105 protein-coding genes (2 of these 105 cut by a window edge) are annotated in these 114765 nt (G+C 63.2%); 27 read left to right on the top strand and 78 right to left on the bottom strand.

Annotated features, from left to right (window positions below):
- Together GA0061098_RS00780 and GA0061098_RS00785 are read left to right on the top strand one after the other, a co-directional pair.
- On the top strand, positions 1–1109 hold the 3' portion of the coding sequence (locus GA0061098_RS00780; protein WP_091953829.1) for a hypothetical protein. Its footprint begins 703 nt before the window's first position; the window shows 1109 of its 1812 coding nt (coding positions 704–1812); its start codon lies beyond the left edge, outside the window; the stop codon is at positions 1107–1109.
- A gap of 345 nt (positions 1110–1454) precedes the next feature.
- Positions 1455–2924 (top strand): exopolysaccharide biosynthesis polyprenyl glycosylphosphotransferase, encoded by a 1470-nt coding sequence (locus tag GA0061098_RS00785; protein ID WP_091953832.1) that lies wholly within the window; start codon positions 1455–1457, stop codon positions 2922–2924.
- Positions 2925–2979: 55 nt separating this feature from the next.
- Here the strand turns inward: GA0061098_RS00785 and GA0061098_RS00790 are convergent, their stop codons facing one another.
- A complete protein-coding gene (locus tag GA0061098_RS00790) occupies positions 2980–3345 on the bottom strand; it encodes an H-NS histone family protein (protein ID WP_038948925.1) in 366 nt (121 codons plus the stop codon).
- Between the two features lie 697 nt (positions 3346–4042).
- Here GA0061098_RS00790 and GA0061098_RS00795 point away from each other — a divergent pair.
- Entirely contained in the window at positions 4043–4426 is a 384-nt protein-coding gene (locus tag GA0061098_RS00795; RefSeq protein WP_028143632.1) for an H-NS histone family protein, read from the top strand.
- Between the two features lie 135 nt (positions 4427–4561).
- On the opposite strand, the gene GA0061098_RS00800 is transcribed toward GA0061098_RS00795, so the two are convergent.
- The 3 genes from GA0061098_RS00800 to GA0061098_RS00810 are packed head-to-tail and all read right to left on the bottom strand — an operon-like array spanning position 4562 to position 7159.
- Positions 4562–5638 carry a nucleotidyltransferase family protein gene (locus GA0061098_RS00800; protein ID WP_245323122.1) on the bottom strand — a complete coding sequence of 359 codons (1077 nt, stop codon included), beginning with the start codon at positions 5636–5638 and terminating at the stop codon, positions 4562–4564.
- Positions 5625–6920: a serine/threonine protein kinase gene (locus tag GA0061098_RS00805; protein WP_245323123.1), complete on the bottom strand. Its 1296-nt coding sequence runs from the start codon at positions 6918–6920 to the stop codon at positions 5625–5627. Before GA0061098_RS00805 ends, GA0061098_RS00800 begins: the two co-directional genes overlap by 14 nt.
- A gap of 17 nt (positions 6921–6937) precedes the next feature.
- Positions 6938–7159 carry a hypothetical protein gene (locus GA0061098_RS00810; RefSeq protein ID WP_245323124.1) on the bottom strand — a complete coding sequence of 74 codons (222 nt, stop codon included), beginning with the start codon at positions 7157–7159 and terminating at the stop codon, positions 6938–6940.
- A 698-nt stretch (positions 7160–7857) separates the two neighbouring features.
- On the opposite strand from GA0061098_RS00810, the gene GA0061098_RS00815 reads away from it, so the two are divergent.
- Both GA0061098_RS00815 and GA0061098_RS00820 read left to right on the top strand, forming a co-directional pair.
- Positions 7858–8073: a hypothetical protein gene (locus tag GA0061098_RS00815; protein ID WP_091952435.1), complete on the top strand. Its 216-nt coding sequence runs from the start codon at positions 7858–7860 to the stop codon at positions 8071–8073.
- Between the two features lie 860 nt (positions 8074–8933).
- Positions 8934–9137 (top strand): hypothetical protein, encoded by a 204-nt coding sequence (locus GA0061098_RS00820; RefSeq protein WP_245323125.1) that lies wholly within the window; start codon positions 8934–8936, stop codon positions 9135–9137.
- 30 nt (positions 9138–9167) lie between these two features.
- On the opposite strand, the gene GA0061098_RS00825 is transcribed toward GA0061098_RS00820, so the two are convergent.
- The 10 genes from GA0061098_RS00825 to GA0061098_RS00870 all read right to left on the bottom strand — a co-directional run bounded on the left by GA0061098_RS00825 (position 9168) and on the right by GA0061098_RS00870 (position 18336).
- Positions 9168–10169: a formate dehydrogenase subunit gamma gene (locus GA0061098_RS00825; RefSeq protein WP_091952440.1), complete on the bottom strand. Its 1002-nt coding sequence runs from the start codon at positions 10167–10169 to the stop codon at positions 9168–9170.
- A gap of 39 nt (positions 10170–10208) precedes the next feature.
- Positions 10209–10805: a formate dehydrogenase FDH3 subunit beta gene (fdh3B, locus tag GA0061098_RS00830; RefSeq protein WP_007592757.1), complete on the bottom strand. Its 597-nt coding sequence runs from the start codon at positions 10803–10805 to the stop codon at positions 10209–10211.
- 12 nt (positions 10806–10817) lie between these two features.
- On the bottom strand, positions 10818–13760 hold the full coding sequence (locus GA0061098_RS44660) for a formate dehydrogenase subunit alpha (protein WP_091952441.1): 2943 nt from the start codon (positions 13758–13760) through the stop codon (positions 10818–10820).
- Between the two features lie 14 nt (positions 13761–13774).
- Positions 13775–13984 (bottom strand): twin-arginine translocation signal domain-containing protein, encoded by a 210-nt coding sequence (locus GA0061098_RS00840; protein ID WP_091952442.1) that lies wholly within the window; start codon positions 13982–13984, stop codon positions 13775–13777.
- 29 nt (positions 13985–14013) lie between these two features.
- Positions 14014–14793 (bottom strand): molecular chaperone TorD family protein, encoded by a 780-nt coding sequence (locus tag GA0061098_RS00845; RefSeq protein WP_091952443.1) that lies wholly within the window; start codon positions 14791–14793, stop codon positions 14014–14016.
- Positions 14794–14929: 136 nt separating this feature from the next.
- Entirely contained in the window at positions 14930–15541 is a 612-nt protein-coding gene (locus GA0061098_RS00850) for a DUF3306 domain-containing protein (RefSeq protein ID WP_091952444.1), read from the bottom strand.
- On the bottom strand, positions 15538–16053 hold the full coding sequence (locus GA0061098_RS00855) for a DUF3305 domain-containing protein (RefSeq protein ID WP_091952445.1): 516 nt from the start codon (positions 16051–16053) through the stop codon (positions 15538–15540). Before GA0061098_RS00855 ends, GA0061098_RS00850 begins: the two co-directional genes overlap by 4 nt.
- A complete protein-coding gene (locus GA0061098_RS00860) occupies positions 16050–17057 on the bottom strand; it encodes a DUF6352 family protein (protein ID WP_091952447.1) in 1008 nt (335 codons plus the stop codon). The genes GA0061098_RS00855 and GA0061098_RS00860 overlap by 4 nt, the downstream gene beginning before the upstream one ends.
- Positions 17054–17593, bottom strand: coding sequence for a DUF6505 family protein (locus GA0061098_RS00865; RefSeq protein WP_091952448.1), 540 nt, complete (start codon positions 17591–17593; stop codon positions 17054–17056). Before GA0061098_RS00865 ends, GA0061098_RS00860 begins: the two co-directional genes overlap by 4 nt.
- On the bottom strand, positions 17590–18336 hold the full coding sequence (locus GA0061098_RS00870) for a biotin/lipoate--protein ligase family protein (protein ID WP_091952449.1): 747 nt from the start codon (positions 18334–18336) through the stop codon (positions 17590–17592). Before GA0061098_RS00870 ends, GA0061098_RS00865 begins: the two co-directional genes overlap by 4 nt.
- Positions 18337–18494: 158 nt before the next feature.
- Between GA0061098_RS00870 and GA0061098_RS00875 the strand changes: the two genes are divergently transcribed.
- Together GA0061098_RS00875 and GA0061098_RS00880 are read left to right on the top strand one after the other, a co-directional pair.
- Entirely contained in the window at positions 18495–20465 is a 1971-nt protein-coding gene (locus GA0061098_RS00875; RefSeq protein ID WP_091952450.1) for a 4Fe-4S binding protein, read from the top strand.
- A 52-nt stretch (positions 20466–20517) separates the two neighbouring features.
- Positions 20518–20817, top strand: coding sequence for a hypothetical protein (locus GA0061098_RS00880; protein WP_245323126.1), 300 nt, complete (start codon positions 20518–20520; stop codon positions 20815–20817).
- Between the two features lie 6 nt (positions 20818–20823).
- On the opposite strand, the gene GA0061098_RS00885 is transcribed toward GA0061098_RS00880, so the two are convergent.
- Positions 20824–22113, bottom strand: a complete 1290-nt coding sequence (locus GA0061098_RS00885) for a c-type cytochrome (protein ID WP_165637139.1) — start codon at positions 22111–22113, stop codon at positions 20824–20826.
- A 631-nt stretch (positions 22114–22744) separates the two neighbouring features.
- Positions 22745–22960 carry a hypothetical protein gene (locus GA0061098_RS44665; RefSeq protein WP_165637084.1) on the bottom strand — a complete coding sequence of 72 codons (216 nt, stop codon included), beginning with the start codon at positions 22958–22960 and terminating at the stop codon, positions 22745–22747.
- 168 nt (positions 22961–23128) lie between these two features.
- On the opposite strand from GA0061098_RS44665, the gene GA0061098_RS47380 reads away from it, so the two are divergent.
- Both GA0061098_RS47380 and GA0061098_RS00895 read left to right on the top strand, forming a co-directional pair.
- Entirely contained in the window at positions 23129–23302 is a 174-nt protein-coding gene (locus tag GA0061098_RS47380; protein ID WP_129590807.1) for a dihydroxy-acid dehydratase domain-containing protein, read from the top strand.
- Between the two features lie 319 nt (positions 23303–23621).
- Entirely contained in the window at positions 23622–24782 is a 1161-nt protein-coding gene (locus GA0061098_RS00895) for an iron-containing alcohol dehydrogenase (RefSeq protein ID WP_091952455.1), read from the top strand.
- Between the two features lie 91 nt (positions 24783–24873).
- On the opposite strand, the gene GA0061098_RS00900 is transcribed toward GA0061098_RS00895, so the two are convergent.
- From GA0061098_RS00900 to GA0061098_RS00930, 7 genes are all read right to left on the bottom strand, one after another.
- Entirely contained in the window at positions 24874–25485 is a 612-nt protein-coding gene (locus GA0061098_RS00900; protein WP_091952457.1) for a TetR/AcrR family transcriptional regulator, read from the bottom strand.
- A 118-nt stretch (positions 25486–25603) separates the two neighbouring features.
- Positions 25604–26608: an NAD(P)H-dependent flavin oxidoreductase gene (locus GA0061098_RS00905; RefSeq protein WP_091952460.1), complete on the bottom strand. Its 1005-nt coding sequence runs from the start codon at positions 26606–26608 to the stop codon at positions 25604–25606.
- 23 nt (positions 26609–26631) lie between these two features.
- Positions 26632–27819 (bottom strand): acetyl-CoA C-acyltransferase, encoded by a 1188-nt coding sequence (locus GA0061098_RS00910; protein ID WP_091952463.1) that lies wholly within the window; start codon positions 27817–27819, stop codon positions 26632–26634.
- A 15-nt stretch (positions 27820–27834) separates the two neighbouring features.
- Positions 27835–28965 (bottom strand): acyl-CoA dehydrogenase family protein, encoded by a 1131-nt coding sequence (locus GA0061098_RS00915; RefSeq protein ID WP_091952465.1) that lies wholly within the window; start codon positions 28963–28965, stop codon positions 27835–27837.
- A gap of 24 nt (positions 28966–28989) precedes the next feature.
- Positions 28990–30171: an acyl-CoA dehydrogenase family protein gene (locus GA0061098_RS00920; RefSeq protein ID WP_091952467.1), complete on the bottom strand. Its 1182-nt coding sequence runs from the start codon at positions 30169–30171 to the stop codon at positions 28990–28992.
- Between the two features lie 14 nt (positions 30172–30185).
- On the bottom strand, positions 30186–30923 hold the full coding sequence (locus GA0061098_RS00925) for an SDR family oxidoreductase (RefSeq protein ID WP_091952469.1): 738 nt from the start codon (positions 30921–30923) through the stop codon (positions 30186–30188).
- Positions 30924–30966: 43 nt separating this feature from the next.
- A complete protein-coding gene (locus GA0061098_RS00930) occupies positions 30967–31596 on the bottom strand; it encodes a 2-hydroxychromene-2-carboxylate isomerase (protein ID WP_091952471.1) in 630 nt (209 codons plus the stop codon).
- 236 nt (positions 31597–31832) lie between these two features.
- Here GA0061098_RS00930 and GA0061098_RS00935 point away from each other — a divergent pair, with 236 nt between their 5' ends.
- Positions 31833–32345 (top strand): winged helix-turn-helix transcriptional regulator, encoded by a 513-nt coding sequence (locus GA0061098_RS00935; RefSeq protein WP_091952473.1) that lies wholly within the window; start codon positions 31833–31835, stop codon positions 32343–32345.
- A gap of 107 nt (positions 32346–32452) precedes the next feature.
- Here the strand turns inward: GA0061098_RS00935 and GA0061098_RS00940 are convergent, their stop codons facing one another.
- The 9 genes from GA0061098_RS00940 to GA0061098_RS00980 all read right to left on the bottom strand — a co-directional run bounded on the left by GA0061098_RS00940 (position 32453) and on the right by GA0061098_RS00980 (position 43190).
- The gene (locus tag GA0061098_RS00940) at positions 32453–34255 is read right to left on the bottom strand and encodes an AMP-binding protein (RefSeq protein WP_091953842.1); all 1803 of its coding nucleotides are present in this window, start codon (positions 34253–34255) and stop codon (positions 32453–32455) included.
- 112 nt (positions 34256–34367) lie between these two features.
- Positions 34368–35567, bottom strand: coding sequence for an ABC transporter substrate-binding protein (locus tag GA0061098_RS00945; RefSeq protein ID WP_038948946.1), 1200 nt, complete (start codon positions 35565–35567; stop codon positions 34368–34370).
- A 752-nt stretch (positions 35568–36319) separates the two neighbouring features.
- Positions 36320–37756 (bottom strand): NAD-dependent succinate-semialdehyde dehydrogenase, encoded by a 1437-nt coding sequence (locus GA0061098_RS00950; RefSeq protein ID WP_091952474.1) that lies wholly within the window; start codon positions 37754–37756, stop codon positions 36320–36322.
- Between the two features lie 33 nt (positions 37757–37789).
- Positions 37790–38449: an ATP-binding cassette domain-containing protein gene (locus tag GA0061098_RS00955; RefSeq protein WP_091952475.1), complete on the bottom strand. Its 660-nt coding sequence runs from the start codon at positions 38447–38449 to the stop codon at positions 37790–37792.
- A 1-nt stretch (position 38450) separates the two neighbouring features.
- A complete protein-coding gene (locus tag GA0061098_RS00960) occupies positions 38451–39152 on the bottom strand; it encodes an ABC transporter ATP-binding protein (protein WP_091952476.1) in 702 nt (233 codons plus the stop codon).
- Positions 39149–39892: an ABC transporter ATP-binding protein gene (locus GA0061098_RS00965; protein ID WP_091952477.1), complete on the bottom strand. Its 744-nt coding sequence runs from the start codon at positions 39890–39892 to the stop codon at positions 39149–39151. Before GA0061098_RS00965 ends, GA0061098_RS00960 begins: the two co-directional genes overlap by 4 nt.
- Positions 39889–40932 (bottom strand): branched-chain amino acid ABC transporter permease, encoded by a 1044-nt coding sequence (locus GA0061098_RS00970; RefSeq protein WP_091952478.1) that lies wholly within the window; start codon positions 40930–40932, stop codon positions 39889–39891. Before GA0061098_RS00970 ends, GA0061098_RS00965 begins: the two co-directional genes overlap by 4 nt.
- Before the next feature lie 3 nt (positions 40933–40935).
- Entirely contained in the window at positions 40936–41856 is a 921-nt protein-coding gene (locus GA0061098_RS00975) for a branched-chain amino acid ABC transporter permease (protein WP_091953844.1), read from the bottom strand.
- Between the two features lie 89 nt (positions 41857–41945).
- Positions 41946–43190, bottom strand: a complete 1245-nt coding sequence (locus GA0061098_RS00980; RefSeq protein WP_091952479.1) for an ABC transporter substrate-binding protein — start codon at positions 43188–43190, stop codon at positions 41946–41948.
- A gap of 184 nt (positions 43191–43374) precedes the next feature.
- Here GA0061098_RS00980 and GA0061098_RS00985 point away from each other — a divergent pair, with 184 nt between their 5' ends.
- Both GA0061098_RS00985 and GA0061098_RS00990 read left to right on the top strand, forming a co-directional pair.
- Positions 43375–44208, top strand: coding sequence for a MurR/RpiR family transcriptional regulator (locus GA0061098_RS00985; RefSeq protein ID WP_091952480.1), 834 nt, complete (start codon positions 43375–43377; stop codon positions 44206–44208).
- Positions 44209–44231: 23 nt separating this feature from the next.
- On the top strand, positions 44232–45056 hold the full coding sequence (locus tag GA0061098_RS00990) for an SDR family NAD(P)-dependent oxidoreductase (RefSeq protein WP_091952481.1): 825 nt from the start codon (positions 44232–44234) through the stop codon (positions 45054–45056).
- A gap of 78 nt (positions 45057–45134) precedes the next feature.
- Here GA0061098_RS00990 and GA0061098_RS00995 read toward each other — a convergent pair whose 3' ends face one another.
- The 4 genes from GA0061098_RS00995 to GA0061098_RS01010 all read right to left on the bottom strand — a co-directional run bounded on the left by GA0061098_RS00995 (position 45135) and on the right by GA0061098_RS01010 (position 49003).
- On the bottom strand, positions 45135–46112 hold the full coding sequence (locus GA0061098_RS00995) for a HEAT repeat domain-containing protein (protein WP_091952482.1): 978 nt from the start codon (positions 46110–46112) through the stop codon (positions 45135–45137).
- Positions 46113–46114: 2 nt separating this feature from the next.
- Positions 46115–46348 carry a 4Fe-4S dicluster domain-containing protein gene (locus tag GA0061098_RS01000; RefSeq protein ID WP_007593252.1) on the bottom strand — a complete coding sequence of 78 codons (234 nt, stop codon included), beginning with the start codon at positions 46346–46348 and terminating at the stop codon, positions 46115–46117.
- 34 nt (positions 46349–46382) lie between these two features.
- Positions 46383–48125 (bottom strand): fumarate reductase/succinate dehydrogenase flavoprotein subunit, encoded by a 1743-nt coding sequence (locus tag GA0061098_RS01005; protein WP_091953847.1) that lies wholly within the window; start codon positions 48123–48125, stop codon positions 46383–46385.
- 104 nt (positions 48126–48229) lie between these two features.
- Entirely contained in the window at positions 48230–49003 is a 774-nt protein-coding gene (locus GA0061098_RS01010; protein ID WP_091952483.1) for a ferredoxin--NADP reductase, read from the bottom strand.
- Between the two features lie 192 nt (positions 49004–49195).
- Here GA0061098_RS01010 and GA0061098_RS01015 point away from each other — a divergent pair, with 192 nt between their 5' ends.
- The 5 genes from GA0061098_RS01015 to GA0061098_RS01035 all read left to right on the top strand — a co-directional run bounded on the left by GA0061098_RS01015 (position 49196) and on the right by GA0061098_RS01035 (position 53842).
- Complete coding sequence (locus GA0061098_RS01015; RefSeq protein ID WP_165637140.1) at positions 49196–49492, top strand: gamma-butyrobetaine hydroxylase-like domain-containing protein; 297 nt, start codon at positions 49196–49198, stop codon at positions 49490–49492.
- Positions 49493–49700: 208 nt separating this feature from the next.
- Positions 49701–50477, top strand: a complete 777-nt coding sequence (locus tag GA0061098_RS01020) for a Crp/Fnr family transcriptional regulator (RefSeq protein ID WP_091952487.1) — start codon at positions 49701–49703, stop codon at positions 50475–50477.
- A 181-nt stretch (positions 50478–50658) separates the two neighbouring features.
- Positions 50659–52080, top strand: coding sequence for an ABC transporter substrate-binding protein (locus tag GA0061098_RS01025; RefSeq protein ID WP_165637085.1), 1422 nt, complete (start codon positions 50659–50661; stop codon positions 52078–52080).
- Positions 52077–52973 carry an ABC transporter permease gene (locus tag GA0061098_RS01030; RefSeq protein ID WP_091952491.1) on the top strand — a complete coding sequence of 299 codons (897 nt, stop codon included), beginning with the start codon at positions 52077–52079 and terminating at the stop codon, positions 52971–52973. The genes GA0061098_RS01025 and GA0061098_RS01030 overlap by 4 nt, the downstream gene beginning before the upstream one ends.
- Positions 52970–53842: an ABC transporter ATP-binding protein gene (locus GA0061098_RS01035; RefSeq protein WP_165637086.1), complete on the top strand. Its 873-nt coding sequence runs from the start codon at positions 52970–52972 to the stop codon at positions 53840–53842. Before GA0061098_RS01030 ends, GA0061098_RS01035 begins: the two co-directional genes overlap by 4 nt.
- Positions 53843–53862: 20 nt before the next feature.
- Here the strand turns inward: GA0061098_RS01035 and GA0061098_RS01040 are convergent, their stop codons facing one another.
- The 8 genes from GA0061098_RS01040 to GA0061098_RS01075 all read right to left on the bottom strand — a co-directional run bounded on the left by GA0061098_RS01040 (position 53863) and on the right by GA0061098_RS01075 (position 62201).
- Complete coding sequence (locus GA0061098_RS01040) at positions 53863–54990, bottom strand: mandelate racemase/muconate lactonizing enzyme family protein (RefSeq protein WP_091952496.1); 1128 nt, start codon at positions 54988–54990, stop codon at positions 53863–53865.
- 47 nt (positions 54991–55037) lie between these two features.
- On the bottom strand, positions 55038–56075 hold the full coding sequence (locus GA0061098_RS01045; protein ID WP_091952499.1) for a tagatose 1,6-diphosphate aldolase: 1038 nt from the start codon (positions 56073–56075) through the stop codon (positions 55038–55040).
- Positions 56072–56965 (bottom strand): sugar kinase, encoded by an 894-nt coding sequence (locus GA0061098_RS01050; RefSeq protein ID WP_245323127.1) that lies wholly within the window; start codon positions 56963–56965, stop codon positions 56072–56074. Before GA0061098_RS01050 ends, GA0061098_RS01045 begins: the two co-directional genes overlap by 4 nt.
- Before the next feature lie 62 nt (positions 56966–57027).
- Positions 57028–58101 (bottom strand): ABC transporter ATP-binding protein, encoded by a 1074-nt coding sequence (locus GA0061098_RS01055; RefSeq protein WP_091952505.1) that lies wholly within the window; start codon positions 58099–58101, stop codon positions 57028–57030.
- Positions 58102–58106: 5 nt separating this feature from the next.
- Positions 58107–59111, bottom strand: a complete 1005-nt coding sequence (locus tag GA0061098_RS01060) for a zinc-dependent alcohol dehydrogenase family protein (RefSeq protein WP_091952507.1) — start codon at positions 59109–59111, stop codon at positions 58107–58109.
- 7 nt (positions 59112–59118) lie between these two features.
- Positions 59119–59946, bottom strand: a complete 828-nt coding sequence (locus tag GA0061098_RS01065; RefSeq protein WP_018316074.1) for a carbohydrate ABC transporter permease — start codon at positions 59944–59946, stop codon at positions 59119–59121.
- Positions 59947–59950: 4 nt separating this feature from the next.
- A complete protein-coding gene (locus tag GA0061098_RS01070) occupies positions 59951–60838 on the bottom strand; it encodes a carbohydrate ABC transporter permease (RefSeq protein WP_091952509.1) in 888 nt (295 codons plus the stop codon).
- A 61-nt stretch (positions 60839–60899) separates the two neighbouring features.
- Positions 60900–62201: an ABC transporter substrate-binding protein gene (locus GA0061098_RS01075; protein ID WP_091952511.1), complete on the bottom strand. Its 1302-nt coding sequence runs from the start codon at positions 62199–62201 to the stop codon at positions 60900–60902.
- A 168-nt stretch (positions 62202–62369) separates the two neighbouring features.
- Here GA0061098_RS01075 and GA0061098_RS01080 point away from each other — a divergent pair, with 168 nt between their 5' ends.
- Complete coding sequence (locus GA0061098_RS01080; RefSeq protein ID WP_091952513.1) at positions 62370–63410, top strand: LacI family DNA-binding transcriptional regulator; 1041 nt, start codon at positions 62370–62372, stop codon at positions 63408–63410.
- Positions 63411–63419: 9 nt separating this feature from the next.
- Positions 63420–64154, top strand: coding sequence for an SDR family NAD(P)-dependent oxidoreductase (locus tag GA0061098_RS01085; RefSeq protein WP_091952515.1), 735 nt, complete (start codon positions 63420–63422; stop codon positions 64152–64154).
- Between the two features lie 39 nt (positions 64155–64193).
- On the opposite strand, the gene GA0061098_RS01090 is transcribed toward GA0061098_RS01085, so the two are convergent.
- The 9 genes from GA0061098_RS01090 to GA0061098_RS01130 form a co-directional block, all read right to left on the bottom strand.
- Positions 64194–65525, bottom strand: a complete 1332-nt coding sequence (locus tag GA0061098_RS01090) for an MFS transporter (protein WP_091952518.1) — start codon at positions 65523–65525, stop codon at positions 64194–64196.
- A gap of 76 nt (positions 65526–65601) precedes the next feature.
- Positions 65602–66408, bottom strand: a complete 807-nt coding sequence (locus GA0061098_RS01095) for an enoyl-CoA hydratase/isomerase family protein (RefSeq protein ID WP_091953850.1) — start codon at positions 66406–66408, stop codon at positions 65602–65604.
- A gap of 29 nt (positions 66409–66437) precedes the next feature.
- Positions 66438–67982: an AMP-binding protein gene (locus GA0061098_RS01100; RefSeq protein WP_091952520.1), complete on the bottom strand. Its 1545-nt coding sequence runs from the start codon at positions 67980–67982 to the stop codon at positions 66438–66440.
- The gene (locus GA0061098_RS01105) at positions 67975–68493 is read right to left on the bottom strand and encodes a (2Fe-2S)-binding protein (protein WP_091952522.1); all 519 of its coding nucleotides are present in this window, start codon (positions 68491–68493) and stop codon (positions 67975–67977) included. Before GA0061098_RS01105 ends, GA0061098_RS01100 begins: the two co-directional genes overlap by 8 nt.
- On the bottom strand, positions 68490–69305 hold the full coding sequence (locus GA0061098_RS01110) for an FAD binding domain-containing protein (RefSeq protein ID WP_091952524.1): 816 nt from the start codon (positions 69303–69305) through the stop codon (positions 68490–68492). Before GA0061098_RS01110 ends, GA0061098_RS01105 begins: the two co-directional genes overlap by 4 nt.
- Positions 69302–72310 carry a xanthine dehydrogenase family protein molybdopterin-binding subunit gene (locus GA0061098_RS01115; RefSeq protein ID WP_091952526.1) on the bottom strand — a complete coding sequence of 1003 codons (3009 nt, stop codon included), beginning with the start codon at positions 72308–72310 and terminating at the stop codon, positions 69302–69304. The genes GA0061098_RS01110 and GA0061098_RS01115 overlap by 4 nt, the downstream gene beginning before the upstream one ends.
- Before the next feature lie 143 nt (positions 72311–72453).
- Positions 72454–73293: a helix-turn-helix transcriptional regulator gene (locus GA0061098_RS01120; protein ID WP_091952531.1), complete on the bottom strand. Its 840-nt coding sequence runs from the start codon at positions 73291–73293 to the stop codon at positions 72454–72456.
- 124 nt (positions 73294–73417) lie between these two features.
- Positions 73418–74836, bottom strand: coding sequence for a UbiD family decarboxylase (locus GA0061098_RS01125; RefSeq protein ID WP_091952533.1), 1419 nt, complete (start codon positions 74834–74836; stop codon positions 73418–73420).
- A 28-nt stretch (positions 74837–74864) separates the two neighbouring features.
- On the bottom strand, positions 74865–75485 hold the full coding sequence (locus GA0061098_RS01130) for a UbiX family flavin prenyltransferase (protein ID WP_091952535.1): 621 nt from the start codon (positions 75483–75485) through the stop codon (positions 74865–74867).
- A gap of 173 nt (positions 75486–75658) precedes the next feature.
- Here GA0061098_RS01130 and GA0061098_RS01135 point away from each other — a divergent pair, with 173 nt between their 5' ends.
- Positions 75659–76627: a LysR family transcriptional regulator gene (locus GA0061098_RS01135; RefSeq protein WP_165637142.1), complete on the top strand. Its 969-nt coding sequence runs from the start codon at positions 75659–75661 to the stop codon at positions 76625–76627.
- Positions 76628–76839: 212 nt separating this feature from the next.
- Positions 76840–77880, top strand: coding sequence for a Bug family tripartite tricarboxylate transporter substrate binding protein (locus GA0061098_RS01140; RefSeq protein ID WP_091952540.1), 1041 nt, complete (start codon positions 76840–76842; stop codon positions 77878–77880).
- Positions 77881–78008: 128 nt separating this feature from the next.
- On the opposite strand, the gene GA0061098_RS01145 is transcribed toward GA0061098_RS01140, so the two are convergent.
- From GA0061098_RS01145 to GA0061098_RS01230, 18 genes are all read right to left on the bottom strand, one after another.
- Complete coding sequence (locus GA0061098_RS01145; RefSeq protein WP_091953856.1) at positions 78009–79058, bottom strand: LacI family DNA-binding transcriptional regulator; 1050 nt, start codon at positions 79056–79058, stop codon at positions 78009–78011.
- Entirely contained in the window at positions 79055–79699 is a 645-nt protein-coding gene (locus tag GA0061098_RS01150) for a ThuA domain-containing protein (protein WP_091953853.1), read from the bottom strand. Before GA0061098_RS01150 ends, GA0061098_RS01145 begins: the two co-directional genes overlap by 4 nt.
- Before the next feature lie 10 nt (positions 79700–79709).
- The gene (locus GA0061098_RS01155) at positions 79710–80807 is read right to left on the bottom strand and encodes a Gfo/Idh/MocA family protein (RefSeq protein WP_091952543.1); all 1098 of its coding nucleotides are present in this window, start codon (positions 80805–80807) and stop codon (positions 79710–79712) included.
- 21 nt (positions 80808–80828) lie between these two features.
- Positions 80829–81677: a carbohydrate ABC transporter permease gene (locus GA0061098_RS01160; RefSeq protein ID WP_091952546.1), complete on the bottom strand. Its 849-nt coding sequence runs from the start codon at positions 81675–81677 to the stop codon at positions 80829–80831.
- The gene (locus GA0061098_RS01165) at positions 81670–82611 is read right to left on the bottom strand and encodes a carbohydrate ABC transporter permease (RefSeq protein WP_091952549.1); all 942 of its coding nucleotides are present in this window, start codon (positions 82609–82611) and stop codon (positions 81670–81672) included. Before GA0061098_RS01165 ends, GA0061098_RS01160 begins: the two co-directional genes overlap by 8 nt.
- Positions 82612–82613: 2 nt before the next feature.
- The gene (locus tag GA0061098_RS01170) at positions 82614–83873 is read right to left on the bottom strand and encodes an extracellular solute-binding protein (RefSeq protein ID WP_091952552.1); all 1260 of its coding nucleotides are present in this window, start codon (positions 83871–83873) and stop codon (positions 82614–82616) included.
- A 1007-nt stretch (positions 83874–84880) separates the two neighbouring features.
- Positions 84881–86200, bottom strand: a complete 1320-nt coding sequence (locus GA0061098_RS01180; protein ID WP_091952554.1) for a DUF3422 domain-containing protein — start codon at positions 86198–86200, stop codon at positions 84881–84883.
- Between the two features lie 146 nt (positions 86201–86346).
- Positions 86347–88659, bottom strand: a complete 2313-nt coding sequence (locus GA0061098_RS01185; RefSeq protein ID WP_091953859.1) for a TonB-dependent receptor — start codon at positions 88657–88659, stop codon at positions 86347–86349.
- Positions 88640–89719 carry a HoxN/HupN/NixA family nickel/cobalt transporter gene (locus GA0061098_RS01190; RefSeq protein WP_091952556.1) on the bottom strand — a complete coding sequence of 360 codons (1080 nt, stop codon included), beginning with the start codon at positions 89717–89719 and terminating at the stop codon, positions 88640–88642. The genes GA0061098_RS01185 and GA0061098_RS01190 overlap by 20 nt, the downstream gene beginning before the upstream one ends.
- A gap of 204 nt (positions 89720–89923) precedes the next feature.
- On the bottom strand, positions 89924–91849 hold the full coding sequence (locus tag GA0061098_RS01195; RefSeq protein ID WP_245323128.1) for a TonB-dependent receptor: 1926 nt from the start codon (positions 91847–91849) through the stop codon (positions 89924–89926).
- 302 nt (positions 91850–92151) lie between these two features.
- Positions 92152–92295: a hypothetical protein gene (locus tag GA0061098_RS45920; RefSeq protein WP_157644191.1), complete on the bottom strand. Its 144-nt coding sequence runs from the start codon at positions 92293–92295 to the stop codon at positions 92152–92154.
- A gap of 337 nt (positions 92296–92632) precedes the next feature.
- A complete protein-coding gene (locus GA0061098_RS01200) occupies positions 92633–93103 on the bottom strand; it encodes a hypothetical protein (RefSeq protein ID WP_091952559.1) in 471 nt (156 codons plus the stop codon).
- Positions 93087–93998 (bottom strand): DUF2950 domain-containing protein, encoded by a 912-nt coding sequence (locus GA0061098_RS01205; protein ID WP_091952562.1) that lies wholly within the window; start codon positions 93996–93998, stop codon positions 93087–93089. Before GA0061098_RS01205 ends, GA0061098_RS01200 begins: the two co-directional genes overlap by 17 nt.
- Positions 93995–95686, bottom strand: a complete 1692-nt coding sequence (locus GA0061098_RS01210; protein WP_091952564.1) for a DUF3300 domain-containing protein — start codon at positions 95684–95686, stop codon at positions 93995–93997. Before GA0061098_RS01210 ends, GA0061098_RS01205 begins: the two co-directional genes overlap by 4 nt.
- 113 nt (positions 95687–95799) lie before the next feature.
- Positions 95800–96780, bottom strand: a complete 981-nt coding sequence (locus GA0061098_RS01215) for an ABC transporter substrate-binding protein (RefSeq protein WP_091953862.1) — start codon at positions 96778–96780, stop codon at positions 95800–95802.
- 109 nt (positions 96781–96889) lie between these two features.
- Positions 96890–98782, bottom strand: coding sequence for a sensor histidine kinase (locus GA0061098_RS01220; protein WP_091952566.1), 1893 nt, complete (start codon positions 98780–98782; stop codon positions 96890–96892).
- A gap of 91 nt (positions 98783–98873) precedes the next feature.
- Positions 98874–100106: an HlyD family secretion protein gene (locus GA0061098_RS01225; protein WP_091952568.1), complete on the bottom strand. Its 1233-nt coding sequence runs from the start codon at positions 100104–100106 to the stop codon at positions 98874–98876.
- Entirely contained in the window at positions 100099–100515 is a 417-nt protein-coding gene (locus GA0061098_RS01230; protein ID WP_049814962.1) for a hypothetical protein, read from the bottom strand. Before GA0061098_RS01230 ends, GA0061098_RS01225 begins: the two co-directional genes overlap by 8 nt.
- A gap of 163 nt (positions 100516–100678) precedes the next feature.
- On the opposite strand from GA0061098_RS01230, the gene GA0061098_RS01235 reads away from it, so the two are divergent.
- The gene (locus GA0061098_RS01235) at positions 100679–101131 is read left to right on the top strand and encodes a hypothetical protein (protein WP_091952569.1); all 453 of its coding nucleotides are present in this window, start codon (positions 100679–100681) and stop codon (positions 101129–101131) included.
- 40 nt (positions 101132–101171) lie between these two features.
- Positions 101172–101972, top strand: a complete 801-nt coding sequence (gene ppk2 / locus GA0061098_RS01240; protein ID WP_091952570.1) for a polyphosphate kinase 2 — start codon at positions 101172–101174, stop codon at positions 101970–101972.
- Positions 101973–102034: 62 nt separating this feature from the next.
- Here the strand turns inward: ppk2 and GA0061098_RS01245 are convergent, their stop codons facing one another.
- The 5 genes from GA0061098_RS01245 to GA0061098_RS01265 all read right to left on the bottom strand — a co-directional run bounded on the left by GA0061098_RS01245 (position 102035) and on the right by GA0061098_RS01265 (position 109519).
- On the bottom strand, positions 102035–102469 hold the full coding sequence (locus tag GA0061098_RS01245) for a hypothetical protein (protein ID WP_091953865.1): 435 nt from the start codon (positions 102467–102469) through the stop codon (positions 102035–102037).
- Positions 102470–102489: 20 nt separating this feature from the next.
- Positions 102490–104190, bottom strand: a complete 1701-nt coding sequence (locus GA0061098_RS01250) for an aspartate:alanine exchanger family transporter (RefSeq protein WP_091952571.1) — start codon at positions 104188–104190, stop codon at positions 102490–102492.
- A 12-nt stretch (positions 104191–104202) separates the two neighbouring features.
- Positions 104203–106956 carry a decarboxylase gene (locus GA0061098_RS01255; RefSeq protein WP_091952572.1) on the bottom strand — a complete coding sequence of 918 codons (2754 nt, stop codon included), beginning with the start codon at positions 106954–106956 and terminating at the stop codon, positions 104203–104205.
- A 182-nt stretch (positions 106957–107138) separates the two neighbouring features.
- Complete coding sequence (locus tag GA0061098_RS01260; RefSeq protein WP_091952573.1) at positions 107139–108842, bottom strand: SulP family inorganic anion transporter; 1704 nt, start codon at positions 108840–108842, stop codon at positions 107139–107141.
- Positions 108839–109519 carry a YoaK family protein gene (locus tag GA0061098_RS01265; protein WP_091953867.1) on the bottom strand — a complete coding sequence of 227 codons (681 nt, stop codon included), beginning with the start codon at positions 109517–109519 and terminating at the stop codon, positions 108839–108841. Before GA0061098_RS01265 ends, GA0061098_RS01260 begins: the two co-directional genes overlap by 4 nt.
- A 136-nt stretch (positions 109520–109655) precedes the next feature.
- On the opposite strand from GA0061098_RS01265, the gene GA0061098_RS01270 reads away from it, so the two are divergent.
- The 3 genes from GA0061098_RS01270 to GA0061098_RS01280 are packed head-to-tail and all read left to right on the top strand — an operon-like array spanning position 109656 to position 112852.
- Positions 109656–111344, top strand: coding sequence for an aspartate:alanine exchanger family transporter (locus GA0061098_RS01270; RefSeq protein WP_091952574.1), 1689 nt, complete (start codon positions 109656–109658; stop codon positions 111342–111344).
- Between the two features lie 9 nt (positions 111345–111353).
- The gene (locus tag GA0061098_RS01275) at positions 111354–112244 is read left to right on the top strand and encodes an alpha/beta hydrolase family protein (RefSeq protein WP_430649251.1); all 891 of its coding nucleotides are present in this window, start codon (positions 111354–111356) and stop codon (positions 112242–112244) included.
- Between the two features lie 23 nt (positions 112245–112267).
- Positions 112268–112852: an invasion associated locus B family protein gene (locus GA0061098_RS01280; protein WP_091952576.1), complete on the top strand. Its 585-nt coding sequence runs from the start codon at positions 112268–112270 to the stop codon at positions 112850–112852.
- 16 nt (positions 112853–112868) lie between these two features.
- On the opposite strand, the gene GA0061098_RS01285 is transcribed toward GA0061098_RS01280, so the two are convergent.
- Positions 112869–113237, bottom strand: a complete 369-nt coding sequence (locus tag GA0061098_RS01285; RefSeq protein WP_283807977.1) for a response regulator — start codon at positions 113235–113237, stop codon at positions 112869–112871.
- 195 nt (positions 113238–113432) lie between these two features.
- Entirely contained in the window at positions 113433–114056 is a 624-nt protein-coding gene (locus GA0061098_RS01290) for a response regulator transcription factor (RefSeq protein ID WP_165637088.1), read from the bottom strand.
- Between the two features lie 309 nt (positions 114057–114365).
- On the opposite strand from GA0061098_RS01290, the gene GA0061098_RS01295 reads away from it, so the two are divergent.
- Positions 114366–114765, top strand: partial view of a helix-turn-helix domain-containing protein gene (locus GA0061098_RS01295; RefSeq protein ID WP_091952582.1) — the 5' portion only. The gene runs 284 nt beyond the window's last position; the window shows 400 of its 684 coding nt (coding positions 1–400); its start codon is at positions 114366–114368; its stop codon lies off the right edge, out of view.

Here is a 114765-nt window from a genome sequence, read left to right on the forward strand (position 1 = left end):
TGCTGCAGGATGTCCGCCCCCTCGGATCCGGCGCGGGAACATTTAATGCGCTCTTTCCGGTCTATCGAGACGTTAGCGCAGCCACTGTACGCGAGCGACCGACGGCTGCTGCAGCCATTGCCATCGAGATGGGGCGCGCGTTCCTCTGCGGGCTGCTGATTTTCACGATGGTGGCCGCCTGTACCTTGTTCAAACGTTCGCTGTCGCGGGGCTACGATTACGTCTTCCCGGCCGCCGGCGCCGGCGCCTCGATCTCGCTCCTGATCTTGCCGTTCGGCGAAGATGGCATGCTCGAGGTCAGCGTATCGCTTCTAATTGCTGCACTCTATGGCTTGGCGTTTGGACAAAGCCTGGCCTCGCAAGATTTTCCAGAAGTCGTCATTGGCAAACGTTCGCGGGGATGGTCGGGCTATTCGGCTGCGCTGCGGAATAGCTGGACTCGCATTGCATTGGGAGCCGTTGGAGCGGTGCTAATCGCTCAAGCAGCTTGGCTGACCTCGCAGTGGTGGCATTTCGGCGCCGGCCTCTCAACTGTCGGAGCCACTGTCGCGAGCGATGCGCTGACCGACAACGAAGTGGCACGAGCGGCATCAATCGGGCCGGGAAGCGAAGCCCTGCGTGCAGCGCAGCGATTTACGGCCGCGGCACCACCAAAGCCCGATGAACTTGACCTCCAACGCGGACAGAATGCTAATGCTACCCGTCCTTCAGCCGGGAGCGGGCTCACAAGAGTGCTGTATTGGTCACCACTTCGCGGCGACATCTGGCTCATGCTCGCGGCGGCTTCGAAGCCCAATTCGAGCCAGTCGGCAGCGATGCTCAGGATGTCGTACTATACTGCGCCGAATGATTTGGATCTGATGCCGTTAAGGGTATCCGTCGCGCTCGCTACAGATGTTGTGGTACGGGATCTTGAATTTCGTGACTTGATCAAGCGGGACGTCAGCCTCGTCGTTACGCATCGGCCCGCCCTCAGGCCGACGCTTGTGGCCGCGTACCGGTCGGCCTCAGCCGATGGAAAGATCTATCTCGAGGGCCTGATTTCGGAATTGGATCCGACGTATCTCGACAACATGCGCACGCGGAGTTCCCGACAGGGTTCTCGGTAAATTGCTCCGAGCGGCAGTGCGTGGCCAACAATCACCGAGACGATCGCGTCCCGTCCAAACAGGTGAGGCCTCATGCCCTCTCGGGGCTAAACGCCAGCAGTTCAGCGCAACTAGTGAAAACCGAGGGGCCGCATTCACGATCACCGAGACCAGCGACCGACGTGAACAATCATATCCCGGGCACGGCACGTGTAGGTCCCAAGGCTTTTGGCGAACAGGGGGACCAAGGATTCTTGCGACAAAGGGCAGCGGCGCGGTGCATTTAAATGTCGCAAGGCACGACTTTCCACTTGATAAATTAGATTATTTAATAATATATTAAATATTAAATATTGGATGCCGGCAATGAATTTCGTAAACCGACATTTCCCCGATCGGGAGGTTACGGAGCGTGTCGGTCCTGGGCCGGCAGTACCCGGCCAGCACAAATGGCCTCTCCGTTACGACTCGGTCGAATACGTGGTGGTCTGTGCGGATATTGCGACCATTTTATTTGCGGGCGTCGTCTCCACATTGCTGTACCGGCTCCAAAACGGGCAAGCTGAGGGGGACCATGGCAACGCATTTGGCTTGGCGCTGGTCAGTGCAGCTTGCGTTGCTTCCGTGCTGAAGGCTCAAGGTCTTTATCGCCCGATTGAGCTCCTCGTCCTCAAAAACCAGGTTCGGGCCGTCTGCGTGACCTGGGCGTCATTGCTGCTCTTAATTTGGGCCGCCGACGGCTTTGCAATTCGTCCGGGCGCATCTCAGCAAGCGGGCCCGCTCTTCGCCATCCTTGGCCTAGGGTTGCTTGTAGCCAAGCGGTGGGCTGCCAAGTCGCTGCTGATACGAGGTCTGAGCAAAAGAAGATTTGCCAGCACGAATATCGTTCTAATCACGGACCAGCCGCTTTCGAAGAATGCCGGCCTGCCGGAAACCTTGGCTATGCATGGGTATTGCGTCAAGGGACGGTTCAGCCTGCCGCCGGTTGGGTTCGGTCCCGCCGGACGCAAGCGGCTCACGTCTCGCGTAATCGACCACATTCGCAACGCGCGGCTCGACCAGGTGGTGGTCGAAGCCAGCCCGGAGCGATGGCCCGAGCTTCGGGCATTTGTTGCCGAGTTGCGGGTATTGCCGTTTCCGGTGATATTCGTGCCGGTGGGCGCAACAGCCGAATTGCTTCGACATCCCACGCGCAGCCTTGGAAGTGCCGTTTGCTTGGAACTGCAGCGCGGTCCCCTTACCCCGTTCGAGTGCGCGACCAAGCGAATCATTGATATTCTTGGCGCGGGGCTCGCCTTGGCGATATCCGCACCGCTGCTTGCGCTTGCCGCAATCGCAATCAAGCTGGACTCTGCCGGCCCCGTGTTCTTCCGACAAAAACGCTGCGGTTTTAATGGTCGGACATTCTTGATCCGCAAATTTCGGACCATGCACGTGCTCGAGGACGGCAGCGTGATAGTTCAGGCCACCCCCGTCGACCAACGCATCACCCGCGTGGGCAAATGGCTGCGTCGAACTAGTTTCGATGAACTGCCGCAACTGCTGAATGTGCTCGAGGGCAGCATGTCGCTGGTCGGTCCGCGTCCCCACGCCTTGGCCCACGACGGACAGTTTGACAAGCTCGTGCGAAACTACGCGTTTCGCCGCAGGGTCAGGCCAGGACTGACCGGATGGGCCCAGATCCACGGCTGCCGCGGCGCAACACCCACAGCGTCCATGATCGAAGCACGTGTACAATACGATCTCTGGTACATCGACAATTGGAGTCTTCGGCTGGATCTCGCAATCGTGTTGCAGACTCCGATGGAGGTCTTGCGGGGCCGCAACGCCTACTAGGCGCGATCCCCGCTCAAAGCGCCAAGGTGCGCCAGCCCGCTGGCGCGGCGATGCTTCACGCCCGCTGCCGAAGCTTCGGAGCCGCTGCCCCTATGCGAAACTCCTCGATCCGTCGGCCGGATTTCATGGCAGCAACCAACCACCGCGGCCGCTTGCCACGTCCTGACCAGGTTTCAGAAGTCTGGGGGTTGCGATATTTAGGCAGCACGCGCGGATATTTGCGCCTCTGCTTGCCGGTCGGGGAGACGGCCGGTCCGCCTGTTTCGAACACGGCCATTCCCCCTCCGAGAACCGCCAGGCGCTTCTCCAGTTCCTGCTTTTCCGCCTTAATCCGATCCGACAAAATGCCGCTAATTTCCTCATGAAGCGACCATAGATCGTCCAGAGACATCGCTTCTAGTTCGAGCTTCTTGGTCGACATGCTAGCATCCTGTAGTTGCGCCCATTTAATATTGTCCCGGTCGGCTAATCAAGAACCAAGTGGTCAGCTTAAACAAAAATATGTGGAACCGAACGGCAAGTTCGTGCTCCACATAACTGCGCCGCCGGTTCTAATCAAGACAAAAAAATGAACTTATCCGCTCAATTTAATAGCGACCAAAGTAACATTACGCGCCTTACGTGCACCGATGCCCCGACTCAAGTGAAGAACGACACGTTAAGCCGGGCCTGGGATCAATCTGCCATGCCGCGCTTTCGACAAATGTGAACGGCACCCGAGGCCGCGTTGCTTCGTTCTTAGTAAAATACGACCCTGAACCCTCGGCAACCTGGAGCTTACGACTGCGATACCCTCAGCGCGAGCCATCGCAGCCGGATTTGCGGCTTTAAAGCCTGGATATCAATCGATCTTGCCGCGGGAGCGATGAACCGGCTGATCGCTTCCTGAAGGCGCCCCAGAGGGCAATCGATAACATCCAAATGCTTCTCGCCGGACCGCATTAAAAACTAATAAAAATAATCCTCGCAATAAATAATTAAATAATATATTATTATTTATTGTCACGCCAATTTGAAAGACCAGCCTTGGACCTATCCGTATTTGCCGCTCGAAAACGATACTCGGCGTGGAGCGACAAGGTAGTCGGGAGCGTGGGTTGAACGGTGACGAGAATGCTATGCGAAGGCAAGATCTCGAAGCCATGGATTTTGAAGAACTATGGCTCCTCCACGAGGAGCTAACAAAGATTCTTGCTGAAAAGATCACGGCCGAAAAGCGGGAGCTGGAGAAGCGCCTGGCGCAACTCAATCAACCGGAACAGGTCGGTGGGCCCGAAAGCGGGGCGGCAGAGATGGGCCTAGGCCAGCCTCCCCGCCGCAAATATCCAAAGGTCGTACCGAAATACTTCAACCCGCTCAAACCGACAGAGACTTGGTCTGGGCGTGGCAAACAGCCGCGCTGGCTGGTCGCCGCGCTACAATCAGGGCACACATTGGAGGAGTTCAGGATTCACGAGAACGGTGAAGCCTCCAACCAGAATGCTGGTGGTCAGGGGCATTGATAGCCCTGCCACTGCAAATCCCCGCATGCGCGAAATCGTTAGATTCACGGATCCGGAAGCTGGCACTCGCTCGGAACGCGGCCAATTGAAAGCGTTCGCTTCGGAGCCGCCTCCCTAACGGAGGAGCTTGTGATTTTAGGCCTTCCCTGTGCGCACCGCGACGGCCGCCTTCAACAGAAACTGCAGGGTTCCCATCCTCGGCAGAGACCACAATCCACGCCGGCGCGCAGTGGGTTGGATGGGGTCATTCGCCACCTTCCGGTAGTTTCCGAGATCCAGCATCATCATTGCGAGGAAGGGCACGCGTGTGGCCGGAAATCGTGCTTGCATCAACTGTCGCATGAACTGCAGACGGGGAATCAGCCGAGAGCGCAACTCTTGCGGAATCTCGACGCCAAGCAACTCAGCAAGAGCAAACAGCTGGGTTTCAACCGCGTTCTTCATCAATTCGCCCGAAACAAGAGAGGCAAGCTCTTTCCAATCCAGGCCCTCGGCAGAATTGCTCATATCGCGCAATTCAACAAGGTGCCGCAGGTCGAGGTCGCCCAGCCAATAACCGTAGTCTTGAAATTGATCATGGATGATCAACATGAGCGCCCGGTAGGTAGGCGCGGGGATATACACGCGTCCGCGCCCCAGCGGCGCGGGCACACAATGGTTCAGCGGGTGCCCGAAGCTCCGGTAGAGGTACGCAGGACCTGGAGCTGCCCGCTGCAGGTCGATGGTCCCGACATCCTGCGAGCGATTCAGCTCGACATGCCATCTGTGGCTTTCGGGAGGGGTCTCATAGTCAACATCGTAGCCAATTGCGCATAGAGCGGAGACTGCCATTCTGGCTTCGTCCGGCATAACCATAATGTCCAGGTCGGACATTAGCCGAACGCCTCGTCGCTCTTCAGGTGCGGTCACCAGCGTCGATGCCCCCTTGAGCATGATTGGCGTAATTCCCAGGTCGTTCATCGCAACGACGGCTTCTTCGAGTTGAGCGACGAGCCGATTGTTGCGCAGCACGTTTCGGCCGTGGATCTGGCGAATATACCCGCAGACGTCCTCCGACAGGATCGGTGCAAATTTGTCGACAAAATCGATGAGCGCCGGTGTCGTCAGGGTCTGATTTGCGAGCCCGATTACGGACGTCCATTCGACATCGACAGGTGGCATGCCTTGCAGGCAATTGCAGAGGCTCGTCAGCGCCGCGCTATGCCTTGCCATTGCATAGATCCATAAGCACGCGGCGAGCCTCCACGGCCTCGCAATAGTTGAGTTGAAGCGATGGCGCGCCCGCGACGATCCGCTTCAAAGCGAAAAAGCCGGCCTGCGAAAGTCTTCCGTCAGCAGCAAATCCGTTGTCGATGAGCCGCTTCATCGAATCCAGTTGATCTATCGCGGTTAGTTCGGCCGGACCGCTGGCGACACGGTTCAAGAAGATGATCCAGCTTGCGGAAAAGCTTTGGTGGTACGCATCCGCAATGGGTACGTATCGCACCAGAACACCGTCGGAGCGGCAATGCGTCGCGTCGTACCGGCCGCCATGTAGTCGCGAGAGCAAGTCCCACGATCCCTCCTTGAGGGTGAGAGCAAACGGGATGCCGCAGATCGCTCCGTCAGCGCCCACCAGCGCAACGTCATCGCCGGCGTACCGAAGTCCGGCATCCACCAGCTGCAATGTGAGGGTAGACTTTCCAGCTCCCGGTTGGCCGCACAACAATAGGCCCATACCGTCCTTCACAAGAGAAGCGGCATGAAGGGAGAAGGTCCAGCGATCGCTTCGAATAAGCCGCTCGGTGATGTGAGCTTTGATCGTTGGGGCAAGCGCTTCGACTTGACATCTGGAGATGCTGGAATCCTCTCCGCGCAAGAGCACTTGCTCGTCCAGCATCATTGCCTCGATCGCAATGTCGTCGTCGCCGCCGGCGTTCTGGTCCGAAACACAAAACAGCGAACACAGCCGCCTCAAGAGATCCCGATTTGCAGCCCGGACCCCTATTCGGTGCCGGCCTAGTATCGCTGAGAAGGCAAAATCGGTCGGCATTCGCCAGTCGACCTCGAGCAACGCTCGATCGATCCAGACATCTACGACCTGTCGGGTGAACTGGCGCGCGGTCTGCTCGTCAATACCTAGCGTCCCAAGCCCCTTACAAGTGTCTTCCAGAGAGGCGCCTTGCGCCAGCTTACACCAGATGAATGCCCCTACTCGGTCCAGTTCAAAGATCTTCTGCCCTGCTTCGCTGAAGAGCATTGATCGACCGTCCAGCAGCGCGAACACTGCATCCGAAGCTGGTCTCAACACCATCTCTGCCGACGATCTTTCCAGCACGGCTCCAACCAATGTGAAGAAATCTGCCTCGTTGCGACGAGGCGACGACAGCGCCCGGGATGCTAGCGTCGCGGAGCCACGAAGTTCAATCTGAACCGTCCGCGGCGCGGCAATTCCCGTCTGCCGGGCGCAAGTGACCCAATCGGTCTCGTTTCGAACGACAATCCGGTCCGGCATGCCACAGCTGGCCGCCCCTACCCCCTCCCTCCGGAGAAATGTTCAACACCTGCTCTCAAAGAAAGCGCGCTCGCGCTCGACCGATGAGCATCCAGGAGGTACCGATAGGCTTCGCGATCGGCACTGCGTTCTCGCAGAATGCGCTCCTTCTCGCCAATACCTACCAATTCGGCACGCATCTGGGCCAACTGCGGCGCATCGGGGGCGAAATCGTACTCGCTAAGAGTTAAATCCCACATTGTCTCCTCCAGCCGAACGAAACCTGGACGAGCTTAGCTTACGTGATCGGCGGCAATTAACAACGATATTTACAGCAGTACCATATAATCAAAATTTATTTCATATTTGAACCGAACCTAGCCACCCGTTACCAAAGCTAAATGGCGGCGCGCACCGAACTGATGGCAGGTGGTGAGGGATGGGCTGATCGTGCGAAGGGCCCGACCTTTTCGATGACGACATCCCGCCGCGACAGCCCGCAAAATAAATCGGTCTAGAGTCGCAAACCGGACCGACAACACGAATTTAATTGCGCATTAAATGTAAAAAGATAATGTTAACGAATTGCGTGAGGGGGAGTGAGACCAGTGATCCGGTTGGCTGATCTGTCCGTCAAGAGGAAGATATTGGCTTCGTTGCGAGCAGAATATTTGGCACGAAGCCGCAGGGATTTGGACATGCTAATTGTGAGGGGCCTCCCAGAAGCCTTCGGTTGAAGCCGAAGCCTCATTTCATAGGCCTGCCGGGCCAAAGCCGGCGGTATCCCGAGAATTCGCCAAGCAGGAATCCGGTCGGTTGGAGAAGCGTCGTCACGAGCAAGCCGCCCTTTGCTCGACAACGACCCCGGGTGCGATGCCCCCCAAGTAAACCCGCACCGACGAGAGCGCACTCCAGCCGACCGGCCCCTTTTTCAGCAGTATGTTTCTGGGAGGCTCACATGGGTATGGTCATGGTCGAGTGTCCGCAAACGGGTCGCGCGATTCCTACCGGCATCAAATCCGATCGCGAGACTTTCCTGCGGAGCATTGTGTTTTTCGGCAATACCCGTTGCCCAATCTGTGAGGCCAATCATAACTGGTTCGCCCGCGAGGCCTGGGTCGAAGAGTCAATCGTCCGGACGGTGGATATCCTTCGTGCGGCTCCTTCGCGCTGATGCAAATGCCAAGGCCGTTTCATAGAGCGCGTCCAAATTCCCTTTTCCGATGCGAGCATTTTGGTGCAATGCACTAGAGTGCTCGAAAATATTTCTGCGTATCGTCGTAAAGCGAACGGACGGCTCCGGGATCCATTGCTTAAAAGTTATTGGCACGTCGTCACAAATTCGATCTTCCCGTCACGGATTCGGCAAGGCCTGTTGGGGTGTTATAGTGAGTAGTGGGGTTTGCAGCCTGGCTGTTCTGCATCATACAGCGATCGAGCTCGTTAACCTGCTCGCTCAATTGAGGCGGCTCCGGGAGAGAGTACGAGGGGCGGAAGCACGGCGCTCGGGAGACAGACGGCAATCGGCGTCGCGTGCACGAAGGCCCCGAGCAACGAGATATCGCACGCGAACGATTCCCGAGTCAGTGCAATTCTGATCGCCATGCTGGCTGAATCAAAGCCCAGCATGGATGCGCAAGGCCTATTCACCGCAAGCGTGCCGTGTCCTCTCTAGCCCGCTTTCGACAGGCGCCGGCTCCACTTGCCTTCGATGGACTTTCTTTGATCTACCGGCGCACACATCGCGCCCACGAGAGCGGAGGCCATACGCGCCACTTGCACAGCGGCATACATCGCAGGCTTGAACCCTGATTCCGGCTTTCATCACGACTAAAGCCGCATCACAACAGACGGCGCAGAGCGCGTTAGCGCGAGTCCGATCGAGCTTTCCAGTTTCCTCGCTTCATACTTCCGGCTTCGTTGGACGGAACACATCGACGACTTTGGAACCGCTGGCTGTGAAGTGGCTCACATTGCGCAGGGCAATATACGTGTATCCGTCGTGCTGGGTGGACATGGCAGACGGAGATGCGCATGAAACGCCTCATGCTCTCGCTCATTGCAGCCTTGGTTCTCGCCGGTACGGCCACTGGCGTGCTCAGATCGCACGCACTGTTCCATTTCGGTCAGAGAGGCATGCCATCCATCCAGGAAATGCAGACGGCTCAGGCGGGCAAGCTCCCCGAACAGGAGATGCAGGACCGCTCTGTCCTGTTTGCGAAAGAACCGGCTCAGTAGAGCGCACCGTCCGCTCTCAGCTGTCCCGTTTTACTCGGCCGCCGCGGTTGCGGGTTGCGGCCGTCCGTCGTTCGGTCCGGTTCGCGCCTTCTCCTCGTCGAGCCAGAGGCTGTGGTGTTCGCGCGCCCAGTTGACGTCGACCTCGCCTGAGCCCATCGCCTCGAACGCACCTTCCATTCCGATGGTGCCAATATAGATGTGCCCGATCATCGCCGCGACAAACAATACGGCCACGATGGAGTGGACGATCTGGGCCATCTGCATGGCCTCAATCCCGGTCATATAGAACGGGAACATCAGCGCGTACCCCGTGATTGCAACCAGACCGCCGCCGATCACGACGATCCAGTAGATCATCTTCTGGCCGGCATTGAAGCGATAGGCCGGCGGATGATCGTGACCGATCAGGCCGCCGCCGCGCCTGGCCCAATCGACATCCACCTTGTTCGGGATATTGCCGCCGATCCACATCAGGAAGATCAGGACGACGCCGATGGTGAACGGGAAGCTCAGATAGTTGTGGGCGTACTTTGCCCATTGCGACCATTCGGAGAAAGCTTCGAAGCCGATCAGCGGCAGCAGCAATGGCCGGCCGAACGTGATGTTCAGCCCGGAAATAGCCAGGACAATGAAGCAACTCGCAGTCATCCAGTGCACGAAGCGTTCAAACATGTTGAAGCGCACGATGGTGCGGCCCGACCGTCCGGCTTGGAGACGTACCATCCCGACGGTGAGATAGAAGATCACAATGATCGCGATCATGCCAAGGATGGCAATGCCCCCGACCCAGCGCAATGTCACGTTGCGGAACTCACGCCATTCCCGCCCCTGCGGCTGCTCGAGAACGCCCGACCGCTGATCGGGAATGCTGACGCGACCCTGGATCCGGTTGAGCTCCTGCAAAAGCTGCTGCTCCTTGACCGCACTCGCGGTCGGATTGACCTGCTGAGCACTTGCGGGCGCCGCCATGACCAAGAGGAGCAGCGCGCACGCGCTGAAAGCCAGGCGAATGATCCTTTCAAATGACGCCATCACGTCCTCCCGGTGTTGTGCGCCCTTCGGCTGTCCATTTCAGGACTCGATTGTCTCGCGATACGCGGTCTTCCAGCCCCACGCGCCCGAGCCGTAGCCGCGCTTCATGACGCGCTCCTTGTAGATCTGGGCAATGATCTCGCCGTCGCCCGCAAGTAACGACTTGGTCGAGCACATTTCGGCACACAGCGGCAGCTTGCCCTCGGCGAGGCGGTTGGCGCCGTACTTCTCGTATTCCTCCTTGCTTCCGTCGGCCTCCGGGCCGCCGGCGCAGTAGGTGCATTTGTCCATCTTGCCGCGCGAGCCGAAGTTTCCGACCTTCGGATATTGCGGCGCGCCGAACGGACAGGCGTAGAAGCAATACCCGCAGCCGATGCACAGATCCTTGGAATGCAGCACCACGCCATCGGCGGTGGTGTAGAAGCAGTTCACCGGGCACACCGCCGCGCAGGGCGCGTCGGTGCAATGCATGCAGGCCATCGAGATCGAGCGCTCGCCCGGCTTGCCGTCATTGATGGTGACCACGCGGCGCCGGTTGATGCCCCAGGGCACCTCATGCTCGTTCTTGCAAGCAGTGACGCAGGCGTTGCATTCGATGCAACGATCGGCGTCGCAGAGGAATTTCATACGTGCCATCGTCGTTGCTCCTTATGCCGCCGCGATCTGGCAAAGCGTGACCTTTGGCTCCTGCATACCGGTCGCGGGATCGTATCCGTAGGTGGTGATGGTGTTCGCGCTTTCGCCAAGAACGATCGGATCGGTCCCCTTCGGGTAGGCGCTGCGAAGATCCTTGCCTCCCAGCCAGCCGCCGAAATGGAAAGGCATCCAGGCGACGCCCTTGCCGACGCGCTCGGTGACGAGCGCCTTCATCCTCGCCCTGGAATTGTTCTCCGCGCCCGTGACCCAGACCCAGCCGCCGTCCTTGACGCCGCGATCGGCAGCATCGGCCGGATTGATCTCGATGAACATGTCCTGCTGCAGTTCGGCAAGCCACGGATTGGTACGCGTCTCCTCGCCACCGCCCTCATACTCGACCAGACGGCCCGAGGAGAGGATGAGCGGGAACTGCTTGGCAATCCCCTTCTCCACGGCAGCCTTCTGCACCGAGAAGCCGATATTGGGCATGCGGAACTGCTTGGCATCGGGCAGCGTCGGATATTTCTCGACGAGGTCGACGCGTGGCGTGTAGATCGGCTCGCGATGGACCGGAATCGGATCAGGCAGGCCGAACGCGTTCATGCGAGCCTTGCCGTTGCCATAAGGCACGCAGCCATGCTTGAGCGCAACCCGCTGGATGCCGCCCGAGAGATCGAGCGACCACGACACCGAATCCGGAGTGGTCGGATTGACCTTCATGATAGTGGCCATCTCCGCTTCGGTGAGATCGCTGTCCCAGCCGAGCTTCTTCAAGCTCGCCAGCGTAAATTCAGGATAGCCGTCCTGGATCTCGGAATCCTTGGAATAGGATTTGTCGGCCAGCATGCTGACCTTGCGCGTGGTTCCGTCCGGCAGCTTCTCCTCGCGCTCGATACCGAAGCGTGGTCGGAACGTGCCGCCGCCGTCCATCACCGCGAGATTGGTGTTGTAGAGCAGCGGCGTGCCGGGATGCCTGACTTCCGGCGAGCCCCAGCACGGCCACGGCAGGCCGTAATAATCGCCGCCGACCTCGGGATCGTCCTTGGGCGCGCGCATCGTCAGCATGTCGAACTTCGCCTGGTTCTTCATGTGCGCCTTGAGCCGCTCCGGCGACTGGCCGCAATAGCCGGTCGACCAGCTGCCGCGGTTCATCTCGCGCAGCACATCTTCTGCTTCAGGCAGGTTGTTCTCGACCTTGATCTTCTTGAACATCTGGTCGGCGAAGCCGAGCTTCCTGGCCACCAGATAGATGACCTCGAGGTCGTCCTTGGATTCGAAGATCGGCTTCACGATCTGCTCGCCCCATTGCAGCGAGCGGTTCGAGGCGACGCGCGATCCCTTGCACTCGAATTGCGTGGCCACCGGAAGAATGTAGATGCCATCCTTGCGGCCAGCCTCCACCGCCAGCGACGCCCAGGTCGTGGGATGCGGGTCGGCAATGACAAGCAGATCCAGCGCCTTCAGGCCCTTGAGAGACTCCGGAATGCGCGTGATGCTGTTGCTGGCGTGTCCCTGAACGAACACGGCCCGCACGTTGTCCTTCTGAGCAATTTGATCTTTCGGCAGCGTCACCGCCTCGAACCAGCGGGTCAGCGGAATGCCGGGAGTTTCCATGATCTGCTTGGAATCAAAGCGCGACTTCAGGAACTCGTAGTCGACTTCCCAGACCCGCGACCAGTGCTTCCAGGCGCCCTCGGCAAGGCCGTAGTAGAACGGCAACGTCACGATATCGAGCCCGACGTCGGTCGCGCCCTGCACATTGTCGTGGCCGCGGAAGATGTTGGCGCCCATGCCCTGCCCGCCGACATTGCCGGTCATGAGCAGCAGGATGCAGCTCGCCCGCACATTGGCGGTGCCGACGGTCTTCTGGGTCTGGCCCATGGCCCAGATCAGCGTCGACGGCTTCTCGGTGGCGAACATCTTGGCCACCCGCTTGAGCTGTTCGCCGGGAATGCCGGTGACGCGCTCGACCTCTTGCGGATTCCATTTCTCCACCTCCTTGCGGAGATCGTCGAAGCCGTAGACGCGCTGCTTGATGAATTCCTTGTCCTCCCAGCCGTTCTGGAGGATGTGCCACATGATGCCATAGAGCACCGGAATGTCGGTGCCCGGACGCATCCGCACGAATTCCGTCGCGTGCGCGGCGGTGCGCGTCATGCGCGGATCGATGACGATGAAGTTGGCCTTTTGCAGCTCCTTGCCCTCGAGCAGGTGCTGCAACGAAACCGGATGCGCCTCGGCCGGATTGCCACCCATGATCATCTGGGTCTTGGCATTGCGAATATCGTTGTAGCTATTGGTCATCGCGCCGTAGCCCCAGGTGTTGGCGACGCCGGTGACGGTGGTGGAATGGCAGATTCGTGCCTGATGGTCGGTGTTATTGGTGCCCCAGAACGCCCCGAGCTTGCGGAACAGATACGAGCCTTCATTGGTCATCTTGGCCGAGCCGAGCCAATAGACGGAATCCGGTCCGGATTTTTCGCGAACCTCGAGGATCTTGTCGCCGATCTCGTTGATCGCGGTGTCCCAGGAGACGCGCGTCCATTGCCCGTTCACGAGCTTCATCGGATAGCGCAGACGCCGCTCGCTGTGCACCAGCTCGCGCACGGAAGCGCCCTTCGCGCAATGAGATCCGCGATTGATGGGGGACTCCCAGGTCGGCTCCTGGCCGATCCAGACCCCGTTCAATACCTCCGCGGTCACGGTGCATCCGACCGAGCAATGCGTGCAGATGCTCTTCTTGACGGCGGCGCCGGCGGTCAGCGGACCCGCCACGGCCGCTTCCGCCTTGCGCACGCCTGAAACCGGCAGGGTGCCGAGTGCTGCGAGCGCGCCACCCGCAAGACCGGACCGGCGGAGGAAGGCGCGGCGATCGAGACCGATAGTCTGGCTTGCCAGGGTGTTCGCGACGGAGCCGCGGCGATCGGAACGCTGGTGAGTTCGCTTGATAAGCACGGGCGGCCTCCCTCTCAAGCCGGGTAGCGATTGACGCGGTAATAGGCCTTCACGTGGTCGGATTCCTTGTAGCGCGCCTTGCGCTTCTCATCGTCGTTCTCGCTGTCCGCTTGCGCGGAGCCGACCAGCGGCGTCGCGAGCGTCGCGCCGGCGCCGACCGTGCCGATGCCGACCTTGCGCAAGAAATCGCGGCGTCCGACCCTGGCTTTGGTTTCCTCACTCATCGCGTTTCTCCCGGACCGACGCGCGTCGATCAGTTGGCGAATGTGAATGCTTCCGTCTCGATCCCGATGAAGGTGCGACCGAGCGCGCCGACCGTCCGATAGAAACGGGCGTTCCCGGCGCTCTCGATGTCGGCGAACAGCCGCCCCATCCAGGGCGACACATGTTTTTCGAAGAAGGCGCGCTGGGCATCGGGCGAGACGCCGAACTGTCCGTCGGCAAGGCCCGACATGATCTCGCACAGGATGGCGGCGGAATCCTCGGGTTCGGAATTGTTGGCAACCCGCTCGATGCCGAGCCCCGCCAGGTCCGCACGCAGGCGCGACAATGGCCGTTCGTTAAGGAAACCGGTGAGATAATAGGAGGCGTAAGGCAGCAATTCGCCGCGACCGAGCCCCACGAAGAGATCGAAATATTCGCGCTCGACCTTCGCTGCGACGGCGCTGGAGGCGGCGTCGGCCAGCATCGCGTGCGCGCGCCCGAGCGGCGTTGCGTCACCGGCCAATGCGGCAAGCTGCTCGAGCAATCGTCTCGACGGCGGCGCGGACAGCAGCATTGCCAGCAGCGCGTATTCCTGCGCACGCGCAGCATCGACGGGATCGACGAGCTCTGGGGAAACGGCTTGTTCGCTGTAGAGATCGGGCCGCAGGTCGTTGCGAGGCACGCCGGTGGCGGTCTCGACCGCAATCACCCGTTGTGCGGGCACGCGCGTCCAGTTCGAGACGGACGGCTGGCTGATGCCGATTTTGCGCGCAAGCGGGGCGATGCCGCCTGCGGCATCGATCGCGCGATCAAGCCCGTCATCACGCACGTGGACCTCCCATCCAAGAGTCCCGTCTGCTGATTTTTTCTTTTCTAACAAAGCACTAAGGAGAAGCGTAATCCCGGTTCCACGAACCGTCAATCGCTCGCCCATAGCCCCGGCCTATAGTCTTTGGTCGTGCTGCTCAGTGCGGCAGTGCACCCCCGTGCGTACGCGGCCTGACGGGCTCGGCAAACTCCGCGGATCTGTCCGCCACCGTCGCTTGCGCTGCAACAGGGATCGCCTTGTATTCCGGCTCGACCGGCGGCTCGACGACGTCGGATACGGCTGTCGTATCGGCTTGATGCAATTGCACTGAAGAATCCGCGGTTTCAATCGACGCCTCGGGGAGAGACCGGACTGCCTCACGCACCCCGCCGACGATGCGATCGACGAGTGCGGCCAGTTCCTCCGAAGAGCAATCGAGCGGCCCAAAACCCGGCATCGCGGTCGGGTCGTTGAAGTCCCACGCATTCTCCGCGAGCCCGATGAAGTCGCGAATGGCGGGATCGGCCGCCCAGGCGCGGCGAAGGGCCGCACGGCTCAACTCCTGCGGAATACCCTTGCTCAGGAAGGCGGTGACGTCGGTCGCAGCGTTGATCTCGTCGATCGACGGCAGGCTCGAGAGATCGACCTCGCTCTCGTCGTCCTTGGCCTCGGACCCTAGCGTGGGCTGCGCCCCGACAGGCTTCGCCGGTTCCGCCTGCGACTCACGCTTGCGGCGTGACCAGCGTGCAAGGAACTCCTCGTCGCTCATTCCTGTCCGCCTTCATGTTCGCGGCGCGCCAGCGCCTCCGGGTCGGCGCGGCGCCGCTCGCGTTTGACGAATTCCCGCTCGACATGGTGCTCGGCCACGAACCTTTCAATGACTTCGCGCAGCACCTCCGGCATCGGCACGGCCTCGACGAGATTGTCGGCGGCTTCGGTAAACCCCTCGCCCTCCGCGGGATCGGCGGTAACCGCGGTGATGGCATAGGGCCAGGTGCCTTCCGAGGGCGACAGCACAATCCAGATGCTCGGATTGCCGGAGGCGAGATTGTCGCGATAGCGCGCAGTCTCGGACGGATAAAGATCCACGGCCGCGCTTCCGGCATAGAACAGCGTCGTACCGTCCTGCTCGCGAAGCACGCTCCAGGGTCTTGTGGCCGGCTCGTCCGGCAGGACGGCGATCCCACGCCAGACGAAATCGACCCAGGGGGAGTCGGCCTTGCGCCGCTCGACCACGACGCCGATGGTAATGGACAGCAATGGCAGCGCTGCCGGGCTCATGTCACCATCTCCAGGCGTTTCACCGGCAGCCCGGTCAGCAGATTCTGCGGCTTCAACCGCAGCTTCTGATCCGCCGTCATCGACAAAATCAGGTAGACCGGCTCGTCCCTGACATCGTCGAGCGCGCGGCTTGAATCCGCAAAGGTCAGCCGGAACAATGCGAGTAATCGATCGGCGCTGGGCTGATCGAGTTCCTCGCCATGCCAGAGGCGGTCGCCGAGCCTGGTGGCGTCGGCATCAAGCCCGACATACCAGCTGAGCTTCGCATCCTGCAACGCGCGCAGCGGCTCGATCACGACGTCGATGCCAAGCAGATGGGAGATCCAGCGCGTCATCGCCTGCGCCAGCGCGGCTGGTCCGCGTCCGCCGGCAGTGAGGTCAAGGGCCATGTCGAACTGGTCGCTGCGCTGCCAATAGGCTCCGACATTCTCCTCGCTCAACACGTCGACCACCGCATCGGTCGTGGCGCCCAGCATCGACATCAGCGAGAGCACCGGAGTTGGGCTAATTCCGCCGACGATCTCCTCGTCGCCGAGCAGCAGGGCCTGCTCATGCGGCAGAATCCGCTGGGCCCGGAAGAACAGTTCGGCCGCGCGCAGCACGAACGGATCGTCGCAACCGTCGAGCGCATTGCGCAGGATAACGTGCACGAGCTGATTGACGAACAGCGGCGGCAGATCGTTCGCGCCTGCGCGCACCGTTGCAAGATAAGCGGCTTCGAGCGTCGGATGCCGCAACAGGAGATCGCGAAAGGCCAGCACGAACTGCCAGTTCTCCCGGGCGTCGGGATCGGCAATACCGGCGATTTCGCCGGTGCTGACCGGTTGGCGCGGATCAGAGAGCAATTCCCGGTGCAGCCGGCGTTCGACCGGACACCCATCCTCCGGCGGCATCAGCTCGGGACGGGCAAAATAGGCCTTGAGGAATTCGTCGGTAACGCGGAGCCCATCGCCCTCGTCGCGATCGAGCAGATGATGGCCGCAGGCAATCCAGAAATCGTTCATCTGGCGGTTGGCCTCCGGCCCAGATCCACAAGCTTGAGATTGCCGTCAGGCTCGATGTCGTCCTCCATTTCCATGAACGAGAACGCCTTGCCGTGCCCCTGCCCTTCGCGCAGTTGCAGTCGGCGGAAGGACTCGCGAACCTCGCCGTCGCTTACGGCCCGGTGCACCGCAACAAGGGAGCTGATCGGATGGCTGCAGAGCGACTGCGAAAACGCCACCTCCTCTTCTGCGGCGCTCTTCGCTGTCGCCATATCCGGCGCGCCGAAACGATCGACCAGTTGCCCGGCAAGGAGATCGACCAGGCTGCGGTAATCGTCCTCGGTCGCCGGAACGATCTGCGCCAGCGTCGACCAGCCCCAGGACTGCACCCCGAGGAAACCGCCGCGGAAAGCCGCGCGCGCCTTGCCCTCGAGCTTCGCAGCATCGCAATCCCAAAAGCGGAAAACGCCGGAGACGGCCCATTCACCCGGCTCCGCCGCCACGTCGAACACGAAGGTGTCGGAGGGATCGAGCGCGATGGTACGCAGGAGCTTCACAGCCGCGGTCCTCCGCGTACCGGATCGAGCCAGGATGGCGCCGCGAGCGCCTGCACGAGGTCGCCACGTTCGATCGCGCCCGCACCAATCCGGCGCGTCAGCAGATCGCCGTGATCGTCGATGCGCTGAATGGTCTGCCGTTCACGGGGCATGCGGGAAAGATATTCGCGCGCGACGCCGTCAAAACCGTCCGCCTGCCAGCCATCGAATGCCAGCATCAGGTGCCGGGCAAAGCTCTCCGTGATCTGCGCCGCGCCGGCCTCCCCAAAACCTTCCTGGTCGAGTGCCGAAGCGAGGGGATGAACGCCCGGCTCGTCGTCATTCATGGCGACCGTCCGGATCATCGCGCCGAACACCAGCCATGGGGGCGGCTCCTCCTCGATGGCCGCGGAAGGCCATCCCATGCGGCCGCCGCCGACCAGGCCTCCGTTGATCCTGACGGCGTCCGGCCAGCCGATCGCGATCGGCTGGCTCGGCGGCGCGTAGGCGCGCAGGGCATCGGTGAGCGCAACCATGCCGGCGTAGAGCGCGCGCCGCGCGCTCCGCAGCGGCTCGGCCGGCTCGAGCACCACGGCGAACTCCGCCAGGTCAAAGCGCCCGACATAGACGAGCGTGCCGGCGCCACTCTCCGGTGCAATGCGGCATGCGTGGGCAAAAGCGTCGCCACTCTCGCGCAACCGCACCAATGTGAACGGCGGCGGGAGGTCGATCGGTTCCGCCAGGGAAACGTGGCTCACTGGGATCGACGGCAGGCCGTCCTCCGCTTTCCTTTTCTTCCCGGTGGATAATGTCTATACGAGGCGAAGGGCCGGCGCGAGTCCGTCGTCGGCGTCCGAATGGCGGAGGGGTCGACCTGGAACAGCCATCGAAGACCGTCCTGATCTGCTCGTGCGAAGACACGATGCGTCTCGACGTGGCCACGATCCGGCGAGGATGCCCCAACAGCGAGATCAAAGGCTTTCGCCATCTCTGCGGCGCCGAGCTCGATCACTTCCGTAACGCGGCCGCCGCTGGCGGCGCGCTGACGGTGGCTTGCACGCAGCAGGCGGCGCAGTTTGCCGAGGAGGCCGGCGAACGGCCTGATGCGATCAGCTTCGTCAACATTCGCGAAACGGCCGGATGGTCGCGAGACGGCGTACGGGCCGGTGCGAAAATGGCCGCCCTGCTCGCATCCGCCTCCATTCCGGGCCCGGATTATCCGCTCGTCACCTTGTCGAGCGAGGGCGTGGTCCTGGTCTACGGGCGCGATGAGGCTGCGATCGAGGCAGGCCGCCTGCTTGCGGATCACCTCGACGTCACGGTGATGCTGAAGCAACTCGATGAGATGGTGCCACCCGCTGCAACGGTCTTCCCGATCGTGAAGGGCACGATCCGCTCCGCGAAGGGACATTTCGGCGCCTTCGAGCTTGCGATCGACGATTATGCGCGTCCCCGCCCCTCTTCGCGCGATCGCTTCGTGCTGGACGCACCGCGAAGCGGGGTCACCTCGCGCTGCGACATCGTGCTCGACCTTTCCGGCGGAATGCCGCTGTTTCCTGCCCACGAGCTGCGCGACGGCTATCTTCGCGCAGATCCCAACGATCCCGCCGCGGTGCTTCGCGCCGTGCTGACCGCGCGTGATCTCGTCGGCAGCTTCGACAAGCCGAGATATGTTGACGTTACGCCCGGTCTTTGCGCCCATTCGCGCTCGAACCGCACGGGGTGCCATCGCTGCCTCGATCTCTGCCCGACCGGGGCGATCACGCCCGCCGGCAATCACGTCGAAATTGATCCGAACATCTGCGCGGGCTGCGGCCAATGCGCTGCCGCCTGCCCGACTGGCGCTGCATCTTACACGTTGCCGCCCGCCGATACGCAGCTTCAAAGACTTCGCGCCATGCTGCTCGCCTACCACGCGGCCGGCGGCGCCAACGCGGTGCTGCTGTTCCATGACGGCTCGCACGGCACACCGTTGATCGAAGCTCTGGCACGACATGGCGACGGTCTTCCCGCGAACGTGCTTCCCTTTATCGTCAACGAACTTACGCAGGTCGGGCTGGAAGCGATCGTCGGCGCATTCGCTTATGGTGTAACAGCCGTGCGCTATCTGCTGCGCGCAAAGCCGCGCCACGATGTGACCGGACTATCGCAGACGATCGGCATGGCCGATGCGATCCTTGGCGGTCTCGGATTTGAGGGCCAGCGCGTCGCCACGATCGAGACCGACGATCCTGACGCCTTCGGCAGCCATCTGACCGGCATCGGCCCGCTTGCGGCGGTCGCAACACCGGCGACCTTCAAAACCGTCGGTAAGCGGCGCGACCTCCTGCGCTTCGGCCTCAGCGAGCTGCATCGTCTTGCGCCAAAGCCGGTGGACGTGATTGCGCTGCCGCAGGGCGCACCAGTCGGCGCGATCAGCGTCGACACGGACGGCTGCACGCTGTGTCTCTCGTGTGTCTCCGCCTGCCCGACCGGCGCGCTGCGCGACGACCCCGAGCGGCCCGTGCTGAAATTCATCGAGGATGCCTGCGTGCAGTGCGGACTGTGCCAGACCACCTGTCCGGAAAAGGTCATCACGCTCAAGCCGCAGATCGATTTCCGCGCCGCCCGCGCTCCCGCCGCGGTCATCAAGGAAGAGGAGCCCGCGCTCTGTGTCCGCTGCGGCACGGCCTTCGGCGTCAAAAGCACGATCGACCGCATCGCTGCCAAGCTCGAGGGGCGGCACTGGATGTATCCCGCCGGCGACAAGCGGATCGAGGCGCTCAGGATGTGCGCCGACTGCCGCGTCATCGTCATGAGCGAGCAGCAGTTCAATCCATTAAAGGGCGTTCCCGAACGAACACCGCCGCGAACGACGGACGACTACCTACGTCAGCGCGAGGGCAAGGACTAGACAAGACCACCAGACATCTACGCAGGGGCAGGCAACCAGGGGAAGCATCACCATGTCTCGTTTGATCACAGCTCTGTCGACGTGCTTGATCTCCATCGCTTTCGCCGGCGCAGCGGCCGAAGCTGCCGCTCCTCCACTGACCAAGGCACAAAAGGTTGCCGTGAAACAGGCGATCGTGGCCTGCAAGGCCGAAGCCAAGGGCAAGAAGGTCGCATGGCTGTCGCGCCGGAAATACGTCAACCACTGCGTTGCGGAAGCGCTGAAGGAGCACCCCAGCATCGACGTCATCCAGCTCCTCAAGCAGCATCCGGAGATGAGAGATCTCCCGATGGACAATTGGGATTCAACCTGAGGTGCGCTATCGCGACGTCGCGCGGCCGAGGAAGTCGGTCAACGCGCGGCGATCCTCGGCCGAGCCGATGCGCTGCTCCGGCATTTTGGTACCGGGGGTGTAGGCATTCGGTCCAACCTCGAACAGCTTTGCGACCGTCTCCGGCGTCCAGACGATGTCCATCGTCTTCAGGGCATCGGAAAAGCGGTAGCCCGGGAGCGATGCGATCTTACGGCCAAACAATCCGGCAAGCGTCGGGCCTGCGCGCTGGACCTCCTTGTCCGACAGCGTGTGACAAGCAACACACGCCCGAAATACATCCGCGCCATGATCGCCCGCATAGGCGACGAGCGGATCGGCCGGCGTTCCCACAAGGTTCGAACCAATGGGATCACCGGTGCGCGCGTTCCAGCGCCTGATCCTGCCGTCCGCGCCTCCCGTCATCAGCGTCTCGCCATCCGGCAGGAAGGCGACCGACCACACCGGGGCCCCCGGCCCGACCAGCGTTCGCAGCAGGCTGCGCGACTTGCGATCGATGATCGCCACTGTGCCGCCGATGCCGGCCGCGGCAATCAGCTTGCCGTCGGCCGACATCGCTAAGGCCACCACTGGTGTTGGGCCGGCCGATACCTCGCCGCTGACCTTGCCGTCCGTGGTCAGCATCCGCAACATGCCGTCGACCGCGCCTGTGACAATTTCACCATCCGGCGCCACGGCCACGGCGTTGAGCGGCGCCGGCAACTTCACGATTTCGGGCTGGCCATCCGGCAAACGCCAGATGCGCAACGTAAGATCATAACCGACGCTGACAATCGACCCGCCGTCCGGCGTGAAGGCGACGCCGTTGACGTTCTGCGAATGCCCTTCGAGCACGCGCGACACGCCGTCCGACAGCGACCAGAGGCGCACCGTCCGATCCCATGAAGCCGATGCGAGCAGCGCGCCGTCGGGAGAGACCGCAAGTGCGACGATTGGACCGACGTGTCCCTCGAACACCCGGTCCGGCTGCCGCCGGCCCGCCATCCAGACCGCAATTCGTGCATCGGCACCCGCCGTGACCATGCGGCCGTCGTTCAGAAAGGCGACGGCATTGACCGCATCAGCATGATACCGCAGCACCTCCTCCGCTGTCTCCGCCTTTAGCGACCAGCGAATGGCGGCTGAGTCGAAGCTGCCGGACAAGAGGCCGTTCCCATCGGGGGAAATAGCAAGCGCCCGCACGGGGCCGCCGTGTCCCGCCATGTCGGCGTGCACGGATGACACGGCCAAGATGGCCCACAAGGCCGCGGCGCCGCCCGCGCAGAAAGGTAGTCTCATTGACCCTCGCCGCGTCACGTTCAGGCTCTCAAGATTGCCAGAAGAGCCGACGGAGGAGAATATCCGAACCGATCTACTTGGCTGGTGCCGTCGTGCTCTTGGACGATCCGTGAGGCGCAGCCTGCATTCCAGGCGGACTCTGACCTTGGGGACTTTCGGCGGGCGCGCCACCCGAACCGGTATTGATTGGGCCCGTCCAGCCTTGCGGCTGTGGTTGACCCTTCTCCTCGGGAGGGCTTGGTGGCGGAGATGAGTTGGTTTGCGCGGGTTGGGCGGAGGCGCTCTGGAAGAAGCAGAGTGCTGCGAAGCACAAAATCGTTGTTGGCAATTTCACGTCGGATCCTCCGGGTGCGTGTACTAAACCGGGCAACGCTGCCTTCCGTTCCGGAGCGTGCATTGCAATAACCTGACTTCGCGCATCCTCCGCTTGAACGCCGGTGGTCCGAAGACTAGTCTCTGGCTGGTCACGTCAAGGACGACTGGCATGCAGGGGCCAACGCGGCCAATTCTGCGGATGATGGCGCGGCTGCGCGCTGTCCGCGCGCTTGATGGGCCGCAAGATCCCCTTTCCCGAGAAGCCACGCCCTTCCTGATCCTCGTTGCGATCGTGCTTGCGCTTCTTTTTGCGATATTAGAAGTCGACCTGAATAGCGCGGCGCTTCAGTCCCTTGGCTTGATCGGCGATGGCTTTTCCGTCGATCCCATCTTCAAGAGCCCATAAGATCGCTTGTGCCTTGGTGCGATCAACGAGTTTGCTCGCGGCAAGCCGTGTCGTATAAACACCTTGACGTTTCGATCGAAGGAGGCTGCGGATGAAGGCTTTTCTTCTTGGCTGCGTCGCGGCCATGGTGATCGCGATTGTGGGAATGGTGGTCTTGAATCGGGTCCAGGAGCCCGTCGCCCAAGCGTTTGCTACGACTGGGGTGCGCCTCTGAGACACTCAAATCTCGCAGAGCGTTAGGCCCCGTCGGCCGGTGCGCCATTCTCCACGCTTCCGCGTGCGAAAGACCCCACGATCGTCTCGGCTTTCGAGACCGTCGGGGCATCCTGTACCGGCAAGATGACACGCGAGGAGTTCGAGAGCATCGAGCAACATTCGTGCACAGGCCTTGGCGTTTGCGGTGCAAGGTATACTGCATGCCGAGGGCGTCAACTATCGCAGCGTTCGGCGTCAGCTTTTCTCGACTAGCCCCACCCGTTTTGGCCTTTCGGTGCACACGAAGCTGGAGTGCACAAGCGTAGTGGCCTTCACTCAATTGGCATCAGGAAACTGGCGCGTCCGAGTTCGCTGCAAGACATTGATGCGGCTGTGACTTTCCGACGGCGCAAGCGCGCCGAAGGATGGGTGACCGCGAAGTCGGCAAGCAAGCCAGGCCGGTGCTTCGCGTGGAACCTGGCGAAGGCCGCAGAACCCTGAGTTCGTGCGATATTTTTGAACCACTATTGCATGATAATCATAATATAAAAGACTATCTCGGCTTCGACCGCAGTTCCGATGGGAGGATAAAATGCGCAGGACTGGTGCACACAATTTTCCGGCAATTGATCGCGTGATCTATGGCAGACCGGCGGCTGAGGCCATCAACGAAGAAGCGGAGCGACTGAAGGCAACGCGCGTCTTCCTTATCGTCAGCCGCACCTTGAACACCAAAACCGACGAGATTGAGAAAATCCGGCATACGCTCGGCGACAAACATGCTGCGACCTTCGACGGAATTGCACAGCACACCACGCGCAAGCAAGCCGCCGAAGTTGCGCTCCACGCCAAGGAAGCACACGCCGATCTCGTCGTGGCCGTCGGCGGCGGTTCTGCCGTTGACCTCGCCAAGATCGTCATCATGGCGATGGAGCACGATATCCGCGATGAAGCCGGCTTCGATCCGTTCCCCATGGGCCCGGGCGTGAGCCATTCCCCGTTCCGCGCGCCCGCAGTCCGACAGATCGCCGTGCCGTCAACGCTGAATGGCGGCGAATACAATGCCGCAGCGCTTGTCACCGATGAGCGCAACAAGCTGAAGCAAATATTCTTTCACCCCCACATGATGCCGGTGGCAGTCATCCTCGATCCTGCCCTCACGCTTCATACGCCTTCGAACCTCTGGATGGGATCGGGCACTCGCTCCATGGATCACGGCATCGAAGCATTGTGCTCGCAGGCTGGCACCCCCCTTGCTGACGAAGTGGTTCTGGCGGGTATTCGCACGCTGCGCGATGGAATGCTCCGGACCCTGCAACAACCTGACGATTTCGAGGCGCGCCGCTTGTCTCAATACGGCTCATGGCTTGCGTCCTTTGGACTGCAGGCACGCGTTCCCATGGGCGCAAGCCACGGCATCGGCCACGTGCTTGGTGGGACTTTCGGGGTTCCTCACTACTATTGCACGCCCGTCATCATGCCGAGCCTTCTTCGCTATAACAAGCCGTTCACCGATGACGCGCAGAAGCGTTTGGCGGCAGCTTTGGGTGCTCCCGGTGGGGACGCGGCAGACGCCTTTGCGGAGTTCGTCAGGCAACTTGGACTACCAGGCCGCCTCGCTGAGGTCGGCATCGGCGAAGACAAGTTCGGCAAGATCAGCGAAATCGCGATCAACCATCGCTTCGTCAAAGCCAATCCGCGTCCCTTCAACGACCAAGCCGAAATCGTCGATCTGCTGCGAATGGCCGCGTAGCTGCATGGCGGCGGCCGATGGTAGAGGCACGGCCGTTTGCCTCCGCCATCGGCCCGCCCCGTCGAGAAGCCAACGTCGGTTAAGCCGTGTCTCAATTGTCGGCCGAATGCGTTCTCTCGCAGTCGCTCGCGACCGGACTGCCCAAAGCCTGTCGTCCGGCCTCCAGCAGGAGGTCAGACAAGGGCTTGTCGTCGACCGCGCGCGCCAAAACGATCGAGCCGACCATGGTCGCAATCGCGCCGGCGGCTGTCTGCCTTACATCCGATGATGGCCTCGCCGCGATCAGCCGCGCGATGATATCGATCATCTTGCCGAGCCCCCGTTCAAGGGTGCGCCGCGCCTCCGGACCTGAACGTCCGATGTCGGCGGCCAAGGCCGGCAGCGCGCAACCGCGCCCCGGATCGTCACGGTGGCGAGGACCCAGGTAAGACTCGACAAGTGCGTCGAATCCCTTCCCGGCGGGCAGCCCCTGCGTGAGGCTGAGCCAATGCACGATCGTTCGATCCATGGCCAGGGCGAGCCCTTCGACGACCAACGCGTCGCGCGATTTGAAGTAGGCGTAGAAGCTGCCATGCGTCAGATTGGCGAGCTTCATCAGGTCGGCCACACTCAGACCATCGGCGCCGGCCTGGCGCAGACCGCGGGAAGCGCTTTCGACGATGCGTCTGCGGGTATGCTGCCCATGGTCTTTCGGGTAACGCATCGCCTGCTCCGGGATGGCACAAGATATTCGCTGATGACGGTCCCATCACGGCCGGAGCTTCCAGCCCGCGCAGAGACGACGACATGTCGTCTGCAGCGCGGATCGCTAAGCCGTGGCTTCACGCGACCTTGAGATTGGCCTCACTGTCGGCATCAAGGAATCCCGTCAGCCTGCCCCTGATCAATCGCTCGGCGTCCGCCATGATGCGGTCGATCAACTCCTTCACGGTCGGAATATCGTGAATGAGTCCGACGACCATGCCGCAGCTCCAGGCGCCCGCGTCCATGTCGCCGTCGATCATCACCCTGGGATAGACGCCTGCCACCTGATCATGGATGTCGTCGATCTTGAGGCTCCTGCCCTTCTCGCGCTCGATCTCGAGCAGATGCTCGACGCCCTTGTTGTTCAGGACCCGCTCGGTGTTGCGGAGCGCGCGCATAACGAGCCTGGTGTCGAGCTCGGACGCCGCGACCAGCGCCTTCTTGACGTTTTCGTGCACCGGCGCTTCCTTGGTGGCGATGAACCGCGTACCCATGTTCATTCCCGCCGCTCCCATCGCAAGCGCCGCAACCAGGCTGCGCGCGTCGGCCATGCCGCCGGAAGCCACGAACGGGATCTTCAGTTCTTCGGCCGCACGCGGCAGCAGGATCATGTTCGGCATGTCATCCTCGCCCGGATGACCGCCGCACTCGAAGCCGTCGACGCTGACGGCATCGCAGCCGATCTGTTCGGCCTTCAACGAATGCCGGACCGAAGTGCATTTGTGGATCACCTTGATGCCGCCCGCCTTCAGGGCCGGCATGTATTGTTCAGGGCTGCGTCCGGCCGTCTCGACGATCCTGACGCCGCCCTCCCTGATGGCAGCGATGTACTCCGGATAAGGCGGGGCGCTGAAGGTCGGCAGGAAGGTCAGGTTCACGCCGAACGGCCTGTCCGTCATGTCCCGGCACCGCGCGATCTCCTTGGCGAGCAGCTCAGGCGTCCGCTGGGTGAGGCCCGTGATCAAGCCGAGCCCGCCGGCGTTGGATACCGCGGCTGCCATTTCGGCGAAGCCGACATAGTGCATTCCGCCCTGGATGATCGGATGTTCGATACCGAACAGTTCAGTGATCGCTGTCTTCACGAATGATCTCCCCGCGTTTCCGCTCAGTGGATGATTTCAAACAAGCCCGCGGCGCCCATGCCACCACCGATGCACATGGTCACCACGCCGTATTTCGCCTTGCGCCGGCGCCCCTCGATCAGGAGGTGGCCGGTGAGCCGCGCCCCCGTCATGCCGTAGGGATGACCAATGGCGATCGAACCGCCATTGACGTTGAGCTTGTCCGGATCGATGCCGAGCTTGTCGCGGCAATAGATTACCTGCACCGCATAGGCTTCGTTGAGCTCCCAGAGATCGATGTCGTCGATCCTCAAACCGTGGTGCTTGAGCAGGCGCGGGATCGCGGCGACCGGGCCGACGCCCATCTCGTCCGGCTCGACCCCGGCGGCGACGAAGCCGCGGAAGATACCGAGCGGCTTCAACCCCTTGCTGGCTGCAAACTTGCCGCTCGTGATCACACAGGCCGAAGCACCGTCCGAGAGCTGGCTGGCATTGCCCGCGCTGATGGTCTTGCCCTCGAACACCGGCTTGATCTTGGCGAGGCCCTCGGCCGTGGTTTCCGGACGCGGGCCCTCGTCATTCGTGAGCGTCACCTGTTCGTAGGTGACCTCCTTGGTGTCCTTGCTGACGAGCGCCATCCTGGTCGTGAACGGCACGATTTCATCGCTGAAGCGGCCGGCCTGCAGAGCGGCGCCGACGCGGCGCTGGCATTCGAGGCTGTACTCGTCCTGCTTGTCGCGGCCGATCTTGTACCGCTCGGCAACGACCTCCGCCGTATCGAGCATCGACATGTACATTTCGGGCTTCATCGCCATCAGCTCGTCGTCGACGGCGTGGAATTTGTTCATGTGTTCGTTCTGCACGAGGCTGATCGACTCGATGCCGCCGCCGATGGCGACTTCGACCCCATCAAGCATCACCGACCGCGCGGCAACGGCGATGGCCTGCAGGCCGGACGCGCATTGCCGGTCGATCGTGGTGCCGGCCACCGTCACGGGCAGCCCAGCGCGGATCGCGCCCTTGCGCGCCACATTCATCACCATGGTGCCTTGCTGCATCGCGCAGCCCATCACCACGTCTTCCACCTCGCCCGGCGCGATGCCGGCGCGCTTCACGGCTTCGGCCATCACATGCCCGGCCATGGTCGGGCCGTCCGTGTTGTTGAGCGCGCCACGATAGGCCTTGCCGACGGCCGTCCGGGCGGTGGAAACGATGACTGCTTCAGTCGTCATGCTGGCCTCTTCTCTTTACGCGGCCGCATCCAGCTGCGCGTAGCGCAGCACGTGGAATGCGGGATCGCCGAACTGGATGTTGATGGAGGAGATTCGCTTGAAATAGTGTCCGACATTCAGCTCGTCGGTCATTCCCATGCCGCCGTGAAGCTGCACCGCCTGGTCGGCTACGAACTTCCCGGCATAGCCAATCTTCGACTTGGCCCCGGAGGCGAGCCGCGACAGGCCAGAATCACCGGCGTCGAGGCTGAGATTGAGATGCTGCATCAGAGACAGTGCCTCTTGATGGGCAATGAACATGTCGACCATGCGATGCTGCAACACCTGGAAGGAGCCGATGGTGGTGCCGAACTGCTTGCGGGTCTTTGAATAGTCCAACGTTGCGGCATTCAGCTCTCCGATCGCGCCGACGACCTCGGCGCAGAGCGCGCCGATCGCGCGGTCACGACAGGTTTCCAGCGCGGCAACGCCCTCGCCTTCTGCTCCCAACAATTGCCCGCGGACCTCGCGCAAACTGATCTCGGCGGCGCGGCGTCCGTCGATCGTCTTGAAGCTCTGGAGATTGACGCCCGCGGCATGGCGGTCGACCACGAACAGGCTGACGCCGCCGCGGTCGCGATTATCGCCGGCGGTCCGCGCCGAGACGATCAGATGATCCGCCCAAGGCGCTGCCATCACCATGGTCTTCTCGCCGCTCAGAACGTAGTCGCCTCCCTCACGCCGCGCCTTGGTCGCGACATTGGCGAAATCGAACCGGGAGGCTCTCTCGGTCCAGGCCAGCGCCCAGATCCTGGAGCCGTCGATGATGCCTGGAATGATTCCCTGCTTCTGCTCGGACGTACCAAGCTGCTCGATCAGGCTGCCGGCAAGAACCACCGTTTCGACGAAAGGCTCGACGACGAGGTGACGGCCGAACTCCTGCATGACGATCATAGTGGACAACGGACCGCCGCCGAGGCCGCCGGCGTCCTCGGAAAACGGCGCAGCGAGCAGGCCGAGCTCGGTGAAGGCCTTCCACCGCGTCCGGCTGAACCCCTCCTCGCTCGCCACGATCTTGCGCCGCGCCTCGAAATCATACTGGTCGCGCAGAAGGCGCTGAACGCTGGATCGCAGCAATTCCTGCTCTTCCGTGAACTGAATATCCATCCGGTCCTCCCGATCCGCCGTGGCTTAGAGCCCGAGCACGGCTTTGGCGATGATGTTTCGCTGGATCTCGTTGGATCCGCCGTAGATGCTGAGCTTGCGCGCGTTCAGATATTTCTCGGACGTGGTGTGGCCGTAGTCCGGACCCGGCATGAAGCGATTGGAGCTGATCGGATGCTCGCGGATCGCAAGACCATAATTGCCGATCGCGCGGTGCGTGAGCTCGGTGATGTCCTGGAAGATCTCGGTGCCGCGGATCTTGAACAGCGACGCCGCCGGACCGGGATCGATGCCGCGCGCCATCTGGGCGACGACGCGCAGTTCGGTCGCTTCCAGCGCCAGCACGTCGAGCTCGACGCGGGCGATGTCGCGTAGAAATTCCAGATACGCCGGATCGTCGGCCGGTATCTCGGCTCTCACGATCTGCTTCAGCTTGCGGAGATAGCGGGTGGACCGGCCGATGCCCGCCATGCTGGTGCGTTCGTTGCCGAGCAGGAACTTGGCGTACGTCCAGCCCTTGTTCTCCTCGCCGACCAGGTTCTCGACGGGCACGCGGACGTCCTCGAGAAAGACGTCGTTGACCTCATGGCTACCGTCGATCGTAATGATCGGCCGCACGGTGACGCCGGGCGACTTCATGTCGATCAGCAGGAAGGAAATGCCCGATTGCGGCTTCGCATTCGGATCAGTCCGCACCAGGCAAAAGATCCAGTCGGCGTGCTGCGCCAGCGTGGTCCAGGTCTTGTGCCCGTTGACGACGTAGTGGTCGCCCTCGCGCACCGCCTTGGTTCTGACGGTCGCAAGGTCCGAGCCGGAGCCCGGCTCCGAATAGCCCTGGCACCACCAATCCTCGCCGGAGAGAATTCGCGGCAGAAACTTCTTCTTCTGCGCCTTGTTGCCGAACGTGTAGATCACCGGCCCGACCATGGTCACGCTAAAGGCAAGCGGCGGCAGCGTTCCCGCCCGGGAGGTTTCCTGCTCAAAGATGAACCGCTGTGTGACCGTCCAGCCCGGCCCGCCATACTCCTTGGGCCACAGCGGCGCGATCCAGCCCTTCTTGTGGAGGATCCGGTGCCAGAGCAGTGACTGCTCCTTGGTCAGGTCGGTCTCCGGATTGGGAACGCGCATCTCCGCCGGATAATTATCCACGATGAAGGCGCGCACTTCATCGCGGAAAGCCGCGTCCTCGGCAGACAGCGCAAGCTCCATCGCAAAGGTCTCCCTTACCACTTCTCGCCGAAGGGACGGATTTCCAGCTCGAACGTCCACGCGCTCTTCGGCTGCTGATAAAGCTGCCAATAGGATGCAGCGACGGACGACGGCGGCATCAGCAGATCGGGATCGTCGAGCGCATTCGGACCGAGCGCCTCGAGCCGGCGCTGCCGCACCCATTCCGTATCGACGCCGGAATCGATGATGAGATGCGCGACGTGAATGTTTTTGGGGCCGAGCTCGCGCGCCATCGCCTGGGCCACCGCCCGCAGGCCGAACTTCGCGCTGGCAAAGGCGGCATAGCCGCTGCCGCCGCGGAGCGACGCTGTCGCGCCGGTGAAGAAGATGTTGCCGCCGCCGCGAGGCAGCATGAGCCGCGCGGCTTCGCGGCCGGCGAGAAAGCCGGAATAGCAGGCCATCTCCCAGACTTTGCGGAAGACCCGCTCGGTCGTATCGAGGATCGGAAAGTTGACGTTGGCGCCGATGTTGAAGATGCAGACCTCGAGCGGCGCATGCTTGTCGGCATCGGCGAGGAAGGAGATGACCTCCTCCTCGTTGCGGGCATCCAGCGAGCGCGCGTGGATTTCGCCTCCGGCGGCCTCAATCTCCTTGACGAGCGGCTCGAGCTTGGCCCCGTTCCGGCGCCCGGCAAACACCGTGAAGCCCTCAGAGGCGAACTTCTTGGCGATCTCGCCGCCGATATAGTCGCCGGCACCGATCACTGCGACAGTAGCGTTTCTCTTTTGCATGGATCGTCTCCCGGTTGGATTGAACTTCGTTAACTCGGCAGCTCTATGCCGTCCTTGCGACTGGCCTCGTTTGCTCGAGGATGGACTCCTCGACGTCACGAAGCTGGTCCTTGCCGAAGAACATCTCCTTGCCGACGAAGAAGGTTGGCGAACCGAACGCGCCTCGGTTGACGGCGTCGCTGGTCAGTTCAATCAACCTCTTCTTGACGTCGTCCTGCTGGGCGCGAGCGATCAATCTGTCGATATCGAGCCCCGAAGCGATGAACGCTTTCCGGAAGATTTCGAGGTCGTCCATCTTCTTCGGCTCTTCCCACATATGGTGATAGGCCGCGCGAAAATAGAACTCGAACACGCCTTCGAACTGGGCTGCCACGGCGCCCCGCATCAGCATCAGCGTATTGACCGGAAAGAAGGGATTCTGGCGGAATTTCGTGACGTTGTGGCGGCGGATAAACCGCTGGGTCTCGAGCGCCTGATATTCCGGCTTATTCTTGATCCCACGAAGCGAGTCGAACGGTGACATGTTGCCCGTCGCCTTGTAGATGCCGCCGAGCAGAACCGGAACATACTCGAATTTCGCACCGGTGCGCTGCTCGATGCCCGGAATCGCCACCTCTGCCAGATAAGCGTTCGGGCTGCCGAAATCGAATTGGAATTCAATCTTCAAGGTCATCTCGGCTCCTCCCGCGGAACATGTACTTGCACTGGCGATCCGGTCGCCGGCCTGACTTTCCTCAAACATACAGTTCTAAAATAGAACTGTCAAACCCTCCCGCGATCTGCTGATTTCGTCTTGCCTGGAAGGGTATTGTTTGGAGTTTAGTACCTATCTAGAATGGCAAATCTCGCGCCGGCCTCCGCAACGATTCGAGGCGAGGTCCGTGCCGCGGCGGCGATTGGAGTGTGTGGATGAAGTGGAAGGAACTCGAGGAAGAGCCGTGCTCGATGGCCCGAACTATCGGCGTGATCGGCGACCGCTGGACTCTTCTGATCCTGCGCGAGTGCTTTCTGCGCACACGCCGCTTCGAGGGATTTCAGTCGGCACTCGGAATCACCCGGCATTTGCTTGCCGAACGTCTGAAGAAGTTGGTTCGGCAGGGCATTCTGCGCCGCATTCCCTACCAGGAATCCCCCAAACGGCACGAATATATCCTGACCCAGAAGGGGCTCGATCTGTATCCGATCATGATGGCAATCGTGCATTGGGGCGATACTCACATGGTCGACGAGCGCGGCCGCCCCTTGCTGCACCAGCATCGCAAGTGCGGAAAAGATTTCGACCCGGTCATGGTGTGCTCCGAATGCGGCGAGCCGCTGTCGGCCAAGGAGGTTCATACTCATCCCGGGCCCGGTGCTCGCAGCGCCCCGGCGGCAGCGGCGCCGACGACCTCGAAAACAAAGGCGCGCTCGCGGGCGGCCTGAGGCCCGCACCGAAGCCGTTCCGCGGCAAACAATCCCGCAGAAGGTACCGGCAGACGCGATCTGGCGGCCAGGGAGTCCGTAACATCCGCACAGCGACAAGCTCGCTCTCAGACCCGGATCACATCGGCGCCAGCTTCGTGGGTATAGAGACGCTCAACCTGTTCGGATCGAACTTTCAGCACAGCGCGTTGGTTGACATAGGCCTTGTCGGTGATTTCTCCTGCCGCCATTGATGGCGGATCTTTCAGCAGAACGAAGGAGCAGATCCGTTCGCTGCTTCCGACGGTCTCATTGTAGCCCCGAAAGCGATCCAGCAGGAACCCGACCACGGCGGGATCCGAGGTCAGATCCGCACCCGGAGTTTTCGAGATCCGTGCGGCCTCCGTGGGGTTCAACCAGCAGAGCAGCGCGCACGCCTCACGACTTTCGCCCGCGACCACCATGTCGAGCAAGACACCGCGCGTTGCGGCCAGGATTGCCGCGCGCATATTGCCGATCGAGACCCAGGTCCCATTCGCAAGCTTGAAGTTCTCGGAAATTCGTCCGGTAAAGCGCAGCCCGAGTTCAGGCTTCTGCGGATCCAGAAACGAGACAGTATCGCCGATGCGATAGAAGCCTTCCTCGTCGAAGGCCATTTCCGTCAAATCCGGCCGCCCGAGATAACCCGGCGTGACGTTGGGTCCCTTGACCCTGACCTCGTAAGTATCCGAGACCGGAATGAGCTTGAGCCGCAGTCCCGGCGCGGGAAGACCGATCTCGCCGGGTCGATCTGTCGCCCAATGGGTCGTACTGATGGTCGGGGCGGTTTCGGTCGTACCGTAGCCCGACATGACCGGAATTCGCCGGCCGGTCACCGAGAGTGTCAAGCGATAGAGCTTCTCCAGCGTGTCCTTTGAAATTGCAGCGCCGGCATAACTCATTCGGTCCATCCGCTTGAATACACTGGCGCCCAGATCGAGATCCTTCTCGACCGCGTCACACAGGAGGTTATAGCCGGCAGGCACGTTGAACATGGCGGTCGGCGACACTTCCTTGAGATTGGCGACCGTCATGTGAAAGAGCTGCGGCAGCGGACGGCCGTCGTCGATATAGAGCGTCCCGCCGTTCTTGAGGATGCCGTGAAGAATGACGTTGCTGCCCATCGTGTGGTGCCAAGGCAACCACTCCACCTGGACTGGCGCAGCCGGAGGAGACACGAGCTGGCTACCCATTTGCAGGGAACTTGCCATCATGCGGTGGGTGTTGAGCACGCCTTTCGGAAAGCCCGTCGAACCCGACGTGAAGAGTATCTTGGCGACCGCGTCGCACGAGACCGCACCAGATGCCCCGGCAAATCCGTCGCACGCGGTTTTGGCTGTCAGGGTGCGGAAGGGCACCGTGTCCGGCGCGCCATCGACACTGATCCAGGTCGCGGCTGCCAATTCCGGAATGGTACGGCCTGCGGAAAACTCACGTCCGCTTTGGACGAACACGAAGCTCGGGCGCAACACTTCGGCGATGTCCTTGAGACGAGCAAGTCCACCGGGCATCAGCGTGTAGTTTGGCGATATCGACGCCAGGATGACGCCGATTGACATCGCAGCAAACGAAACCACCGCGTTCTCGATCGAGTTTCCGGAGAGGATGGCCAGCTTGTCCGCTGGCTTTGCGCCCAGATCAAGCAAACTCTGGCCCACCGCCTGGACCTGAGACCAAGCCTCGCTGTAGGTGATCTCGTCCCACCCGCCCTTCGCGTTGCGCTGCGCGAGGAATATCCGGTCCGGTGTGGCGCTTGCCCAATTCGGCAAGAAGTCCGTGATGCGCCAGTCACAGGGCTTCCACTCCAGGGGTGAGCTCAATATGAGCGCGCCATCTGGTCGGCGCTCGATTGAAACCTCGCGCGGCGCAAACGTCAGTGCCTTCGTCGACATCGAATTGATCTCCTGAAGTACCGGAATGGCGATCGCACCCCTTGCGCTCGTCGCGCAGGACGCCGGCGCCGGCACGTCGTCAATGCCGCTCGCCCTCTCGCCTGTTACGTGCTCATTCGGACCTGGCGTCCAACACTTCTCCGAAGGCTTCCCAAGTCGAGCCGGTCCAGCGCTGCAGACGCATCTGCGTCCAGATCATGTTCTCGGTTTCGCTGGTGTTGATCTTGATGCCCGGCAGTGCGGTCGGGACGACGAAGTCCCGAAGGTTCTTGGCCTGCGCCAGGATGTTCTTGCGGGACAGGTCGTCCCCGCATTGCTTCAGGATCTGCTCGAGCAGGATGCCCTGCTGATAACCGGTGAGATAGCTGCCGTTAGTGATATCGACGCCGGGCAGATATTTGTCGATAAACGCCCGATAGGCCTGCATGCCGGGATCATCTTTCCACTTCGGATCCACGACATCCTTGTTGATGGTGCCGACGATCACGCCAGTCGACTTGTCGAGGCCGGCCGGCGTGAGCGTGCCTCCAACCGAACCGGACGGAAAGTTGATGATGACGGTCGCCTTCCAGCCAATCAAAGAGGCCTGCCGGATCGCCTGCGCAGCGAATTTCGGCGTGCCCGCGATCATCAGGGCATCCGCACCGGAGCTCTTCAGGTTGGTGATCTGCGAATCGACGGTCGGTTCAGTGACCTCATAGGACGCGGTGACGACCCTGCGATCGTAGTCCTTACCGAGAAACGCCTTGAAGGCGTTGACGTAGTCTTTTCCGAGGTCGTCATTCTGGTAGAGGATCGCATATTTGGCGTTCGGCAGAGCCTTCGTGAGGTATTTGGCGTAGATCTTTCCCTCGGTATCGTAGCTGACGAGACCTGTCGTGATCAGCGGGTAACTGGCGACGTCGGTGAACTTGGACGATCCGCTGACGATCGCGATGCTGGGCACCCCTTTCGACTTCAGGTATTTTGACGTCGCCGAAATGGCGGGAGTGCCGAGCTGGCCGAACATGAATGCAACTTCATCGCTCTCGACGAGCTTGCGAACCTGCTCCACCGCTTTGGGTGGACTATAGGCATCGTCATAGGCGACGTAATTGATCTTGCGCCCGCTGATGCCGCCGCGGTCATTCAGGGACTGAATGTAGGCGATCAGCCCCTTGCCCACGAGACCGATCGATGAAGCCGGCCCGCTGAACGGAAACACCCCGCCAATCTTGATTTCGGTCGCGGTAACCCCGGGCTCGTCGGCCGCGAATGCCGGGCTGCCCAATAGCACGAGCAGAACGGCAAGACTCTTCCATCTCGGCAACATCGGCATCCTCCCTGAGGCGCACTCTTCCGGTGCGCCGTTCGATTCTTATGTGTCTCTACGGCTCGCTAGGCATAATGCCGTGCGAAATCGAGCGCGCTCGCCAAGCGTCGATGGCCAAACGCGTCAACCGTTGCGGCTCTTGGATTGGCCGCCTCATTCCCCGAACCTACAGTTCTTTTTTAGAACTCGTCAAGCGCTTAGATGCATCTCCCCCTGACAAAGGACGAAGCGCTTGCGATTTTGTGAAGAGTTGTACGCATGATTCGACAACAGCAGAGCTAGAGGCTGATACCGATGTCCAGGCGCGGAGACGCCCCTCTCGGCCCGGATATCGCGCGTCACAATATCAGACCAATTCATTCTGTTATTGAACTTAAGAGATGATCGGAGGTGAGCCGTCAAATAGCATCGACGGCTGCGCCGCAACACGCCCGGCCAGCAGGCCAGCGATCCGCTTTAGATGCGCGGCGCTCGATTGAAGGGCTCAGGCTATAGACAAAGGAACGTCAAAGCGGGAGCACGCTCCACTGAGAGGGGCGAATTCCAAGGTCTTCAAGACGTTCAGGGCGCAGCCGACGCCGCCCGTGATCTCGCGACACGGACGCTACGAGCATACTGGCAAGCCAATCCGTGGACCGCGCTGAAGATAAGCGCACACTTCAGGCTTCCAAGAAGAACCCGTGATTTGACCTGCCGCCGAACGATGAGCCTCGCTTGAACGGTGACATTCACGGGGTCTGGGACCATCGCATCTACAGACCGGTCTGGCTTATAAATTTGGTGTTGAGGTAGGCTTCCATCGCCTCGGTGCCCCCTTCCGAGCCGTAGCCGGAATCCTTGATCCCGCCGAACGGCACTTCGGGCAAGGCCAGACCGAAGCTGTTGATGGACATCATGCCCGCTTCGATCGCCGAGCCGATCGCGGTTGCAGTCTTGGTGGAGCTGGTGAAGGCGTAGGAGGCAAGACCGAACGGCAGGCGATTAGCTTCCTCGACGACTTCGTCGAAGGTCGAGAAGCGCGAGATCAGCGCCAGAGGGCCGAACGGCTCCTCGTTCATCGCCCGTGCATCCTTCGGCACGTCGCTCACCACCGTGGGCTCGAAGAAGTAGCCTTTGTTGCCGACGCGTTGGCCGCCCGTCTCGAGCTTGGCGCCCCTGCCGACAGCGTCCTGCACCATGCCTTCGATCGCCGTGACACGGCGCGGATTGGCCAGCGAGCCCATCTTGGAATCGGGATCGAGGCCGTTGCCGACCTTGAACGTCTTGGCGCCGTCCACGAACTTGTCGACGAACTCCCTAAACACATCGTCCTGCACCAGCATGCGGGTCGGCGAGATGCAGACCTGGCCGGCATTGCGATACTTCGCCGCCGCCAAAACCTTCGCAGCTGAGGTGACGTCGGCATCCCTAAACACGATGGCCGGCGCGTGACCGCCGAGCTCCATGGTAGCGCGCTTCATGTGCAGGCCGGCAAGCGCATTGAGCTGTTTGCCGACATGGGTCGATCCGGTGAAGGAGATCTTCCGGATCACCGGATGCGGGATGAGATATTCGGAAATCTCTGCCGGCACGCCATAGACGAGATTGATGACCCCGTCCGGCACGCCCGCGTCAGCGAACGCACGGATGAGCTGGGCGGGCGAGGCGGGCGTCTCCTCCGGCGCCTTGACGATGATCGAGCAGCCGGCGCCGAGCGCGGCCGAGAGCTTTCGCACGACCTGGTTGATCGGGAAATTCCACGGCGTGAACGCCGCGACCGGACCGACCGGCTCCTTCATCGCGAGCTGGTAGATGCCCGGTCCGCGCGCCGGGATCAGCCGGCCATAGGAGCGCTTGGCTTCTTCGGCGAACCATTCGATCACGTCGGCGGCTGCCATCGCTTCCATCCTGGCTTCGCCGAGCGTCTTGCCCTGCTCCATCGTTAGAAGCGGCGCGATCTCGTCATTGCGCTCGCGCATGATCGCCGCGGCCTTGCGCATGATGCGGCAGCGCTCGAACGGAGCGACGTTGCGCCAGACCTTGAAGCCTGCCGCGGCCGCGGCGAGTGCCTCGTCGAGGTCGGCCTTGCCGGCATGGGCTACGGTGCCGATCACCTCTTCGGTCGCGGGGTTGAGGACCTCGATGACCTTGCCCGACTGGGCCGGACGCCATTTGCCGCCGATGAAAAGCTGGGTGTTCGAATAAGCCAACGGTCTCTCCCTGTAATCGCTTCTGTATTGGTTTCAACGTGTGGACGATCGGGCCGCCATGGCAATGGCATCGGCGGCCCGCGTCATCTCCGGTCCGAGATAAAGGCGGAAGCGCTGCTCGGCGACCAGGGAGCGGAAATCCGCCATGCGCGTCACCCCGCCGCCGGCTACGAACAGGAATTGGCCGGCGATCTCCGCCAAGATGTCCAGGTGCCAGCTCGCGGTCGGATGCATACAGAGAATGACCAGCCTGCCCTCGTCCCGCAGCTTGCGGAAAAAATCGAGCATGAAGCCGATATAGCCATCCTGCAGGTTGAACTGCGGCTCGTCGAACAGGTGCACCAGCGGTGTCCGGGTCGGCGATGGCGCCAGGAAGGCCGACGGGATCCGCTTGCGAAAGCGCCGGACCTGGTAGGACTGGTGATAGTGGATCGCCAGCCGGTCGCGCTCGCGGTATTTGACGCCGTGGATATCGGTGCCGGCGACTAGCACGCGGCCTGAGGTGGGCGCATTGGAACCGGTCATCATCTCGAACAGCGTGGTCTTGCCGGCTCCGTTCGGCCCCACGACGCCGACGATGCCGGGTTCCTCCAGCGACAGATTTGCTTCAAGCGTGAAGGTGGGGCGTCGGATGACGCGGCCTCTGGTGTAGACCTTGCGGATATCATCGAGAACGAGCAGCGGCGCGGACACTCTATTGCACTCCCAGCAAGCGCTGACGAAGCCCGCGATCGTCGCGGAGCGTGGCGGCCTCCCCGGTCCAGACGATCCGGCCGCGGTCGATCACCGCGGCATGGTCGGCGACCGACAGCGCGATCTCGGCATTCTGCTCGACCACCAGCGAGGCAATGCCCTCGTCCTTCATCCGCAGAATCGTCGCGAGCACGTCGCCAACGATCTTCGGCGCCAGCCCCTGGCTCGGCTCGTCAAACAGCACCAGCCCTGGCGAGCCGACCAGCGCGCGCGCGATCGCCACCATCTGCATCTCGCCGCCCGACAGATTCTCGCAGTCGCGCTCCATCAGATATTCGAGCGGCGAGAAGATCGCAGCGGCCTCCTTGACGGACCAGTTGCGGAAGCGCGTGCGCTTCTGCGCGATCGACAGATTGCGCGCCACTGACAGGGTCGGGCACAGTCGCCGGTCGTCGGGCACCCAGCCGATGCCGGCGCGCGCGATCTCGTGAGTCGGGTTGCGCGTGACGTCATGGCCGTCGAAGCGCACTGCGCCACGGCGCGGCCGCGTCAGCCCGAGGATCGAGCGCAGCATGGTGGTCTTGCCAGCGCCATTCGGCCCGAGCAGCGCAAAGACCTTTGCGTGCTCGATGGCGAGCGAGGCGCCGAACAGCGCCTGGGTCTCGCCGTAGAAAGTATCGACCCCGTCCACTTCGAGGATCATGCGAATTTCCCGAGATTGGAGCGCCGGACCCATTCATTCTGCTGCAATTCGTGCGGCGTGCCACGCGCCACCACCTGGCCCCAGTGGATGACGGAGATGCGGTCGGCGAGCGAGAACAGGAACTCCATGTCGTGCTCGATGGCGACGATGGTGAGCTTGCCCTTCAACCGTGCAACGAGAGCGGCCAGCCGCTGCACACCATCCGAGCCGAGGCCGGAGGTCGGTTCGTCCAGGCACAGCACCCGCGGCGCCTGTGCCAGCGCGACCGCGATCTCCAGCGCGCGTCGATCGCCATAGGAGAGATCCTTGGCGCGAATGTCGCCCTTGTCCGCAAGCCCCACCCCGGAGAGCGTTTCGGTCGCCTGATCGGTAAGCCGGCGGTCACCAGCCGCTGCGCGCGCTATGTCAAGGCCGCGCGCGCGAAACGCCGGCAAGCCCATCATGACGTTGTCGCGCGCTGAAAATTCGTCGAACAGCGTCATGATCTGGAACGAGCGGGCGATGCCCTTGGCAGCGATGCGATGCGGGCTCAAGCCCGTGACGTCCTCGCCACCGAGCCGGATCGAACCGCGGCTCGGTTTCACCCGGCCGGTGAGGACGTTGAAAAACGTGGTCTTGCCGGCACCGTTCGGCCCCATCACACCGTGGAACTCGCCCTCGCCGACCGCGAGATCGACGCTCTCCAGCACCACGCGGTCGCCGAAGCGGACATGTACGCCCGCGGCCTCGATCATGCTCATCGCCCACCCCCGACTAGCAACCGCATCGCGGACGTACCGCGCCGCCTCAGAGCGTTGATGGAATGTTGTTGCACGGCGGCCGAGAGCGCGCCTGCGATGCCCTCGGGACGGAACAGCACGATCGCCATGAACAGAAGACCGAAATAGAGCATCCAGGCATTGGTCAGCGCGCCGATCACGTCGCGGGCCGTGAGGAAGAGAAACACGCCGATCACGGGACCCCAGAAGCTGACGAGCCCGCCGCCGACCAGCGTCATCATCACGACGTAGCCGGATTGATGCAAGCTCATGACATCGGGAAATGCGGCAAGCTGCGCCATCGCGAACAGGCCGCCGGAAAAGCCTGATAGCGCGGCCGAGAGGGTGAAGACCGAGGCCTTGTAGAGCCACACATTATAGCCCAGATGCGCTGCGCGAACCTCGCTCTGCCTGATGGCTGCGACCACGCGGCCGTAGGGCGAATGTACCAGCCGCCACAATATGGCAGTGCCGACCGCGAAGACCGCAAGCACGAAATAGTAGAACGCGACATTGTCGGTGAGATCGAACGACACCAGGCCGAAATCCGCCGGCAGCCGGCTGATCTTGAGAAGCCCGTCTTCCCCGCCGGTGACGCTGTGAGACTTGATCGCAAGCGTCCAGAAGATCTGACCGAAGGCGATCGTCATGAAGGCGTAATAGATGCCGCGCCGGTGCGAGATGAACAGCGCCACCAGCGCGCCGGCAATCCCAGCGACCACGGCTGCAGCAGCAAGACAAACCCAGAGATTAGCGACGATATCGAACTGGCAGAGTCCGAACGCATAGGCACCGATGCCGAAATAGGCCCCATGTCCGAACGACGGCAGCCCGGCCGTACCCAGCACCAGGTTGAAGGCCAGCGCATAGAGCGACCAGATCAGGATCTCGATCCCGAGATAGGGATAAAGACCAATTCGCGTGATCCAGAGCGGCACCGTCGCCAGCACCAGCCAGAGCACCAGCATCGTCGGCGTGACCAGACGCGCAGCGTCGGATGAGGTCGTCGAATTCGCCATCATTCCCTAGACCTCGAGCACGCTCTTCTTGCCCCAGAGGCCGCGCGCGCGGAACGTCACGACGGCAACGAGCAGGATATACATGGATAGCAGCGACCATTCGGACGCATAGGCACCGGCGAGTCCGACGCAGAGCCCGACCAGGAGGCCGGCAACGACCGCGCCCCAAAAGCTTCCGACCCCGCCGAGCACGATCACGAGGAACGCGGGGATGACGGCGTCCACGCCCATATGCGGTCGGATGCCCCAGATCGGGGCGACGATGATGCCGGCGATCGCCGCAAGCATGGTGCCGAACACGAACACCAGGAGCCGCAGCCGCGACAGATTGATGCCGAGCGCGCGCACGATCTCGCTGTCATGGGCTCCCGCCTTCACCGTCGCGCCGAACGAGGTCTTTTCGATCAGGACCCAGACCAGGGCGATGATCCCGGCCGCGATGCCGGCTGCGTAGAAGCGATAGCTCGACCAGATCAGGTCGCCGAACAGGAAGCCGCCATTGATGGCTGATGGCACCTGCAGCACATAGTCGCGCGTGCCCCAGACCAGGCGGATCAATTCCTCGATCACCATCGCCGCGCCAAAGGTCAGCAACAGGCCGTAGAGCGGGTCCTTTCCGTAGGTCCGTCGCATGCAGAACTCGATCAACATGCCGATAAGGCCGACGATGACGGGCGCGATGACGAGGGTTGCCGCGTAGCGCCAGCCGAGCGGCAGCGCGAGCCACAACTTTGCAAGATCAGCCGGTAAGGGCGGGCGAGGCCCCGTGAGCTGCATGGCGACATAAGCGCCGAGCGCAAACAGCGAGCCGTGCGCGAGATTGATCTGCTCCATCAGCCCAACGATGAGCATGAATCCGAGCGCGATCAGCGCGAACAAGAGGCCAAGCGTCAGGCCGTTCAAAAGATGCGGAAGAAGGTCGAACAAGGTCTCGTCTCGCAACTGTCTTTCCAGGGCCGGGGCGCGGATGGCGCCGCGCTGGCGGCGCCATCGTTCTGCGACTAGACGACCCGTCCTCAGGAATCGACGGTCGGCACCTGCTCATAGGGCGTGAGCTTGCACTTGGTGGGCGCGGCGTCATCGGCGGCCGATTTCGGTTCCGTCCAGCTGATGATTTCGAACAGATCGGTGTTGTCCGCCGGCTTGGCGTTGCGCCGCGCCAGATAGATCGTCTGCTGCATCTGATGCGTCACCGGATCCATGTATGCATCGAAATGCTGCATTCGGTCGGTCGCGGAGACTTTCAGGTTCTCGAGCTCTTTGATGATCTTGACGTTGTTGGTCGACCCTGCCCGCTCGATCGCCCGGAGCAGTTCGCGCGTCGACATATATCCGTTGTAGGAGACGTTCCCCGGCACCGGGATCGGACCGTCCTTGTTGGCAGCCTGCCACTTCTTCACGAACTCGGCGACGCCAGGCAGTTGCAGCTTGTGATACCAGGTGGTGCCGAACACGCCGAACAGGCTGTCGGGCGCACCCCAAACGTCGGGCCAGTCCTGCTGGTTGTTGATCCAGGCGGGCTTGCCGTCGAGCTTGAGCTGCGCGACCTGCTCGCGGAGCGCCTTGATGTCGTCACCGCCAATCGCGGTCGCGACCACGTCGGGTTTTGCTTGCTGGATCTTCAGGAGATACGCGGTGAAGTCGCGCGTGTTCTGCGGCACCAGGAGATTGTCGATGATCCTGCCGCCGGCAGCCTCGACCTGCGCCTTGGTCGCGGCAGACGTCGTGTGTCCCCAGACATAGTCGTTGGTCAGCAACATCCAGTTCTTGCCGATGGAATCGACCGAGTTCTTGACCGATGCCTTGGAGAAATTGGTGCCGTTTCCGTCCCAGACGAATTTCACGCGCGAGCAGTTCTCCCCGGCCTCGCTTGGCGCGGAGGAATTGGTGTTCATGTAGATGACGCCGTATTTGCTGGCGACCTGGGTGATGGCATTGGCAACCCCGGAATGCAGCGCGCCAACCAGGATCGTGCAGTCCTCGCGGGTGATGAAGCGCTCGGCGACGCGGCTGCCGGTCGCCGGCGTCGTCTCAGTGTCCGCGGTGATGAATGTCACCTGTCTCCCGAGCACGCCGCCTTTGGCGTTGAACTCGTCGATTGCCATCTTGATGCCGCGGAAATCATCCTGGCCGCTGTTGCCATATTGACCGCTGGCATCGCATGTCAGGCCGAGCTTGATCGGCTTTGCTCCCTGCGCCCAGGCATGGTTCTCCCGCCACGGCCCGAAGAAGCTGCCGGTGCCGCCGATGACGCTCGCCATCAAGCTGCCCTTCAAAACGCTTCGCCGTGAGATCTGACGCCCTCTCATCGTTTCCTCCCGTCTTGGATGTTTTTGCTTTTCTTTTGCGCTTAGAATATTAATTCCATTATAGAAGTAAAGTAGAATATTTGATCCAAATGGTGAAATGCCGTTAAACAGGTGGCCGATCCGGAGACCCGACTCGATGAACAAGGCCCAGGGCGTGATGAGTTATGACGAGCTGCGCGGCGCGATTGCGCAGCGGCACCGCGCCCTGTCGGGCCGACTCCAGCAGATCGCGGAATTCGTGCTCGATCATCCGACCGATGTCGCACTCGGCACCGTGGCGGAGGTCGCACAGCGCTCAGGCGTGCCACCCTCGGCGATCGTCCGCTTCGCCCATGCGCTCGGGTTTGGGGGCTTCACCGAAATGCAGCAGGTGTTCCGCTCCCGCCTCGTCGCCGGCGTCGCGCCAAGCTACAAGGCTCGGCTCGCCCGCATGAAGAGCGAGGAGAAATCGGTGCTCGGCCGCCAGCCAGCCGCAGTGCTTTCGCGTTTCGTCTCGGAGGCGCAATCGGCGCTGGTGACGCTGAGCCAGTCCGTTCACACGCGCGAGCTCGAGGCGGCGACCGCGATCCTTGCGAAAGCGCGCGACATCTATCTGCTCGGCCTCGGCGGCTCATTTCCGGTCGCGATACATCTCGCCTACGTTTTGCGCAAGCTCGGACGCCGCGTTGTGCTGCTCGACGGTGTCGGCGGCAGCATTCATGAGCAGTCGCACGCGGCCACCGCGGATGATGCGCTGGTCGCGATCAGCTTCCGAAACTACTATCCCGACACGGCACGGCTGTTCCCCGAGCTCGTCGCGCGGGGCGTGCCCACGATATCGATAACCGACAGCCTGCTGAGCCCGATCGTCGAGGGCGCAAGCGTCATCTTCGAGATCCAGGACATGCCCGAGCCGGCGCTGCGCACGCTGGTGGCGCCGATGTGCCTGGTGCAGGCGCTGGCGATCGGCCTCGACCTTGCGGCGGACTGACATTTCATAACAAGGGGAAGATCATGGCATCGCATGACGGAACGAAGGTCTTGGCTGGTCAGGTCGCGTTGGTGACGGGCGCCGGACGCGGGCTCGGCCGCGCCTTTGCAGAGAAGCTTGCCGCGCTCGGCGCCGACGTCGCCATCCACGGCATGCGCGAGAACGGGCCGGCAGAATATGGCGAGGGCACCACGCTGACCGCGGTGGCCGCGGAAATCGGCAAGGACTATGGCGTCCGCAGCCAACGCGTGCTTGGCGATCTCACGGAGGGAGAGGACATCGCGCGCGTGATCGCCGAGGCGGAAAGCTCTCTCGGTCCGATCGATATCCTCGTGCACAATGCCGGTGGCGACATCGCGGCTGCCGGCGGCAAGCCCGATCCGAACGACGCCGTGAACATCAGGGAGGCCGACGTGCGCGCCGTGCTGGAGCGCAACCTGCTTTCGACGATTCTGACCTGCCAGGCGGTCGCGAAGGGCATGATGGAGCGGCGGCGCGGCCGTATTGTCACGCTCGGCTCGGTCGCCGCTTTCAAGGGGCGCACTCACGGCTCGATTTATGCGGTGGCGAAGGCCGGCGTGACGCATTACACGCGTTGCCTCGCCGACCAGCTCCGCGCCTACGACATCGCCGTCAACTGCATCGCGCCCGGTGACACCCGCACCGGCCGATTTCTCGGCACCCGCGCAGTCGATCCGAGCCGGATGGTCGAGACCGGCACGCTCGACCGCATCGCGACCGTCGACGAGGTCGCCCGGGTCGTCGAATTCTTCGCCGGCCCCATGGGCGCCTTCGTCTCGGGTCAGGTGCTGCGCATCGACGGTGGCGGACAGGCATGGCCGGCGTGAGCTCCGGTGTGCATGCTTCAGGGTGCATGTCGCGGCTTAACACAGCGGTACAACGAAGTTGTACTGGCCCTTTCCGCCCTACGGCCCCGCCTTCCCCTTGCGCGCGGCGATCTGCTGGAGCGCCCAGCGCGCGTTCTTGCGCACGTCAGGATCGGGATCGTTGGCGATCACCACGAGGTATGCCTCGCCTTCGGGAGCGGCGATCTCGCCGAGCGCGGCAGCCGCCTCCTTCCGCAAATTCGCCTGCTCATGGTTGATGCAGTTACCGATCGGACGAAGGGCGCGCTCGACCTTCATCTTGCCGAGGCTGCGGATCGCCTTGAGCCGAACCTGCCAAAACTCGTCGGCAAGTGAGACGATAAGCTGATCGGCGGCGAGCGAACCGTTGACGTTGAGCGCGAGCGTCTCGGCTGCCATCTCCCGGACCATCCAGTCGGCATCCCTGAGTGCGCGGGTGATCGTCTCGGCCGCCGGCTTCATCTGGGAGAAGGCGAGCGCGCTCACCGCGGCGCGGCGCACATGGGCGTCGGGATCATGGATCAGCGCGGTGAGCGCCGGGATCGACTCTTCGAGCTTCAGGAAACCGATGACGCCGATCGCCTGCACGCGGACGGCGGCGTCACCATCCTGGAGCGCTTCCAGCGCAGGCTTCAGCGTGTCCTTGCGGCGCAACTCCTTGAGCGCGCGCAGCGCGCCCATGCGGACGAAGGCGTGGGCGTGCTTGACCAGCGGCAGGATGATTTCGGCGCAAGCGGGGTCCTTGAATTCGGCCAAACTGTCGGCTGCGGCCGACGCCACGATTCGCTCCGGATCGACGAGCAGCTTGACGAGTGCATTCGCCGCTTCCCGCCCGTCGAACTCGCCGAGCGCCATCGCGACCTGCTGGCGTACGCCCGCGTCGGGATCTGACACCATGTTGGCGAGATGCGCGACCGCGGCCGGATCGCCGGAATGGCCGAGCGCAATGATGGCGACGCGCCGCTCGGCTGGATCTGCGGCTTGCAACCGCTCGTCGGCGTCTTCGAGATCGTCATAAGATTCGAACGGGCTCGACATGACTACCTCAAGAGATAGGGAATGTTCACGGTGACGGCGCCGGTCGGGCAATCGGCCTCGCAGGGCATGCAGTACCAGCACTCGTCATAGGCCATGTAGGCCTTATTGGTCATGTCGCTGATGCGGAGCACGTCGAGCGGGCAGACGTCGACGCAGACGGTGCAGCCCTTGTCGGCGATGCATTTGGCGTCGTCGACGACCACCGGGACCGACGTCTGATAGGACGCGAGAGGCATCGTAGATCTCCTGTTGCTTGTCGTTGGCGATGGATCAGGCGGTCGCGCGGATACGCTGCTTGTCGTAGAGGTCCTTCTCGTCGTCCGCGATCGGGACGACATAGGGCTCGACCGCGCGCTTCTCACTGGTCATCCTGCCGTTCTGTTTGCTCAGCAGGGTGTGGCAGAACCAGTTCTCGTTGTCCTTCTCCGGGAAATCCGTGCGCCAGTGATAGAGGCCCCAGCGGCTCTCCTCGCGATACAAAGAGGCATGTACCGCCATGTCGGCGCAGTCCATGATCGACTGCACTTCAAGCGCGCGGAGCAGCTCGTGTGCGTTACGTGCGATCATATGCTCCTGCATGTCTTGCCGCGCCTCGGCGAGGCGGCGCATGCCGAGCTCGTATTTGCGCGTGACCTTCGGCGGCTGGAGATAATCGTTGACGAGGCGCCGCGTCTTGTACTCGACCTGGTTCGGCGGAATGCCGTCCTCGCGCCTGGTCGGCGCCATCACGCGGTCGCGCTCCCTGGCCACGTCGGCGGCATCGAACTCCGCGAAGTCGTGGTTGTCGGCGAACTCCATCGCGTCGATGCCGGCCACCGCGCCGTTGGTGAAGGCGCCGAGCATGTAATTGTGCGGCACGCTCGCCATGTCGCCGGCGGCGTAGAGGCCGGGCACGGTGGTGCGCGCATTGTCGTCGACGAACACGCCGGAGGCGCTATGGCCGGAGCAGAAGCCTATCTCGGAGATGTGCATCTCGATCGAATCGTTGCGGTAATCGACCCCGCGTCCCTGCTGGAACAGGCCACGCGTCGGCCGCTCCACCTTGTGCAGCGTTGATTCGATTTCCGAGATCGTATCCGGGTGGAGATGCTTGAGCTGGAGGAACACCGGGCCCTTACCCGACAGCAGCTCGTTGTAGAATTCGAGCATCATCTGTCCGGACCAGTAGTCACATTCGATAAAGCGCGATCCCTCGTTGTTGGCGGTAAAGGCGCCGAAGGGACCGGCGACATAGGCGCAGGCGGGACCGTTGTAATCCTTGATCAGCGGATTGATCTGGTAGCATTCGAGGTTCGCAAGCGCGGCGCCGGCGTGATAGGCCATCGAATAGCCATCGCCGGAATTGGCAGCATTCTCGTAGGTTCCGAACATGTAGCCGGAGGTCGGCAGACCCAGGCGGCCGGCCGCGCCCATGCACAGGATGACGGCCTTGGCTTTGATCACCAGCATCTCTGCGGTACGCGTATTGACGCTGACCGCGCCAGCGATGCGCCCATCTGCCGACTTGAGCAGACGCGTCGCCATGTAGCGATTGGAGATCAGGATGCGGGCGCGCCGGAGCTGGCGGTAGAGCGCCTTCTTCACGGTCTCGCCGTTCGGCATCGGCAGCACGTAGGTGCCGATATGATGCACCTTCTTGACGGCGTAGTCGCCGTTCTCGTTCTTCAGGAAGCGGATGCCGAAGCTGTCGAGTTCTTCGATGATGCCGTAGCAGTTCTGCGCGTACTTATAGACCGCCTTCTGGTCGACGATGCCGTCATTGGCGATGGTGATTTCCTTGGTGTACTGCTCCGGTGTCGCATAGCCGGGGATGACGGCGTTATTCAAGCCGTCCATGCCCATCGAGATCGCGCCGGAGCGCTTGACGTTGGCCTTTTCGAGCAGGACGACATTGGCCTTCGGATTCTTCAGCTTCGCCTTCAGCGCAGCCATCGGGCCGGCCGTGCCGCCGCCGATGACCAGCGCATCGCAGGAAACCTCCGAAAGTCCGTCGACGATCTGATCTAGTGCCATCGCTTGCTCCTGGTTCGCCGGCATCTCCGGCGCCTTTGCATCAGATTTGTTCAGAGGGCGTCGCGGCGATAGCAATTAGTTGTCGCCGGAACGCGATTTGCGCCTCAGCGCTCGACGAAGGCTTTCTCGATCACGAAATGGCCGGGCTGGCTGTGGTTTCCTTCGACGAAGCCGTGCGCAGAGAACATCGCGGGGAGCTCCTCCAGCATCGCCGGGCTGCCGCAGAGCATGATGCGGTCGGTCTCGATATCGAGGCTGCCCTGCCCGATATCGTCGAAGAGCTGGCCCGAGGCGATCAGATCGGTGATGCGGCCACGATTCCTGAACGGCTCGCGGGTGACGGTCGGATAGTAGACGAGCTTGTCGCGGATCAGCGGTCCGAAGAACTCGTGATTGCGGAGGCCTTCGACCACGTGCTCGCCATAGGCGAGCTCAGAGACTTGGCGGCAGCCATGGGCGAGCACGATCGTCTCGTAGTTCTCGTAGACGTCGGGGTCCTTGATCAGGCTGGCGAACGGCGCGAGCCCCGTGCCGGTCGAAAGCAGCAGGAGGCGCTTTCCCGGAATGAGGTTGCCGGTGATCAACGTCCCCGTCGCCTTGCGGCCGACCAGGATGATGTCGCCTTCGCTGATCTTCTGGAGGCGCGAGGTCAGCGGACCGTCCTGCACCTTGATCGAGAAGAACTCGAGCGCTTCCTCGTGATTGGCACTCGCCATGCTGTAGGCCCGCATCAAGGGCTTGCCCTCGACCTCCAGCCCGATCATGGCGAACTGGCCGTTCTGGAAGCGAAAGCCGGGATCGCGCGTCGCGGTGAAGCTGAACAGGGACTCGGTCCAGTGCCGGACCGACAAAACCGTCTCTTTCTGAAATGCGCTCATCCTCGTCTCCGTGCCTCGATCGCGCACAAGGTTTCGGAGAGACGGGAATCTGGCAACGCGGAAGTGAAATTCCCGGTCGATTAGTTTCACATTTCGCGGGCGATGATCGGAGAGCAGCCGGCGTTTGGCAACTAGTTGCTATTCGCACTCGTCTGCGACGCCGTAGAAGAGGGTCGGAGATACGTCATGACCATGACCTTGGTAGTACCGACCGTGGCCGACTACGAAGCGAGCGCCGATCTGGCGACGCTCCTCGTCCGCACCACGCTGGACGACGCGCTGAGCGTCCCCGCCGAAAAACTTCGCCTCTCCTGCAAATGCGCCCACTGCACCCGCGCCCGCTTCGACGGCCGTTTCCCTGAACACTTTCCCGGCATCGCCATCACCGAGATCGGCGATCTCGGCTATGGGCTGAACATCTCTTTCTCGGACGGACATAACAGGGGGATTTATCCCAAGCCGTATCTGCTGAGCTTGGCCGGGCGGTAGGTCTCGATCTCCCAACGCATATCGCAGTCATTCCCGGCGAAGGCGGGGAATCCAGTACGCTGCGGCCTCTCCGTATCCCACGGACGTCTCTGGAGTACTGGGTCGCCCGCCCCAGTGCGCAATTGCGCACAAGCCGGGCGACGACAGTTGAGTGAATCTGGCACGGACATTGCTCCTCTTTAGAACGATTTGAACGTTCCGGAGGCAGATGATGTTGCAGGCGGCGAATGCGGTTCGCGGGGCTGTTCCCCCGGCAGTCCGGCCTGCAGGCAGCTCCTCGCTGCTGCTCACCGAGAACCAGCAATGGATCGGCGGGCCCCCCCCGCTGATGGACAAGCTCTCCCCACGCGAGCGGGAGCTGGTGCTGAAGCAAGGCCGCCGAAAAGTGCTCAACCGCGGCCAGACGCTGTTCAGCCAGGGCGGCAAGCACGACGGCATCTGGCTGATCGAGAGCGGCCGTATCCGGGTGTTCTACAGCTCCCCGCTCGGACGCGAGATCACGCTCGCCTACTGGCATGTCGGCAATTTCGTCGGCGGGCCGGAAGTGTTCGAGGGCACCGTGCATCAATGGTCCGGTGTTGCGTCCAGCAATTGCAGCGTCGTGCATCTTCCCGGAAAGGAGCTGCGATCCCTTGCCGTCGAGATCCCGAACCTTGCGATCGGCCTGATCGAAGGCCTGACCTTCAAGGGCAAATGCTATTCGGCTCTCGCCCAGATGCTGGGAACGCGCTCGATCACGCAGCGCCTTGCGCATTTGCTGCTGCATCTCGTCGAACTCTATGGTGTTGAGGACGCCGATGGCAGGGTGATCGCGGCCGCCTTCACCCATGCCGACATTGCGCACATGGTCGGTGCCACTAGGCAATGGGTCACGATCAGCCTGAAGCGGATGCAGGAGAAGGGAATCGTGAAAACCAAGCGGTCACAGATCGTGGTCTGCCGGACGGACGTGCTGGAGGAGATGCGCGGCCACGCATCCGATTGACCGAATTTGCGACCACCGCCCGTGCTCAGGCAAGCGGCTTTATAGTGCAGGACTGCTCAAGGAGTATGCAATCAGCTTTTCCCGGCAACTAATCGACTGCAGCGCTCATTCCGGATTTGCCCTGACCGGGCCCTCACCCAATCATGGCAACCACAGCACATCCAACCGAATGAGGATGAGAATGGTCCGCCGTCTTTCCACGCTCTCGATCGCGACGTCGGTGACGTCGCTGGCCCTTCTGGTCGCGCAGCCGGCCTCGGCGGAAACCGTCACGCTTGGCATCGGAACGCAGGATACGACAACCAACACGGTAACCGCCGGCGTCGTCATCCGCCAATTGCACCTGCTCGAGAAATACCTGCCGAAAGACGGCAAATACAGCAACATCAAGTTCGAGCTGGAGTGGCAGAACTTCACCTCCGGCCCGCCCGTCACCAACGCGATGATGGCGAACAAGCTGCAGATCGGCATGATGGGCGACTATCCGCTGATCGTGAACGGCTTCACCTTCGAAAGTAACCCCGAAAGCAAGAGCCGGCTGATCGGTATCGCCGCCTACAGCCTGTCCGGCTCCGGCAACGGCATCGTCGTTCACAAGGACTCGCCCTATTACGATCTCGCCGATCTCAAGGGCAAGCTTGTCAGTGTACCGTTCGGCTCCGCCGCCCATGGCATGGTGCTCAAGGCGATGCAGGACCGTGGCTACACGTCCGACTTCTTCCAGCTCGTCAGCCAGAGCCCGGAGGTCGGCTCGACCAATCTCCAGGAAAAGAAGATCGACGCGCATGCCGACTTCGTTCCCTTTGCCGAGCTGCTGCCGTTCCGCGGCTTCGCGCGGAAGATTTTTGACGGCGTCGAGACCAATGTCCCGACCTTCCACGGCATCGTGGTCCGCACCGATTTCGCCGATAAATATCCGGAGGTCGTCACCGCCTATCTGAAGGCGGTCATCGCCGCCAATCAGTGGCTGCGCGACGATCCCAAGCGCGCCGCGGAGAAGATCCAGGAATGGACCGGCATCAGCAAGGAAGTGGTGTACATCTTCCTGGGGCCCAGCGGCAACATGACCACCGATCCCACGGTCAAGCCGGCGTTGATCGACGCCGCCACCGCCGACGTCAAGGTTCTGCAAAATCTCGGCCGGATGAAGGAATTCGATCCGAAGAAATGGGTCGACGACGGCTATATCCGCAAAGCCCATGCCGAGATGAAGCTCGATTACGACGCGCAACTCGCGAGCACCAAGAATTACGAGATCGCCGGCGAAGACGCCTTCTGCAAGAAGCCGATCACCGATCCGCGCAAGGCCGGCGAGGTCTGGGTGGATGATGCCGGCATCATGCCGTTTGCGTCCGCGGCGTGCACCTTGGGCGCCTATGCCGACTTCAAGGCCAAGGGCAAGAAGATCAACGTCGCCTACGTCTTCGACACCACGCGCGGCATCAAGCTGTTCGCCGACCAGGCCTTCTTCGCCGTCGGCGATGGCGACGTCGCGCCGTTCCTGCTGAAGAAGGACGCCGAAGCCTATGCCGCCAAGATCGGCGGCAAGGTGCTGGGCTTCGACGACGCGGTGAAGGCGGCGGTGGGCGGAGGCAAGACGTGAGCAGCCCCGCCATCCTCAGACATCCCGAGGACAGCATGCCGGCAACAGCCATTGCAGAGACGGGCCCGGGGCCCGTCGCCACCCCGCCCTCGTTCGGCACGCTCGCGCTGCGCTGGTACCGACTGAACCGCAGCGGCCTGCGCGCGATCGCGATCGGCATCACCTCGCTGCTGGCATTCCTCCTGGTCTGGCACCTGCTCACGACCTATCGCGTCGTGTTCTTCGTGCGCTTCACCAATGTGCCCTCGCCGCTCGCGGTCTATGCCAGCTTCACCAAGGCGATCCACGATCCAAAATTCCTGATGCACATCCTCTTGAGCTGCCGGCGCATCCTCGTCGGCTTCTCCCTTGCAGCCATCGTCGGGGTGCCGCTCGGTCTCGTGATGGGTCGCTTCAAGCTCGTCCATGAGATCATCTTCCCGGTCGCCGAAGTGCTGCGACCGATCCCAGCAATCGCCTGGGTGCCGATGGCGATCATGCTGTGGCCGACCAACGAGCAGAGCATCGTCTACATCACCTTCCTCGGCTCGTTCTTCCCGATCCTGGTGAATACACTTCACGGCATGACGCTGGTCGATCCCGTGCTGGTGCGCGCAGCACAGTGCCTCGGCGCACGGGAGCGCTCGATCTTCCGGGAGGTGTATTATCCGGCATCGCTGCCGCACATCTTCACCGGCCTCACGGTCGGCATGGGCGTAGCCTGGGTCTCGCTGATCGCGGCCGAGATGATCTCCGGCCAGTACGGCATCGGATACTTCACCTGGGAAGCCTATTCGCTGGTCCAGTACGCCGACATCGCGCTCGGCATGATCGCAATTGGCGTTCTCGGCCTGGGATCGAGCCTGCTGATCCGGGGCGCCGGACAATTGGTGATGCCGTGGAGAGCGAAATGAGCGAGATCCCCGCCAAGGCACCGCAAGGCCATATCGAAGTCAGGAGCTTCTCCCTCAGCTATGACAGCATCGAGGGACCGGTCCAGGCGGTCACCGATACGCAGATCCACGTGAAACCGGGCGAGTTCGTCTCGATCGTCGGGCCCTCCGGTTGCGGAAAATCGACGCTGCTCAATGCGGTCGCCGGCTTCCTCAAGCCGACCACCGGTATTGTCACCGTCGACGGCGAGCGTGTGGGCGGACCCAGCGCCGAGCGCGGCATGGTGTTCCAGCAATATTCGCTGTTCCCTTGGAAGACGGTGCGGGAGAACGTCGAGTTCGGACTGAAGATGCGCGGCATGCCGCGCTCGCAGCGTGAGCGCGCCGCCCGGACGCTGCTCGGGCTGGCGGGCCTGGAGGCCTTCGAGAAGCACTATCCGGAAAAGCTCTCCGGCGGCATGAAGCAGCGCGTCGGCATCGTCCGCGCGCTCGCGACGGGGCCGAAAGTGCTGCTACTGGATGAGCCCTTCGGTGCGCTCGACGCCCAGACCCGCGTCATCATGCAGCAGATTCTCACCAACATGTGGCAGCGACTGAAGATCTCGGTGCTGTTCGTCACCCATGATATCGACGAGGCGATCTTCCTGTCCGACCGGGTCTACTGCATGACCGCGCGCCCCGGCTCGATCAAGGCGGAGATCCCAATTCCGTTGGAGCGGCCGCGACAGCAATCCATGATGATGTCCTCGGAATTTTTGGCGCTGCGCCGAGGGCTGATGTCCCTGATCCGCGAGGAGAGCCTGAAGGCGATGGGCGGCGAGATCAACGACCTCGGCATGCGGGGATTGAACATCGAGCTGCACGGCCAATCTTTGGCCGAGGTACTTTAGGCGAAGCCCCCGGCACTGATCTAGATGCTGCGATAGCGCTCGATAGCTGAAAGATCCGGCACTGTTCCGAGCCCCGGGTCGTCACTCAGCTGAACCATGCCTTCACGCACGTCGACCAGGGAGCCGCAAAACAAGTCGCGCAACGGATTGTCGTTGGCGTCGACCTCCAGCCAGCCATCTCCTCCGATGCCGGCAAGCAGATGAGCCGAGGCAAGCAGTCCAATGCCGCCGCCGAGATAGTGCGGGCAAAACGTCTTGCGCGCGCCGAGAATGTCACGCGCCAGCTCGGCACAGACCGTAAGCCCGCCCCATTTCGCGATGTCCGGCTGAATTACACCGAGCACGTCCTCGGTCAACACCTGCCTGAAGCCTTGGGCGCTTGAAATGTTCTCGCCGGCGGCAATCGGCATGTCCGCGCTCGCGCGCAGTCTTTGCCATTCTTCGCGTGGCCGATCGGCGCGGATAGGCTCTTCCAGCCAGCGCAGATCGAACCCGCCAAGCCGCTCCAGCATCTGAAGCGCCTGTTCGACCGACCAGCCTTGATTGGCGTCCGCCGCTAGCATGCCCGCGCCGACGATCTGGCGCAGGGCCGCGAGATTGGCGAGGTCGATGTCGGCGCCGAATCCGACCTTCAACTTCAACGCGCGATGACCACGCTCCAGTGCGGCTTCGGCCGTCTGCGTGGCGCCGCCGGGATTGATGCCGCTGGCATAGACCTTGATTGTGCTACCGCGCCCGCCGAGCAGCCGCCAGAGCGGCAAGCGCCGACGGCGCGCCGAGAGGTCCCACAGTGCGAGATCGATGCCCGCGATCGCCTGCGCAAACGGACCGGGTTCACCGCATTGCAGCGCCAGCACTTCGGTGCCCCTCGTCAGGCTCTCGAAGGCTTGAGCCGGACCGTCGAACCTGCGCCCGACGAGACCGGGCGCGAGCACCTCATTCACGAGCCGTGCGCGATGCTCCGCACCCGGCGCGGGGAAATTCGACCAGGCCTCGCCCCATCCCTCGACGCCATCTTCATCGACGGCGCGAATGAAGACGGCGGGCCGGTTGAGCATCCGGCCGAACGACGTCACCACTGGCGTCGCCAACGGATAGCGATAGCAGAGCGCTTCTATCGAGCGGATGGTGAAGCTGTCAGACGTCATGTTGCGGATCCTGCGATCGGGATCGGACACCCGGAACGGCCACCAGCTCAGTACGCGCGCGCGAAGTCCCCTTCCCGCTTGATATCAGTGAATACGGGAAAGCGCGCCTTCCACGGCGTTCCCTTGGCCTTTGTCAACACGTTGAGCCGTTCGAGCACACCAAGGCCATCCTTGCGCAGGCTGGCGGAAACCGCCACGCGGTCCGGGAAATTCCTCAAGACGGCATCGAGCCAGATCGTGCGGCCCGCCAAAAACCCGCCCGCGCCCGCGGCATAGGCAAAGTCGAGTACCCGTTCGAATTTCTCCGGCGCAGCACCGCCGGAGAGCAGCACCCAGGGGATGCTGCGCGCGCGGCAGATGTCGCCGATCGCATCGAACTCTGCCTGTGCGACCTTCGCCTCGGCGCTGCCATCCCGGGCAGGCAGACTGTTGGCCGCCAGCGGGCTCTCCAGCTTCAGAAGGTCGACGCCATATTCCGGCTTGGCGAACTCGCGCACGCTCTCGATGACCAGACCTGGAAGTTTTCCGGGCGACTCCACGTAGTCGGCGGTGTGATTGGCGCTGCCGAGGAACGGATAGACCAACAGCTCCAGGACGTAGGGAATGTCGTGACGGGCGCAATCCTGCCCGATATCGCGAACGAACCGCTTCTGATGCTCGTTGACCGCAGCATCGGCGTCCGGCCGGTACCACGCCAGCACCTTGACGGCGTCGCCGCCCATGGCGCGGATCTTCTCAACGCTCCAGTCGGTGATCGCCCGCGACTTGCGTCCGCCCGAGGTCTCATCCACCCGGTGCTCTTCAAGGGTCATGATGAGACCGCAACGCGGCGGCAGAAGATCGATCGCCGCGGGCACCGCGAAATTCGGATCGAACAGCATCGAGCTGCAATGCGGCGCGAGGTTCTCCACGAGCAGACGCTTTGCTGCCGTCACGTCAGAGTATTCGACCTGGTCCCGCGCAATCCCCTTTGCTTTCGCAATAGCGTCAAACAGCGGCGGCCGCTGATCCAGCGCGACCATGCGAAAATGACCATCCGCGTCGGCCAAACGCGCCAGGCCGCGGTTCTTTCCAATCGTTCTCATGGCTTCGTCCTCATGAATGCAAGACACTCGTTGATGGTGGGGATTCCGTTGCGTCCGCCTGCGTGGCGGCATTTCATCGCGGCCGCCGCAGCCGAAATCGCCATCGCGTCGCGCACGTCGAGGCCGGCGCCGACCGCGAGGGCATAAGCGCCATGGAAGACGTCGCCGGCGCCGGTGGTGTCGACCACATCGACCGCGAAGGCCGCCTGTCGGTGCAGGCGGCCGTTCTCGAACCAGCTCACACCCTCGCCACCGCGCGTCACGGCGATGATGCGACACCCGAAGCGGGCGAGCGCTGCGAGGGTTTCATCCTTGGCCGAGCCGCCAAAAGCCGTGAGCGCGGGCTCGGAGAAGATTGCGTGGTCGGTCAGGGGCAACAGCCGCTCGAACACCTCGGCATCGGCCATGTCGCCGTCGAGCACCGTCGGGATCCCGCGCGCGCGGGCTTCGCGGAACAACGTTGCCGCCCCCTCGACCCAGCGCGGATCTGCCAGCACTGAGGATGCGCGGGCAACCGTCTCCAACGGCAGCCAGTCGGCTGCATCCGGATAGAGACCGCGGAAATTGACGATCTGCCGTTCGCCCGAGTTGTCGACGATGATCCCGGAGACCGACGAGCGGCCATCGGGAAACAGCCGGAAATTCTCGACATCGATGCCCTCGGCGCCGAAGGCAGACCGCATCTCCTGGCCGGCGGCATCATTGCCTGCCCGGCCCCAGAACGCGACCGCCGCGCCGAGCCTTGCAACCGTAACCGCGGCGTTGGCGGCCATGCCGCCGCCGAGGGTCCCGTAGCCGGCGGCCTTGATCTTCTCGCTCCTGCCCGCAAAGAGCCGGTCGACGCGCCAGATCTGGTCGAGCGCCGACAGCCCGAGGCAGATCACCTGCACGCGATCCGCCTTAGAAACGAGCTCTGCCAGCGCCGACGGATTTCCAATGTTCGCTGGCGAGCTCACCGCAAGACCCGCCCGTTTGCGGCGTCGAACAGATGCGTCCGGCTGGGTTGCGGGCGGAGGCTGAGGCGATCGCCGACCTTCGGTCGTAGCGACGGATCGACCCGCGCGATGGATGCCGCGCCGGCGAGATCGAAATGGATCAGCGTGTCCGAGCCGAGCGGCTCAACGAGCTTGACATTCACTGCAATGCCGTCGGCCGCATCGGTGGCAACGGCAAAATGTTCGGGACGAATGCCAAGCACAGCGCTGCCGGCCCGCCGCAGCCCGTTCGCCGTCTCCTCGCCCAGCGGCACCACCGTTCCGCCTTGCGAAAGGATCGCACGCTCCTGTCGCCATTCGACCGGAAAGAAATTCATGGCTGGCGAGCCGATGAAGCCGGCCACGAACTGGTTGGCCGGCCGCTCGTAGACCGCCTCAGGCGTATCGTATTGCTGGATGGTGCCGCTCTGGAGCACCACGATGCGGTCGGCCATGGTCATGGCCTCGATCTGGTCATGCGTCACGAAGACCATGGTGGTCTTGAGCTCCTGCGACAGCGCCTTGATCTCGGCGCGTACCTGCCCGCGCAGCTTGGCGTCAAGATTCGAGAGCGGCTCATCGAACAGGAAGGCTTTTGGATTGCGCACGATCGCACGCCCCATGGCGACGCGCTGGCGCTGGCCGCCGGAGAGCTCCTTCGGCTTGCGGTCGAGATACGGCTCGATGTGCAGCAACGCCGCCGCGCGCTTCACCCGCGCGTCGATCTCCGCCTTCGGCGTTCCCCGCAGTTCCAGCGCAAAGGACATGTTGTCGTAAACCCGCATGTGCGGATAGAGCGCGTAATCCTGGAACACCATCGCGATGTCGCGCTGCGCCGCCTGCACGCCGTTGACGCGCGTATCTCCGATGTAGAGGTCGCCGGAGGAAATCGGCTCGAGGCCTGCGATGATCCGGAGCAAGGTCGACTTGCCGCAACCGGACGGGCCAACGAAAACCACGAATTCGTGGTCCGCGATCTCAAGGTTGAGATCCGGGATCACAGTGAAATTGCCGTAGCGTTTGGTAAGGTTGCGGATCGAGATCGAGGCCATATCGCTTAGTCCAGCGCCAGTACAGGCTTGATCAACTCGCCCTTGGCGAAGCGGGCGAAATTCTCGGGCAAAGCGGACAGGCCGAACTCGCCGTCGACGAGAACGCGGTATTCGTCCTTGTACCTGCGCAGCAGTTCGACGTTCGGCTCGAAATCCTGGAACGGGAAGTAGAAGGTCCGGATCATGTAGAAATCCTTGCGGCGGAATACCTTGCCTTCTTCGATGGTCCAGGGCGCGGCGTTCTCGCCGACCAGCACCAGCGCCCCGCGCGGCAGGACCAGCTCGATACCGAGGTTGCGCGCCGCATGCGCGCCGGAGCATTCCATGATGAGGGCGAACCGTTTCGACGTGTCGCCGACCGGATGCGGTTTCGCGCCGAACGATCGGGCGATATTCAAGCGTGCCGCGTTCGGATCAGCCACGTGGATATCGTCATAACCGAGACTGCGGAGCGCCAGCACGACGCCGAGACCAACAGGCCCCGCTCCCATCACGAGCACCGCACCTGCCTCGTCCGGCGGCACTACGCGGCTGACGAACCGCACGGCGTGGCCGGAGGTGCCGATCGTGTCGAGCAAGAGCGGCGCGAGGCTGTCCTCGATATCGTCGGGCACCGGCAGCAGGCAGTTTTCCGGCACCGGCACGTATTCGGCATAGCCGCCCGGCCTGTTCCAGCCGATCAGGCTCGAGACCTCCAGGCACATCTGGGTGTCGCCGCGCTTGCAGGCCGCACAGTGGTCACAGTGCAGCGGGATATAGACGGCGCAGCGGCGGCCATGCAGGCGGTGGCCGGGCTGCTCCACGACGCCAAAAATCTCGTGGCCGGCGGTGAACTCGGCGCCTTTGTGCCAGAGCTTGAAGTCCGAGCCGCACAACGCGGTGCGCGAGACACGGACCAGCACTTCGCCGCTGCCGACATCAGGCATTGCGACGCGCTCGATGGTGATGCGGTCGTTGCCGTGGAAGACCGCGGCCTGCATGATTGAGTTCGGACGGGGGGACACGTTCATCAAATACCTAGCCTTTCACCGCACCGAGCGTCAGGCCGGACACCAGCCAGCGCTGAACCAGGGCGGCCAGGACCAGCGGCGGCAATGCGATCAGCGTCGCCGCGGCCATCAGGGCGCCCCATTGCGTCGAGCCTTCGCCGATGAAATTGAAGGCAGCCGCGATCAGCGTCTTGGTGTCGCCATTGGACAGCACCAGCGCAAACAGGAAGTAGTTCCAAGAGAATACGAAGGCGAGTATGGCCGAGACGGCGATGCCGGACGCCACCAGCGGCAGCGCGATGCGCCAGAGGATGCGCGTGACGCTGCATCCATCCACCTGTGCCGCCTCGAACACGCTGCGTGGAATGGCATCGAACGACGGCAGCAGCACCCAGATCACGATCGGGAGCGTGATCACCGCGTGGCTGAGGATCAGCGCTGTGTACGATCCGATCATGCCGACCTGCCGGAACATGACGTACCACGGCAGCAGGAACAGCGTTCCGGGCGCCATGCGCGCCGCGAGCGTCAGGATCGCCGGCCACGAAATACGCGTCCAGGAAACGGCGAACGCGGCAGGGATTCCGAACAGGAGCCCGAGCGCCGTCGAGCCGACGGTGACGATCAGGCTGTTGAGGGCGTAGCTCAGGAACGGCGTCGTCTTGGTCAGCTCGACATAATTGTCCAGCGTCGGCGTGAAGATCAGTGTCGGCGGATAGGCCGTCACCTCGAAGGACGGCTTGAAGGAGGACAGCACCATCCAGACCGTTGGCGTCATGATGATAACGCCGGCCAGCACGAGCTGCACCAGATTGAGCCAGCGTATCCAGCGATCGGTGTTGACTGCGTCGGTCATGAGATCACCACGCCACTGCGCCGCGCAGGCGGTTGAAGGCGAGCACGGCGCCGAACACGATCGCGGTTAGCGTCAGCATCAACGCGCTGGCATAGCCGATGTTGAAGAATTCGAAGCCGACCCGGAAACCGTAGATATTGAGCGTATTCGAGGCGTTGCCGGGCCCGCCTTGGGTCGTGATGTAGATGATGTCGAAAAAGCGCAGGAGATCGACGCTGCGCAGAATGGCTGCAGTGACGATGGTCGGCAGCAGCAGCGGCAGCGTGATGCGCTGGAAGGTCTTGAACGCAGATGCGCCATCGATTTGCGCGGCCTCGTAGACGCTCGGCGGCAGAGATTGCAGGCCGCCGAGCACGATCAGGGCGACGTACGGTGTCCACTGCCAGCTATCGATCAACGCAACCGTCGGAATGACCCATGTCGGCGAGGCCAGCCAGTCCGATGGCGGCAGGCCGAGCGATTGCAGGATGTAATTGGCCGCGCCCAGCGACGGATCGAGGATCACTAGCCACATCATTCCGGCGACCACCGGCGGCATCATGAAGGGCGAGATGAACAGCGATCGCACGATCCCAGGAAGGCGCTTGGCATGAAACAGCACCAGCGCAAGCCAGACGCCGAAGACGAGCTGCAGCACCAGCGAGAGCACGAACAGCGCAATGGTGATCCACAACCCATGCCAGAACTCGACGTCGGACATCAGCTTCGTGTAATTGGCAAGGCCGGCAAAGGTCTGCTTGCCGGTCGAAGAGAAAGTCTGGAAGCCGAGCCAGATCGTATAGACGACCGGAAATGCGATCATCGCGATCGTGAAGATCACGGCCGGCGCCGAGAGCGCCGCCATTTCCAGCTTCTGCCGGTCCTGCGTAAGTGTCGCAGCCGTGTCAGACATGTATTCCTGTCCTCGATCGAGTTAGGTGCCGGCCGGCGCGAAACCAGCCGGCGCCGGGCGGTCAGTTCAGCGCGATCAGCGCGTCCAGCGCCTTGTCGGCGTCCGCGCAAGCCTGATCTACGGTCTTTTGCTTCAGGATCAAATCCTGCACCGCCTGACCAATGAACTCGCGCGATTGCGGATTGGCGACGATGGGATAGCCGACTTCGGACGAGCCCTTAGTGGCGAGCACGTCGAGCGCGGCCTGCCATTCCTTGCGCACCGGCTCCTCGTCGATCCACTTGCGATATTCGGGGTCCTTGGCGACGGACGGACGCGGCGGGGCAATGCCCTGCAGAGCCATCTTCTTCTGCACCTCGGGGCTCGTCGCCCACTGCACGAAGTACCAGGCGGCATCCGGCTGCTTGCTGTGCGAGGACACCGCCATGCCCCAGCCGATCGTGGTCGGCACCTGGCCGGCCTCGCCCGCCGGGAACGGCAACAGGCCGGTGTCCTTCAGGCGCGCGCCGCCTTCCATCACCGTGCGCAATTCATTCGAGGATTCGAACGCCATCGCCGCGCGGCCGCCGCGATACAACGCCGAAATCTGCTGGAAGCTGTAATTGACGACGCCGGGCGGTCCGAAGTCGCGCAGCAGCCGGCTATAGGTGTCGAGCGCCTCCTTGCCCTTGGCCGAGCACAGGCTCGACTTGCCGCTCGCGATATACGTGCCGCCGATATTGTGCAGCATGTTGCTGAAGGTGTAGGCGATCGCAGGCTTGAGGCCACGCGAGACGAACGGCGTCACCGTGCTGTCGCAGGTCTTGATCTTCTCGGCGGCGGCCTCGACGTCCTTGATGGTCTTCGGCGCCTCGAGGCCGCACTTCTTGAAGATATCGGTGCGGTAATAGAAAATCGGGCCCTCGATGTTCATTGGCATGCTGGTCAGCTTGCCGCCGAACGTCGCGGCCTTCAGCAAGGCCTGGCTCAACCCCGCCGGGTCGTAGTCCTTGGCGACCTCGTTCTTGGCCATCGCGGTGAGATCGCCGTACCAGCCAGCAGCGGCGAACTGCTCGCCTTCGCGCGAGGGCAGCGTCATGAACACATCGACCTCGTCGCTGTTAGCATTCATGACGGTGACCAGACGCTGGCGCATCTGCTGTTCCTGATAGCCGTCGACCTTCAGGGTCATACCGGTCAGCTTCTCGAAATCGGCCTTATAGGTGAGCAGCGCCTGCGAAACCGGATTGTTGTTGGCGAGAAAAGTGACGGTCTTGCCTTTGAACTTCATCCAGTCGAATTCGGCCGCGCGCGCCTGCGCGCTCACGGCGGCAATCGCAAGAACGGGCAACGCGACGCGCGTCGCGAGCATCCTGGCCTTCATCGAACTCTCCTCCCGCTGGCCGCCTTATGCTGTCGGCGCATTCTGTAAACGGTTACATCCTAAGCGCCGACGCACCTCTGTCAAGCGATGGACAATCGATATTTTGTGCGGCAATATTGCAGATATTCTCCTTGCCACGCTCACGATCCGAAATTGTAACGTTACATCATGAATCGACCGTCCGCCAAATTGACGAAGCAAGGCATCCGCGCCGTCGCGGCACGGGCCGGCGTGTCGACGGCATCGGTCTCGCGTGCGCTCAACAATCCCGATGCAGTGAGCCCGTCCCTGCGCGCGCGCATCGCGCAGGCAATCGAAGCCGTCGGTTACATCCCTCATGCGCCGGCCCGGATTCTGTCATCGCGGCGATCGCGTACGCTTGGCGCGATCGTACCGACGATCGACAACACGATGTTCGCGCGCGGCATCGCCTCACTGCAAAAATATCTCTCCTCGGTGGGTTACATGCTGTTTCTCACCACGAGCGGATACGATCTCGACGTCGAGCTGCAACAGGCCCGCAACCTGATCGGCCGCGGCGTCGATGGCCTCGTGCTGCGGGGCGACTGCCATCACGAAGGGCTGCGCAAGCTACTCGCGGACAATGCGGTGCCTTTCATCAATGTCGGGATCTATCAGCCCGACCGGCCCTACCCTTGCGTCGGTACGAACAACGAGGCCGCCGCCCATCGGGCGGCCGGGCATGTCATCGAGCTCGGCCATCGCCGGATCGGAATCGTTTCCGCTCTCCAGCGCAACAACGACCGCGCCGGCGCCCGCGTCGCCGGCTTTCGCCGCGCGCTCGCGGAGAACGGCCTGGAGCTGCCTCCGGAATGGCATGTCGAGGTGCCCTACACCCTGGACGACGCGCGCGAGGCGGCCCGCCATCTCCTCAACCTCAAGAATCGCCCGACGGCAGTGGTCTGCGGCAACGACGTCATTGCCTACGGCGTCCTGTTGGAAGCGGAGCGCAGCGGCTTTTCGGTGCCGCGTGATCTGTCGGTCGTCGGCTTCGACGACCTCGACTGGAGCCGCCATCTGCGACCGAGCCTGACGACGATTCACGTCCCAACCGACGAGACTTGGCAGCGCGCCGGAGAATATCTGGTGCGCAGCCTCGCCGGCGAGCAGACCATCATGCATCGTGAGATCGACTTCTCGCTGGTGGTCCGGGAATCGACGGCTCCCCCTCCGGCAATCCTGAAGTGAGATCCTCCGATGAGTACCAGCTTTTCTCTCACCTCCGGTTTTCATGCCGTCGTGATCGGCGGCGCCGGCGACATCGGCGCCGCGATCAGCAACCAGTTCTGCGACCTCGGGGCGACGGTGACCGCCACAGGCATCAATGACGCCGATCTCGCACGCTCCCTGCTCAAGCCGCGCGCCGGACTTGCGCTCACGACGCTCGATGTCACGAGCGATGAAGCCGTCGCGTCACTCGCCGGGCAACACCAACGCGTCGACGCGCTGATCAATTGCGCCGGCATCCTGGCGCGGGACAAGGAATACGAAATCGAGACCTTCACGAAAGTGCTCGACGTCAATCTCACGGGCACGTTCCGGACCTGCATGGCGTTCCGCTCGCAGCTGGCGAAGATGAAAGGCTCGATCGTCAACATCGCCTCGATGAATGCAACCTTGGCCCTGCCGCGGATTCCGGCCTATTGCGCCAGCAAGGGCGGCGTCGTGATGCTGACCAAGGCGCTGGCCCTGGCGTGGGCCGAAGACGGCATCCGCGTCAACGCCGTCGCGCCCGGTTATGTCGAAACCGCGATCAATGCCGCCGGCCGCACCGACCGCGCCCATTATCAGCGCATCGCCGACCGCACCGCGTTCAAGCGCTGGGGCCAGCCCGAGGACATCGCCGGTGCCGTCGCCTTCCTCTGCATGCCAGCCTCGCAATACGCGACCGGAACGGTGGTCGCGGTGGATGGCGGATTTCTTGCGGGGTAGTGGCTGGCGCGGCCGCAGATGCAGCCGCGCCGATCCAGCTCAGCGGAAGTTGCCCTTGGTCTCGGGGATCACGACCGCGCCGATCAAATAGATCACGAACACGCCGACCGCGAAGTAGGCCAGCGACATCGGAATCTCCGCGGGGCTGCCGCTTACCAGCGAAACGAACGTCGGCATCATACCGCCCAGCGCAAAGCCGATATTCCAGGACAGGCCGGTGCCGCTGGCGCGGAGCGCCGTGGGGAAACGTTCGTTCAGGAAGATCAGCACCGGCGCATAACCGGCATTACCGATGAAGGCGATGGCAAGCGCATAGAGCGTGATCTGCGTGGTGTCCTTGGTCGTGGCTAGGTTCAGATAGCATAGCGGCAACAGCACCGCCGCCAGGACCCCGATCAGCAGGAACGTCTTCTTGCGGCCGATGAGATCGCTCAGCGCGCCGACCAGCACCGCGGCGAAGAACGCCGAGACGCTGGCGCCCATCAGGATCAGCGAGGAGGTCTGGTTCGGAACCGCGTTGATGACTTTCAGGAAGCTCGGCAAATACCCCGAGGTCAGATAATAACCGGCGCCGCCGCCGAAGGTAATGAGCAGGTTGATCAGCAGGACGCCGCGATACTCACGCGACAACACATCCTTGACTGGCGCCTTCGAGACCGTCGCCTGCTTATTGCCCTGCTGGCGCTTGAGCTCCTTGAAGTAAGGAGATTCTTCAAGATTACGGAAGATGAACCAGCCGAGCAGCGAGCTCAGCAGTCCCGAGAAGAACATGAAGCGCCAGCCCCAGACGGCGAAGGCATCTCCGGGGAATACCGAGGACGTGACCAGGAAGATGAAGGACGCCAGCAGCGCGCCAATGCCGGCGCCGCCGCCGCCGACCAGACCCGACATCGCGCCGCGCCAATGCGGCGGCACCGATTCCGTGCCGATCGTGTGGGTCGAGGCCACCACGCCACCGACGAACACGCCCTGCACCAGGCGCAGAATCAGGAACACGATGGGAGCGACCACGCCGACTTGCGCGATGGTCGGCAGCAGGCCGAACGCGGCCGTGCTGATGCCGACGCCGACGATGGCGATCAGCATGGCCTGCTTGCGGCCGTGCACGTCGGCGTAGTGCCCGAACACCGCCGAACCGAGCGGCCGCATCAGCAGCGTAACGGCGAACGAACCGTAGACCGCGGCGAGCGACAGCGCAGCATTGCTCGACGGAAAGAACAGCGCGCCGACCACCGGCGCTACATAGAGCAGAATGAACAAATCGAACAGGTCGAGCGCCCATCCGAGCACTGACGCGATGATCGCATTGACCATCTGCTTGTTATCCGTCGATGCCCGTGCACCGGCGACCGGCATATCCATCTCAGCCATTTTGTTTTACCCTCCCCGTTGGAATAGGACCGCGGTCCGCGCCATTGCGAACCGCGGCAGCTTGTTGCGTCGCGTATCAACGGCCGACGAATTTCGGCGGACGCTTGGCGTTGAAGGCCTCGACGCCTTCCTTGAAATCGTCCGACTGGCGCAGGCGGCTGTAGCAGTGCCCCTCGAGCTCGATGGCGATAGCGAGTGTCGAATCCTCGGTATCGTTGAGGAGTTTTTTGGCGGTACGCTGCGCCAGTGGCGAGAAGCTGCGGAGCTCGTCGACGAGCTTGTCGGTCGCCTTCTCCAGTTCGGAATCGGGCACGCATTCGGTGGCGATGCCCCACTCCAGCGCCTGCTTCGCCGAGATGCGCTTGGAGCGCATCACGATGTCCTTGGTGCGGGTGATGCCGACCATCTTCTGCAGCCGCGCCGACCCGCCGGAGCCCGGAATCTGGCCGAGCTTCTGCTCGGGCAGCGCGTACTGCGTGGTCTCCGAGGCGATACGGAAGTCGCAGGCCAGCGACAGCTCGAAGCCAACGCCGAAACAATAGCCGCGATTGGCGACGATAACAGGCTTGGCGCAACGCGCCGGCGCGGCGATGTTCCAGGCGAGCTTGGAAACGTGCTCGGGGCTCGCTTCCATGAAGCCTCCGATGTTCCCGCCGCTCGAGAAATGCTCGCCCTCACCGCGCAGCACGATGATGCGCACGCGCGGATCCTCGTCCAGCGTCTCGAAGGTCAGCCGGAGCTGGTCGCGCTGCGGCATCGCCACGACGTTGTAGGGCGGACGTCCCAGAATGATGTCCGCGCGCTCATGCGCCTCATCGATCTCGACCTTGAACCCGTCGAGCTTGGCAAGGCGGGGATCGGCAAAAGTATAGGGTGACGGCATTTTCGCTTCCTTCTGTTGATGCGTGACGATCAAGCGGCGTCTGATGGAGGCCGACGCTCGGTCTCGTATTCTCCGGCGACGAGCAGGCGCCGCAGCAGCTTGCCGACCGGCGATTTCGGAATCGCGTCGACGAAGACGTAGCGGCGCGGCCGCTTGAAGTTGGCGAGACCCGAGGTGCGGCAGAACTGCTCCAGTTCGATCTCGGAAACGTTGCGATTGCGCTTGACGAAGGCGGCGACGACCTTGCCCCATTTTTCGTCGGCCACACCGACCACGGCGACCTCGTCGACCCCGGGATGCAGCGACAGGCAGCTCTCGATCTCGACAGGAGAGACGTTCTCGCCGCCGGTGATGATCATGTCGTCGACGCGGCCCGTGACGAACAGGTCGCCGTCGGGATCGACGAAGCCGGTGTCGCCGGTGAAATACCAACCTTCGCGCAACGATTTGGCGTCGGCTTCGGAGCGGCGCCAGTAGCCCTCAAAAGCCTCGTCGCCCGCGAGCGTGGCGATGATCTCGCCCTCCTCGCCGACCGCGGCAAGCTCCGTCACCGAACGCGCACCGATGCGCACGACCTTGACGTGCTGGTTCAGCCCGGCCTTGCCTGCCGAGCCGGGCTTTGCGGCGGCGTTCTGATCGATCGTGAAGGTGTAGATCTCGGAGCTGCCGTAATGATTGACGAACAGCTCCGGCCTGAAGGCCTCGTTCAGCTTCTTCAGCAGGCCATCCGTCATCGAGGCGCCGGCAAAGCCGAGCTTGCGCACGCTGGAGACGTCGGTCCGGGCAAAGGCCTCGTGATGGACGAGATCGTGATAGAGCGTCGGCACCAGATAGAGATTGGTGATCCCTTCCCGCTCGATCAGCTCCAGCGCCTGGCGGCTGTCATAGCGCGGTAGGCAGATGAAGCTGCCGCCGATCAGCGACATCGCGAGCAACGAGCGGACGCCCATGGTGTGGTAGAGCGGCATCACGCCGAGCGTGCGCTCGCCGCGGCCGTAGAGATTTTGCGCGACATGGGCGATCGCCGCGGCACGCTCGGCGCGATGACGCCGCGGCACGCCCTTCGGCCGCGAGGTCGTGCCCGATGTGTAGAGCATGATCGACCAGGCATCAGAGCCGACGCACGGCTCGGCGTCGGGCGCGCTGCCCCTGATCAGATCGGCAAAGCCTGTCGCCTCGCCTGTGCCCGGATCGACCGACACGCGTAGCAGCCGGCCGGCGAGCGCCGAACCCTGCACCGCCTCAGCAGAAACATCCTGGTAGAAAACCGCGCGGGCTTCGGCGTTCTCGATGCAGAAGTCCAGCTCGTCGGCCTTGGCTCGCCAGTTGATCGGGGTGATTACGAGTCCTGCGAACTGGCAGGCCCAATGCAGCGTCGCGGCCTCCCAGCGGTTTTGCAGCAGCGTGACGACGTGGTCGCCGGGCTTGAGGTCCAGGCGACCGAAGGATGCGACCAAAGCAGAGATCTTGTCGTACCATTGCCGGTAGGTCAGGCGGAGATCGCCGTCGACCAGCGCGATGGCGCGCGGATCGCGCGCGGCGCTGGCCATGAAGCTGCTGGCGAGATCAAGCATCTGACGTCTCTTTTTTCGATGAAGCGAGCTGGGCGGCGGCTTCGAGGGCCGCCTGGATGATCGGCGTGTAGCCGGTGCAGCGGCACAGATGCCCGCTGAGAAGATCGCGAATCTCCGCCTCGATCGGCGCCGGGTTCCTGGCGAGATAATGATCGAGCGACATCAGGATGCCGGCGGTGCAGAAGCCGCACTGGAGCGCGTGGTGGCGGCGGAAGGCCTGTTGCAGCACGCCGAGGCGATCGGCCGCGGGTGCAAGCCCTTCAACCGTCTTGATCTCGCAGCCGTCGACCTGCGCCGCCAGGGTGAGGCAGGAACGGGTCAGCATGCCGTCGACGACGACCGTGCAGGCACCGCAGACGCCGTGCTCGCAGCCGACATGGGTGCCGGTGGCGCCCAACTGGTGCCGCAGGAAATCGGACAGCAGCGTCCGAGGCTCGGCTTCCCCCGCGACGGGCTCGCCATTCAGCGAGACGTGGATGGGATGGCGGACGTCGGATTTGAGACGGGTCATCGCAGAACCTCGCCGATCAGATCGCGGCCGATCATGCGCACGAGGTCGCGGCGATAGCGCGCGGTGGCATGAACGTCGTCGCGCGCACCGAGCTCGTAGGCAAAGGCGTTGAGGGCATCGTCGAGCGCGCTGCCCTCAAGTCGCGGCCAGTCCCGCGCGGTTGGGACGTCCGCAACGCCGCCGACCGCGAGGCGGACGCCCGATGGCGTCTTCGTCGCGGCGCAGGCCACGATGGCAAAATCGCCGTGCCGGCGCGCGACCTCGCGGAACGCGAAGTTAGATCCATTGATGACCGGAAGCGAGATGCCCTCGATCAGCTCGTCGTCGCTGCGCGCCGTCAGCATCATGCCGGCGAAGAAATCCTTGGCCGCGACGCGGCGACGGCGCCTGGCACTGCGCAAAAGCACCTCGCCGCCGAGCGCGACCAGCGCGAGCGGCATCTCGGCGCTGGGATCGGCATGCGCGAGCGAGCCGCAGATGGTGCCGCGGCTGCGGGTCTGCATGTGACCGACGCAGGGCAGCGCCAACGCCACCAGCGGCAATGCCTCGGCCAGATCCGGCCAGGCCAGCAGATCGGCCTGGCGCACGCCGGCACCGATGACGACGGCATCGGCTGTCCGCTCGATCTTGCGGAGCTCCCGGATCCGCATGATATCGATCAGAAGCTTCGGCTTGGCCAGGCGCATATTGAGCATCGCCATCAGCGACTGTCCGCCGGCGAGCACACGGGCATCGCCGCCATGCTGCGCGAGCCCATCGAGGACATCACCGACAGTTTCGGCGCGGAGATAGTCGAATGCGGGCGGCTTCATCGGCGCCCCCCGAACCGGTCGGCGAATTTCGCCAGCAGAGCGAACAGCGAGAAGCCGCCCGAGGCACCACCGCCGCCGGCCTTGCGGGCGAGCGCTGCGAAGAACTGGCCGATGATCACCCGCGTCGCGCCGTCGAGCAGCCGGCCGCCGATGCTTGCGATCTTGCCGCCGATCGCGGCGTCATAGCTGTAGGTCAGCTTCGTCCCGCCGCTGCCGTCGGGCGCGAGCATGATGCGCCCCTCGGCGCTGCCGAAGCCGAGCGCGCCGGTGGCGCTGCCGCGCAAGGTGACCGCGCGCGGCGGATCGAGATCGAACAGCTCCACGTCGGCGCGATAGCGCCCGGTGACGGGTCCGATGCCGAGCGTGACGTCGGCGCGGAAATGCGTCTCGGTGATCTTGTCGACGCGCTGGCAGCCGGGAATGATCGATTGGAGCGTGGCGGGATCGAGCAGCATGGCCCAGACCTGCTCGGGCGTCCCCCTCACCGAGGCCTGCCCTTCGCCGCGAAGCCGCCGATCCGCTTCGCGCGCAGGCACCGCAGCCACGCCCCCCGCGGGAGGCGGCGGCTCGGCGCCGCGCACCAGCTCGGCAAGCCGCGCGGGCACCAGAGGCAACGTGATGTCGGCAACGCGGAGCGCATCCGCGACCGCATTTGCGAGGCAGACCGGCGTCGACATGCAATTGCCTTCGCCGACGCCTTTCGCGCCGAGTGGCGTAAACGGCGACGGCGTCTCCATGTGGAAGATCTCGGGCTCCGGCACTTCGGTGGTGGTCGGCAGCAAATAGTCCGCCAGCGTTCCGGTCAGAAAGCTGCCGTCCTCGGCGTAGGCATATTCCTCGTAGAGCGCGGCACCGAGCGCCTGCGCGAAGCCGCCACGGATCTGGCCATTGACCATGCCGGGATGCAGGATGGTGCCGCAATCATGCATCGTGACGTAGCGGTCGATCCGCGTCTGCAGAGTGGTGCGGTCGATCTCGACGCCGCAGAAGTCGAAGATGAAGCCATGGCACAGCGAGGAGTTGATGCGGTCGTCCTCGCCGGGCGGCGTCAGCTCCGGCGGCGTCCAGAACACAGTCTCACGGATGGTCTGGCCGCCATCGTCAGGCAGCGAGCCCGGCGACCAATGACTGAGCGCGGCGACACGCGAGAACGCGATCCGGTTTTCCGGATTGTGCCTGGAGGCAACGAAGCCCTTAGCAAACACGATGTCCGCAGCTTCGACGTTCAACTGGCTGGCGGCGATGCGGGCGAGACGGCCGGCAATGCGCTCGGCTGCCAGTTTTGCCGTGCCGGCCACCGCGGCGGCGAAGCGGCTGGCATAATTTCCCGACGCGATCGACCAGGCATCCTTGGCGGTATCGATCTCGGTGTTGACGCGGATGTCCTTCGGCTCCAGGCCGAAGACGTCGGCTACCACTTGCGACAGCACGGTGCGATGACCCTGCCCCTGCGGCACGGAGGCGACATGAACAGTGACGCTGCCGACCGGATCGAGTCCGACAGTGGCGGTCGCCTGCGCCCCGTTCTTCGGCCCGGCCTTGCGGCGCTCGGCCGCGGTCAGCACCGTTGTGATATAACCCATATTGGAGACGCTGGGCTCCACCACCGCCGTGAAGCCGATCCCGTAGAGACGCCCCTCTGCCCGCGCCGCGTCGCGCCGCGCCTTCAGTTCCGCAAGTTTGCCCTGCTCGACCGCGCGCGCGATCGCATCCTGGTAGTTGCCGGAATCGAGCAACGCGCCGGTCGCGGTGCGATAGGGAAAGGCACCTGCCTCGATCAGATTGCGCTTGATGACATCGAGCGGATCGAGACCGAGCCCGATCGCAATCCGCTGCATCAGGCGTTCCAGCGCGAAATAGACCTGCGGCCCGCCGAAGCCGCGGTTGAGGCCGGTCGGTGTCTTGTTGGTGACCACGACGCGATTACGGATCCTGACGTGGCCGATGTCGTAGGCCCCCGTCATGTTGCCGTGCATGCGGTAGAGCGTGGCCGGCTCGGGCGCGCGCAAATGCGCGCCGCAATCCTCGACCTGGTCCCAGTCGAGCGCGAGGATCTTGCCGTCGGCAGCAACCGCCGCGGCCAATGTCGTCGCGCGGTTGGTCGCCGACACCGACGCCGTGAGATGCTCGAGCCGGTCCTCGATCCACTTCACCGGCCGCCCCGTGACGCGCGCAGCAGCTGCGATCAGAACGATGTACGGAAACACGCCCTGCTTGACGCCAAAGCTGCCGCCGGAATCCGGCGGCGTGCGCAGCCGCAGCCGATTGCCCGGAACTTTCAGTGCACGCGCAATCACGGTGTGGATGCTGAAGGGCCCTTGAAAATTCGCGAGAACCTCAAAGGCATCCTCGCCGGCATCATGCGAGGCAACGACGCCATAAGTCTCTATCGGCGTGCAGCAGTTGCGGGGATAGCGGATGTCGATGGAGAAGCGATGCGGCGCATCCGCAAACGCTTTTTCAGGATCGCCGTAGCGAAACGCGCGGTCGCTGGCGAGATTGCCGGGAAAGCCGTCATGCAGAACGGGTGCACCTGGTGCTATCGCTCCGAGCGGATCGACTGTGGCCGCTCGTGGGCGATACGCGACATTGATGAGTTCGGCCGCATCTTCGGCGCGGGCACGATCGGTCGCCACGATCACGGCGACCGGTTCGCCGACATAGCGCACGCGTTCGACCGCAATCGGCCAGCACTCGACCGGCGCCTTCACACCGACGACGAGACTTGTGGTGACCGCCTTGATCTGTTCGCCGGTCAGGACCGCGGCAACGCCCGGCAGCCGCCTGGCCGCTTCAACGTCGATCGAAACGATATCGGCGTGCGCGTGCGGCGAGCGCAGGATCGTCGCATGCAGCGTGCCCGGCTGGACGCCGAGGTCGTCAATGAAACGGCCGCGGCCACTGAGCAGCGCGGCATCCTCGACGCGCTCGATTGAACGCCCGACCCACGGCTTGTCGCCGCTCTGATCAACCGAATTTGCGGATTGAACCGCAGCCTGCACCATGTCCCGGCATACCTCCCGACGCGTTCTCTGACGCGACGGCGACGTTTGTCAGGACAGGAGGCGCGAGGGCCATACCGCCCGCTCTCACGACTTACCAAATCGTCTCATTCGAGAGCGTGCAGCGCAATATCAGCCCGCAAGGATCAGCCCGCGAGGCGCGAGACGTTGCGAAACTCGCGCGGGCTGACACCGGCATGATCGCGGAAGAAGCGCGTGAAATGCGCAGGCTCCGGAAAGCCAAAGCGCTCGCTGAGCTCGCCGAGCGGCGTGTCTTCGCGCATCACCGCATCGAGCGCGCGCTCCATGCGGACGACGTTGAGGTAAAGCTTCGGCGAAACGCCGAGTGAGGTCTCGAACAGGCGGAAGAACTGCGCGCGCGACAGGCCCGCGCCCTTCACGAACTGATCGACGTTGGCGTAGGAATCGTTCACGCGCATCGCGTCCATCGCGCGGCGGATCCGCCAGTCGCAGCTCACCGCGCTCATGCCGCGGATCGAGGTCGGAAAGCTGCGCCAGGGCGTGAAGCGCTCGATCACCGCGATCATGAGGTCCGAAAGGGTCTGCTCGTGGGTTCGCACCGCATCGGGATTCGCCATCATTTCGGCCGCAAGATGCAGCGTGAGTTGCCGAATGCGCGGCGAGACTTCGCCCGAGGGACGCTCGAAAAAGCCGGGCGCGCCGCTCGCGGCCCATCCGGGTCGGAACTCCTTCAGCCATTCCGGCTCGATATAGAGCGCCATGATGAGCGTGCGCGGGCGATTGACGTCATGCACATAGGCATGCGGCTTCCAGCCGTCGACGAGAACGGCGGCCGTGTCCGTGAGTGGCGTGACCTGGTCGCCGACCAGAAACTGGGTGTCGGCGCCCTCGACCTTGAGCAGGACGTGGCAGTGATGATGAGCGTGGCGGACCAGCGAACGGTCCATGTCGAGCAGAGCGACCCTGCCGAAAGCGCCATGAGCGATGCGCAGGGCCGTCGACATCAGTTTCTTCCTCCCGGCGTTGCGCCGCAAAATGGTTGCCTTGCTGGTGCGGCACTATAGGCCGCCCCAGCTACATATTCCAACGGCGCAAACGGACGCAAGCCGCTTCCGGGCGATAACCCGCTCACATCCGCGCCTCCGCAAGAAGGCGCGCGACCGCAGCGCCCGGATCGGCCTGCAAGGCTGTCGTCAGGTCGACGTCCTCCTCGCCGTTGACGCGGATGCGCTTGAAGGCGAGCTCAGACGCGCTGACCGGCGCTGTCGCATCGAGGCCCATCTTGGCGCCGATACCGTCATCCGTGGTCGGATCGAGTTTCGAGCCGAGCGCGCCGGCGACGACCATGAGATCGCGGTCGGCCTGGAAGCGCGTCGCCACCGCCCATTCGATCTCCTCGGAGGAGGAGATATCGACGTCCTTGTCGACCACGACCACCTGCTTGATGTCGTAATGCGCGCCAAAGGCGCACATCATGACGTTCTTCGGCTCGCCCTCATTGCTCTTGTCCATCTTGATCGCGAGATGATAGCGGCAGGTGCCGCCGCGCGTGAGACGAACATCCAGCACGGTCGGGAAGCTGCGGCGCAGATGCTGGAGCAGCGTCGCTTCGCGCGGCACGCCGCCGAGGATCAGGTGCTCGAAACCGCCGCCGACGATGGTGTGGAAGATCGGCTTGGCGCGATGCGTGATGGCATCGACTTCGATCACCTCGCGATTGGCGCGCGGGCCGTAATATTGCGGGAATTCACCGAACGGGCCCTCCGGCTCGCGTACGCCTTGCAGGATCCGTCCTTCAATCACGATCTCCGCATAGGCGGGAACGCGAACCGAATTGGTGCGACATTTGACGACGTCCACGGGCGAGCCGAGCAGCGCGCCCGCAATCGCCATCTCGTCCTCGTCCAGCGCGGCAATCGCCTGCGAAGCCAGCAGCAGCGCCGGATGCGCACCGATGACGATGGCAATCTCCAGCGCCTGGCCCAGCTCTTCCGCGATGCGATAGTAAGAGAACGTGTGCCGCGGCAGCAGCAGAACGCCGATACGATTCTTGCTGCTGACCTGACAACGGTGTATCGAAACGTTCTGAACGCCGGTCTTCGGATTGCGCGCGATCAACAGGCCGGCCGTGATATAGGGACCGCTATCGCGTTCATTGTGCTTCGGCACCGGAAGTTGTCGGAGCAGGTCGACGTCGTCGTGAACGACCTCCTGCACTGGACCGTCCGGGACCTCGCGGGTCGGCAGCGGATTGCTTGCGGCGGCAAGGAATCGCGGCAGCAACTGGTCCTCGGTGACGCCGATGGAATCGGCGACCCAGTCACGACCGGCAAACAGGTTGGCGATGACGGAAATCTCGTGCCCATCGGGACGCGGGAACAGCACCGCGCTGTCGCGCTCCAGCCGCTTCGCGATGGCGGCGAGCTCATCGGTCAGCGCAATACCCTCGCGGGCAATCGCGAGCTTGCCGCGCTCGGCGAGGTAAGCAAGCCAGGCACGCAGATCGGCCGGTGCGTTCGTGCTCTTCGCCGAATTTTGCATTCGCATATGACGTATCTCTCCTCGGGCGTTCGGGTCAGGGCGCGATCTTGCGCAGCGACGGCGAGCGGCGCTTGAGCGCTTCGTCCTCGCCCCAGCGGCGCACCACGCCGATATCGATATCGAAGAGGTCGAGCACCCGGCCGACGGTGTGCTCGACCACGTCTTCGAGATTCTCGGGTTTTGCGTAGAAGGCGGGCACAGGTGGCGCGATGATTGCGCCCATCTCCGATAGCGCCGTCATCGTCCTGAGATGCCCGGTGTGCAGCGGGGTCTCGCGCACCATCAGCACCAGGCGCCGGCGCTCCTTGAGCACAACATCGGCGGCGCGGGTCAAAAGCGTCGTGGTGACGCCCGAGGCGATCTCGGACATCGAGCGCATCGAGCACGGCGCCACAATCATGCCCGCGGTACGGAACGAGCCGCTCGAGATTGCCGAAGCCATGTCGTCGATCGCATGGCTGACATTGGCGAGCTCCCTCACCTCCGCGATCTTCAGGTCGGTCTCGTAGGCAAAGGTCTGCTCGGCCGTCTTCGACATCACCAGGTGAGTCTCGACGCCGGCATTGCGCAGGAGTTGCAGCAGGCGCACGCCATAGGTGACGCCCGAGGCGCCGGAAATGCCGATGATCATCCGCTTGGGCGCTGCGTGCTGCATATGTCTGATTTCGCTCCCGTGGGCACGTATCCTCGAGGTCACGTGGCCGGCCGCAAAACTAGGCAATCTCGGCCATCACAACAAATAATGATTGATTATATCGTTCATCATCGGAGATGATGGCTCGCGAGCGAGTTGGTGAACGAAGGACTGGCCCCGTGGAACTCAGGCAGATGCAATATTTCCTGTGCCTGGCCGATGAAAAGAACGTCACGCGGGCCGCGCGCCGGCTCAACATTGTGCAGCCGGCGCTCAGCATGCAGATCGCCAAGCTCGAGGCCGAGCTCGGCCAAAAGCTGTTCGACCGCAGCGTCCAGGGCATGACGCTGACCAGCGCCGGCGAGGCGCTGGTGCGGCTGACGGCGCCGATCGTGCGCGATGCCGAGTATGCGCGCCAGGAGATGGCCCAGCTGGGCGGACGAATTTCGGGCCGCGTCTCGGTCGGGCTGATCACCTCGGTCGCGCAGAGCACCATGGCAAGCTCGTCGGCGACTGTCGCGCGCCGCTATCCCGAGATCATCCTCTCCGCGTGCGAAGGCTACACCGAGACGCTGGTCGACTGGGTCAACAGCGGCCAACTCGATTTCGCGCTGATCAACGTGCCGCGCCGAAGGACGCCACTCGCCGCGCATCACATCATGGACGAGGAGATGGTGTTCGCCTGCCGCAAGGACGGCCCGATCCGGCCGCCGGCCAAGCTGCGCTTTGACCACATCGCGAATTTCGATCTGGTGCTACCCTCGAAGCGCCACGGCCTGCGGCTGATCCTGGACGAGCACGCCGCAGCCCTCGGCATCGACCTGCGGCCGCGCCTGGAGCTCGACACCCTGCCCGCCCTCTGCGACGTGATCGCGACCACCGATTTCGCGACCGTGCTGCCGACCATCGCGCTCCGGCAGTCGCTGGCAAGCGGGACCATTCGAGCCCACCGTTTCGACGCGCAACGGATCGTTCGCTCTATCGCCTGGGTGCATCACCCGCGGCGAGCGGTCTCGGTTGCGGCCAAGGCCGTGCTGGACGTCATCAGCCACGATCTGGCGCAGGCGGCGGCGGTGGCAAAGGAGTTGGCTGAACCTGGCTCGGGCGGCGCAGCCTCGTCATCCCGCAAGCAACGTCGCAAGGCTGGGAAGACGATTTCCTGAATTCCGAACGCTTACCCGGACAAGATGTCGCGCCCCTTTGCAAAATGAGACGGGTTGGTAAGTTTCGAGACGAGCCGGCATGACGGTCACGTCAAGCCGCTAACTACGGTCCAGGCGCAGAAAATCGCGGCCTGGCGCTCCTCCCGGACATTCTTGTCGCGGACGCTCCCAAGGCTCGCAGAACAAGACACGGTCGGGAGATTCAGTCCGAGATGGCAAGGTTCGGTCACAGCAAGATCACGGACGGCACAGCGCCGCACGTTGAAGGATTTCACCCTGACCGCAGGTCTTTGCTCTCGCTCGGCCTGGGCGCGGCTCTCTCCGCCACAGGGCTGCGTCCCGCGCAAGCCCAAGACTACCCCGCGCGTCCGATCCAGGTGCTCGTGCCCTTCGCAGGCGGCAGCGCCAGCGACGTCATCACGCGCATCCTGCTTAACCGCATGTCGGCGTCATTGGGACAGGCCTTCGTGGTCGACAATCGCCCAGGCGCCGGCGGCAATATCGGTACCGCGGCCGCTGCACATGCCGCCCCGGACGGCTACACGTTGCTGATGAGCACATCGGGCCCACTGGCCGCGAACCGATCATTATACAAGGAGCTGCCCTACGATCCGCTGAAGGATTTCGCCCCGATCGGACTGTTCGCCACGTTGCCGAATGTCATCGTGATCAATTCGAGGCTGCCGCCGAAATCACTGCACGAGCTGATCGAGTACACCAAGGCCCGCCCCCGGGAGCTGAACTACGGGACGGTCGGAGTCGGCTCGTCGCAGCACCTTGCGGCTGCCTATTTCGAGCAGCTCACGGGCACCGAGATCACCCACGTTCCTTACCGCAACATCGCTGCTTACACGCCGGACTTCATCGCGGGCCAAGTCCCGCTCGGCTTCCAGCTCTTGCCGAACGTCATCGGTCTGATCAGGAGCGGCGATGCGCGCCCGCTCGCAGTTGCCAGCGACAAACGCATGACGGCGCTGCCGGACGTGCCGACCGCGGCCGAGGCTGGCCTGAAGGATTACGAGAGCGCGGCGTGGCTTGCCCTGCTCGCGCCCGCGGGCACCGGCACCGCCGTTATCGATAAGCTCTATGCCGCCATGATCGAAGCCATGAACGATCCGAAGTTGCGCACCCTCCTGGTGGAGCAGGGCGCCGAGCCCCTGGTGATGGCCCCCCAAGGTCTGAAGGATTTCATGACCGCGGAAACCACAAAATGGGCCGGGATCATCAAGAAGATCGGCATCGAGCCGATGTGACTTCCAGCTGTTGTGTGATCGTCAGCCTTTCTGCGCGATCCGCCACCCGCGCCCTGCTCGCCCAAAGCTCGCTCGCCGACCGGCCCGCGCATGGCTCAACGCAGCGGCGCTGGCGGTATGAGCTCGCCTTACGGCAGATTGTCCCGCAGAAAAATGTCGATGCGGATGCGTTCTTGGTCGGCGCTGATTGGCTCGCCCGAACAGTGCGCGAGCAGAACGCGTGCCGCAGAGCGCGCCTCGTGCCCGGGATCCTGATTGATCACGGCATCGAGCGTGCCGCGAACCAGGAAACGCCGTGTGTATTGGGTCAGCTCATGGGTGATCCAGACCACCTCGCGAGCGCGGCCCGAGGCCTCGAGCGCATCGGCGATGCCGCGGTTTCCGGCGCCGCAGCAGTATATGCCGCGAAGATCGGCATGGCGTGCGAGCAGCGCGGCCGTAAGCTCCCGCGTGCGATCGCTGTCGTCGCGGCCCTCGATAACCGGCAGCGCGGGCAGGTTCGGATACTCGCTGGACAGGATCTGATGGAAACCGAACTGCCGTTCGGTGTGATCGCGCAGCGACAGCGACCCCGCGATCACCGCGACCGTCCCCTCGCGCCCAGCGAGGAAGCGCCCCATCAGCGTCGCGGCAGTGCGGCCTGCGGCGGGATTGTCGATGCCGACATAGTGCAGGCGGCGCGAGCTTGGCGCGTCCGACACGAGGGTCACCACGGCGACCCCGCGTCCGACGAGCTCGTCGATCGCGGCCCGAACCCTGGGATGATCGAGCGCGATGACGGCGACGCCCTGGTAGGCCGGCGACAGGGTTTCCAGCGCGCCGGCGAGCACATCCGGATCGAACACGTCGACATGGAGAATATCGATGAAGCCGCGCTGGCCGGCGAGCCAGTCCGCGGTGCGCTGGACCTGCTCGCTCAAATTGGTCATGAAGCTGTTGCTGCCGGTCGGCAGCACGAAGGCGAAGCGGAACGTCTGCCCGCGGGCGAGCCGCGCCGCCGCGACGTCGGCGCGATAGCCGAGTTTTGCCACTGCGGCCTCGACACGCGCGACGGTCTTGGCGCGCACGCCCTCGCGCCGGTTGACGACGCGATCGACGGTCGCGAGCGAAACGCCGGCCGCACGGGCGACGTCCTCGAGCGTGGCACGAATCGCCGGCTGCGTCGCCCCTCCCGTCATTCGCGCGCCGCCCACAGCATGCCGCGGGTCATCAGTGTCCGGATCTCCGGCACGTCGAGCTCGTAGGCACGGTGGCCGAGCGAGGAATAGAACACCCTGCCCGCGCCGTAGCGCTTCTTCCAGACCACGGGCATCGCCACGCCCTCGATCCACGGCGCGTGCTCGCCGGTGAAGGTCGTCGTCGCCAGCACCTCGTTGGCGGGGTCGACATGCATGTAATATTGCTCGGAACGATGTTCGAAACTGTTCAGGCCTTTCATGATGGGGTCATCCGGCTTCGTCAAGTCGACCTTGTAGTCGATGATGTTGCCGGGATGGGCGACCCACTGCCCGCCGCACATGAACTGGTAGTCGACGGAATCGCGGAACGCATCGCACATGCCGCCATGATGACCGGCGAGCCCGACGCCGCTCCGCACTGCGGCGCAGAGATTGAGCGCTTCCGCCTTCTCGATCTTCGACATCGTGTAGATCGGGATGATCAGCGACATGTCGTGGATCGCGGGATCGGCGAATGCCGCCGTCGTCGTCTCGATCCGCACCTCGAAGCCTTCCGCCCTCAGCCAGCCGCGAATCATCGAGGCGCAGAGATCCGGATCGTGTCCCGGCCAGCCGCCCCATACAATCATTGCCTTGCGCATGGTCATTCCCTCAATCGATCTGTCCCGTTTCACGTCCCGCCGGCAGCATCGCCGGCCGCTCGACGCTGCTTTCGATCTTGACGCGACGTCCTTCATCGGCGGAGGTCTGGAACGCCTCCATCACCTCCAGCACGTGGAACGCAAGTGCGCCGCTGGCGCGGTGCGGTCGGTTGTTCAGGATCGCGGATGCCATGTCGGCGACCCCGATGGAGCGGAACTCACCCTCGACATGGCCGTGCGTCAACGGCATCGTTTCCCATTCGCCGCCGGTCCTGGCGAGCTGCACCTCGCCGCCGAACCGGTTCGGGTCCGGCACCTGCATGCTGCCCTTGTCGCCATAGATCTCGATCGGCGCATGCCGGTGCTTCGGTACATCAAAGCTCATCGCGATCGAGATGACTGCTCCGCTCTCGAATTCAAGCGTGCCCGCGACATGGGTCGAAACCTCGACCGGGATCAGCGTCCCGTTCATCGGCTGGCTGGTGACCAGGCGCTCCGATTTCGGCCGCGCGGTCGAGCCCATCACGCTAGCGACCGGGCCGAGCAACTGCACGAGATCGGTGATGTAGTACGGCCCCATGTCGAGCATCGGCCCGCCGCCGCGCAAGTAATAGAAGCCCGGCGCCGGGTGCCAGCGCTCATGGCCGGGGCAGCCGAAGAAGGCACTGCCCGCCACCGGCGTGCCGATCGCGCCGTCGTCGATCAGCTTGCGGGCGGTCTGGTGCCCGCCGCCGAGGAACGTGTCGGGCGCGCTGCCGACGCGCAGGTTCTTCTGTGCGGCGAGATCGATCACCTTGCGGGCTTCGGCGGCGTTGATGCCGAGCGGCTTCTCGGAATGGACATGCTTTCCGGCATTCAGCACCGCGAGACTGACGTCGGTGTGGGCCAGCGGCACCGTGAGATTGATGACGACCTCGACGTCATCGCGCTTGAGCAATTGATCGACCCGCATCGCCGGCAGCCCGAAAGCGGCACCCTGCCGCTCCGCGACGTCACTGCGCATATCGGCGAGCGCCCTGACCTCCATGACCGGGAAGCGTTGCGCCGCCTTGAGGTAGGCGGTGCTGATGACACCGCAGCCGATGATTCCAATTCCGACTTTTCTCATAGTGATCTCCGTAAGGTCCGTTCATCCCTTGACCGCACCTGCAGTGAGGCCGGCAACGATGTGCTTCTGCGCCAGAAGGAAGAGAATGATCGTCGGCAGGATGGTCAACGTGATGAAGGCCAGGATCAGGTGCCATTCGGACGAATACTCGCCCTGATAGACCATGATGCCGAGCGGCCAGGGATAGAGCGCATCCGTGTTGAGCATCACCAGCGGCAACAGATAGGCGTTCCAGCTGTTGACGAAGGTGATGGTCCCGACGGTCGCCAGGATCGGCCGCGACAGCGGCAACGTCACATAGCGGAAGAACTTGATGTAGCTGCAGCCGTCGACCAGCGCAGCCTCGAGCAGTTCATAGGGAATGTCCTTGAAGAAACGCCGGAGCAGCAGCACGCTCATCGCGAGGCTGAAGGCCACCTGCGGCAACGCAACGCCGAAATAGGTATCGAGCAGCCCGAGATCGCGCACCTTGATGAACAACGGAAGCACCGCGGTCGCCGCCGGAAACAGCAGACCGAGCATGAGATAGCTCAGCAGCATCGAGCTGCCGTAGAACTTGACATGGGCAAAGGTGAACGCCGCCATCGAGGCGGTGATCAGGGTCAACACCACCGCGAGCGACGATATGATCAGCGAGTTGCGCAGGAGCTGCCAGTAGCGCGCGGAGAACAGGATGTCGGAGTAATTCTGCCATTCCCAGTGACGCGGCAAACCGAACGGGTTGACGCGCAATTCGCCGAGCGATTTGAAGCCGCCGAGCAACGTCGCGAGCAGCGGCACCAGCACGAAGATGGCCACGATGGCAAGGAACACTGCCTTGAACAGCACGGCGGGATCGACCGGAGTGCGGGAGGTCTCGGCACTACTCATCGCGCATGAACCAACGCTTGTAGGTAAAGGCAAAGGTCACGCAGATCGCGAACAGGATGACGCCGATGGCGCTGCCATAACCGACCCGCATGCGCGAGATGCCGTTGTTGTAGAGGAAGCTCACCATCGTGTTCGAGGAGTCCGCAGGTCCCCCGCGTGTCAGCGGCATGACGAGGTCGAACAGCTGCAGCGAGCCGACAATGGCGAAAAACACCGAGAGGCGAATCGTCGGATAGAGCAAGGGAATGACGACATGGCGCAGGGCTTGCCAGCGCGTCGCACCGTCGATGCGTGCCGCCTCGATCAGACTCTTGTCGAGACTTTGGAGCGCAGCGATGAACAACATCATGTGGAAGCCAAAATACTTCCACACGATCACGATCAGCACGGCCAGCATCGACGTGTCGGTTGAAGCCAGCAGATGGGGCGGCTCGGCGCCGAAGCTGCGCCAGATCGAGGCGACGAGGCCGTAGTCGCCGTCATAGACGAAGCTGAAGATCAGCCCGGTCGCGATCTCGGCCAGGATATAGGGCATGAAGAACAGCATGCGCAGCGCCACCGACCCGCGAAAGCGTTCGGCGAGCATCAAGGCCAGCGTCAGCGCGAGCGGCAGCTGGATCGCGAGCGAGACCGCAATAATCAGCCCATTGTTGCGCAGCGCGAGCCAGAAGGCGCGCGTCTCCAGCACGAAGCGGTAATTGTCGAAGCCGATCCAGTTGGTCGGCCTGCCGAACCCGTTCCAATTGAAGGCCGAATACCAGGCGGCCTCGCCGATCGGCAGCACCACGAACAGCGTGAACAACAGCAGCGCCGGCGGCAGGAACAGGATCAGGACCGTAAAGCGGCCGTCCCAAGCCGGGCCGCGGACCGCGAGCGAAGAGAACGGTGTCTCCGCGACGCCAATCGCGGGCGAATTCGCGATACGCCGCGCCACCGTCAGTTGCCCTGCTTCCACGCCGCCTCGATCGCCTTCGCCGCATTCTGCGGGCTCATGCTGCCACCGGCGATCTCCGCGGTGACGTCGTTAACGACGCGGCCGACCGAGGGACCAAGGCTCTGGTCATAGAAGTTCTGGTGGTAGTTCGACTTCGCCAGATTGGCCGCGATCAGCTTCATGAAGGCATTGTTGAGACCAGCGTCCGCGCCCTGCACCACCGGGATGATGAAGTTACCCGCCGCAAGCCGCGTCTGCACGTCCTTCGAGACGAAGTACTTCAGAAAATCGACCGCCTCCTTCGGCGAGCCTTTCGTGACCAGCCAGCCGGTGATGCCGCCGAGCGTATCGGTCGGTGCGCCCTTGCCGCCGGCCACCACCGGGAAGTCGAACCAGCAGATCTTGTCTTCGCTCAATCCGACCTTGTCGGCGGCGAGAGCGCGCTGCAAATGATAGACAGTGCTGATCGCGAGCGTCATCGCTGCCTTGCCGTCACCGAAATAGCCAACGGCCTGCGGATTCTTGAAACCAAGGAAACCATTCTGGAACGGCTGGAGATCGACGAGTTGCTTGAACAGCTCGCCGGATTTCTGGAAGGTCTCGCCGGCGAAGCCGCTGTCCTCGCCGCGCAATGCAGCGTCAAATGCCGGCTTGCCGCCGATACGCACCGCAAGATGGGTCCAGTAGAAGTGCAACGGCCATTTGTCGGCGCCGCCGACCACGATCGGGGTCACGCCGGCGGCCTTCAGCGTCTTCACCGCCGCAAGCAGATCGTCCCAGCTCTTGATCCCGGCAGGATCGACTTTCGCCTTGGCCATCAGCTCCTTGTTGCAGAGGAAGCCGACCTGCGACAGCGCGGTCGGCAGACCATAAACGCGGCCGTTGGCGGAGAACGCAGCGAGCGCGGCCGGTGTGAGACTGTCGCTGTAACCCTTCACCTGTTCCGTAATGTCGTCGAGAACGCCTGCCTCGATCTGGGTCTTCAGGACGCCGCCGGCCCAGCTGTAGATGATGTTCGGCCGATCCTTGGATTGCAGGATGGTCGGCAGCTTGGCCTTGTAGGCTTCGTTCTCGAGAAACTGCATCTCGACCTTGACGCCAGGATGGGAGGCCTCATAGGCGCGCGCGACCTCCTCCCAGATTTTCACCTGGGCCGGATTTGCCTCGATGTGCAGCCACTTTACGATCGTATCGGCTGCGGCGGCGTCGGCCAAAAGCAGGCATGCGGCAGCGGCGAGTCCCAGCTTCCTGAGCAGTCTCATCACATCTCCTCCCGACCGGATCTTATTCTTTGCCGCGATCCTGCTCCCGATTTTTGAGGTACGCAACTAAAATTCTGATCTACGCACCTCACGCGGGAGGGGGTCTATATCCGGAAGTGCTGGTCGCCCGCGGCGCATCCGGAACTGGCGCCGCGATCCGTGCGGCGTTTTGCGTGGCAGAAATCCAGCATCGTGGGCGTCCCGTGGGCCAAACCAGGGCATGCGAGCCGTGGGCCTAGCTCGGAGCGCGCATTTCATGCGGGCCGTCGGCACCCACCATGAGCGAATGCGCGCGCTTTCGCGATCAGGGCCGGCGGGTGCTCTTCCTGATAGACTCCGTGACTCGCTTCGGGGCATGGGGCGATCGACCATTTTCCGATCTCCGCTGCCATTCCCCGCGAAGACGAGCGTCCGGTGCGCCGCGGCTTCTCGATTCAATCCATTACCGTCTTGGCGTACTTGATCGCCTGGTCGAGGCCGGGAAATGACATCGCGTGTGTGTCGCAGACACACCTTCGCATTCTCGCGGCGTAATTCGCCCGAGCTTTGCTTCGTCTCGCTACCCTCAAAAGCCAAGAGGGCGCAGGGAAGACCGGGTGCTGGCTCGCACCCGCGGTCCGCTGCGCGAAAAGCGCACGCAGAAAGAACCGCACAGCAGCATACAGGTGGTGCCGATCACTCGGCCTTCCCTGCGCGATGGTTGGACGGCTTATGCCGTGATCTCCCGGGAGCCGAACTTTCCTTCTGGCCTCCCTCGCCCCGCGAATTGGATGATGCAGTCTGCCCGGTTGGGCTCGCATACGCCGAAACCGAATTTCGGTAAAGTGGAATATTTCTGCGCGCGGGGATTGACAGAGGGCGACACAGGCAGGTGCCGTAGCCCGGATGAAAGCAGCGACATCCGGGATCGGCGCGAGTCGCGGCACGGCGATGGGTGCGGACGCGCGGATCCTGTTCAGCGACATCGAGCCGGGCAGCGCCAGAGCGCAAGAGCCTCGTTCGCGCCCTCAGTCGCGAGCGCCCGACATTTCGTCGTGCTTCAAGTGCCGCCTGCGGATATTGCGGGTGACGATCCAGACCACGGCCACGGCAACCGGCACGAAGATCGCGGTTGCCAGCGAAGGCTCGACGTGCAGACCGCCGTCATGGGCGCCCTTGGCGAGGTAGCCGAACAGGCTGACGACGTAATAGCCGATGGCCGCCACCGACAAGCCTTCGACCGTGCTCTGCAGCCTCAATTGCAACCGGGTGCGCTCGTCCATCGAGCGCAGCAGATCGCGGTTCTGCTCCTCGAGCTCGACATCGACGCGTGTGCGCAACAGATCGGCCGCGCGCGCGAGCTTGATCGACAGATCGGCCTGCCGGTCCTCCATCGTCGCGCAGGTGCGCATCGCAGGTGCCATGCGGCGGGCGAGGAAGGAGGACCAGGTCGGATAGCCCGCGATCTCGCCGCCTTCGATCACGGCGAGGCGGGCCTGCACGATGTCGTTGTATGCGCGGCTCGCGCCGAACCGAAACGAGCTGCCGGCAGCTCCCCTTTCCAGCGAAGCCGCCAATGCGGTCAGTTCCGTCAGGAGATGGTTGTTGAGCTTGAGATCCTCGGCGCCCTGCATCTCCTCGAGCACTTCGACGAGCCGCCGGCCGATATGATCGACAGAGGGCGCAAGCTCGAGCGCGGCGGGCAGACCGAGCAGCGCCAGCGTGCGATAGGTCTCGATCTCCAGCACACGCTGCACGAGGGCGCCGAGCCGGCCGGGCGACAGGCCGTCGTTGCAAACGAGAATGCGGACGAAACCCTGATCATCCGTGCGAAAGTCGGATGCGACGACGGCAGGTCCGCTGCGGACCGCAGCGATGGCGAGACTCCCTCTCTCGAACAGCTGCTGCGCACGCTCCAGCGCCGCCGAGGTCTGCTCGACCTCGAGCTTGACGGCGACCAGCAATTGGCCGGATTGGCGCAGAGACCGGATCAACGCGGCCGACTCTTCACCGATCTCGCCGAACCGACGCGCGGGCGTCTCCGGGCTGCTCAGGATCCAGGTGAAGGTGCTGAACTCCGAGTGTTGCTCCCAACGCAGCTGGGTGTCACCGATCGTCACCTGGTGATGCTTGGTTCCGGCGTCCGGCGGCGCCTGCCCGTGCGACATACAGAAAGCCACGAAGTTCTGCCGGTCCGCCGCAGCAACCTCGCCTTGGCCGAGAAAGGCAAAGCGGAGCACCGTGACTGGCGCCGTCAACCGGGTGAATGGACGCGCATGCACCTCGGCCAGCACCGCACCACGCTGCGGATGCAGTTCGAAGTCGGCGAGATCGAGGTCACGGTTCATCGACGGTCCCCTGATGGGCTTTCAGGCCGCGATGCGCCGCCAACCTGACCGTTCACTACCACAACACACCTCGCCTGCAACGCATCGCGCATTGCGAGGCCATTTTTTCGCCGCGGAGACTTTCGCCGCCCACGACCTGACCAGACCTAGAACGTCCCGGCGACGGTAAGACGGAACGTCAACGGCTCCACGGGGTGCAGCACGTAGTCCATCACGCCGTTCTGACAGACTGAAGTTGGCGCAGTGCCCGATGCGCAGAGGTTGTAGAGCGTATCGGTCTTGAGCAGCGAGCCATAGGCATAACTGATCTGGTTCGCCCTCGTGTTGAGGAGGTTCAGCACGTCGAGCTGAAGGCGCCAGCCATTGTCGATACGATAGCCGAGGCGGCCATTGAAAATGCTGGTCGCAGAGGAACGGAACGCGTTGTCCTCCGTCAGTGGGCTCGACGCGAGATACCGCCAGCGCAAGGTCCCGAACCAGCCGGTCCGCTCGCCCAGCGTGACGCCGACTGAAGCCACCATCGCGGGCGAGTTCGGAATGTAGTTGCCGGGCGCATTGCCGATCTGCGCCTCGGGATAGCCGGCGAGCGAGGCATAGACGTCCGCCTGCTCGCTGTCATAACCGCGGAAGCGTGCATGGGTCATTGCGAGATCGGCGTCGATGTCGATCCAGGATCTGGGCCGGTAGTGGTTGGTCCATTCAAAGCCGTAGCGGCGGCTGGCGCGGGTCGCCGACGTGTCCCCGGCATCGCCGGAGAACAGGATCTCGGAATCCTGATCCAGGATGAAGAGGCTGAGCGAGGTGTCCAGGCCGGGAACGATCCTGCTGCGAACACCGACCTCTGCACCCCTGGTGCGCACCAGGAGCGGCGATGGCGTCAGCCTCGTCGCGGGATCGCTGGGATCCTCCGTCGTGGTCACGCCGCGGGCGTCGTTGGAGTGCATGCCGTAACCGGCGCCGAAGAAGAATTCGGTCTGGTTGAACGGACCGAGCACCATCCTGAATTTCGGGCTGCCGAGCGCGGCGTCGGTGCGGCCGGAATTGTTGGCATTGAACCGCGACGTGACGTCGGCGGCATAATAGTCGCCGCGCCAGCCCACCGTCGTCCTGAGCCAGTCAGTCCAGCGCACCGCATTTTCGGCATAGACGCCGACGCTGCCCTCGCCGACCTTGTCGCTGCGGATGTTGGCAAGGAAGCCGCGCTGGAAGGTATTGGTGAGCGCGAGATCGATCGCATCATAACGCGACTGCAGGCCGAAGGTCGTTTGCATCGGCAAGCCGGCCAGCGAACCGTTCAGCGTGCGCGAAATGTTGGCGCCGGCCATCAGGCGGTCGTCGTGCTGGTGGAACTGGTCGCCGAGCACGGGATCGCTCAGGAAGTAGGTGAAGTTGTTGAAGAGGTCGAGCTGGCTCTTCACGACATAAGCGTTGGCTTTCCAGGAGCCGAGATCGTCGGTCTGCGCAATGCGGCCGGAGAGTGCGAAACGGCTGGTGTTGCCGCCATCGCTTGGATCTTCGGAGCCGAACCGGTCGAGCAGGCCACCGGTGATCGCGCGCTGCGGGACCTGGTCCGTCGAATTCCATTTGTTGGCGTAAGCCATGCCGGTGACGGAGACGCCGTCGGTCGCGGTGCCCTGGCTGAAGCGCACGAGGCCGTTGAGCTTTCGCACATTGTCCGGATTCTCCCACGGACCGTTGTAGGTCCCGATCTCGCCGGCCACGAGCAAGGAGCCGTCACCGACCTTCGCGGAGTCCATGCCGAGCAGGCGGCGATAGCCGAAGCTGCCGGCGGTCACCTGCGCTATTCCCCTGGTGCGGTCGATCAGACCGATATGGACGCTGCCGGCCGAGGCGAAATCGCCTTCGTCGGCGTAGTACGGACCCTTGCGCGCGTCCACTGCGGCGATGGTTTCCGGGATCAGCCAGTTGAGATCGGCATAGCCCTGGCCGTGCGCGTGGGTGCGCATGTTCACGGGGACGCCGTCAACGGTGATGGCAAGGTCGGTACCGTGGTCGAGATTATAACCGCGCAGGAAATACTGGTTGGCTTTGCCCTCGCCGGAATGCTGCGTCACGATGAGACCCGGTACGGCTTCGAGCGCTTCGCCCGGCCGCGCGAAGGGGCGTGCATTGATCTCCTCGCCCGAGACGGAGATCTCGCTGGCCATGCTGGGCTGGCCCTTTGCACCCGAGGCGACGCTGCGCACATCCGAGGCTTGCGCCGCTGCCGGATACACGGGGATGCGGTGATCCGCTGGGGACGGCCTGCCGGCCCGGCGCGATGCGACCGGCTTCTTGCGCCCCGCCGTCTCGCCGCCGCCGATCTGGATTGGCGGCAGCTCACGTGAGGTGCTCTCGCTCTGCGCGAAAGCGCGGCCGTCGTCCGCGAGCAGAACCAGGACCGAGAGTGCCGTCAGCGCGCCACCGCCACGACAGGGCTCACGCCACTTCGGTCGCATCGGCGCATGCCAGAGCTTTCGTCGCGGGCCGGTGCCGGCCGTCAGCAAAGACGCGGCGATAGAGCACGACCGAGACGAGCCAGGCGACCGCGAACAGCGCGATCACGGCAAAGCCGACATTGGCGAGGGACTCGTTGAGGCCGTCGACCAACGTCCACAGTCCTCCGGACAGATCGAGCCGGTCGGCGATCAGCCCGAGCGCCTCGATACCGCCGATGAACAGCGCGACCGCCACTGAGGCGCCGGTGATCGTGAGGTTGTACCAGAGCTTTCGCAAGGGGTCGACGAAGGCCCATCGATAGGCGCTCACCATCAGCGCGGAATCGGCGGTGTCGACCAGCGCCATTCCCGACGCGAACAACACAGGGAAAACCAGCACGTCGGCGACTGACGCGCCGCGCGCGGCTTCGGTTGCTGAGATGCTGAGCAGGCCGATCTCGGTCGCCGTGTCGAAGCCGAGCCCGAACAGGAAACCGAGCGGATACATGTGCCAGGGTTTTGTGACCAGGCGGAACAGCGGTCCGAGCAGTCGCGCGAGGAAGCCGCGATTGGCGAGCAGCCTCTCGAGGCCTTCGGCGTCGTGACCCCCCTGCTCCCGCGCCGCGCGAAACGTCCGCCACAGGCCGACGAAGATGACGAGATTGATGGCCGCGATCACGAGCAGGAACAGCGCCGACACCGACGTGCCGATGAGGCCGCCGATCTCCTTGAGCAGGCTGTCGCCGCCAAGGCTCACCACGCCGAGCGCGAGCAATATGGTCGCGACCACGACGACGGTGGAATGGCCGAGCGCAAAATAGAGGCCGACGCTGCGCGGCGCGCCACCCGTCTGCATCAGCTTACGCACGACGTTGTCGATGGCGGCGATGTGGTCGGCATCGACGGCGTGGCGCAGACCGAACACCCAGGCCAGCAGCGCAGTCGCCAGCACCGTCGGCCGATCGCCGAACAGCGCGAAGGCCCAGGCCCATGCGGCGATGTTGGCGGCGATCAGCCCCCCGAACAGCACCACCGTTCCGGGCTCGACCGCCCGCAAAGTCCGCCTCACCGCCCGCTCCATCCACCTGATCCCGCAGTATGACGTTTATCAAGAACCCTCATACTGGCAAGAGCAAGAGCCGCGCCACTTTTCGGCCTGGCGGCCGAAAGGGCGCACCGAGACGGAAGTCACCTCGTTGATTCAATGGAGACTTTTGTAGTCCGGTGCATCACGGCGCCGGAGCGGAATGCTGGGCTGCGTTTCACGCAAGCGAATGCGCAACGATCACATGTCCACGGTCATCGACAGGAGATATGTGCGTGGTGCTCCCAGGAAGAATGTTCCGAACGAAGCCACGCTGGACCAGTAACTCTCACCGGTCACATTCTGGATGTTTGCGCGGAAAACCGTCTTCTTGCCGTTGATCGCGGTGGTGTAGCGGGCGCCGAGGTCGAGCCGCGTCCACTCGGGAATCGGCTGCTTGTTCGCGGCGTCGACGAACTGCCTGCCGGTGTAGATCACGGCTCCATTCAAAGTGAGCCCCCTCATCCACGGGAGGTCCCACTCCGCGCCGAAATTGGCCTGTATGTTCGGAACGCCGATTGGCGTGTTGCCCACATTGGCCGCGACGGCGGTCTTCGTCAGGGTGCCGTCCAGCAGCGAGATGCCTCCGAGGACACGAACATCCGGCAAGAGCTCGCCGTAGACGTTGAATTCGAGCCCGCGGACTCGTTGCTCGCCTGTCGCCGCGAAGCGCCCAGCGGACGACTCGCCGCTCGCCTTCGATATCTCGAACGCGCTGAAGGTCGTCGCGATCCGGCCAAACTCCACCTTGATACCGGCCTCGTACTGCTTGGCGATGTAGGGCTGCAGCACTTCACCGAAATTGGACGTACCCTGAGGGGCAATGTCGCCCCGCGCGAGACCTTCGACATAGTTCGCGTAGAGGGAGACGTTGTCCTGGGGACGGACGACCAGGCCGACCACCGGGGTGACCGCGCTCTTGTCATAGGACGACGTCGGTGTCCCGACATTGGAGGAATAGTTGTTCGCCTCGATGCCCTGCCGGCGGACGCCCAAAGTCAACAGGACGCGCTCATCGAGCACGGACAAGGTGTCGGCAATCGAAAGCCCGGTAAGCTCGCTGTCCGAGAGCCGGGGACGGTCGCTGATCTCGTTCGCGAACTGAGTTGGCGCAACGGTCGGACTGTAGATGTTCGAGGTGACCAGACTGCCATTGGTGAGCCGCCGGTGCAGCGCGTCGTGATAGACCGAGGCCTGGAAGGCGACGGCATGGTGGACGAAGCCGGTATCGAAGCGGGCGCGAACACCGCCATCATATGTGGTTCGATCGATGCTGAGGCCGAAGTACTGGGGCGTTGAGGTCGTATTGCCGTTCGTGTTGACGATGGTCGGAAGACCGAAGAACCGCTCGACATTGGTCTTGGAGCCGCCGACATCCGCGAACAGCGTGACCTGCTCGGTGAGATCGTATTCGGTCCGCAGCAAAGCAGACTGGTCGTTGATGCGCGACCATTCCCAGGGCTGAGTCACGTTCAGCTTGCCGTCCGGCGCCTTCGGCACCTGCAGGCCGGGAGCCATCAGAAAGGGACGTGACGGCGCGTCGAACCGATCGGTCTGGGCGATGAGATAGAGCCAGGACCTGAACCGTTCGCCTTGATAGTCGAGCGCCAGCGATCCGACTCCTGTCGTCTCGGACTGGCGGTCGATGGGCGTGTCGCCGCCGCGGACGCTTCCGCTGGCGCGTACGCCCCATTCCTTGCCATCGCCGTAGCGCCTCGCAACATCCCAGTGACCGCCGAAACGTGCGGTCGAGCCGTAGCTCGCGGTCAAGCGGGTCAAATCCTCTTCCGCGCGCTTGGGCACGACATTGATGACGCCGCCGACACCGCCATTGGGCGCCATGCCCGAGAGCGCGGCCGAGGGACCCTTGAGCACTTCGATGCGCTCGACGTAGTCCGTGAAGATCCGATATGTCGGCGCGATTCCGTAAAGGCCCTCGAAGGCGAACTCACCGTTATTGCCTTCGTTGATCGGGAAGCCGCGTATGTTGAAAGAGTCGACGATACCGCCCGTCGGGTGGGAACTTCGCACGGAGGGATCGAGGATCAGGGCATCCGCACCCGTTGCCGCCTGTTGATCCCGAATGAACTTGTCCGTGTAGCTCGTCGCGCTGAAGGGTGACTTCATGGTGTTGGTATTTCCGAGCATCCCCAGTCGCGCGTCTTGAGCGACCTGCCCGCCGGCAAATGGCGGGACGACAGCCGGTTGCGATTGCACTGCGACCGTCGGGGCTTGCGGGGCGCGCCGTGAGGTCGATCGGACCCGCGTGTCGTTTCGCCTGGTTGGCGCACGGCGAACCGACTGTTGCGTCGGAGCTTCGACAGTCACGGGTGGAAGAGAGCTGCCGCCCTGAGGCGTTTGGGATTGAGCAGGCGATTCGAACCACGTCAGCCACGCCACACCACCCAGCAGCGCCGCACCAAAGCGAGCTACCGTCTTATCCCCACCCGCACGTCGCATTCCAGAAAGTCCTTCATCAATAGCGCGCAGCCCGCCGTGAAGCGGCTTCCGCGTTTGGCCAGCAACGACCATGGATCGAAGAGCAGCTCTTCGTATCCGAGCTCGGCCGGCATGCATGGCCCGTCAATCAGTTGCTCTGCAGACGCGCACGCGCGTTTGCTGCCTTCGTCTTGGCGACAACATCCGAATGTCAGCGATCTGCATCGCCTCTTTAAAAAGACGCCATCGTGACGGCAACGCAAATGCGTGCGCGTGGCTTAGAATGCCTCGATCATCGCCAACTGGGAGGAGAATGTCTGGAACGATTCAAATACGCTTTGGATGATTCCAGATCGGTGCGGTCAAAATGCCGCAGGAAGGCTTGCTCGGAGTGCGCTCGTCAGGAACGCTTCGGCATCATCACTTCGTTGCTGTGGCCTTTATCGCGACGACATCTGCCGCTGACGCGTTCTATCTCAGCGAGATCATGATCCGGCTGATGTTGGCCGCAAGCTCCAGGCCCGCTTTCGGCCCCTGCATCACGATCGTCACCCCCTTCTCATTGCGCAGGTGGACGCCGCTGACGCCCCCGACCAAAGCGAAGCCGCCGCCGACAGAACTGTAGGTGCCGGCGAAGTCGCCGACCTCGCGGATACCCGAGGCCCAGCCGTCGAGCCGGCCGATCGTCGCGCCGGCGGTGATGCCGAAGCTCATGCCCGTAATTTTGAAGGGATACTTATTGCCTCGATAGGTCAGCACACCGCTTCCAACGCCACCGCCGACAAGGAGACCCCCTTTGACGATTTTGGCACGCACGTGACCGGCGGCTTGCGCGAAGGACGGCGTAGCCGGCACTGCGAAGCTCAGCGCCAGCACCAGTATCGCAATCAGGCGACATGCGCGCAGCCGCGATGCCCTGATCCATTCAAGGCTTTGCGGCATCGACTTTCTTCCAAGTCTGGTCGGGATCGAACAACGTCATGCGCGGCGCGATGAAATCGGTCCTCGCCCCCAGATCCTTCTCGTAAACGGTGCCGGCATGGTTCACCACGAACGTCATCACAGCGGAATTGCCGTACTCGGCGGGCCAGGCGATCAGCCCGAAGCCGCCGATCATCTTGCCCTTGACGACATAATTGAGCGCGCCGCCAGGCGCGTCAGAACCCTGCCCCTTCAGGATGCGGAAGTAATAGCCATGATACGGCGCGAGCCTTTCGCCCGGCTTGTAGCCCTCGGCTGAAGCCTCCGCGACCAGGGGACCGAGCGGACTCGGGTCACTGTCGTCACGCCAGAACAGACCGTCCTTCTTGCCTGACGTCGAGAGGAAGCGCTGTGCGTAGATGCCGGCGCCCTCGCCGCGATCCTTGTCGGCATATTCATTCTGCGCGTCGACATAGGCGAGCGCGGTCTGGATCGCGTCGAGCTCGTTACGGCCGATGCGGCGGCGCAGAACTTCGATCCGTCCCTCGTCAGTGTCGAACTCCCAGCCTGCCTTGGTGTTGACAAGGGGAATCGGGAACGGGAAATCGTCAGGCCCGAGCACCAGCGTCGCCTTCTTGTTGCCCTCCGCCTTGATCGCGTGCTTGGCGTCGTACATCGAGACGAAGCGGGCGCGGATATCGGCGTCGGCGACTTCGTCGCCCGACGAGACGATGTCGTCACCCGCCCTTCCGAGCACTTTCAGAACGTCACGTGGACCGCTCTTGGCCGCCGCCGCGAGTGCCGAGGCGGCATCCTCCGGCGTCGGATAGGACTGCTGGGCTCGGGCCGTGGTGATGAGCGCCAGCGCCACGATGCCCGGCAGAACGGCGCGACGAAGCAACTTCAAGCCGGTCATGGCAATTCCTCCGCAGGGATCTTTGCGCCATTGGCGAGCCAGTCAGCGTAGGATCGGAATCTCAAACCGAGCTTGTCGTAGTAGACGCGCAGATAGCCGTCGCTGCCGCGCGTTACAGCATCGGGCGCCACCCGCTCGACCTCCTGCGCCATCACGCCGACATAGGTCTTGTCGCTGCCGATATAGCTGAAGCGGTAGTATCCGAGGCCGCTTGCGAGATGGCCGAGCAGGACGACATCGTGCTTCAGTGTGATGTCGGAACGCCGGCCACCACCGCCACCTCCGCGGCCGCCACCACCAAAGCCACCTCCGCCGCCGCGCATCGCCATTCCGCCACCTCCGCCGCGGCCAGCCATGCTTGGTCCGCCACCACCGCGCGGCATGCTCGCCATGCTGGATCGTCCGCGTGCGGATGCTGCGGCTGCCGACCGGCCGGAGGAGACGTTCATCGCGCCGCCGCGATTGCCGCCACCGCCGCGGTTGGCCGCACCGCCGCTGGGGCGGCTGGCGGCCTTCGCACGATCGCCACCACCCTTGGCCCGGTCGCCTCCGCCCTTGGCCCGATCCCCGGCACCAGCGCGATCACCACCGCCCGGCCGATCGCCGCGATTGCCGGCACGGTCACCCGCCCGATCGCCGGCTCGATCACCTGCTCGATCTCCTGCACGATCGCCCGCGCGATCTCCTGCTCGATCTCCTGCACGATCGCCTGTACGATCTCCTGCGCCCTGATTGGGACGCAGCACCTGATTGCCGTCACGGCCGCGGAAATCCATCCGGTCCGACGCACCGGCCTTCAGGTTGTTGTTGCCAAAGCGCTGTTGAACATTGCTGTTGTTGTAGCGCACGCCACCGCGATGCGCCGGATTGTGCTGCCAGCCGTTACCGATGTTGGTGGTGCGATGATTGACGTAGACGTTGCGGTTGCCCCAATTGCAGCCGCCGCCCCAATAATTGCCCCAGCGCCCGATCGCCCAGGCCGTGCCGAAAGCGAGGCCCGCCGCAACCACGCCGGCACCGATATAGGACGGGTAGCCCCAATAATACGGCGGATACTCCGCATAGGGCCAGCTGCCATAGACCGTCGCCGGATCGTAATACGGCACGTACATCGCCGAGGGGTCGGCCTGCTGGATCACGACGACCTGCTTGCCTTCCTGCGACTGGACGCTCACCTTCTGCTGCTTGGTGGTGACCAGCTTCTTGTTGTCATAGGCCTTGTTGCGCAGGCGCTGGATCGCATCCATCACATCGGGCTGCTGGGCGAGGAAGGCATCACCGAGCTTCTTGGTCCATTCGAGCTGGTCGCTCATCATGGTCAACACATCGGCGGTGCTGGCCAGCGCCTTGACGCTATCGTCCCAGGCCTGCTTCTCGACCTCCGTCTTCAGCGCATCGCCCTTCAGGGTCTTGCGCTCCTTCAGCCAGCGGTCGGCCTGCACTACCTCCAACGGATAGGTTGAGGCGGCAAGCACATTGGCAAGGAGCTCGTCCGGATAGAGCGCGATCGGCGCCACCAAGGCCTCGAGCTGCTCCGGCTTCAGAAGCTCGGCCGTCGGCGCAGGCGGAGTGGCCGGCTGCGCCTGCGGAGACGGGGCCGCAGGCGTCGTGTTGGTTTGCGCCGTTGCGGCGAACGATGTCGCCATGACGACCGCAAGCGCCATCAGGGTCTTGCCGCAGCGAAACATTGCATCCTCCCTTGCACTTCCAGGGTGGGACGATCGGGCCGGAACGCAGACGTTTGTTGATCGAGATCAACGAAACGAGGTCCTCGTGGCTGCTGCAGCGCGAGAGCCACACGTCATTCGATCAGTTCGGCGTCCATCAGCAGGCGGCTTGGCACCGTCAGCCCGAGGGCATTGGCCGCCTTCATGTTGATGACGAGCTCGAACCTGGTGGCGAACTGCACTGGGAGCGACCGAATCTCGGTGCCGCGCAGGATGCGATCGACATAGCCGGCGCCGTCGCGAAATTGCTGGGTGAGATCGGCGCCATAGGACATCAGCCCGCCGTTCACCGCGTAGAAGCGGACCGCGAAGATCGCGGGCACGCGGCGCTGCGTCAGCAGCGCGATCGTCATCGCGCTCTGGGTCCCGAAGAAGCCGCCATCAGGCAGCACGACGAGGCCGCCGCCGTCGCGTGTCGCAGTTCCGATGGCCGCCGCGATCTCGGCCCCGCTCCGGACACTAGCACCGGTGACCTTGAGACCGAGCCGGTTTTCCATCTGGTGCGCCGCCTGAAGATAGAACGGCGCATAGGGCGACGATTCCGGATTGAACAGCAGCGCCGCATGGTTCAGCCCCGGCACCATATCCTTCAGCAGACCGAGCCATTTCCCGCTCATCGAGTGCTCATAGAGCGAGAAGCCGGTGAGATTGCCGGTCGGCCGCGCCAGATTGGCGACGAGGCCGGTCCCGATGGGATCGGAGAGCCCGACGAAGACGATCGGAATTCGCTGCGTGGCATCGCGCAGCGCCCGGGTCGTGCCCGTGCTGGTCGAGAGCAGCACGTCCGGCCCGGCGGCAATCAGTTCGAGCGCCTCCAATTGCTGGCGTGCCGGATTGGGACCCGGCCAGCGCACCTCCAGGCGATAGTTCTGGTTGGCGATCCAGCCACGATCGGTGAGCCCCTGCTGAAAGGCATCGACACGCATCTGCGCGCCGGGATCGCCGGCGACATTGCCGGTCAGCACGCCGACGAACGGCGGTCTGTCCTGGGCCCGAGCCAAGACCGGGAACGCAGTCGCGGCGCCAACCAGCGACATGAACTCACGGCGTCTCATGGCCACCGACGCTCCCCACATGCGCCCCCATCCCGGTCATCGCGCAATTGCGAGAAGGAAACGGCTTCGCCGAACCTGCGGGCTTGATCAAGATCAAGATACCAGCCGATCAGTGAAGGATCGGAAGACGGATCGTGAAGAGCGCGCCGCCCGCAGGCTGCGTCGCCGCGCCGATCGTACCGTGATGGGCCTCGATGATGGTTTTGGCGATCGCGAGCCCCATGCCCATGCCCTGTGGCTTGGTCGTGAAGAACGGATTGAACACGTCCGCGAGGTCGGAGGCGGCAATCCCGGGACCAGTATCGGAGACCCGGATCTCCGCTACGTTGCCGACGCGCAGGGTCGAGACGCTGACTTGGCGTTTTCCGGGATCTGCGTCGAAGATCGCATCCATCGCGTTGATGATCAGGTTGAGAACGACCTGCTGAAGCTGGATCGGATCGCCTCTGACATGCAGGTCCGCCAGGACAGGCGTGTAGATCAATGTGATCCGGCGTCCATCGGCGACGGCCCGCACAAGGCCGATCGCTTCGCGGACCATATCGTTGAGCTCGATGTTCTTGATCTCGAACGGCGTCTTTTTCAGAATACTGCGTAGCCTGCGAATGACTTCGCTCGCCCGCTGATCGTCGCGCCTGATGTCCGCGAGGATCTGCCGGATCTCGTCGATGTCGGGCGAAGCGGCCCTCAGCATCAGCTCCGCAGTCTCGGCGTTGGTCAGGATGGAGCCGAGAGGCTGGTTCAGTTCATGGGCGATCGACGTGGTCAACTCACCAACGGCCGAATAACGGTTGGCGTGAGCGAGCTCGGCCAGACGCTGGCGTGACTCGACTTCGGCGATCTGGCGCCGACGGCGCTCATGCAGCATCCCGCTGATCAGGCCGGCCTGCACCAGAATCACGGACGCGATCAGCAGCATCTGCCAACGATAGCGCTCCCAGATGCTCTGTTCGCGAAACACGATTTCGCTGCCGGGAGGCAAACGACTCTCGCTGATGCCCCAACGCTGCAACTGGCGCCAATCATATCTCGGCGCGGCGAATCCGATCGGCTCGTAACTGATGCTCGCTGGTTTCGCGCCGCCGAGAATGCCAATCGCTGCACTGACGGTCCTGGAACTCGTTTCCGCGATCATATGCATCGGTCCCCCGACGGTGCCGTCACCGAAGAACGGCTCCTGGTAGGAAAAGATCGGGGCATTCGCGGCCGCGTACAGGCTGCGCAAGGCGATGTCGCTCTCGTGGACGACCCCGGCCGCATCGACCGACATTAGTCCCCAGAACAGCGCGGTATGCGGCGGCAGCCTTGATGCGCGTTTCAGGATTTCCTCGAATGACAAGTCCGAGTACCAGACGACCTCAATCCCTTCCCCCAAAGGTTGCAGTTCCCGCTTCACCTCCTCTACCCAGAACTTCTCGAGCGGCGATGCACCGATCACGACCGCAATCGACTTTGTGTCTGGCAGAACCTGAAGGATGTTGCCGAATGCGGCCATGAAATCGTTGCGGATCGCCACGACGACGTCGTTGTCGCTGAGATCGGCGCGATTGATCAGCCGATGCTCGACCGCGGAGAGAATCAATGGCACATCAGGGAATAATCTTCCGCGGTATTTCTGCGCAAACCGGGCCGCCGGCGCGCCGATGCTCAACACGATGTCGGGCATCGCTCCCTGGTACAGCGATTGCAGATAGTCGACGAAGGGCGCCTCGGGACCAGGATTATTGAAGCGCGCGGTGAGCAGCGCGTGCTCCTGGATGTCGAGCGGCCAGGGCGATTGCCGTTCGAGCTTGGCCTTGATATCGCGCGCATACTCGCTCCACGGCCGAAAATCACGGCCGAAAGAATGCAATATGAGGACGCGCTTCAGCTCCCCCCGGAGACTCCGTTCGACTGCACCAACTCGCCCGGTTGACAGGCACACGGCGGAAAGCAGCGCAAGACAGAATAGCGCCGCCACGGCCTTTGGCCTGACCTTGGAGATGGACGTGCGCCCGCTCATGCTCCATCCTTGCAGCTTCCAGCAACTGCTGTCCCAGCAATTCTAGCGAGAATTGTACCGCTGCGACAGGCTCGTGAGGCGCCGTCACAGCTCAATGCCCACTCAACACCAGCGTCTGGATTGGCAGCAGCAGCGCTTGAATGCGCAGGAGCAGGGCATGCACCAGGCCGACACCGTCGACAACGTGCAAGGCGATCTTCCGGCTGGTCGAAGTCCCCTTGGCCGAGATTTCCTCGTGGTTGCTGGTGTAGGCATTGACGACGCAGCTGCTGCCCGGTGTCACGCCATCAAGGCCACCTTTGTAAAGCGGCTCCATGAACACCAGGATGGTGCCGGGGCGGACGGCGTTCTGCGGATCGACCAATTGCTCCCCGGATCGGAATTGTCCGGCAGCGATGTAGTCCTGCACTATCGTGATCACCATGGGGATGATCACCCATGGCCTGGAGATGCAGGTCGCTTCCGCCACCATGCCCTCCTTCATCACCTGTGCCTCGATCTGGCCGAACCCGGCCTGGAGCGCCTTGCGGCCGGCCCCCTCCGGGATGAGAACACCTGCGGGCCGCATGAGTTGATTGACGACGTCGCCGGGGCGGATCAGGAATTGCTCGACGCGTCCATCGACACCGGCGCGGACGAAGGTCTTGTCGACATCCACCTGGGCCTGGTCGAGCGCGGCCTCCGCGCTGGCCTTCTGCGCCGGCAGCAGAATGGAGATCTGCATCGAGACGGATTGCTTCGCGGCGGTCGCGGCATCGATCCCGGACTGACGTTGATCGACCAAGACCTGGAGCTTGTCGATATCACGCTGCGGAACGATGCCGGGATTGCGTCGCTGCAGCTCGGTCTTGACCTCGAGCTCATCCTTGGCCTGCTGATAGCTCGCCTTTGCTTCTCCGATTTGCGCCTCGGCCTTGACCACGTCGGCCTGCGCCGTCTGCATGGCGGCCTCGACCTCCGCGACCTTCCGCTTGGCGGTTTCGAGCGCGGCCTGCTGCTTCGAGGCGTCGAGCGTGAACAGCACGTCGCCCTTCTTCACCGGCGCGGTGAAGCCGACCTTGACCTCGGCAACGCGGCCCGAGCCTTCCGGCAGGATCGGCACGGTGCGAAAATAGAGCGTCGCCGATGACGTCGAAGGATGGAAGTAGAAGATCATGGTGATCAGCGACACCGTCAGCATCAGACAGCCGGTAATGCCCCAGCGCAGCTCGTACCAGACCGAGAAGAAGGTGATCTCCTTGCCGAAACGCTTGCCCTGGGCGTAGCGGCGATAGAGATAGTCCGGCAGGATCGTCAGCAGCGAGCAGAACATCAGCTCAAACATGGCTGTGCTCCTTCTTTGCGGCTTCCGGCTTCTGTGCGGGAGGCGTCGCGGCCTCTGTCCGGATCTCTTCGCCACCGGCGGCAGGCGCTGCCTCTGCAATCTTCTCGACCGACCCGGCGATGCTGCGGAGCGGCGTGCCGAAATCGGGAAGATCGATCAACGCGAGCAGGAGGCCTGCGACCCAGAAGATGTGCATATGCGTGAACAACGAGATCAGGCCGAGCACCGCGACGAGCTCGAACTGCAGTTTTTGCGATTTGTGCGCCATCCGCTCGGGCAGGCTGTGCAGCTTCCAATAGAGCGTACCGACCCAGAGCACGGTGCCGATCAGGAACAGCCCCATCACGACCATCAGCGTATCGGTCCCGCTCCCCGGCGCCAGATAAAACGGCAGATGGTGCGGAGCCATCGGATGAAGCTGGTCGCTCAAAGCGTCTCTCCCGATCAAATGCGCATGTGCGATATTGTGCTCGGGCTGGCCGCGGTTTGCTTGATTTGAATCAAGGGAACATCCTCCGCCGGACCTAGCGTTTCCTGGATGCTGATTGGATAACCATCAGGAGCCGCCAGCCATGCCCGGCCTAGACGATCTCATCCCCAACGCCGCCCAGATTCGGAAGGAAGCCGCTCTCAAGGAGGCCGAGAAGGCCGAGGAGTATGTCCGCCTCGCCGCCGCGGTCGAAGCCGAGAAGCGCGCGCTGATCGAGCGGCTCAGCAAACCCTCCGGCAAGAGCGAGGAGGAGAAGATCAAACTCGCCTCGACCATCATCCAGCGTGCGGTGCGAAACGGCCTGACGGAGGTGCTGGTCTATCGCTTCCCCAACTCGCTTTGCACCGACAAGGGGCGCGCCATCAACCAGATGGAAAAGGGCTGGGAGACCACGCTGACCGGCATCCCCAAGGAGATCTTCCAGCTCTGGACCGATTATCTGAAACCGCGCGGCTATCGCATCGCCTACCAGATCATCGAATTCCCGGGCGGCGTGCCCGGCGATATCGGCGTGACCATCTCCTGGGACGATTAGTTCTGGGGCGATTGACAAGCTCAGCAGCGAAAGGACCTGCATGGCCAAGGATGCGCCCGCGGAGCGAATGAAGCGGAAGGACTATGAGAAGGAGCTGGAAAAGCTCCAGGTCGAGCTGTGTCACCTCCAGGAATGGGTGAGAGCCGAGAAGCTGAAGGTGATCGTCATCTTCGAAGGGCGCGATGCCGCCGGCAAGGGCGGCACCATCAAGGCGCTGACGGAAAAGGTGAGCCCGCGGGTGTTCCGCGTCTGCGCCCTGCCCGCGCCGTCCGACCGGCAGAAATCCCAGCTGTTCCTCCAGCGCTATATCGAGCAATTCCCGGCCGGCGGCGAAATCGTGATCTTTGACCGCAGCTGGTACAACCGCGCCGGCGTCGAATATGTGATGGGCTTCTGCTCGCCGTCGGAGCACAAGCGTTTTCTGGAATTATGTCCGCTGGTCGAAAAATTCGCCGTGGACGCCGGCATCATCCTGATCAAGCTATGGCTCGAGGTCGGCATGGACGAGCAGGAGCTCCGCTTCAAGGCGCGCATCGAGGACCCGCTTCGGCAGTGGAAGCTGAGCCCGATGGACACCGAGTCGTTCGGGCGCTGGTACGATTACTCCCGCGCACGCGACATGATGTTCGAGGCAACCGATACCAAGCATGCGCCGTGGCGGCTGATCCGCTCCGACGACAAGCGGCGGGCGCGGCTCAACGTCATCTCGCACATCCTGAGAACGATCCCGTACAAGAAGGTCAAGCGGGACAAGGTCAAGCTGCCGCCGCGCTCCCACAAGGGACGCTACAACGATCAGGCGAGCCTGCGCGGGCTGAAATTCGTCGAAGAGCGGTACTGAAGCGCGATATTGAAATGCCACACGGGCTGGGGTGACGCAGCCCGTTTGCTTTAGGTGCCTGCTTATTTCAGGCGGATCGTGACGCCGCCGACCGCAGCCGACACTTCCGCGCCGACCCTCGGACCGCTGAGCTGAAGGATCACGCCGTTGGCGTTCTGCAGCTGAACGGCGCCGGCGCCTGCGGCCACGGCTCCGCCCGCTCCGCCCACGGCGTAAGAGCCTTCGATGGATGCTGGTCCCTTCAGATTGAGCGCCCGGCCGACGAATTTGGTCGTCGACGCCCCGACCGTGAGGCCGACGCTCATGCCGGAGACGGTGAAGGGATATTTCTTGCCCCTGAGGAGCAGAACGCCCTCGCCGCCCCCGACGCCGACGATGAAGCCGCCCTTGGTGAAGACGACGGCGACCTCGCCGGTCTCGGCACGCGACGGCGTGCTGAGACCGGTCAGGGCGGCAATCGAGGCAACCAGGGCGACGCCAACGGCAAGTATCTTCATGACTTTCTTCCCCCTTTTGATCATTGCGCAAGGATCATTGCGAAGTAGCCGAACACGGTGAGCAAGATGCCCGAGACGGCATAGCCGACCGGGAATCCGATCCAGGGTACCGAGCTCTGGATCTCGACCGCGGCCTCACGGCACGGGCCGGAGTGCGACCGCGCGCCGGCAACGCCGCCCATCAGCACGGCCGGGTTGATCTTGAAGACGTGGAAGCCGATCGCCCAGACGATGAACGGCGGGATCGTGCAGGCAATGAAGCCGACCAGGAATATCTTCAAGGCGACTGCACCCGTGAGCTGCGACAGCAGTCCCGCGCCTGCGTTGACGCCGACGATGGCGACGAAGACCACGAGGCCGAGATCCTCCAGCACGTTGCGCGCCGCGTTCGGCGTGTTGCCGAAGAAGCGCAGACGCGACACGACCGACGACACGATCACACCCGACAGCAACAGACCACCTGCGTTGCCGAGGCCGATCTTGGCACCGAACGCCGGAAATTCGATCTTGCCGATCAGGAAGCCGATGATCATCCCGACCGCCAGCGTCAGCAGATCGGTCGAGGTGTTGGACCGGGCGATGCGGCCCCACATCTCGCCGAGCTCGTTGACCGCGGACTTCAGGCCGACCACCGAGACGATGTCCATCCGCTCCAGCTTGGTCTTGAGACCCGCCGGAATCTGCACGCCACCGCGTTCGACCTTGGTAACCTGCAGCTGGCCGGCGATCGCGGTATCGCGGAAGGACTCGAAGGTGCGCCCCACCATCTCCTTGTTGGTGATGAGGATGTCCGCCTGGTCCATGGGAATGCCGAGCGTCTTGGCATCCGGGACCTCCGGACCGATCAGGCCCATCTTCTCGGTGAGGTGCTCGGTCGAGCCCCCGAGGGCGACGATGTCGCCCTTCTGCAGCACGAGGTCGGCATCCGCGCCTTGCGGCTCACCGTTCCGCCCGACATTGACGATCCGGTATTCGGGATTGATCGCGCGGAACTTTGCGATGCTCATGCCGACCGTCGCCGGATTCTCCAGCCGGTAGGCCCGCAGACCGAACTGACGATAGCCGGTCAGGCCGCCGCCTTCGAGATCCTTGACGCCGAATTCCCGCTCGTACTGCTTCGCGGCGGCCTTAGCGTCGACGCCCCACCAGCGCGGCAGATATTTGCAGATCAGGATGATGCCGACGGTGCCCCAGATGTAGGTGATACCGTAGGACAGCGCGATCATGCCTGAGGCCTCCTCAGGCTTCATTCCCTCGGGCAGCTTGACGACGCCCGACGTGACGGCCTGCTCGGCCGAGCCGATCGCCGCCGACATGGTCTGCGATCCCGCCAACATGCCGCCGGCTGCGCCTGGCGGAAGCGAGAACATCTTGGCGCCGATCACCACCAGCGCGAGCCCGATGACGCTCGATACCACCGCCAGGATGCAGAACTTCAGGCCGTCGCCCTTCAGGCTGTTGATGAAGGACGGCCCGACACGCAACCCGACGCCATACATGAAGAGATAGTAGAACAGACTCTTGGCGAAATTGTTCAGCTCGAGCTTCACGCCGTAGGTCGACGACCACACCGAGACGCCGGCGCCGACCACGATGGCGCCGGCAACCATGCCGAGGCCATACCCCTTGATGCTGGCCCGGCCGATATAGACGGCGAGGCCGACGACGAAGAACAGCAGCAGGTACGGATTCTGCTGCAGGAACGTGAAAAAGCCCTGCATGTTCGATCCCCTCTAAGATGCCGCCTTCAACTTCGGCGTCGCGGCGGGCCTGGGCTTGCCGATCTTCGCCAAGGCTTCGGAGCGGACGAGCTTCAGCCCTTCCTTGGCGTCATAGCCATGGATCTCCTTCACATCGAGCTTGCGCATGAAGTCGATGGTCTCCTGCGTGATGACTTGGCCCGGCACCATGATCGGGAACCCTGGCGGATACGGGATCACGAAATTGGCCGAAACGAGCTCTGGTCCCGACTTGAGCCGGCGATCGATCTCGGGATCGTTGAGGCGGATGTGCTCGCAACCCGCCACGTCGTAGGCCGCGTAAAAGCCGCTGCGAATGTCGCCTTCATTGGTCTTGCTGCCGGCATCCCCGCGGAAGCTCGGGTGGAAATGCGAGAAGTTCGGCAGATCAGGCACGTCGGTCATCAGGCTCTTGACCCGTGCCTCGAAGGCCTTCCTCGCATTGGCACCGCCCTGCGCCAACCCGCGATCGACCTCGCCCGCGATCTCGGCGAGGACGCGGATGAGATGCGCGACGTCGCTGCGGGTGTTGTTGATGTTGGACTGGACCAGGACCGAGTTGCGCGAGGTCTTGTTGACCTGGATGTTGTACTCATTGGCGAGGATACCCTTGAACTGGGTGCCGTCATAACCGGCCATGCCGCATACCAATGTCATGCGGGTCGGATCGAGGCAGAACTCGTCCTCGTCCAGGCTCTTGAGGGTGTTGACCCAATTCACGTCCGCGGCGAGATAATCGGTAAAGCCGCTCTGGCGATACTGGGCAGGCACCATGGCGTCGGCACCGAGGATGCGGAAATATTTCGAGATCAGCGGGTTGTTGTTGACCGCCTGGCGAATGGCAAGCGCGATCTCCATCGCATTGGCCACGAGACCGTAACCTTCCAGCTCCATCTGCCGCCGCGAGATATCGAGGCTGGCGATGAGTTGCTGGTTCGGGCTGGTGGAAGCGTGTGTGAACACGGCCTCCTTGAATTGCTGCTCGACCGTGTGGAATTCGACGTCCTTGACCGAGAGCATGGAGCCTTGCCGGATCGCCGACATCGACTTGTGGGTCGAGTTGGTCTGGTAGACCCGCAAGCGAATCTGCCTGGGATCGGGAATGAGCCGGGTCTTGAGCAGCATCTCGTCTGACGGATTCTTGCCGAGCTCGGCCTGCTGCTTCTCATAGGCCGCGACCGACTTCGGGTCGTGCATCCACGCCTCGATCTCGTTTGCCGCTCCCATCGCGGTGCGGCGGCGCAGGAACGGCGAAAAGCGCGCGAAGCCGAACCAGGCCTCGTCCCAGAGGAAGATCAGATCCGGTTTGATAGCGAGACATTCCTCCATCACCCGGCGGGTGTTGTAGATGTGGCCGTCGAAGGTGCAGTTGGTGAGGTCGATCATCTTGACGCGGTCGAGCCGGCCATCGGCCCTGGCGCCGAGCAGCGCCTGCTTGATCGTCTTCAGCGGCACCGCGCCGTACATCGAGTATTCCGTCATCGGGAAGGCTTCGACGTAAAGCGGCTGCGCACCGGCCAGAACCATCCCGTAGTGATGCGACTTGTGGCAGTTGCGATCGACGATCGCGATGTCGCCCGGCGCGAGCAGCGCCTGCACCGCCATCTTGTTCGATGTCGAGGTGCCGTTGGTGACGAAGAAGACGCGGTCAGCGCCGAGCGCCCTCGCCGCTTTCTCCTGCGCCTTCTTGATGTTGCCGGTCGGCTCCAGCATGCTGTCGAGGCCGCCCGTGGTGGCGCTGCTCTCGGCCAGGAACAGGTTCGGCCCGTAGAATTCGCCCATATCGCGGATCCAGTCGGACTTGAAGATCGACTTTCCGCGGGCGATCGGCAGCGCATGGAACGTGCCGATCGGACGCTGCGCATATTTCTTCAGATTGTCGAAGAACGGGGTGTCGTAGCGATCTTGGATGCCTTCGAGGATGGACAGATGCAGCTCGAGGAGCTCCTCGACGGAGTAGAAGATGCGGCGAACGACGTTGGCCTCAGGATTTCCAGCCAGCTCCTCGACGTCGCGGTTCGAGATCATGTAGAGGTCGAGCTCGGGACGGACGCGCTTGATGATCTGGGCGAGCCGGAGCGCAGAGGCGTCGGACTCGTCGTTGAGGCCGGCCGAAGCCGTGATCGAGCGCAGCACGGGTGCATTGTGGCGCGAGCGCAGCCCGAAGCCTTCATTGATGATGACGGCCGCGATATTGGGATTGAGCATGGTCGCGCAGAATGCGTCTTCCAGGCTGCCGACGATGACGGGCTCATAGATGAAGCCGTCGATTGGGCGCCGCAACTTGCGCCATTCGGCGGCGAGGGCCGGCCACTGACTGGATGTCACGCCGGTCACGATCAGGGTTTCGAAATAGGGCCGGCGCGCCGTGTGCGCACCGAATGTCGGTGGCACCAGCTCGGGCGCGTCGCCATTGCCGTCATCCTTCGCGCTCCAGTCGCCGGCATGCTGACGGAAGGATCGCGTCGTCAGTGCCTGGGTAATCCGCGTCGCAAGGGCCAGCGACGATGCTCCATCGCCTGCGGAGGCCGCTTCCCGCAGTGCCGCCATAAGTTGCAGGCCGGGATAGCCGTAGAACTCCTCAGTCACCGAGAGCTCGGCCAGTGCCGCATCGTAGACTGTGCGATTGCCGACACGGGCCCACGCCTTCGCGGCCTCCACGAGGTCGCGCCATTCGTCCGCCCGGCTCCCGGGACCGGAAAAGAACTGATCGATGCGCTTTTGCGCTGGCTTGGTGTCCTTCGACATGTGTCTCTCCCGATCCCCGGCGAAGCCCTGATGGTCACTCGATGGTCATTTGATGCCCATTGGGCGAAGATGAGCGCGATCGTGAGTTCGGCGCCGCTGGCTCCATTGATCCAAGTCAACGGTCGGACGCATTCTGGCGAGACCGTCGGCCGCAGCGGTCATTCGCATTGCAACACGCCCGCTCAGGCCGTCCGCTGCGCCGTCACGGCCTGCTCGTCGCCGAGAACGCTGTCGAGCGATCGCAGCCACTGGCCGCTGTCCGTCCTCTCCGCCAGCCCTTCCGCGCGCAAGAGGTCGCGGAGCTGCGCGTGCGCGCCGACGATGGAGAACATGATCTTTCGCGCGGCGAGCTCGTCGTAGAGATCGTGCAGCATGCGCGCGCCAGCGAGGTCGATATAAGGTGAGGCCGAGAGATCGCAGACCACCAGCCGGATCTCGGGAGCGCGCCGGAGCGCGATCAGGACGGTATCGAGGATCGTCTCGGCGTTGATGTAGAGCAGCGAGGCTTCGGGCCGGAACGCAATGGCGCCGATCAAGGGCTCGACGTCCGCGTGCCTTGAACTGTCCGAATAACGGCCGCTGCCGGGCAAGCGGCCGAGGAACGCGATGTTTGGCCGCGAGGCCCGGGCCAGCAGCAAAAGGATCGAAGCGATCGACGCCAGCAGCACGCCTTGCAGGATTCCGAGCAATAGCACGGAGACCAACGCAATCGTTGCGGCGTAGAAATCGATCCGGCTGACCTGCCACATCCGCACCAGCGCGCGGACGTCGACGAGCTTGTAGACGGCGGCAAAGACGATAGCTGCAAGCACGGCCTTGGGCAGGTTGGTCAAGAGTCCCGTGAAGAACAGAAGGCACAGCCCGAGCGTCACCGAGCAGATCACCAAAGCGAGCGGCGTCCGTGCGCCGGCGCTGTCATTGACGGCTGATTGCGACAGCCCGCCGGCAACCGGATAGCCATGGCCGAAGGCGACGACGAGGTTCGCGGCCCCCAACCCCAGGAACTCCTGCCGGACATCGAGGGGATAGCCGTGCTTGGCGGCGAAGCTGCGAGCGGCCGAAACGCCCTCGATATAGGCCAGCAGGATACACCCTGCGGCGAGCGGGAAGAGATCGTCGAAGTCCAGCAGGCCGAGCGTCGGAATGCCCAGGGCCGGCAGCCCTTCCGGTATCTTCCCGGTGACGGGCACGCCGAGCGCCGGCAGGCCAAGGAGCGTCGCCGTCCCGATCGCGAGCGCGACGATGGTGATGCCGACCGGTTTGCCCGGCAGCAGCCGTTCGCCGAACAGTAGGAGCAGCAGCGCGACCGCGCCGACGGCGAGCACGAGCAGGTTGACGGTCCCGAGCTGGCCGGCCAGCTTGATGGCGCGGTCGAAGAAATTGTGGCCGCCGCCGGCAACGCCGAGCAGGCTCGGCAGCTGGCTCATGATGATGGTGAGCCCGGCGCCGGCCTTGAAGCCGACCAGGATGCTGTCGCTGACGAGGCGGACCAGCACGCTCAGCTTGAACAACCACGCGATGAAGCACAGCACCGCCACTGCAAAGGCCGCAAGGCTTGCGATCTGCGCATAGCGTATCGCATCGCCTCCGGCCAGCGCACCGACAGTGCCCGCGATCATCAGGGAGATCGCCGACGTCGGCCCGATCGCAAGTTGCCGGGACGAGCCGAGCAACGCATAGCCGATGCCGCCGAGCATATAGCCGTAAACGCCGATCTGAGGCGGCAGGCCGGCGAGCGCGGCATAGGCGAGCGAAACCGGGATGGCGTAAGCAGCCAGCGTGACGCCGGCGACGGCGTCCGAGGAAAACCACTCTCGCCGGTAGAAGCCAAGCCAGCCGGCCGGCGGGAAGAACCGTATCCATCCAGGTTCGGACGGCGCGCTCATTGGACGGCCCTCTGATGCGAAGCTTCGCAGCGCAGCAAGACCACCAACAGCGCGACCACGGGAATGCCGAGCGCGAGGTCCGGAATAGCCTTGGTGGCGAAGGCACCCACCGCGGCGCCCAAGCCGAACACGGCACACAACGCGAAGAAAACGCCCGAGCGGCGCAGCGTACCGAGCGGCGCGCCTCCGGCGGCGGCCAAAAAGACAGCCTCGATCGCCTGGCGCATGTTGCCCGTGATCATCACCGTGCTGCAAACAACGCCCTCGACCCTGGTGAAAATCGCGGTCTGCATCGCGGCGACGAACGAGATGCCGAGCGTTCCAGCCAGATCCGGCATCCTGTTATGCAGGATGCTGATCGCGATCAGCAGCAATATCTCGAGCAGGGTACTGATTGCGCTGGCCCGCTCGCCGGCTACGCGGCGCAGCCATGCGGCAATCACGATACCGGCCGCAAAGGCGAGAAGCGGCGGCACGAAGTGAAACGCCTTCGTCCAGTCGCCGGCCGTCGCATAAACCCAGAGGAAGATCAGGTTGGCCGTCTGGGCATTCGCCATCACGCCGTGGATGATCCAGGTATAGGCGTCGATATAGCCGCCCGAGAACGCGAGCAGCAGAACGATCTCCACCGTTTCGTCGCGGCGGATCGCGCCGGCTGCGAGGTCGAGAGCGCTCATGTTGACGATGCCGACTGTCGCGAATTCCGCATCATCCGATAGGCGGTGCCTTGCCGCTCGCAGGGCTTGATCTGGATCAAGCAATGCCCGCGATTTCCCGACTGAGATCACGGCAAAGCGCCGGGGGAGATGCGACATGGATACCGTCAGGTGGATCATCTCCACCGCTCCGGAAATCTTTCTGCTGCTGGCCGTTGCCATCGGCACGATCCTGGGCCGAGTCCGGATCCGCGGCTTTGCCGTCGGGACCACGGCCTGCATCCTGATCGTTTCCGTGCTGCTCGGACAGCTCGGCAACTTTGCGTTTCCGCCGCTGCTCCGCGTGATCCTGTTCAGCCTGTTCGTGTTCACGATCGGCTACCGGTCCGGGCCCGAGTTCTTCGCCTCCTTGAGTGTCCGCACGCTCGCGCAGGTTGCCATGGCGCTGGTGCTGGGCGGCACCGGTCTGGTCGTCGTCCTGTTGTTTGCCCACGGCTTCCGGCTTGATCCCGGCACCGCTTCGGGGATTGCGGCCGGTGCCTTGACGCAATCGTCGGTCATCGGCACCGCCTCAGGCGCATTGGCCCAGCTCGGCCTGCCCAAGGATGTGCTGAGCCAGCAGGAGGCGAACATCGCGGCGGGCTACGCCGTGACCTACGTGCTCGGCTATATCCTGACGCTGCTGTTCGTCCCCTTCGTCGCGCCGAAGTTGATGCGGATCGACCTGAAGGCTGAGGCAAAGAAGCTCGAGGCGGAACTCGCCGGTGGCGATCCGCCGAAGACCGATAACCTCTCTTATCGCAAGTTCCAGGCCCGCGCCTATCGCGTGACCGCGGGCGCCGGGCGCACCGTCAAGTCGATCGAGGAGGAAATCGGAAGCCGCACGGTCGTCGAGCGCATCGTGCGCCAAGGCGCGGACGTCGAGCCACATTTAGAGACGGTGCTCGAGGCCGGCGACGACATCGTCATCGCCGGCCGCACTGCGGTCATCGTCGCCGCCAAGCCGATCATCGGCACCGAGATCGACGCCGACGAAATCTTGAAGGCCGTCCCGGGCAACGTGCTGGAGGTGCTCGTAGACAATCGCCATCTCCATGGCCGCTCGATCCAGGAGATCGCGACGCGTGTCGGCACCGACGCCCGGGGCGTTTTTCTACGCGCGCTCACCCGCATGGGCCGCGAGGTTCCCTTGAGCGCGGACACACGGATCTATGTCGGCGACGTCATGACGCTGGTCGGCAGCACACGCAATATCGAACGTGCAGCAAAGGCCATCGGCCAGATCCTGCGATCGGGTGATCGCGCCGACATTGCCTTTCTTGCCGCCGGCATTGCGGCTGGCCTGCTCGCCGGGCTCGTCAGCTTCAGGATCGGCGGCGTCGCGCTAACGCTCGGCGGTGGCGGCGGCGCGCTGATCGCGGGCCTCGTCTGCGGCTGGCTGCGGTCGCGCAAGCCGACCATGGGCGCATTGCCGCCGGCGGCGCAACAGACCCTGAGCGATCTCGGACTCGGCGGCTTCATCGCGGCGATCGGGCTCGGCAACGGCGCCGCGGCCTGGGCCGCGATCCAGGCCCACGGGCTGCTTCTGGTCGGCATGGGGCTCGTCATCACGCTCGTGCCGCTGATCGTCGCGACGCTGTTTGCCTTCTATGTGCTGCGCATGAACCCGGTCGTGACCTGCGGCGCATTGGCCGGCGCCATGACCGTCGATGCCGCGGTGACCGGCGCGTGCGAGGTGGCCGAGAGCCAGACCCCGGTCCTCGGCGTCGCCGTGCCCTATGCGGTCGGAAACGTGGTGCTCACCGTGCTAGGGCCGATCATCGTAGCGGCAACCTACAGCGGATGACGGAGACCCATGATGCGGCGACCGGCCAGATCGGTGCTCGGATGTTTTGCGGCCATATTGTTCGCGTGGGCCGCTTTCGCCGCGGCCGCGCGCGCGGCGGATGACGTCCGCATCCAGGAAGAGATCTGGGCGCTGCCGCTACCGCTTCCGATGTTCGCCTATCTGGTGCGTCCCGTCGGCGACGGCCCCTTCCCGCTCGTGATCATGAATCACGGCGTCTCGCTCAACCCGACCGACCGCAGCTTCTTTCCACTGGTCGAATTCCGCGACGCCGCCCAATGGTTCGCAAGGCGCGGCTACCTCGTGGTAGCGCCGGTCGGTTCCGGCTATGGCGCAACCGCCATCGACATTCCCCATCGCGCGGTCTACGGACCGTTCTTTTCCAAGATTGGCAAGTGCAGCAATCCCAATTTCCATGACGCCGGGCTCGCGGTCGCCAAGGTCGACCTCGATATCATCGATTATCTGGCCGCCGAGAAGCGCATCATCCCCAAGGACGTGATCGTGATCGGGCAGTCCGCCGGTGGCTGGGCCTCGATCGCCTTGTCGAGCATGAACCCGCCGCAGGTGAAGGCCATCATCACCTTCGCTGCGGGTCGTGGTGGACGCGTCGGCGGCAAGCCAAACAACAACTGCGCCCCCGACAGGCTGGTTGAGGCCACCGCGGATTTCGGCCGCACGTCGCGTGTGCCGATGCTGTGGATCTATATCGAGAACGACACGTTCTTCGGCCCCGACCTGTCGAAGCGCATGCATACGGCTTTCACCGCCGCCGGCGGCCGGGCCGAGTATCACCTGATGCCGCCGTTCGGCAATGAGGGGCATTTCTTCATCGGCTCGAGGGATGCCATCCCGCTCTGGTCGCCATTGGTAACGACGTTCCTCGACGCGCTGAAATAGATGCCAGATCCGTAGGTGAGATCATGCCCCATGCCCGTGACTGCCTTGCGAGTCTCCTGCTTATCGCCATCGCCGGCGCCAACGCGGCGCCCGGCCATGCCGCACCGAAGGGCGCCCAGGCCGAGACGCCGCCCGAAGTTGCCACACGTGGTCAGCGTGAAGCCAAGGACATCAGCTACGGAGGTTGGCAGAAGCTCTGCTTCAAGGCGGGAGGCGCGCCCACACTGTGCCGGACCTCGATCACCGGCCAATTCGCGACCGGACAGACGGCGGTGCGCGTCGATCTGATCGAGCGCGAAGACGCCGCCACGGCCCGGCTGCAACTTTTCGTGCCTGTCGGCATGTACCTGCAACATGCACCCAAGTTGAGCGTCGACCAGGGCGCGCCCTTCCGCCTGCCCTATACTTGGTGTCTCACCAATCTGTGCATCGCTGCCGATGTGGCGGCGCCGAAGATCATCAGGGAGATGGAATCCGGCAAGACCCTGACGCTCGAACTCGTCGATTCGAACCTCCTTGCCATGACGACTTCGATACCGCTGGCGCAATTCGCCTCAGTCCACAAGGGAACGCCAGCCAGGACGCTCGAGCAGCAGATCGACGAATAACGGACCGGAGTCGATCTTACGAGGTGCCGGCGCGTTCGACGGACTCGATCAGTGACTTGCCCGTAAAGGGCTTGATCAGATAGGCGATGCAGCCGGACCCAAGCGCCGCAGCGCGGTTCGCGGGGCTGTCGTTGCCGGTAATGTAGATTACCGGTGCGGTGACGCCCTGCTCAGCCAGTCTTCGCCGGACGTCGATGCCGGATTTTCCACCAAGATCGATGTCGAGGACGATGCAGATCGCGGTGTAGAATCGGCCGTGCTGGAGCAAGGCCCTAGCGGAGTCGAACAGCGTGGCGTCGAAACCGTGCCCACGCAGCAACCTGCTCAGGCTGGTCCGCATGGACTGATCGTCATCGACGACAAAAACGGACGGGCATAGCGGCAAAGCGATCTGCCTTTCGGGAGATGGACGAACTGCGAGCGCTGTGACGGCGGTGGGATATTGCAAACGCTTGCTTTGCGTTGCCGACCCGGCGCCTGTGCATCATTGCGCACGCCTCGCCGTGCACTGTCAACACGCCTCGATATTGTCCTTTGGGGTAACTACACCGTGGGAACCGGGCTTGCGGCGACGAAGCAGCTAATCCTCGTTCGTACCGAGCATTCCGAGCCGTTCCGCGATCGAAACGAGTTCCGCAAGCGAATGCACCTGCATCTTCTCCATTACCTGATGGCGGTGTGCTTTCACGGTGCGTTCGGTCGTCCCGAGTTCATGCGCAATCTGCTTGTTGATCCGGCCGCGCACGATGAGATTGAACACCTGTCGCTCGCGTTGAGTCAGCGTGGCCAGATGAGTCCGAAAACTATCCAGCTTGCTGCGCTGAACGCGCGCCGTCCGCTGACCCGCCAGAGCGCGCTCGATCGCATCGATCAACTGCTCGGAGGATATCGGCTTGGTCAGGAAGTCTTCCGCACCCGCCTTGATCGCCCTCACGGTGGTCGGCGTGTCTGCATACCCCGTCAGGAAGATGATCGGCAGCGTCGAGCCGGACGCGATCAATCGCGCCTGCAAATCGGGGCCGCTCAATCCTGGTATGCGCACGTCGAGCAAAATGCATCCGGCCTGCTCGGGATCCAGCGCGGTCTTCTCCAACTCCAGTGCCGACGCATAGGTCGCGACCTCATAGCCCGCGAGCTTCAGACGCCGTGCGATCGCGGTCCGAAAGGACTCGTCGTCATCAACCACGTGAACGAGACCCGACACCTTCAACCTCTCGCCCAGTTCCAGCGAGGACCATTGACGTCCCCTCGCTCGACAAAGTCAGCTTCAACAGTTTGAGAACCGAAATATCTGCTTGCAATGAGCCAAATCCCCGCAGCGGCAACGCTTTCTCATTCTGCGCACCAAGCGCCCGGAGCTGTCCCTTGGTACAATGAACCTAGGGACAATGGATTGAAATACTGCCTTGGGCGTAAATCAACCCGGCGGGAGCGGAACAGCGCGGCGCATTCCCAGCAGCGGAAATACTTCGTCGGACGGACCAAATTCGGCGATGAGCTGAGGACTTGGCCAATGTTTGTTCGCATCACAACCGATTCCGCACTGCGTCCCAATTCCCTCCGTGACCTCGGCATGACCAGCGATTCAAATGCGCTCGTCAGTTTAAGCGAATTTTCGTACAGAAAAGGCACCGAGATTTACGGCGAGAAAGAGCCCGCCGAATATGTCTATCAGGTCAAGGCGGGCGCGGTGCGAAGCTACAAGCTGTTGTCGGATGGTCGCCGGCAGATCGGCGCATTCCACCTCATTGGCGACATCTTTGGGCTCGAGAACGGCGGGGAGCATCGATTTACGACGGAAGCGGTCGTCGACACCACGGTGCGCCTGATCAAGCGACAAAGTCTTGAAACGGTGGCCGAGAGCGATGCCATGGTAGCCAGAAACCTGCTCAGCATGACCACGAACAACCTCC

The organism is Bradyrhizobium shewense, from assembly GCF_900094605.1.
In the GTDB taxonomy this organism is placed as follows: Bacteria; Pseudomonadota; Alphaproteobacteria; order Rhizobiales; family Xanthobacteraceae; genus Bradyrhizobium; species Bradyrhizobium shewense.

Bases quoted from the DNA above. Each gene is read 5' to 3' on its own strand.
- GA0061098_RS00910 (WP_091952463.1), bottom strand. From the start codon at position 27,819: ATGACGACTGAAGCAGTCATCGTTTCCACCGCCCGGACGGCCGTCGGC.
- GA0061098_RS01085 (WP_091952515.1), top strand. From the start codon at position 63,420: ATGAGTACCAGCTTTTCTCTCACCTCCGGTTTTCATGCCGTCGTGATC.
- GA0061098_RS01070 (WP_091952509.1), bottom strand. From the start codon at position 60,838: ATGTCTGACACGGCTGCGACACTTACGCAGGACCGGCAGAAGCTGGAA.
- GA0061098_RS00915 (WP_091952465.1), bottom strand. From the start codon at position 28,965: ATGGATATTCAGTTCACGGAAGAGCAGGAATTGCTGCGATCCAGCGTT.
- GA0061098_RS01265 (WP_091953867.1), bottom strand. From the start codon at position 109,519: ATGAGCGCTCTCGACCTCGCAGCCGGCGCGATCCGCCGCGACGAAACG.
- GA0061098_RS01055 (WP_091952505.1), bottom strand. From the start codon at position 58,101: ATGGCCTCGATCTCGATCCGCAACCTTACCAAACGCTACGGCAATTTC.
- GA0061098_RS01115 (WP_091952526.1), bottom strand. From the start codon at position 72,310: ATGGTGCAGGCTGCGGTTCAATCCGCAAATTCGGTTGATCAGAGCGGC.
- GA0061098_RS00795 (WP_028143632.1), top strand. From the start codon at position 4,043: ATGCGAAGGCAAGATCTCGAAGCCATGGATTTTGAAGAACTATGGCTC.
- GA0061098_RS00850 (WP_091952444.1), bottom strand. From the start codon at position 15,541: ATGAGCGACGAGGAGTTCCTTGCACGCTGGTCACGCCGCAAGCGTGAG.
- GA0061098_RS01065 (WP_018316074.1), bottom strand. From the start codon at position 59,946: ATGACCGACGCAGTCAACACCGATCGCTGGATACGCTGGCTCAATCTG.
- GA0061098_RS01075 (WP_091952511.1), bottom strand. From the start codon at position 62,201: ATGAAGGCCAGGATGCTCGCGACGCGCGTCGCGTTGCCCGTTCTTGCG.
- GA0061098_RS01010 (WP_091952483.1), bottom strand. From the start codon at position 49,003: ATGAGCGCATTTCAGAAAGAGACGGTTTTGTCGGTCCGGCACTGGACC.
- GA0061098_RS00980 (WP_091952479.1), bottom strand. From the start codon at position 43,190: ATGGCGAGCGTCATCGGCGGCACCGGCAGCTTCTTCGGGCCGTGGCGG.
- GA0061098_RS00810 (WP_245323124.1), bottom strand. From the start codon at position 7,159: ATGTGGGATTTAACTCTTAGCGAGTACGATTTCGCCCCCGATGCGCCG.
- GA0061098_RS00880 (WP_245323126.1), top strand. From the start codon at position 20,518: ATGTCTCGTTTGATCACAGCTCTGTCGACGTGCTTGATCTCCATCGCT.
- GA0061098_RS00985 (WP_091952480.1), top strand. From the start codon at position 43,375: ATGAACAAGGCCCAGGGCGTGATGAGTTATGACGAGCTGCGCGGCGCG.
- GA0061098_RS01080 (WP_091952513.1), top strand. From the start codon at position 62,370: ATGAATCGACCGTCCGCCAAATTGACGAAGCAAGGCATCCGCGCCGTC.
- GA0061098_RS00805 (WP_245323123.1), bottom strand. From the start codon at position 6,920: ATGCCGGACCGGATTGTCGTTCGAAACGAGACCGATTGGGTCACTTGC.
- GA0061098_RS01230 (WP_049814962.1), bottom strand. From the start codon at position 100,515: ATGGCTCCGCACCATCTGCCGTTTTATCTGGCGCCGGGGAGCGGGACC.
- GA0061098_RS01105 (WP_091952522.1), bottom strand. From the start codon at position 68,493: ATGACCCGTCTCAAATCCGACGTCCGCCATCCCATCCACGTCTCGCTG.
- GA0061098_RS01020 (WP_091952487.1), top strand. From the start codon at position 49,701: ATGATGTTGCAGGCGGCGAATGCGGTTCGCGGGGCTGTTCCCCCGGCA.
- GA0061098_RS00860 (WP_091952447.1), bottom strand. From the start codon at position 17,057: ATGAACGATTTCTGGATTGCCTGCGGCCATCATCTGCTCGATCGCGAC.
- GA0061098_RS01200 (WP_091952559.1), bottom strand. From the start codon at position 93,103: ATGCCGCAAAGCCTTGAATGGATCAGGGCATCGCGGCTGCGCGCATGT.
- GA0061098_RS00895 (WP_091952455.1), top strand. From the start codon at position 23,622: ATGCGCAGGACTGGTGCACACAATTTTCCGGCAATTGATCGCGTGATC.
- GA0061098_RS01155 (WP_091952543.1), bottom strand. From the start codon at position 80,807: ATGAGAAAAGTCGGAATTGGAATCATCGGCTGCGGTGTCATCAGCACC.
- GA0061098_RS01135 (WP_165637142.1), top strand. From the start codon at position 75,659: ATGCAATATTTCCTGTGCCTGGCCGATGAAAAGAACGTCACGCGGGCC.
- GA0061098_RS00825 (WP_091952440.1), bottom strand. From the start codon at position 10,169: ATGGCGTCATTTGAAAGGATCATTCGCCTGGCTTTCAGCGCGTGCGCG.
- GA0061098_RS01255 (WP_091952572.1), bottom strand. From the start codon at position 106,956: ATGTCGAAGGACACCAAGCCAGCGCAAAAGCGCATCGATCAGTTCTTT.
- GA0061098_RS01125 (WP_091952533.1), bottom strand. From the start codon at position 74,836: ATGCGAATGCAAAATTCGGCGAAGAGCACGAACGCACCGGCCGATCTG.
- GA0061098_RS00970 (WP_091952478.1), bottom strand. From the start codon at position 40,932: ATGATGGCGAATTCGACGACCTCATCCGACGCTGCGCGTCTGGTCACG.
- GA0061098_RS01245 (WP_091953865.1), bottom strand. From the start codon at position 102,469: ATGAAGATACTTGCCGTTGGCGTCGCCCTGGTTGCCTCGATTGCCGCC.
- GA0061098_RS01140 (WP_091952540.1), top strand. From the start codon at position 76,840: ATGGCAAGGTTCGGTCACAGCAAGATCACGGACGGCACAGCGCCGCAC.
- GA0061098_RS01045 (WP_091952499.1), bottom strand. From the start codon at position 56,075: ATGAGAACGATTGGAAAGAACCGCGGCCTGGCGCGTTTGGCCGACGCG.
- GA0061098_RS00965 (WP_091952477.1), bottom strand. From the start codon at position 39,892: ATGAGCATGATCGAGGCCGCGGGCGTACATGTCCGCTTCGGCGACCGC.
- GA0061098_RS01280 (WP_091952576.1), top strand. From the start codon at position 112,268: ATGCCCCATGCCCGTGACTGCCTTGCGAGTCTCCTGCTTATCGCCATC.
- GA0061098_RS01170 (WP_091952552.1), bottom strand. From the start codon at position 83,873: ATGAGACTGCTCAGGAAGCTGGGACTCGCCGCTGCCGCATGCCTGCTT.
- GA0061098_RS01090 (WP_091952518.1), bottom strand. From the start codon at position 65,525: ATGGCTGAGATGGATATGCCGGTCGCCGGTGCACGGGCATCGACGGAT.
- GA0061098_RS00790 (WP_038948925.1), bottom strand. From the start codon at position 3,345: ATGTCGACCAAGAAGCTCGAACTAGAAGCGATGTCTCTGGACGATCTA.
- GA0061098_RS01100 (WP_091952520.1), bottom strand. From the start codon at position 67,982: ATGCTTGATCTCGCCAGCAGCTTCATGGCCAGCGCCGCGCGCGATCCG.
- GA0061098_RS01095 (WP_091953850.1), bottom strand. From the start codon at position 66,408: ATGCCGTCACCCTATACTTTTGCCGATCCCCGCCTTGCCAAGCTCGAC.
- GA0061098_RS44665 (WP_165637084.1), bottom strand. From the start codon at position 22,960: ATGGCCGCGACGCAGCCAAGAAGAAAAGCCTTCATCCGCAGCCTCCTT.
- GA0061098_RS00785 (WP_091953832.1), top strand. From the start codon at position 1,455: ATGAATTTCGTAAACCGACATTTCCCCGATCGGGAGGTTACGGAGCGT.
- GA0061098_RS00960 (WP_091952476.1), bottom strand. From the start codon at position 39,152: ATGATCCTCGAAGTGGACGGGGTCGATACTTTCTACGGCGAGACCCAG.
- GA0061098_RS01235 (WP_091952569.1), top strand. From the start codon at position 100,679: ATGCCCGGCCTAGACGATCTCATCCCCAACGCCGCCCAGATTCGGAAG.
- GA0061098_RS00855 (WP_091952445.1), bottom strand. From the start codon at position 16,053: ATGAGCCCGGCAGCGCTGCCATTGCTGTCCATTACCATCGGCGTCGTG.
- GA0061098_RS01275 (WP_430649251.1), top strand. From the start codon at position 111,354: ATGATGCGGCGACCGGCCAGATCGGTGCTCGGATGTTTTGCGGCCATA.
- ppk2 (WP_091952570.1), top strand. From the start codon at position 101,172: ATGGCCAAGGATGCGCCCGCGGAGCGAATGAAGCGGAAGGACTATGAG.
- GA0061098_RS01145 (WP_091953856.1), bottom strand. From the start codon at position 79,058: ATGACGGGAGGGGCGACGCAGCCGGCGATTCGTGCCACGCTCGAGGAC.
- GA0061098_RS01060 (WP_091952507.1), bottom strand. From the start codon at position 59,111: ATGAACGTGTCCCCCCGTCCGAACTCAATCATGCAGGCCGCGGTCTTC.
- GA0061098_RS01260 (WP_091952573.1), bottom strand. From the start codon at position 108,842: ATGAGCGCGCCGTCCGAACCTGGATGGATACGGTTCTTCCCGCCGGCC.
- GA0061098_RS00995 (WP_091952482.1), bottom strand. From the start codon at position 46,112: ATGTCGAGCCCGTTCGAATCTTATGACGATCTCGAAGACGCCGACGAG.
- GA0061098_RS01160 (WP_091952546.1), bottom strand. From the start codon at position 81,677: ATGAGTAGTGCCGAGACCTCCCGCACTCCGGTCGATCCCGCCGTGCTG.
- GA0061098_RS01195 (WP_245323128.1), bottom strand. From the start codon at position 91,849: ATGAAGTCACCCTTCAGCGCGACGAGCTACACGGACAAGTTCATTCGG.
- GA0061098_RS01250 (WP_091952571.1), bottom strand. From the start codon at position 104,190: ATGCAGGGCTTTTTCACGTTCCTGCAGCAGAATCCGTACCTGCTGCTG.
- GA0061098_RS00815 (WP_091952435.1), top strand. From the start codon at position 7,858: ATGGGTATGGTCATGGTCGAGTGTCCGCAAACGGGTCGCGCGATTCCT.
- GA0061098_RS01120 (WP_091952531.1), bottom strand. From the start codon at position 73,293: ATGTCGACGGCCCTGCGCATCGCTCATGGCGCTTTCGGCAGGGTCGCT.
- fdh3B (WP_007592757.1), bottom strand. From the start codon at position 10,805: ATGGCACGTATGAAATTCCTCTGCGACGCCGATCGTTGCATCGAATGC.
- GA0061098_RS00925 (WP_091952469.1), bottom strand. From the start codon at position 30,923: ATGCAAAAGAGAAACGCTACTGTCGCAGTGATCGGTGCCGGCGACTAT.
- GA0061098_RS01205 (WP_091952562.1), bottom strand. From the start codon at position 93,998: ATGACCGGCTTGAAGTTGCTTCGTCGCGCCGTTCTGCCGGGCATCGTG.
- GA0061098_RS00800 (WP_245323122.1), bottom strand. From the start codon at position 5,638: ATGGCAAGGCATAGCGCGGCGCTGACGAGCCTCTGCAATTGCCTGCAA.
- GA0061098_RS00820 (WP_245323125.1), top strand. From the start codon at position 8,934: ATGAAACGCCTCATGCTCTCGCTCATTGCAGCCTTGGTTCTCGCCGGT.
- GA0061098_RS01210 (WP_091952564.1), bottom strand. From the start codon at position 95,686: ATGTTTCGCTGCGGCAAGACCCTGATGGCGCTTGCGGTCGTCATGGCG.
- GA0061098_RS01035 (WP_165637086.1), top strand. From the start codon at position 52,970: ATGAGCGAGATCCCCGCCAAGGCACCGCAAGGCCATATCGAAGTCAGG.
- GA0061098_RS01015 (WP_165637140.1), top strand. From the start codon at position 49,196: ATGACCTTGGTAGTACCGACCGTGGCCGACTACGAAGCGAGCGCCGAT.
- GA0061098_RS00920 (WP_091952467.1), bottom strand. From the start codon at position 30,171: ATGGAGCTTGCGCTGTCTGCCGAGGACGCGGCTTTCCGCGATGAAGTG.
- GA0061098_RS01000 (WP_007593252.1), bottom strand. From the start codon at position 46,348: ATGCCTCTCGCGTCCTATCAGACGTCGGTCCCGGTGGTCGTCGACGAC.
- GA0061098_RS01185 (WP_091953859.1), bottom strand. From the start codon at position 88,659: ATGCGACCGAAGTGGCGTGAGCCCTGTCGTGGCGGTGGCGCGCTGACG.
- GA0061098_RS00940 (WP_091953842.1), bottom strand. From the start codon at position 34,255: ATGTCGACGAAGGCACTGACGTTTGCGCCGCGCGAGGTTTCAATCGAG.
- GA0061098_RS01180 (WP_091952554.1), bottom strand. From the start codon at position 86,200: ATGAACCGTGACCTCGATCTCGCCGACTTCGAACTGCATCCGCAGCGT.
- GA0061098_RS45920 (WP_157644191.1), bottom strand. From the start codon at position 92,295: ATGCCGGCCGAGCTCGGATACGAAGAGCTGCTCTTCGATCCATGGTCG.
- GA0061098_RS01190 (WP_091952556.1), bottom strand. From the start codon at position 89,719: ATGGAGCGGGCGGTGAGGCGGACTTTGCGGGCGGTCGAGCCCGGAACG.
- GA0061098_RS01025 (WP_165637085.1), top strand. From the start codon at position 50,659: ATGGTCCGCCGTCTTTCCACGCTCTCGATCGCGACGTCGGTGACGTCG.
- GA0061098_RS01040 (WP_091952496.1), bottom strand. From the start codon at position 54,990: ATGACGTCTGACAGCTTCACCATCCGCTCGATAGAAGCGCTCTGCTAT.
- GA0061098_RS00930 (WP_091952471.1), bottom strand. From the start codon at position 31,596: ATGACCTTGAAGATTGAATTCCAATTCGATTTCGGCAGCCCGAACGCT.
- GA0061098_RS00990 (WP_091952481.1), top strand. From the start codon at position 44,232: ATGGCATCGCATGACGGAACGAAGGTCTTGGCTGGTCAGGTCGCGTTG.
- GA0061098_RS00945 (WP_038948946.1), bottom strand. From the start codon at position 35,567: ATGTTGCCGAGATGGAAGAGTCTTGCCGTTCTGCTCGTGCTATTGGGC.
- GA0061098_RS00885 (WP_165637139.1), bottom strand. From the start codon at position 22,113: ATGAGACTACCTTTCTGCGCGGGCGGCGCCGCGGCCTTGTGGGCCATC.
- GA0061098_RS00900 (WP_091952457.1), bottom strand. From the start codon at position 25,485: ATGCGTTACCCGAAAGACCATGGGCAGCATACCCGCAGACGCATCGTC.
- GA0061098_RS01005 (WP_091953847.1), bottom strand. From the start codon at position 48,125: ATGGCACTAGATCAGATCGTCGACGGACTTTCGGAGGTTTCCTGCGAT.
- GA0061098_RS01215 (WP_091953862.1), bottom strand. From the start codon at position 96,780: ATGAGACGCCGTGAGTTCATGTCGCTGGTTGGCGCCGCGACTGCGTTC.
- GA0061098_RS00840 (WP_091952442.1), bottom strand. From the start codon at position 13,984: ATGAGTGAGGAAACCAAAGCCAGGGTCGGACGCCGCGATTTCTTGCGC.
- GA0061098_RS01220 (WP_091952566.1), bottom strand. From the start codon at position 98,782: ATGAGCGGGCGCACGTCCATCTCCAAGGTCAGGCCAAAGGCCGTGGCG.
- GA0061098_RS01130 (WP_091952535.1), bottom strand. From the start codon at position 75,485: ATGCAGCACGCAGCGCCCAAGCGGATGATCATCGGCATTTCCGGCGCC.
- GA0061098_RS00935 (WP_091952473.1), top strand. From the start codon at position 31,833: ATGAAGTGGAAGGAACTCGAGGAAGAGCCGTGCTCGATGGCCCGAACT.
- GA0061098_RS00875 (WP_091952450.1), top strand. From the start codon at position 18,495: ATGCGTCTCGACGTGGCCACGATCCGGCGAGGATGCCCCAACAGCGAG.
- GA0061098_RS01225 (WP_091952568.1), bottom strand. From the start codon at position 100,106: ATGTTTGAGCTGATGTTCTGCTCGCTGCTGACGATCCTGCCGGACTAT.
- GA0061098_RS01150 (WP_091953853.1), bottom strand. From the start codon at position 79,699: ATGCGCAAGGCAATGATTGTATGGGGCGGCTGGCCGGGACACGATCCG.
- GA0061098_RS01110 (WP_091952524.1), bottom strand. From the start codon at position 69,305: ATGAAGCCGCCCGCATTCGACTATCTCCGCGCCGAAACTGTCGGTGAT.
- GA0061098_RS01270 (WP_091952574.1), top strand. From the start codon at position 109,656: ATGGATACCGTCAGGTGGATCATCTCCACCGCTCCGGAAATCTTTCTG.